Below are 113,253 nucleotides of genomic sequence, written 5' to 3'. Positions count from 1 at the left end.
TGTCCGAGGTTGGCGTGCGCTTCCCGTCCTCGGGTCAAGCCTCAAGTGCGGTGCAGGAAATGGCCTCCTTGGGGTGTTCTTGACCCCGCCACTCGAAAAACTGACATCCGATCTGCGCGCCCGGTTGCCTGAACGTTTGCCGGAGCGTCTGGGCATCGCGGTCTCGGGCGGAGGGGACTCGGTTGCCCTGATGCACCTTTTGCACCGCATTGCGTCGGATGAGGGGGTGGAACTGTTCGCCGCCACGGTCGACCACGGTTTGCGCGCTGAGTCCGCGGATGAGGCCCGAACGGTTGCAAAACAGGCCGCCGCGTTGGGTATCCCCCACGACACTTTGCGTTGGCAGGGCTGGGATGGTGCAGGCAACCTGCAGGATCAGGCCCGGCAGGCGCGGTATGCCTTGCTGACCGAGTGGGTAAAGCGCAACGACATCAGCGCGATTGCGTTGGGCCATACGGCGGATGATCAGGCCGAAACGCTTCTGATGCGACTGGCCCGTTCGGCCGGGGTGACGGGACTGTCGGGTATGCCAAGCAGTCGAACCCACGATGGGATCGACCTGTTGCGCCCTATGCTAAGGATCACTCGAGACAGGCTGCGGGCCTATTTGACCGAGATCGGCGCGCAGTGGGTCGAGGACCCCTCGAATCAGGACACCCGCTTTGATCGGATCAAGGCGCGGCAAGCCGTGTCTGATCTAAAGCCGCTTGGTATTTCCGCCGAAACCCTGACGCGGGTCGCCGATAACCTCACACAAGCGCGTGAGGCGCTGGAACGCTATGCGCAGGACTCCGCCCAACGGGTTGCAACCGTCGATGCTGGGGCCGTTGTACTGGATCGTGAGAGCTTCGCCGCGCTGCCGTTAGAAATCCGCCGCAGGGTTCTGGTTGGCTCGGTTTCATGGATCGCGGGCCCTGGCTACCCGCCGCGCCAATCGACCGTGGATCATGCGTTGCAGGCCATTCTGAACGGAGATTCTGGTGCAATTGGGGGCTGTTTGCTGTTTTCTCAGGCAGAAAAACAGTGGATCTGCAGAGAATTCAACGCGGTTGACGGCCGGACCGCGAAAATCTCGGATACATGGGACGCGCGATGGGTGCTGTCCGGCCCCGATATTCCGGGCGCTGAGATTCGGGCACTTGGTGAAAACGGCTTGCAGATGTTGCCCGACTGGCGCGCCACCGGGCGTCCACGGCTTGCTTTGCAAGCGTCCCCAGCGGTTTGGAGGGGCGACATTCTTGAGGCCGCACCCCTGGCCGGATTCGCCAATGGCTGGCGCGCTGATCTGGCCCCTGATTGGCCGGAGTTTCACGCATCTTTTTTATCGCATTGAACCTCAGCCAATCCTCTCTATTTTAAGAAGCAACCCGGCAGGTCCTTGTCTGCCGAAATCTTTTAGGAGAATTTCCTTGGGCAACGCTCGTAATATCGCCTTCTGGGTCGTTCTGTTCCTGCTGATCCTTGCACTGTTCAACCTGTTCAGCGGACCGGGCGGGACACTTCAGGGCAATGAACGCACCTATTCCGACTTTGTCAGCGCCGTTCAAAGCGGTGAGGTCAAGAACGTCACGCTGGATGGTGAGCAAATTCGCTACACCACACAAAGCGGCGCGAATTACACCACGATCAAACCCGGTGATGCCGAGGTGACGAAACTGCTGATCGATGAACAAATCCCTGTCGAAGCGGTCAAGCAGCAGCAATCAGGCTTCCAATCGTTCCTGATCACTCTGTTGCCCTTCCTGCTGCTGATCGGCGTTTGGGTCTATTTCATGAACCGCATGCAGGGTGGCGGCAAAGGCGGCGCGATGGGCTTTGGCAAGTCCAAGGCCAAGATGCTGACCGAGAAGCACGGCCGCGTGACCTTTGACGACGTTGCTGGTATCGACGAAGCCAAGGAAGAACTGGAAGAGATCGTTGAATTCCTGCGCAACCCTCAGAAGTTCAGCCGTCTGGGTGGCAAGATCCCCAAGGGCGCGCTGTTGGTTGGCCCTCCGGGTACCGGTAAAACGCTTCTGGCCCGTGCGATTGCGGGTGAGGCGGGTGTGCCGTTCTTCACCATCTCGGGTTCTGACTTCGTTGAAATGTTCGTGGGTGTCGGTGCGAGCCGTGTCCGTGACATGTTCGAGCAGGCCAAGAAGAACGCGCCTTGTATTGTCTTCATCGACGAAATCGACGCCGTGGGTCGCCATCGTGGTGCCGGCTATGGCGGTGGTAACGATGAGCGCGAACAGACGCTCAACCAATTGCTGGTCGAGATGGACGGCTTTGAGGCCAACGAAGGTGTGATCATTCTGGCCGCGACCAACCGTAAAGACGTTCTGGACCCGGCTCTGCTGCGTCCCGGCCGTTTCGACCGGAACGTGACTGTTGGGAACCCCGACATCAAAGGCCGCGAGAAGATCTTGGGCGTGCATGCGCGCAAGACGCCTCTGGGCCCTGATGTTGACCTGCGTATCATCGCGCGCGGTACTCCGGGCTTCTCGGGTGCGGATCTGGCGAACCTCGTGAACGAAGCCGCGCTGATGGCTGCGCGTGTAGGCCGTCGCTTTGTCACCATGGAGGACTTTGAGAACGCCAAGGACAAAGTGATGATGGGGGCTGAGCGCCGCTCGATGGTGCTGACCCAGGATCAAAAAGAAAAGACCGCGTATCATGAGGCTGGTCACGCTGTTGTAGGTCTGGAGCTGCCGATGTGCGACCCGGTTTACAAGGCAACGATCATTCCGCGCGGTGGCGCGCTGGGTATGGTTGTCTCGCTGCCCGAAATGGATCGTCTCAACTATCACCGTGATGAATGTGAGCAGAAGCTGGCCATGACTATGGCGGGTAAGGCGGCCGAGGTCATCAAATACGGTGAAGACCATGTCTCGAACGGCCCGGCGGGCGACATCATGCAGGCCAGCCAACTGGCCCGCGCGATGGTGATGCGCTGGGGTATGTCGGACAAGGTCGGCAATATCGACTACGCCGAAGCCCATGAAGGCTACTCGGGCAACACCGCTGGTTTCTCGGTCTCTGCCCATACCAAAGAGCTGATCGAGGAAGAGGTGAAGCGCCTGATCCAACAGGGCTATGAGCGCGCCCACCAGATCCTGACCGACAAGAGTGAGGAATGGGAGCGTCTGGCGCAGGGCCTGCTGGAATACGAAACCCTGACCGGCGACGAGATCAAGCGGGTCATGAATGGCGATGCGCCGACCGAAGGCGATGACGAGGGCGACAGCCCGGATCAGGGTAGTGCGCCCAGCGTAACGGCCATTCCAAAGACCAAGCCCAAGAAGTCTCCGCCCGAAGGTGGGATGGAACCGGAGCCAACCGCATAGACACGAAAACCCGAGGTCCAAACCTCGGGTTTTTTCTTTTCATCCGCCAACTGCTCGTCATTATGCGGGCAAATGGATGAAGAAGGAAAACCCCATGCCGTTCCTGCGTGAAACCGAATACTCTGCCGAGGTCGTCTGGTTAGGGCGCGTCCCGGCCTGTCAGTCGCTGCGCGCTCAGCCCGTTGAGACGTTAGAGTTTGGCTTTGACGGGGTGCAGGGCGAACGGCACGAGGGGCTCAACCGTGCTTCATGCGTGCGTGTCAGCAATGTCTATCCGAAAGGAACCGAGATTCGGAATGTCCGACAGGTGTCGATTCTGTCAGCCGAGGAGCTTTCGGAGATTGCCGCCGCGATGGAGCTGGACCATCTTGATCCGTCTTACCTGGGAGCTTCGATCGTGTTGAAGGGCATCCCTGATTTTTCCCATATCCCGCCGTCTTCGCGCCTTCGGTCCGAGGCGGATTTGACGATCACGGTCGATATGGAAAACGCACCTTGTGTCCTACCCGGACGTGAGATCGAGGCGGATCACAGCGGCTACGGTGCCGCCTTCAAACCGTCCGCGCAGGGGCGGCGGGGGATCACGGGATGGGTCGAACGGCCCGGAGCTCTGCATATCGGCGATCGTTTGAAGCTGTTTGTTCCCGATCAGCCGCTCTGGCAGCCATAGCACTCATTCGTTTCCGATTGGAAACACTTGAAATCGGGCGACGCCGTTTCGCGGCACGAATATGTCGGAATCCTTAGCCACTGCTTGGGTATGCAACTGTATGGGTTTGTCAGCACCGACGCGCCGCGTCGGTTTTGCACGGCATTCAATCAGGGACCCTGCCCAATGAGCTACAAATCTGACATCGAAATCGCGCGCGAAGCGAACAAGAAGCCGATTCAGGAAATCGGCGCAAAGATCGGTATCGAATCCGCCGATCTGCTGCCTTACGGCCACGACAAAGCGAAGGTCAGCCAGGACTTCATCAACTCGGTCCAGGACCGCGAAGATGGCAAGCTGATCCTGGTCACCGCGATCAACCCGACCCCTGCGGGTGAAGGCAAGACCACCACCACCGTGGGTCTAGGCGATGGCCTGAACCGCATCGGCAAAAACGCGATGATCTGTATCCGTGAAGCGTCGCTTGGCCCGAACTTCGGCATGAAGGGCGGCGCTGCAGGTGGCGGTTATGCTCAGGTTGTTCCGATGGAAGAGATGAACCTGCACTTCACGGGTGATTTCCACGCGATCACTTCGGCGCATTCGCTGCTGTCCGCGATGATCGACAACCACATCTACTGGGGCAACGAAGCTGAAATCGACGTCCGTCGCGTAGCATGGCGTCGTGTGGTCGACATGAACGACCGTGCTCTGCGTCAGATCACTGCCTCGCTGGGTGGCGTGTCGAACGGTTTCCCGCGTGAAGCAGGCTTTGACATCACCGTTGCGTCCGAAGTTATGGCGATCCTCTGCCTGGCAAACGACCTGAAAGACCTAGAAAAGCGTCTGGGCGACATCATCGTTGCGTACCGCCGCGACAAGACCCCGGTTTACTGCCGCGACATCAAGGCAGAAGGCGCAATGACCGTTCTGCTGAAGGACGCAATGCAGCCGAACCTGGTGCAGACGCTGGAGAACAACCCGGCCTTCGTCCACGGCGGCCCGTTCGCGAATATCGCACACGGCTGTAACTCGGTCATCGCGACCAAGACCGCGCTGAAAGTGGCTGACTATGTCGTGACAGAAGCCGGTTTCGGTGCCGACCTGGGTGCCGAGAAATTCATGAACATCAAGTGCCGCAAAGCCGGCATCGCACCGTCGGCCGTCGTTTTGGTTGCCACCGTGCGGGCGATGAAGATGAACGGCGGCGTTGCCAAGGCCGATCTGGGCGCCGAGAACGTCGACGCGGTTCAGTCTGGCTGTGCCAACCTGGGCCGTCACATCGAGAACGTGAAGTCCTTTGGTGTTCCTGTTGTTGTCGCTATTAACCACTTCGTCACCGACACCGACGCCGAAGTGGAAGCAGTCAAGAGCTACTGCGCCGATCACGGTGTTGAGGCGGTTCTGTCGCGTCACTGGGAGCTGGGCTCCGAAGGCTCGGCGCCTCTGGCCGAGAAAGTTGTCGAAATCGTTGAAGGTGGCACCGCGAACTTCTCGCCGATCTACCCTGACGATATGCCTCTGTTCGAAAAAGTCGAAACCATCGCCAAGCGCATCTACCGTGCGGACGAGGTTCTGGCAGACAACAAGATCCGCAACCAGCTGAAGGAATGGGAAGCCGCAGGATATGGCAACCTGCCGGTTTGCATGGCGAAAACCCAGTACTCCTTCTCGACCGACCCGACCTTGCGTGGCGCACCCACCGGCCACTCGGTTCCGGTACGTGAGGTTCGCCTGTCCGCAGGCGCCGGTTTCATCGTGGTTGTCTGCGGTGAGATCATGACCATGCCGGGTCTGCCGCGCAAACCTGCCGCTGAGACAATCCGTCTCAACGAAGAAGGTCAGATTGAGGGCTTGTTCTAAGCCGATTTTTGAACCATCTCGTGGTCCGGGGATTACACCCCGGGCCATGAGGAGATCACGATGCCCACTCTGACACCGCCGCAAGACTGTGAGACGATGCAGGACTTGCGCGTTCAGATCGACAAGCTGGACCGCCAACTGATCGAGATGTTGGTGATGCGCGCGGAATATATCGATCGCGCCTCACAGTTGAAGCCAGGCGAAGGCCTTCCGGCCCGAATACCGGACCGTGTCGAAGAGGTGGTGCAACGTGTGCGCGCAAGCTCGGATCAGTTGGGCATGGACCCGGATCTGGCCGAAAAGCTTTGGCGCATTTTGATTGACTGGTCGATTGCCCGCGAAGAGCGCGTGATTGGCCCTGACTGAACACCCGGGCGCTCTGCGCCCGATCCGTTTTTGGAAAGAAGGGATCACAGGATGGTAGCCCAGGTTATCGACGGCAAAGCCTTTGCGGCGAAAGTGCGCGCGCAAGTGGCCGATCAGGTTGCAAAGCTGAAAGAAGAAAACGGCATCACACCCGGTCTGGCCGTGGTGTTGGTGGGCGAAGACCCGGCAAGCCAGGTCTATGTGCGCTCAAAGGGTAAGCAGACCGTTGAGGTCGGCATGAACTCGTATGAGCACAAGCTGGACGCCGACACCTCGGAAGAGGACCTGCTGGCGCTGATCGACAAGCTGAACAACGATCCTGCGGTTCACGGTATTCTGGTGCAGCTGCCTTTGCCCAAGCACCTGAACGAAGACCTGGTGATCAACTCGATCGATCCGGCCAAGGACGTTGATGGCTTCCACATCTCGAATGTTGGCTTGTTGGGCACCGGTCAGAAGTCGATGGTTCCCTGCACCCCTCTGGGCTGCCTGATGATGCTGCGCGACTACCACGGCTCACTGTCGGGTATGGATGCAGTTGTGATTGGCCGCTCGAACATCGTGGGCAAGCCGATGGCGCAACTGCTGCTAGGTGACAGCTGCACCGTATCCATCGCGCATTCGCGCACCAAGGACCTGCCGGACGTCGTGCGCCGCGCCGACATCGTTGTTGCCGCTGTAGGCCGCCCTGAGATGGTTCCGGGCGATTGGATCAAAGAAGGCGCGACCGTGATTGACGTGGGCATCAACCGCATCGAGCGTGACGGCAAGAACAAGCTGGTTGGAGACGTCGACTACGCCAGCGCGGCGGAGCGCGCGGGCGCGATCACTCCGGTTCCGGGTGGTGTGGGTCCGATGACCATCGCCTGCCTTCTGGCCAACACTCTGACCGCGTGCTGCCGCGCCAACGGCCTGCCAGAGCCCGAAGGCCTGACAGCCTGATCCACGACTTCGTCGGACCGCGCTGTGCGGTCCGATTCTAACGTGACGCGGGCCGGGTCAGCGGCCTGCGCCCAAACCTATGCATGAATTGTGTTTTACAGGACCTCAATTCATGATATCCGTTATTTCCCAGTCAGTTGCCGAGTAAACAACGTGACCGTCCAAGATGTCCTGACTGGGTCTTGGGCCGCTGTTCTGTAAGTATGACGTTAAACCTCGCGCTATTGCGTTCTCATTGTACCCCACAGCGGGTGGTCGCTGGCGTCGTTTTCTTGCCTTTGCTGGCCTACGTATTTCCCCCTTTTTTGGCTGCGGACTTGCCTTTTCCCCTGCGTTTGCTGTTTTGGGTCGGCGTTATGGTTTTGGCATTGGCCGCCATTTGGGCGGCGCGGAATGTGATTGAACGACATCAGGTTTTGGAGCAGCTGCCCGCACGAGATCTGGCATATGCGGTCGTGATTCTTGCGATGTTCACTCCGACCCTCTGGCTTTTGGCATGGTTGCTGTTCACCTGGGGTGGTCATATGGCGCCTGAGATGGCGACTGTTGCCAGTTACGGGATATTGTTTGCGACGGGCCTGTTGCTGGTGCGTCGGGCCGAATGGCACGATGTCAAGGTCGAAGCCGAGCCTGAGCTAAAGCCTATGCCACGGCTTGCACGCCGCCTGCCCGAGAATTTTCAGGGTGAGTTCTACCGCCTGACCGTGCGCGACCACAATGTGGACGTCGTAACGTCTGAGGGGACCTTTACGATCCGCTCTCGCTTTACCGATGCCATTGCCGAGATGGAGCCTGTTGCGGGCCATTGCTCTCACCGGTCGCATTGGGTGTGCGATGAGGCCGTGGCGGGTGTTGAGCGGCCCGAGGGCAAAATCTTCCTGCGTCTGGTCAATGGCGATCTTGTTCCGGTCAGCCGTAAGTACCGGCCGATGCTGGAAGAGGGCGGCCTGATCTGAGGTGTTGCACGGCGCCCTACCGTCTCAGCGAGGCATTGGGATCATCTGCGGTTTAGGTCCCGTTAGGATTGCCAATGCCTTCGGTCCCATCAGACCAGTCAAAACCTGATCCGAGCTGCGCAACCCGCCTGTGTAGGTGCCAAAGGCGGGCAGGATCAGACGATTTGAATCGAACAGAAAAGCCGGGCGTGTAATACTGCGGCCACGCGCGCGCAGCGTGGCCTTTGGGTGATAGTGACCTGAAATCTCGCCTTGCGCCCCGAACTGCGCAATATGGCGAAAGGTGAGCATGTCGCAGGTCCACTCAGCCAGATGCGTACCGCCGAGTTCGACCGGGCCGGGGTCGTGATTGCCTTCGATCCAGATCCAGCGACGCCCTGCTTGTAGGGTGGCAATGCGCAGCCTCTCGGGGCCGGGCAGGGACAGGGAGGCGTCAAGATCATCAAAACTGTCCCCCAGGCAGATCACGGTCGCGGCGCCCGTACGCTCCAAATCGTTGGCCAGCCTGTCCAATGTTTCCTGACTGTCATAGGGCGGCAGGATCGCACCACTGCGCCGGGCCATGCGTTCGGACTTGCCGAGATGGAGGTCGGAGACGCACAGCAATTGCTGCGCGGGCCACCATAGTGCGCCCGAGGGTAGGGCGTTCAGGTGCTGCCCAGCAAAGGAAAATTCAACCTTGTTCATGGAACGTTCTTCGCGCGTTTTGCGCGCCCGCGCAAGGTGGATCAGAGCGTATCTAGTCTGGCCGCCCGCAGCAATCGTGCACTTTCCTCCGCCAACAAACGTTCTTCGCCGGCCCCTTTGACCGGGACTTTTCCAACTTCAAGGAACAAGGGTGCGGCGAGGGGTGACACGCGGTCCAGCCGAACCAGATCAATACGGTCGCCAATCCGTTCCACCATAGCTTCGATCCGGCCGAAATCGACAAGGCCGCGCATGGCCTCTTCGCGGGTGATTTGCATCAAAAGGTGGTTGGGGTCGTATTTCAGCAGTGTATCGTAGAGGATATCTGACGAAAACGTGGCCTGCCGCCCGCTTTTGCGTTGCCCGCCTGTGTTGCGCTCGATCAGGCCCGCGATGGTGGCCGAGGCGCGAAAGGTGCGTTTCATGACGGCATTCCCAGCCAGCCATGTGTCCAACCCGTCGCGCAGCGCATCGATCCGAAACAGAGGCGTTGGATCGGTCACTGCGTCCAGTCCCCAGATCAGGGTCGCGTAGTCGGTTGCAACAAAGCCAAGAGGGGCAAGGCCAGTCTCCTCCATCCGTTTGGTGAGGAGCAGGCCTAGGGTTTGTTGCGCGTTGCGTCCGGCAAAGCCATAGACACAAATATGCTCGCGCCCGTCGCTGGGAAAGCTCTCGACCAGCAGGCGGTTGCGTTGGGGCAGGCGAGAGACATGCCGCTGCAATTTCAACCAGTCGGCCGTGTGTTGCGGCAGCTGAGGCCAGTTGGTCTGCGCGAACATGCGCAGGATACGGTCGCTCAGCTGCGTTGAGGTGGCGAACTTGGTCCCCGTAAATGTGGCGATTTTGGGCTTCTTGTCGGCACGGCGGCTGACTTCGACCACAAGCTCGCGCAGGCCTTCGTAGCGCACGATCTGACCGCTGATCAGGAAGGTGTCGCCGGGGGTCAAAGTGGCTGCAAAACCCTCTTCAACCTCGCCCAGTGGCTTACCGCCCCGGTTGCGCTTCAGGCGGACTTTTAGGGTATCAGTGTCCTGAATGGTGCCAAGGTTCATCCGAATCCGGGCTGCGGCGCGGGGGTCTCGTAGCTGCCACAAACCATCGGCGCGTTGCTGCAATCGTTGCCATCGGTCATAGGCCCGCAGGGCATAGCCGCCGGTCGCGCAGAAATCGAGGCAGTCGTCAAACTCGGGCCGTGTCAATTGCGCGAACGGCCCGGCCGAGGTCATCTCGGTAAACAGTGCATCTGCATTGAATGGCCCCGCAGAGGCTGCGATCAGGATATGTTGGCACAGCACGTCTCGGGGGCCTGCGCCGCGCGGCTCTCCGTCCAGATCATGGGCTTTTGCGGCCTCAAGGGCGGCCACGCATTCGACCACTTCAAACCTGTTGGCAGGTACCAGCAAGGCTTTGGACGGCGCGTTGTAGCGGTGATTTGCCCGTCCGATACGCTGCACCAGCCGCTTGACGTTCTTGGGCGCGCCGATCTGGATCACCAGATCAACATCACCCCAGTCGATGCCTAGATCGAGGGAGCCGGTGCAGACAATGGCGCGCAGGTCACCTCGGACCATGGCGGCCTCGACCTTCTCGCGTTGCTGGCGATCCAGACTGCCGTGATGGATTCCGATGGGCAGACTGTCCTCGTTGGCAAGCCACAGATTGTGAAAGAAAATCTCAGCCTGCGCGCGGGTGTTGTGGAAGATCAGTGTCGTCTTGTGTTGGCGGATTTGGTCCAGCACCGCTGGGATCGCATAGGCCGCGCCTCCGCCCGACCATGGCGGCATCTCGGCAGTTTCCAGCATCGCGATGTTGGGATCGGGGCCAGGATCGGCTTGAATGATCTGACACGGGTCGGGGTGACGGGCCAGAAAGCGGGCAATGGCCTGAGGGTCCTCAACAGTGGCCGACAAGCCCACACGTCGGATGTTTGGACATAGAGTCTGGAGCCGCGCCAGCGCCAGCATCAGTTGATCCCCGCGCTTACTTTCGGCCAAAGCGTGGATTTCATCGACGATCACACGTTGCACTCCATCAAACATGCGTGGAGCGTCCTCATATGAGGTCAGCAGAGCCAGACTCTCGGGCGTGGTCAGCAGGATATGCGGCGGGTCGGCGCGCTGGCGTTTTTTCTGCGTGGCTGAGGTATCGCCTGTGCGGTCCTCGACGCGGATGGGCAACCCGATCTCGTCCACGGGCGTGTGCAGGTTCCGTTTGATGTCCGCTGCAAGGGCCTTAAGGGGCGACACGTAGATCGTGTGCAACCCGCTATGCGCGCCATCCGAAAGCTCGGCCAATGAGGGCAGAAACCCCGCCATCGTTTTGCCGCCGCCAGTGGGTGCAATAAGCAAAGTGGCCGGGTCTTGCGCCCGGTCGAACATGTCCTGCTGATGAGGGTGGATGGTCCAGCCCTTGGTGCTGAACCAAGTGCCGATCCGGGCGGGAATCTGCGTCATGTGCGCAGACTACCCCTGTCATCCCGATAATGGCATGGCGTTATTTCACGATTTTCTCGTCTTTGACGAACATGTTGGCCCAAGCACGATCGATCAGGTCGGGGCTCATCTGATAGGGGATGCCCTCGAACTCACAGATCGAGATCATCTGGTCGATCAGGAAGATTGGCTGGTAGTTCGCATAGATGTTGTCGATGGTTGGGTATTTCACCTTCAACAGATGCACCAACGCGGCCTCATCCAGCGGCATACCGCGTTTGCGGGCGACCATTGCAAAGATCTTCAGGAAGTTCTCTTGGTTCGGACCATCAATCTTGATCTTGAAGAAGATCCGGCGCAGGGCCGCTTGGTCGAAGATCTCATTCGGGTGGAAGTTGGTCGAGAAGATCACCAGCGTGTCGAAGGGAACCTCGAACTTTTCACCCGATTGCAGGCCGAGGATATCCTTGTTCTCTTCCAGCGGAACAATCCAGCGGTTGACGAGGGCCTGAGGGGGTTCGGCCTGTCGTCCCAGGTCGTCCACGATAAAGATACCGCCGGTCGATTTCAGCTGCAGCGGGGCCTGATAAGTCCGCGCGGTGGGGTTGTAGACCAAGTCCAACATGCTGAGCGACAGTTCACCACCGGTCACAACGGTTGGGCGTTCGCATTGAACATAGCGCGAATCGAACCTCTTGCGGCGACGCAGGCTGTTGGGGTCGTCAGGCTCCTGTTCAATCGCAGTATGTACGATTGGATCATAAACGGTGATTACCTGACCGGCATACTCGATGGCGTAGGGGACATAGACATTGTCACCCAACGCGTCGCGAATACCGTTCGAGATCGAGGACTTACCATTCCCCGGAGGGCCATACATCAGGATCGAGCGGCCTGCACTGACCGCGGGGCCGAGGTGATCCAGTAGGCTGTCGGGCAAAACCAGATGGCCCATCGCGTTGGTCAACTGGTCCCTTGTGACCTGAATATTGCGGATCGACTGGCGTTTGACCTGCTCGCGATACACATCCAGCGGCACGGGCATCGCACCGAAATACTCGGACTGGCTGAGCGCGTCCAACGCACGGGCCTTGCCGGCGTCAGTCAGCTGATATCCCATCTCATTGCCGCTATTGGCATTCAGGGTGCCTGTGGCCTCAAGTAATTTTTGGTCACGCGCGATGTCGATCAGTTCCTGCGTGACCGAGCCGGGCAGGCAGATAGCCTCGGCCACTTCGGTCACGGTGCTGGCATTCTTTCGAAAGATCGTCTTCAGCAAAATATCCCGCATCATCACCAGCGGGAGCTGCATTTCACCCAGACCCTTCGGGGCAGGGGGCGCCATAACTGCGGAGGTCTGCATATTCATAAGCGGGACTCGTCTGTTCTGATGTCACACCAAAAGCCCCAAAGCGGGCCAGTTGTGTGAAATCTGGCGCAGCTTTGTGGCGGGACCAAGGCAGCGACAAGGCGCGCAGAAGATAGTTTACGATCCGAGAACAGTCCCAAGAATCAGATACATGGCAAGCGAACCAGACAGGGCCAGCCCCATCGGGAACTTTTTGCCCTTGTCCCAGCTCTCCCAATGTGGGGCAATTGTGCGCAGCCTTGTGTGCTTGGCCAAACGGTGGGTCGCTACTGCCCCCAAAGTACAGGCCATCAGAATAGCCATGAGCAGAATCAAATCCGCGAACCAGATGAACGGTGCGGCTGCGGCCAGAAACTTGGCATCGCCCGCGCCCATCGCTCCGGCGGCGTTCAGGATGATACCGGCAAGCAGAACCACGAAGATATGCAGGAATTGCCAGACATAGATAGGCAATGCGATATCAAGAGGGCCGATCTGCCCCCCAATCAGCCCCGTCGACCACGGAGGCAGCACAAACAGTCCAATGACGATATAGACCAGAACCAACGCCGTTACGGCGTGGTTCTTGATCTTCATTTCGCGCATATCCGTGAACGCGACGTAAAAGCAGATCGGCAACACAAAGGGCAGAAACCACGCCGCCACATAGGCCGGTATCGCCATGTGTCAGCTTTCCTCGAGCGCGCGAAGCGAGCGGACGGCTTCATCGAAATGCTGCGGATGGGTCGCAATCGCCTCGCGGAGTAGGTTCTTACCGGTTGTCGTATCCCCTTGTTTCACCGCTGAAATCGCCATCGTGTTCAACAGTCGGGCGCGTTCAATCTGTGTCATGGGCACCACCGGAAGGCTATAATTCCCCTGCGCCGACCGAGCCAGAACCAAATTGTTCTTGGCTGTAAACAGGCTCTTGTCCTGCCGAACAGCTTCGGTGAACAGGCGTTCGGCCTCGGCATATTGTCCGCGGGTCAGCTTGGAATAGCCCCAGTTGTTCATCACCCCACCTGGGCGGGTCGTTAGGCCCACGGCCGTTTCATAGAAGTGATCGGCGCGCTTCCATTCCTTGCGGGAATCCGCGACGACGGCTTCAAGCCGGTAGCGCTTGAACGACTCATGAGTCGGCGGGACCGAGTTCAAAACGGTGTGGGCTGTGTTCCAATCCCCATTGCGCACCAGCGCATCCGCGTATTCGACCCGGTCGGCCGCATTGGCGCCGTTCATGGTCGTCACGCGTTTCCACGCGGCGGCCGCTTCGGTCGATCGTTTGGCGCGACCCAGCGAGATCGCAAGCCCGCGCTGCAGGTCGATCCGGTCGGGGTTCTTAGCGGCGGCATTGTGGAAATAGGTGACCGCCTCGTTGGGGTCGGCCGCGGTCAGAAGCACGTCGTTCAGGTTGGTTTCGTCAATGACGTTCACTTCCTGAAATGTACGTTCAACCTTTTCCTCTTCGGTTTCTTTTGCACAGGCGGACAGGATCAACCCAGTTACCACGAGTGACGGAATCAAGAATTGTTGGCGCATTTTTGCGTCCTTTTACTGCTCTTGCCTCGGTTACTGGATTTTGCGTAGCGAAAATTGCCCGTCGCCTAGCTGCTCCAGCGTATATTCTTGTTCTTGGCCAGTATTATTAACAGGATTTTCCATTTTTGCGATAGCTAACCGAAGATTGTCGCGGATTGCGTCACTTTCGCCATTGTCCAACGCAAAGGCCCGTCGAAACACCTGTTCAGCTTCGGGGTATTGTCGGGTTTCCATCAGCAGAACACCCAAATTGTTCCAAGCGATGGGCCAGTCAGTGTCATCCTCGACCGCGCGGCGTAGAAGGGTCTCGGCCTGCCCCAACCGACGCAGCCCCAGATTTGCCGTCCCCAATGAGGTCAGAACCTGCGGCGTCATCCCTTGCTCCAGCGCGGCACGGGTAAAGCTGTCTAGGGCCAGCTCATATTCTCCGGCAGCCATTAGGCGGTTTCCAACTGTGATGTTGTCTTCGGCTTGTCCCTTCGGATCTATACCCGGCGCGTCGAAGTCATCCGACAGGCTCCCTTCCGTGCAAGAGGCCACCATGGCGAAAACCATGATGGCCTGAAGATTTCGGCGAAGCCTAAGCAAGGCACAGCCTTTTCCTGGAAGCATCGAAGCTAAATCATCCTCCGAAGTCAGCAATCACACCTGCAGACGGCCCGACCAGAATGACAAGCAACGGTGGTACCGTCAGCCCCATTGTGACCAGAGTCATCTTGGTAGGCAACTTGTTTGCGGCTTCTTCCGCGCGCATCACACGTTTGTCACGCATTTCACCAGCATAGACCCGCAGAGCTTCGGCAATGGAAGTACCGAATGTGGCGGACTGGATCATCACGGTCACAAAGGCCCGAACATCTTGAACCCCGCAGCGGGTTCCGAAATCACGCAGGACTGTGTCTTTGTCTTTACCAGCCTTCATCTCGTAGGCTACAACCTCGAATTCTTGCGAAATCTCGGGGTAGGAGCTTTTCATCTCGGCCGCCACTCGAACGATAGCCTGATCTAGGGATTGGCCAGCTTCGACGCAGACTAGCATCAAGTCCAACGTGTCCGGAAAGGCCGCTGTGATGGCCTGTTTCCGCTCCTCAACGCGGCGTGTGATCCAATATTTGGGGATGTAGTAGCCAATCGCGCCGGGGATCAGAACGCGGATCAACAATTGTGTTCCGGTGAATTCCTGACCGCCCGAGAACACCGTTACCCACAACACTCCGAACAAAATGCCTAATATGCCAAGCGCGAACTGCGCAAAGTGATAGAAACGAACGGCATCTTTCGACTGGTAGCCAGCCTGCCGCATCGTTAATTGAACAGCGGAGAGTTCCTCTTCACTTTTGGGCTCTAGAAAGGTGGCGAATTTCTCGAGCTGTTCATTCCGCCCGCCGTTTCGCAGTTGGTCTTTTTTGGGTTTTTTCTCTTTCCGGGGAGCCGTCGTGCTGCGTTGCAGCTTCTTTAGTGGATCTTCTGGCTGGTTCAGCATCAGCAGAACGGCCACGGCAATCAACACGAAACCAAGTACGCCGACCACGATCAGAGGGCCGAACTCACCAAGGTGTTGCGTTAGGACATTGTTGATGGAGTTTAGGAATTCCATTGAACTGACCTCAAACCTTGATGTTGGTAATGATCTTCATGACGATCAGGTTCAGTGTCAGCATGATGCCGACAAAGAAACACAGCGGAATGAACCACGGGTGATCCAGTACTTCGTCATAATAGCCGGGGTCTTTGACCAGAATGAAGATGAGGCACGCTACTGGGAACCCCGACAGGAACTTTCCGGACCATTGCGCCTCGGCGGTGATTGCCTTGACCCTGCGGAACAAGCGGAAACGGGCGCGGATCACCTGAGCCAAGCCGGCCAAAATTTCAGCCAGGTTACCACCTGACTGTTGCTGAATACCGACTGCGACCGCGAGGAAACGCAAATCCTGCATGTCCAAGCGCTCGGCCATGTCTTTTAGCGCTTCGCCCACATCTCGACCATAGGCGCATTCATCTGCGATGATGCCCAGTTCGGTCCCAAGGGGATCCTGAACCTCGTTGGCCGCGATCTGAACCGAAGACACAAAAGGGTTGCCGACTCGAAGCGAGCGGACCATCAGCTCAACCGCGTCGGGAAGCTGCTCTTCGATCATGCTCATGCGCTTATTGGCTTTTCTGCTGACCCACATGAAAACAGCGCCGACGCCGATGGCAATAGAAATAGCTGTGCGCAAGACCGTATCTGTTGCCGTACCAATACTCAGAGCTACAAAAGCCGCAGCCGAAACAAGACCCATGATCATGATCAGTTGTCTTGGCGTAAACGCGATGGCGGCCTTTTGGGCTTTGTCTGCAAGCAGCGAATACAGAGGGATGCTCTGCGTTTTCATATGCTGCTGCATTTCCTTGCGCAGCTGTTCCAGAACTTGCTCGCGCCCCGCGCCCTTGTCGAGCATGTCGAGTCGTCGGTTGACCCGGCTGTTCAGGCTGATGGATTTGCCGAACGCCACAAGATAGATGCCTTCCACCAGGGCGAGGACACCCACGAAGATGGCGACATAGATGAGAGCCTCCATAGGCAATTGCATGTCGTGATCTCCTACATTGTGGTTGGGTCGTAGATGGACGAGGGCAGGTCAAAGCCCCACAGGCGGAAGCGCTCGGAATAGTGGCTGCGCACGCCAGTGGCTGTGAAGTGACCGATGATTTTGTTGTCGGGGGTCAGGCCAACGCGTTGGAAACGAAAGATTTCTTGCATCGAAATCACATCGCCTTCCATCCCGGTAATTTCGGTAATCGAGGTCATGCGACGCGAACCATCCTGCAAACGACTGGCCTGCACGATCAGGTTCACAGCACTTGAGATCTGGCTGCGAACCGCCTTGATCGGCATTTCGATCCCCGCCATCGCGATCATGTTCTCGAGACGCGAGATACCATCCCTTGCCGAGTTTGCGTGGATTGTGGTCATCGAGCCGTCGTGGCCGGTGTTCATGGCCTGCAGCATGTCGATCACCTCGGCGCCACGAGTCTCACCCACGATGATGCGGTCGGGACGCATCCGCAGAGCGTTTTTCAGACAATCGCGGGGGCTGACCTCACCTTTTCCTTCAACGTTTGGCGGGCGGCTTTCCATCCGGCCAACGTGAGTCTGCTGTAGTTGAAGTTCCGCCGTATCCTCGATGGTCAAAATACGTTCAGCGTCGTCAATAAAGCTCGAAAGCGCGTTCAGAGTGGTCGTTTTACCGGAACCCGTACCGCCCGAGACGATGATATTCAGGCGTGTCGAAACGGCGGCTTGAAGATAGGCGGCCATTTCTTCGGTGAACGCACCGAAATTGACCAGATCATCGATACCCAGCTTGTCTTTTTTGAACTTACGAATCGAGACCAGCGAGCCATCAACAGCGATCGGAGGGACCATCGCGTTGAAACGCGAGCCATCGGCCAGACGGGCGTCAACATAAGGGTTGGATTCATCAACACGACGACCCACGGCAGACACGATCTTGTCGATGATCCGCATCAGGTGTTTTTCGTCTTTGAACGTAATGTCGCTGAGTTCCAGCTTACCCGCACGTTCGACAAAAATCTGTTGCGGGCCGTTCACCAGAATATCGTTGACCGATTCATCGCGCAGCAAGGTTTCAAGCGGGCCGAGGCCTGTGACCTCGTCATAAAGCTCTTTGTTCAGCTGAGCGCGGTCGTCGCGGTTCAACACGATGCTTTTGGCTTCCAGAACCTCGCTGGCAATTGCGCTGATTTCCGTACGAAGCTCGGCCTCACCTGCGTTTTCAAGAGCGGCGAGGTTCAGGTTTTCCAGCAGCTCCCGGTGCAGCTCAATCTTGATCTCACTCAGGCGCTCTTTCCTTTTGCGGTCGCGGTCAGCGCTCGTGACCTCGCCAGCTTTCTTCTGAACGGGCTTGCGTGCAACTGCTGTTGCCGTTGGCGCTGCAGGGGCCGCTTCGGGCGCTTTGGCCGGAGTCTCGACCGGCTGCGCATCAGACGCTTTCTTATATCTGGAAAACATGGCGGCTCTTCCCTTGGGGTTGTGTTATGCGGCCTCGGCGTCGTTGCTGCCGAGGCTGTGGAGCGACTTTGCAAGCTTGGCAATTTCGCGGCGCAGCGGGTTTTTGGCGGCTGAACTGGCCAATGGCAGGCCATGATCGCCACTTTGCATCACCGGCTTGCCCCCATCGGGCAATTGCAGGTCGATCGAGATTCCGAGGCTTTCGCCCATACGTTTGATGCGCCCCTTGCCGTTCAGATCGGTGAATTTAGGGGCCCGGTTCAGGGCGAAACGCAATTTGTTGAACGGCAGCTCTTCGGCCTGCAAGGCGCGTTTCAGACGCAATGCGTTCTGAGCCGAGCGCATGTCCAGTTCGATCATGGCAAAGTAAACATGAGCAGCCTGAAGAACGGTTTCTGACCACAAAACCAATGTCTTGGGCATGTCCACGATCACATAGTCGAAATGCTTGCGCGCCGTATCTATCACGCGCTGGATGTCTTCGGGTGTGATCAGATCCAACGGCACCATATCGGATGGGGCTGTCAAAACCTGCATTTTTTCTTCATAGCTTTGAAGGGCTTGTGAGAAGACCTCATCATCCATTGACGCTGTATCGGACAGCATCTCGAAAACGGTTTCACGGCGTGGCAGGTCCAGATAGGTCGAGACCGTGCCGTATTGCAGATCCAGGTCGATCAGACAGACAGAAGGCGCGTCCTTGTCTGAGATTGTTGCAAGTTCCCAAGCCAGATTCACAGCCAGTGTCGTGGAACCAACGCCGCCTGCCAGACCTTGCACAACGAACAGAGCGCCTTCTTTTGATTCGCCACTGGTCAGATTGGCAGCGGCCGCTTGTGCTGCAACCACAGGATCGGGCTTGTTCATTCGCTCGATCGCTTCGTTCAGTTCGCCTTCGGGAAGAGGGTAGGGGACAAATTCATCTGCTCCTTTGCGCAAAAGCTGATGCAGCGAGGCGGGGGTCACGTCCTCGGCAATAAGCACCACTTTGATTTTCTTGTCTTTTGCCTGGGTGATGATTTCGCCCATCAGCGAGAGGTTGTCTTCATCTTCACCATCAATGGCCAGGGCAACGAATTCCAGTGTTTCCGCTTCGGGTTGGCTGAAAAACGCGAGAGCTTCGGCAAAGCCAAGATCGCCCCAACGCTCACCCAGAATGGTTTCCATGTCTTCGATCAATAGATCAAAGTTCTGGACATCCCGGCTGATGGTGCAGGCCAGAATTCCCGGGTCGTTGTCTTGCGGCGTCGCGCTACTCATATACACAATCCTCGTAGAGAGGGCTTGGCATTTCTTGCGAACGTGTACGCTCGGGTAGATTTGCTGTCGCCCCAATGCGGTCAATTTTGCCCGCAGGTCACCCTATTGTTCACAATGTCGCTTGGAAGTTGGGCGAGAATTTGGCGCAAAAGAACCAATTGTAGGGAAACGGGCGACGATGTCGCCCGTTTAGATGGGATTATCCACCACCGCCGCCAGTCGCATCGACCTGCTCGACACTCGATCCAGCCGCCGCGCTTTCGACGTATTCGCGGTAAATGATCTCGGCGTACTTGCCGTCCAGAGTCTGCGGCGCGCGGTCTACAAAACCCGAAACCTCAGTCACTGTCCGGCGATTCCGGCGGTCGCGATTTGTTGTCGCAACCAGTGGACGCGTTTTGCCGAAAGAAACCACCGCCTCTAGGCGGGACCGCGAGATTCCTTGTTGGGCAAAGAAGGACACAACTGCTTGTGCCCGGCGCAAACCAAGGCTCTTGTTGTAGCTGGCAGAGCCGACTGCGTCAGTATGGCCATAAACACGGAACCGTGCTTCGGGGAATTGTTTGATCCAATCCGCCTGCTGCAACAAAATACGCTGCGCAGATGCATCGAGCTGTGAACTGTTGAAGGCAAAGTTCACCTGGCTGGGTACTTCGGCTGCGAACCGGCGGCTCAGAATCTGAGCGTATGTCAGTTCACCGTTCATGACCTGCGAGTTGTTCAGCGTCGCATTGCCAAAGGTGCCCGCATCAATTTCATATCCGGCTTCGCGCGTACATGCGGTCACTGCGACCGAAAGACCTAAGGTGAGTATCAACGTTTTCATTGGTCCTAACCTCCTCATCAATCCAGAATGTAGCCGTAGGAGCTGCCAAAGTCTTGCTTGGCCACTTCCGATGCACCACCAGCGCCTGCGCGCTCGGTCCGAGCAACGCGTCCGTTGATAAACAGATCAAACTCGCTGGGGGGTTTTACCCGATCTGTCGGCAAAGCAAGCGTTTCCCCACGGGTCGGTGAGACCAGATGCGCTGTGATGATGATAACCAACTCACTCTGTTCGCGCTGATATTGCGCGCTCCGGAACAGGGTGCCCAGAACGGGCACGTCGCCCAACCATGGAACCTGGTTGCTCAGATCCGTGAAGTCATCTTGAATCAGGCCTGCGATCGCAAAGCTTTCACCGTCGCGCAATTCGATCGTGGTTGAGGTCTGGCGGGTAATGAAGCTTGGGACCGAATCGCCGTTGATCGTAAAGTCCGACGACGTATCGATGCTCGATACCGCTGTGCCAAGTTCCAGGTTGATGAGATCACCGTCGACTACGCGCGGAATGAAGTCGATCTCAACACCGAACGCGCGGTATTCGATTGCGACAACTCCGTCATCTGCTGGTACAGGAATCGGGACCTCACCACCGGCGAGGAACGTTGCCTGCTGACCGGACAGTGCGGATAGGTTCGGTTCGGCGAGCGTACGCGCCAGACCTTTGGTTTCGAGTGCTTCAAGCAGTAGTCTTACTTGCGTTGATCCAGCCCCAAAACCGAAAAGAATGGCGCCGGTATTTTGTTGTGCAATCGGAATGTTGTTGGCCAACGCATTACTCAACGCACCCTGAGTGTTGAGGGTGTTGAAACCTGCTGTGACGTCACTGCCGCCAAAGCCAAGCGATGTTGACAGGTTTTTCGCAACCGAGCGGTTCATTTCCGCGAAACGCACCTTCAGCATGACTTGCTGAACGCCGCCAACCGACATTAGGTTTGACACCCGATCCGGGGCATAGCGTTCCGCCAGTTCCAGAGCACGCGCAAGCTTGGCTGAACCCGAGACTGTTCCGGACAAAACGATTCCGTCATTGGCTGTGCGCACTTCGATTTGTTCATTTGGCAGAATCTGCCGTAGGCGTTCCTTGAACTCTGTAATGTCTGGGGCGACGCGCACCCTGACATTGGCCAGAAGCATGCCTGCGCCATCAAACAGAGTCAGCGTCGTTAGACCGGGCGCCTTACCCAAAACATAAATCGTGCGATCTGAAAGCGACGAGATGTCGGCAATGCCAGCATTCGCGATACTCAGTTCGGCAAACGGCTCTTCACTTTCAACAACGATCGCGCGGTTTACGGGGACTTCCAGCGTTTCCACTGTGCCTTTCTTCACCACGCGAAGAGTTTCGGCCCAAGCGGCATCGCCGACTGGGCTAACAACGAGCGACAACCCCAGCAGGGTTGCGCTGATCCAGGAACGTATTTTCATGTGACCTGCCTCTCCGATCACGCCTCGTTTTTGTGGGTCTTATGCCCTATAGGCGAAACTCTGCGCGAAAACGGAATTTATTGCAATAATCAAGGGTTTCTGGAAGTTTCCTTATGTGGGCTATTGGCAACATAAGAATGAAAAGAGCCGCGCAAATCGCGCGGCTCTGCAGGTGTAAGGTCCTGAATAGGCGTCAGTTTGTGCAGGCGAACACGCTGTCGGCAACCTCGCTGCTGCCGCGGCGAATACGGGTCTTGCAAACTTGTTTTTCCACACGCTCTGGGATCGGGGCAGCTTCTTCTTCGACAACACCGAGCAAAGCGCGCTGGTCAATCTCGATGACTTCCGATGACACGGTTTCATCTTCGACCCCAACAAGGGCCAATGTCAGCCTGCCAGTGTTTTGCGCCTGAGTAAGAACGGCAACCTGTTCACGCGTGACAGCAACCGTGATCGTGCGCGCAATTGTCGTTCCGGTTACGTCCGTTCCAGCGATCTGGTCAACTGCGATCAATTCGACCCGAGGCTGGATCAGGCGGGTAATCTCGCCATCCGCTTCGGCGGTTGTCCCGCGGCGCGACCCGGTCCAGTAGACGTCAACATAGTCTCCGGGGCGCAAGAAACCGGAAACGCCCGACGCCACATCAACCCGAATCGCAAAAGCGCGCATGCCTTTGTCCAACTGAGACGTCAGGCCCGCCCCTTCACCAGGCTGGGTGATTTTGACTTCCATCAATGCTTCGTCTTTTTCCATCGTGCGAAGAACGAAACGGTCTTTGCCGCCGGAGGCTGGGAACAAAACTGCAAGGTCTGTAAAGCTGCCTTCCGGTATTGCGTTTTCTGGCCAGTCAACGACGCGTACGTCCTCTTCTGCCAAGCGTTCTCCGTATTTCAGGGTTCGATTGGAAACAATAACACTGACTGTCGGGATCACTTCGACCTCGGCTTTTTCGGCTGCGGCAGCCTCGAGCGCGGCCGCTGTCGCCTGCCGCTCGCGGGCGAGTTCGTTCTGATACGCTGAGATATAGTTCCGCGCCATGTAGACAGCGCCGCCAGCCAGAGCTAGCCCGACAATCAGGACAAGTCCGAATACCGCTCGCATACATCCACCTCATATTTCTGTCTGGCTTTGCTTCCAAAGGCCAGGGGGTCAAATTTGTTCATCGTATTCGTAAGATGGAATTGTGTCGAAATGTGGGACAAATCAAACTTTTCGTGCAGATTTTTTAACCCATGTCGCGACAGTATCTGGCCGCGAACGACCGCAGTAACGATAGGTACAAAAGCCAAAATCGCCATCCTTCGATGGCGACTTGTTTGATTGGTTGCGTTGCTGAGTTGGGTGCGATCAGTTGCCGCCAGCGGTGCCTTCTGTGGCTATACCGCCGCCGCCACCGGTTGATGTTCCTGTGCTAATGGTCGCACTGCTGAGAGCCTGACTCGTGTTCCCGCTTAGGCCAATCGTTGCCGTCTGGATGGCGAAGTAGAGAAGCGTAGCCAAACCAATAATGAGTGCTGTCAAAACGACCCAATCGACAGTGACGGCGCCCTCTTCAGAAGCTCTAAATGTCTTAAACATCTTTTTCATCTCATACCTATCAACGCCGTCAAGTTTCGGCTTTGCCTTCCGAGCGAACATCCAAGGTCGTCTTTTGCTAGCATTTCCTTTAAAGTTTGCAGTGCATGAATGGCGCGAATTTGGCGAAAAAGTGATTTGTCCGCCGCATTCTGTACTGAATTTGCATCGCAACACTAAGGAGAAGAAAGGTGTAGATGTATCCTTTGGGCGGTTGCCTATTGCATTCTAGGAGAACCAAAAAAACGTCGCGCCGATTTTCGGCGCGACGTCAAAATTTCAAGACCGTATAGTCTTGTATTAGTTGGTGTTCTCACCAGCGGTTACGATACCACCTGCGGTGCCGTCGTTTTCACCTGTGCTGATGGTCGCGCCGGACAGGGCAGCGTTAACGTCAGTGGCCATGCCAACTGCACCGTTCGAAATCTGAGTGTAAGCAACGGTACCCAGGCCGATGACTGCTGCGGTCAGAACAACCCAGTCAACTGTTACTGCGCCGTCTTCGTCTTTGCGAAAGTTCTTGATGAACTTGATCATGTTACGTCCCTCCTAAAGGATCTAAAATAGTCTTCTAAACCTCGGCGTCTTCCAGAGCTTTCTCTCTCAGTCCGCTCCCGATCGTCTCGGTATGCATCTATGTTTGCCTGTTGTGCGTGGCAGGAATTGGGCCAAACAGGGAAAATTTTGCCCGAGGCTTAACTTTTTAGTCATCAAATGGGTAAGTCATTGAAAATATGTGTTTAAAAATGCCCTTGGTTTTTTTCGGAAACCCCAGAGCGATGCAAATTTGCGGCAAATGAGGCGAAACTGCCCCAATTTGCTTGGTTTTTCTGGCTTTACGCGAAGATTCGGGGTTCAAATCAATCAAAACGAAAACATGAGGCAGGCAAATGAATCTCCGGGACGCAGTAAAATGCGCCGGCGTAATGGCGTTTCTGGTATGCACGCCAGACACCGTACGCGCCGATGAGGTCGAACCGCGTGGTGTCTATAAAAGGATCAAGGCGCCCCAGCCGGGTCAGCGGCCAAAGATCAACATCCAGATTTCTGCTGAAGAACATGCCTCCAGACCCTCGGCTCCCAGCACGGGATCCGAGCTTGTGGTCCCCGATATCATCAAACGTGCCAAAATGCCGCCGTCGACCACGCCAAAAGTTGCGTCCAAGGCGCCGCCGAAAGGCGCGTATAAAGCGTTTTGGGAGAAAATCTCGCCCGAACTGGCACAAGCCGGACCAGGTAGGCTAGATTCGGCGATCAACGCCCTGGCCGCTACAAGCGTCTCGACACCCCGTTTGCAGACCCTGCAGGGTATCGTGAACAACCAAGGGCGCGACATCCTACGCTCGACCATTGGCACCAATGTTTCACCTGCGCTCGTGCTGGCGGTCATCTCGGTGGAATCAGCTGGACGGGCCGACGCGGTCAGCTCAGCCGGGGCGCAGGGGCTGATGCAGCTGATGCCAGCGACGGCCGAGCGGTTTGGCGTGCAGGACAGCTTCCAGCCCTCTCAGAATATCTCGGGTGGGGTTAAATACCTGGATTGGTTGATGGGTGAGTTTGACAATGACCCGATATTGGCGCTGGCAGGGTATAATGCCGGTGAGGGGGCCGTTCGCAAACACAGCGGTGTGCCGCCCTATGCAGAGACGCGGGACTATGTGCCCAAGGTACTCGCGGCTTTTCAGGTCGCGCGAGCGCTCTGCGCGACGCCGCCTGTCTACGCCTCGGATGGGTGCGTTTTCCAGACGCTGAACTAGGGCCTGCTTGTCGCAGCAGGCCCGGTTCTTGGTCTAGTCGACGATATTCGCCTCGGTTGCCGCGCGGATCTCGTCTTCGGTGACGCCTTCTGCGATCTCGACGATCTTCAGACCGCCTTCAACCACATCCAGAACCCCGAGGTTGGTGATGATGCGATTCACCACCTTTTTCCCTGTCAGCGGGAGGGTGCATTTTTTCAGCAGCTTGGATTTGCCGTGTTTGTTGGTGTGGTCCATCACCACGATTACACGGCCGACACCGGCTACAAGATCCATTGCGCCGCCCATGCCTTTGACCAGAACGCCGGGAATCATCCAGTTGGCAAGGTCACCTTCTTCATCCACTTCCATCGCGCCCAGAACGGCCGCGGCAATCTTGCCACCCCGGATCATCGCGAACGAGGTCGCGCTGTCGAAATATGCGGTGCGCGACAGTTCGGTGATGGTTTGCTTGCCCGCGTTGATCAGGTCGGGGTCTTCTTCACCTTCGAACGGGAAGGGGCCCATGCCCAGCATGCCGTTCTCGGATTGCAGGGTGATGTCCTTGTCGCCCACATAGTTTGCCACCAGCGTCGGAATACCGATGCCAAGGTTCACATACATGCCATCTTCAAGCTCTTGCGCCGCACGGGCGGCCATCTGGTTCCGATCCCAAGGCATTATGCTTCCTCCTTCTTACGGGTGGTGCGCTGTTCAATGCGCTTTTCGTGACCGCCCTGAATGATCCGATGCACATAGATGCCCGGCAGGTGGATCGCATCCGGGTCCATTGAGCCGCGGGGGACAATCTCTTCGACTTCGGCGATGCAGATCTTGCCGCAGGTCGCGGCAGGCACGTTGAAGTTTCGGGCGGTCTTGCGGAAGATCAGGTTGCCGGTGTCATCGGCCTTCCAGGCTTTGACAATGGCCAGATCGGCAAAGATGCCTTCTTCCAGAATGTAGGTCTCGCCGTTGAAGTCTTTGTGTTCTTTGCCCTCGGCGATCACAGTGCCCACGCCGGTTTTGGTGTAGAAACCAGGGATGCCTGCGCCACCTGCGCGCATCCGTTCGGCCAGAGTGCCCTGCGGATTGAATTCCAGCTCAAGCTCTCCGGCCAGGTACTGACGCATGAATTCAGCGTTTTCGCCGACGTACGAGCTGATCATTTTCTTGACCTGCTTGGTCTGCAGCAGGATGCCGATGCCGAAATCGTCGACGCCTGCGTTGTTCGACGCAAAGGTCAGGTCCTGAGCGCCCGAGTCCTTGATCGCCTCGAGCAGCAGTTCCGGGATGCCGCACAGGCCGAAACCGCCCGCCGCGATCATCATGCCATCCGACAGCACTCCGTCGAGCGCGTCAGAGGCATTGGCATAGATTTTCTTCATGGAAAACTCCCCCAATGACATGGTGATGGGCAGGTTGTGCCGCCGCGTCAGGGGGAAGTCAACGAATCCAAGGGGCTGGTGGTATTTCTACCTATCCAACCCTAGCTTGCCGTTTTCTTCGTTGTTTTCTTGGCAGCGGCCTTCTTCTTGGGGGCAGCCTTTTTCTTCGTGCCTTTCTTGGCGGCGCGTTCATTGACCAGTTCGATGGCCATTTCCTGCGTCACATCTTCGGGCTTAATGTCCTTGGGAATGGTGGCGTTGACCTTTTCCCACTTCACATACGGCCCATAGCGCCCATCAAGAACCTGCATGGCACCACCATCAGGGTGTTCGCCCAGCTCTTTGAGAGGGGCTGCCGCCGCGCGCCGACCACGTCCCGGATTGGCGCGTTTTTCTGCCAGCATCTCGACCGCGCGGTTCATGCCGATCTCAAACACGTCATTTGGGTCTTTGACATTGACGTAGACCGGTTTCGCCTCTTCCGGCAGCTGGTGCATGATATACGGCCCGAACCGCCCGAAGTTAGAACTGATCATACCGCCTTCGGGATGTTCACCAATCTGGCGGGGCAGGGACAGCAGGGTCAGGGCCTTCTCCAGATCCATGTCATCCTTGCTCCACCCACGGGGTAGAGAGGCGCGCGGGGGTTTCTTGTTCTCGGGCGTCGGCTCTCCGCGCTGAACGTAGGGACCGAACCGGCCGGATTTCAGCCAGATCTCATCGCCTGCATCCTCACCGAGAAGACGTTCATCTCCTTCGGCCCCTTCGCCCGCGATGGGTCGGGTATAGGTGCATTCGGGATAGTTGCCGCAGCCAACGAACCCGCCGGTCCGAGACGTTTTTAGATGCAGTTGACCCGTCCCACATTTCGGGCAAATGCGCGGGTCCGACCCGTCCTCACGTGGCGGATACAATTGCGGGGCCAGCGCCTCGTCAAGCTTGTCCAGCACTTCCGAGATTCGCAGCTCAGACGTCTCGCCAATCGCGGCCGAGAAATCGCGCCAGAACTTGCCCAGCAGATCTTTGTAGTCACGATCGCCGGCACTGACGTCGTCCAGCTCTTCTTCCAGATTCGCCGTAAACTCATAGCCCACGTACTGGCGGAAGAAGTTCAGCAGAAAGATCGTAACGATCCGGCCCTTTTCCTCGGGGATCAGGCGGTTTTTGTCTTTGCGCACATATTCCCGATCCTGAATCGTGGTGACGATCGAGGCATAGGTTGAAGGACGGCCGATCCCCAATTCCTCCATCCGCTTGACCAAAGTGGCCTCAGTATAGCGTGGAGGCGGCTGGGTGTGGTGCTGCAGCGCCATAACGGATTCGTTTTCGGACAGAATTGCTTCTTTCGCGGTTTTTGCGCCTTCTGTGACCTGAGCCTCACCTGTCGCTTTCTCGAATTGGCCAACAAGAGAGTCCTTGGCAAACCGCGCCGGATCGCCCTGCATGATCTGAGGCAGGCGCTTTTCATCGTCATCAGCCACATCGTCGCGGCCTTCTTCGTAGACCCGCATGAAGCCGTCAAACAGCACCACCTGACCGGTTGCGCGCAGGCCGACCTGAGCATCGTCGCTGCCGATTTCAACGGTTGTGCGCTCCAGGCGCGCAGCAGCCATCTGGCAAGCAATGGTGCGCTTCCAGATCAGATCGTAGAGCTTGCGCTGATCCTCATCGGTCACCTTCAGCTCTTTTGCATCGCGCGTCATGTCCGTCGGGCGGATACATTCGTGCGCTTCCTGCGCGTTCTTGGCCTTGTTCTTGTAGATGCGCGGGCTGTCCGGCACATATTGGGCGCCAAAACGGTCCGAAATCGCGTCGCGCGTGGCGGCAACCGCTTCCGGGGCCATGTCGATGCCGTCAGTCCGCATATAAGTGATGTAGCCTGCCTCATAGAGGCGTTGCGCCACCTGCATCGCGTGCCGCGCACCCATACCGAATTTGCGGCTGGCCTCCTGTTGCAGGGTTGATGTCATGAAGGGCGCGCTGGGGTTGCGTGCTGCTGGTTTCGCCTCAACCGAGGTAACACTCAGCGCGCGGCTGGTGATGGCCTGAACAGCCAGCTCTGCCTGCGTCGCGTCCTTCAGATCGTGCTTGTCCAGCTTTTTTCCGGCATAGGTGACCAAGCGCGCCTCGTAGGTCTGACCGCGTGGTGTTTCAAACAGGGCCTTGACCGACCAGTATTCAACCGGCTTGAAAGCTTCGATCTCCATCTCGCGTTCGACGATCAGCCGCAGGCAGACAGATTGCACCCGGCCAGCCGATTTCGCGCCGGGTAATTTGCGCCACAGAACCGGCGAAAGGTTGAAGCCCACCAAATAGTCCAGCGCGCGACGGGCCAGGTAGGCCTCAACCAGCGGCATGTCGACCTCGCGCGGGTTTTGCATCGCTTCAGTGACGGCCTCTTTGGTGATCGCGTTGAAGGTCACGCGGCTGACCGGCGTATCTTTCTTGATCGAACGCCGCTTGGTCAGCGCTTCCTGCAAGTGCCAACTGATCGCTTCCCCCTCGCGATCGGGGTCGGTTGCGAGGATCAGCGAATTGTCTTCTTTCAGCGCATCGGCAATCGCTTTGACGTGCTTCTTGCTGTCATTACCGACCTCCCACTTCATCTCGAATTCGTGGTCGGTATCGACCGATCCGTCTTTGGGCGGCAAGTCCCGAACATGGCCGTAGGAGGCCAGAACCGTGTAGTCGGGGCCGAGATATTTGTTGATTGTTTTTGCTTTGGCCGGAGATTCTACAACAACTACGGGCATTTAAGGGGAAACCTCGCTCGACGAATAGGGCGCCTGTTATGGTCGTGCAAAATGTGTGGGGCAAGGCCGGAATGTCAATGCGTTCCTTTAGCAGTGTGAAAAAACCCAAGATTTCAGTGCCCTATGCACTTTCAGTGCAGGCTAAGCCTCACAGCGGGCCGCTTGGCGGCACGCCCTTTTTCAGCTTGCTAGCGACAAAAGCCCACCGGGTTGGCGCTGGATTCGGCCCTCAAGTTCCAGATCTACCAAAGCGGGCCCAAGATCACCCGCCGAAGCTGCGATATCACGCAGCAGTTGGTCTTCGGCGATAGGCGATGGGCCGAGGCGTTCCAAAATTTGATCGTGCAGCGCAACAGCGGGTTCAGGTGTTGCCGGAGCAATGGGCTCACTGCGCGTTTGGAAGAGGTCTTCTCCCTTGGGCAGGGCTTCGATCACATCTTCCGCAGACCGGATCAAGGTCGCGCCGTCCCGAATCAACAAATTGCAACCTGAGGCCCTCGCATCGAACGGATGACCGGGAACGGCGAGAACCTCGCGCCCCTGGTCCAGCGCGTCCCTTGCAGTGATCAGGCTGCCCGATTTGGCTGCAGCCTCAACGACCACAACCGCCTGTGCCAGCCCAGATATAATCCGGTTGCGGCGCGGAAAGTGGCGGGCTTGTGGTGTCAGCCCCATAGGTTGCTCTGACAGGCGTAGACCTGTCTCGCCGATCTTATACGCCAGTTCGCTGTTCTCGGCCGGGTAGATGACATCAACCCCTCCGGCCATCACAGCGATGGTGCCAGTGTCCAGCGCGGCCATGTGGGCCGAAGTGTCGATCCCTCGGGCAAGACCAGAGACAATGACGTGGCCGAGATCGCCCAGTTCTTTCGCCAGACCACGGGCCATACGCGCGCCGAGCGAGGAACAATTGCGCGCGCCCACCATTGCGATTGCGGGTTTCTGCAGCATCGTAAGATCGCCAACAGCCCATAGAAGCGGCGGCGCGTCAGATACATCCTGCAAAGTTATTGGAAAATCGGCGGACCCAAGGCACACAAGCCGCGCTTTGGCGGCTTGTGCGGCCTTGAGTTCCGCCTCAATCACGCTGGAAGGGCAGATTTCATACCCGTTTATTCCGGCAGCGCGTGCCATTTCAGGCAGCGCGGCCAGCGCGTTCTGCGCTGAGCCATGTTCGCTTAGCAGCCGACGAAACGTCGCCGGACCAACCTTGCGAGAGCGCAACAGGCGGAGCCACGAAAACCGATCCTCTTCCGTGGTGGGTGGGAGTGGGGGGTGATTGGAAGAATGCTGCTCTTCGGTCATCCGATGCTCCGCCTGATTGCAGAACTGGTTTACGGGTGTCGGGGTTAACAGCCTGTAAATCGTTGAAAATTAGATGCAATTTTCTAGGCGTGTTCTCCGGAGAATGCTGTTAAGCAATTGAAATATAATAATAAAAATTCCACCAAGGTGAATGAGCCGAAATTCCAATTGACCTCTGCCACTCTGGCAAAAAAGCGCAGGGTTAACCCTGCGCCTTTCTATCGTCATGTGATTCCGACTCAGGCAGCAGAGCCTCCGACGGTCAGTCCGTCCATCAGAACTGTCGGTTGGCCAACACCCACGGGCACCCATTGACCATCCTTGCCGCAGGTTCCCATTCCCGGATCCAGCGCCATGTCGTTGCCCAACCCACGGATGCGGTTCAGCGCAGAGGGTCCATCCCCGATCAGCGTCGCGCCTTTGACCGGAGCGCCGATCTTGCCGTTTTCGACCCGATAGGCCTCGGTACAGGAAAAGACGAACTTGCCGTTGGTGATGTCGACCTGACCACCACCGAAACCCACGGCCCAGATCCCGTCCTTGATATCAGCAACCAGAGCAGCCGGGTCGGCATCGCCGCCCAACATCACCGTGTTGGTCATGCGGGGCATCGGTTTGTGCGCGTAGCTTTGCCGCCGTCCATTGCCGGTCGGGGCGACGCCCATCAGGCGTGCGTTCTGGCGGTCTTGCATGTACCCAGTCAGGATTCCGTCCTCAATCAGGACAGTCCGAGAGCTTGGCGTTCCCTCGTCATCCACAGTGATCGAGCCGCGCCGGTCAGCAATCGTGCCATCATCCACTACGGTCACGCCCTTGGAGGCAATTTGCTGCCCCATCAGACCTGCAAAGGCCGAGCTGCCTTTGCGATTGAAATCCCCTTCCAGCCCGTGCCCGATGGCTTCGTGCAACAGAATACCGGGCCAGCCGGGGCCTAAGGCGACCTCCATAACTCCGGCAGGGGCAGGGACGGCTTCGAGGTTGACCAGCGCAATCCGCAGGGCCTCACGCGCCTTGTTCTGCCAGTCGGCGGGGTCGATCAGTCCGCTCAGGCCGACGCGACCTCCTCCACCCACCGAGCCACTTTCACGGCGGCCATTCTGCTCGACAATGACCGAGACATTAACCCGAGTCATCGGGCGCACGTCGCGCACCAGCACGCCGTCGGGGCGCAGGATCTCGACCTCTTGCACTGCGGCGGCGATGGTCGCGCTGACTTGCACGACGCGGGGGTCCAGATCACGAGCGAATGCGTCGATCTCGCGTAGGGTCTCGACTTTGACCGGAAAGCTGGCGGTTTCGATGGGATCTTCATCGGTATAGAGGCGTTTGTTTGTTGCCATAGGGGCCTCGGCCAAGGTGCCCCCTCCGTCGCCAACGGCCAGCCGAGCGGTCTCGGACGCGCGTTTCAACGCGGGAATAGAAACGTCTGTCGAATGTGCATAGCCTGCTACTTCGCCCTGAACGGCCCGCAGCCCGAATCCCTCGGACGCATCGTAGGATGCGGTCTTCAACCGACCATCGTCAAAGACCAGAGACTCAGATTTCCGCCGTTCGACAAACAATTCTCCGTCCTCGGCCCCGGCGGTCGCCGATTGCAAAATGGAGAGCGCTTGATCATGCGGAAGAGCGCTTTCAAAAGGGCGAAACGGGGCCTGAGTCATGGGTTGTGACCTTTCCGGTTTGATCCAGATCAAAAATAGCGTCTGTTTGACGCAAGCATTTTGCTTTATCTACCCGCAGGAATATGGTTTTTAACGCGGCCAAAGACAACGGGTGTGGTTTCACCGATTCATACCTTTTCGCCAGAGACGCAAAGATCAAACGATCAGGACAAGACATGAAGAATGCTTTGATGCTTTCCGGGCTTGCTACGGCCCTCTCCAGCCTTCCCGCCATGGCTCAGGAGCTTGAGATAATTGGCAAGCCGGTTGACGGTGGAATGGGCTTTCAACCCGCAGCGACCAGCCTTGCAGACGGGATTCACAGGCTGGACGCGATGATTCTGGTGATCATCACCGTGATCTGCCTGTTTGTTGCTGCGCTGCTGGTTTACTGCATCGTGCGCTACAATCAGCGCGCCAACCCGACACCGGCGCGGTTCTCGCACTATACCCCGGTTGAGATCGCCTGGACTTTGGGCCCGATCCTGATTCTGGTGTTCATCGGCGCCTTCTCTCTACCAGTTCTGTTCAAACAGCAGGAAATTCCCGAAGGTGACGTGGTCATCAAAGTGGTCGGCAACCAGTGGTACTGGACCTACGAGTATGTTGATCACGATTTCGCATTCGACAGTTACCTGCTTGGCCACCCCGCCACGCTGGATGAGGGTGCACGCCCCGCAGATGCGGATGTGACCCCTTTCGTTCTGGATGACGCTATGCGCGCCAAACTGGCTGATGCGGGCTACAGCGACGATGAATGGCTGCTGGCCACTGATACCGCTGTTGTGGTTCCGGTCGGCAAGGTTATCGTGATGCAGGTTACCGCCTCTGACGTGATCCACTCGTGGACGATCCCGTCCTTCGGCGTGAAGCAGGACGGCGTTCCCGGTCGTCTGGCCGAGCTGTGGTTCGAAGCTGACAAAGAGGGCGTTTATTTCGGCCAGTGCTCCGAGCTTTGCGGCAAGGACCACGCGTACATGCCGATCACCGTCAAAGTGGTCAGCGAAGAGGCCTATGAACAGTGGCTGAATGGCGCGATCGAAGAATATGCGGGCACGCCGCAGAACTTTCAGGTGGCCTCGAACTGAGCATAGACTGGGCGTTCGCGCCTTAGAATACTCGTTGGCTGCGCGCTAGAGCGCGCAGCTTTCGCCCCAAAAGGACCCAAGATGACCGACGCAAGCATCAATGCCAGCACATCGACCGCCAAGGCATACGCGGATGAGGCCAGCTTTGGCGATTATTTCGCCCTGCTGAAGCCGCGTGTGATGTCTCTGGTCGTGTTTACGGCTCTGGTCGGCTTGCTGGCGGCTCCGGCGTCGGTGCATCCTTTCGTGGGTTTCTGCGCCATCCTGTTTATCGCCATCGGTGGCGGCGCGTCTGGTGCACTGAACATGTGGTGGGATGCGGATATCGACCGGGTTATGAAGCGGACCAAAGGCCGTCCGATTCCCGCCGGTAAAGTACAGGAAGGCGAGGCGCTTTCCCTGGGCCTCGCTCTGTCGGGCCTGTCGGTGATCATGCTGGGCCTTGCGACCAACTGGTTTGCAGGGGCGTTTCTTGGCTTCACCATTTTCTTCTACGTTGTGGTCTACACGATGTGGCTGAAGCGCTCGACGCCGCAGAACATCGTGATTGGCGGCGCGGCAGGTGCATTCCCTCCGGTGATCGGCTGGGTTGCCGCAACCGGGTCGATGACGCTTGAGCCGTGGTTGATGTTCGCCCTGACCTTCATGTGGACGCCTCCGCATTTTTGGGCGCTGGCGCTGTTCATGCGCTCGGACTATGACGATGCTGGCGTGCCCATGCTGACCGTGACCCATGGCCGCCGCGCGACCCGTACGCACATTCTAGTGTACACTGGCCTTCTGGCTGTTCTGGCCGTCGGCACCGCGTTCTCAGACATCGGTGGACCAGTCTATCTGGCCGTTGCCCTGGTGCTGAACGCCCTGTTCCTGCGCGGCGCATGGCAGATCTCGCGCCGTACCGAAGACGACGCGGAAGCAGACAATTTCAAGGTCGAGCGGAGTTTCTTCAAACTGTCTCTGCTGTACCTGTTCCTGCATTTTGGCGCGATTCTGGTTGAGGCACTGCTGAAACCCTACGGCTTGGGAGGGTGGTGATGAGCCTGCGCAAAAGCCACGAAATTCACGAACGTCGTTTCAGCCGAAATCTGGGTGTTGGCCTGACACTTGCGGCCTTCATCGTGATCATCTTCGGCCTCACAATCGTCAAGGTCTCGGGCACCAGCTTGGGACAACCGGTGCTGGAGGTGCAAAACTGATGGCTCTGTCCGGTCCTCAGAAAACTGTTATGCAAACCGTGGGTGTGGTTGTCCTGATGGGCAGCCTCGCCTGGGCGGCTGTGCCGTTTTACGACTGGTTCTGTCGTGTCACCGGGTTCGGGGGCACCACCGGCGTCGCCGAAGCCGCGCCTGATGATATCCTCGACCGCAAAGTGACGGTCCGCTTCGACGCCTCCAAAGCCAAGGATATGGCGTGGGAGTTCAAGCCCGTCGAACGTGAGATGGAGGTTCGCATCGGTGAAACCGGGCTGGCCTTTTACGAGGCCTACAACCCGACCGATCGCCCGATTGCCGGACAGGCGTCTTACAACGTTGCGCCCTATTCGGCGGGTGGATATTTCCAGAAAATCGCCTGTTTCTGCTTTGAAGAGCAGGTTCTGCAACCCGGTGAGCGGGTAGAGATGCCGGTCAGCTTCTTTGTTGATCCGGAAATGGTCGAAGACCTCGAAGCGAAATATGTGCATACGATTACTCTGTCGTATACATTCTACGAAATTGACCTGCCCGAGGGCTATGCCGCCCTTGAAACGCAGGAAGACACAAACACGAACTAACGCCTTTAGGTGAGGGACGCTGATGGCACACGCAAAAAACCATGATTATCACATTCTGGCCCCGTCGATCTGGCCGCTGATCGGCGCTGTCGGTGGCTTTGTGATGCTGTTCGGAGCCGTCCTTTGGATGCACGGTGTGACGCCGTGGCTGTTCTGGGCCGGTCTCGTCGCCGTGCTGTACACCATGTTCGCCTGGTGGTCCGAAGTTGTGGTGGAAAGCCGTCAGGGCGACCACACGCCAGTTGTGCGCATCGGCCTGCGCTATGGCTTCATCCTGTTCGTGATGTCCGAGGTGATGTTCTTCTTCGCCTGGTTCTGGTCGTTCTTCAAACATCGCATGTACCCGATGTACGACTATGCGGGCACCGAATATATCCAGCCGGATATTCACGCGGTTGATCCGTTCCACCTGCCGCTGATCAACACTCTGGTCCTGCTGCTGTCGGGCTGTGCGATCACCTGGGCGCACCACGCTCTGGTTCACGACAACGATCGCAAGGCGCTGATCAACGGTCTGGCCATCGGTATCGTACTGGGTATCCTGTTCACGGCGCTTCAGGCGTTTGAATACTATGAACTGCTGGCCCATGAGGATTGGCAGTTTGGCGGTGACCAGTTCTACTCGAACTTCTTCATGGCAACCGGCTTCCACGGCTTCCACGTCGTCATCGGTACGATCTTCCTGACTGTGTGTTTGATCCGCGCGATGAAAGGGGACTTCACCCCCGAGAAGCACGTCGGTTTTGAGGCCGCAGCCTGGTACTGGCACTTCGTTGACGTGGTCTGGCTGTTCCTGTTCTTCGCAGTCTACATCTGGGGACAGGCGCCGCTGTTCTAAGCGGCTCTGGTATTGAACTGCAAAAGCCGCTCTTCGGGGCGGCTTTTCCGCATTTTCGAGGGCAAGATTGCGCCCCATACAATTGCGTGGTTGCATTCTCGTGCCTGCCCCCCTTAACAAGACGCCGGTTCCTGCAACGAGCGATAGTCCTTCCATGCGCCGCACTCTGTTTCTGCTGATCTTCAGTCTCGCCGGTTTGGGCGTCTTGCTGTGGCTTGGTACCTGGCAGGTCCAGCGTCTGGCTTGGAAACAAGAGATCCTGTCCGAGATTGACAGCCGCATCGCCGCCGAACCAGTTCCGCTGCCGCAACAGGTGTCAGAGGATGAAGACAAATATCTGCCTGTGACGATCTCCGGTGATATGGAGCCTGGCGAGATCCACGTTCTGGTCTCAGTCAAGCAGGTCGGTGCCGGGTATCGCATCATCCAGTCATTCAGCACCCAGGATCGCACCATTCTGGTTGACCGCGGTTTTGTGCCCACCACGGCCAAGCAGACTGATCGTTTGACCGGCCCGATGGAGGTGACAGGCAACCTGCATTGGCCCGATGAGATCGACAGCTACACGCCCGAGGCCGATATCGACAGCAACATCTGGTTCGCCCGCGACGTGCCCAATCTGGCCGCCGCTCTGGGGGCCGAGCCGATCCTGCTGATCGCCCGGACTCAGACCGATCCGGGCGTGACCCCACTACCTGTCGACACGGCCGGGATTCCCAATGATCACCTGCAATATGCAATCACATGGTTTGGATTGGCCCTCGTCTGGGCCGCGATGACCGGATACTTCCTGTGGCGCAATCGCGCCCCTTCTGAGAGTGACCCGCAATGAAATACATCTCGACCCGTGGCCAAGCGCCTGAACTGAGCTTTGAAGAGGCGATGCTGACCGGGCTGGCCCGTGACGGTGGCCTGTACCTGCCGGCCGAAATCCCTACGCTCAGCCATGACGAGATCGCCGCCATGGCTGGTCAGTCCTACGAGGAGATCGCGTTTCGCGTGATGTGGCCCTATGTCAGCGGTTCCTTCGCAGAGGATGAGTTCAAACAGATCATCGCCCGCGCCTATGAAGGCTTCGGTCACGACGCCCGCGCGCCGCTAAAGCAGTTGAACGAAAACCACTTCCTGTTGGAACTGTTCCACGGGCCAACGTTGGCCTTCAAGGATTTTGCCATGCAGCTGATCGGTCAGCTGTTCCAGGTGGCCCTGAATCGCCGCAACGACCGTGTCACCATCGTTGGCGCGACCAGCGGCGATACCGGCTCGGCAGCGATTGAGGCATTCCGGGGCCTGGATGCGGTGGATGTGTTCATCCTCTATCCGCATGGACGGGTGTCCGAGGTGCAGCGCCGCCAGATGACGACGCCAGCGGACAGCAATGTCCATGCGCTCGCCGTGGATGGTGACTTTGACGATTGTCAGGCCGCACTGAAGGATATGTTCAACGATTTCGACTTCCGGGATGAGGTCAAATTGGCGGGCGTAAACTCGATCAACTTTGCCCGCGTTCTGGCGCAGATCGTGTACTACTTCTCGGCGGCTGTCAGCCTTGGCGCGCCGCATCGCAAAGTCAGCTTCACCGTGCCCACCGGCAATTTCGGGGACATCTTCGCAGGCTATCTGGCCAAACGTATGGGGCTGCCCATCGACCGACTGGTTGTGGCGACCAACCAGAACGACATTCTGCACCGCTGCCTGTCGGGTGAGGGATATTTCAAAGGCGAGACCATCCCCTCGATCAGCCCGTCGATGGATATTCAGGTCAGCTCAAACTTTGAACGCGCCCTGTACTATGCCTATGACGAGGATGGCAGTGCGGTCGCTCAGTTGATGGATGAGCTGAAATCCGGCGGCTTCAACGTCAGTCAAGGCGCGATGGAGGCTCTGCGCGAGAGCTTTGATTCGGGCCGCGTGTCCGAGGATGAGACGCTTGAGACGATCAAACACACTCTGGCCCACAGTGCTGAGCTGGTCTGCCCGCATTCGGCCATCGGCATCAAAGTGGCCGAGGATCACCGCGCAGCGGATGTGCCGATGATCACTCTGGCCACCGCGCACCCCGCGAAATTCCCGGCAGCGGTCGAGAAGGCGAGCGGGGAACATCCGCCTCTTCCATCCCGCATGTCTGATCTGTATGAACGTCCGGAACGGGTGACCCGCATCGCCAATGATCTGGGTGCCCTCGAGGATCATATCAGAAGGCATATCGCTGAGTGACTGTCAGACAGGACCAACTGAAGAACGGCTTTCGTATCGTCAGTGAACATATGCCGGGGCTGCAATCGGCGGCCATCGGCATCTGGGTAACCGCCGGCGGGCGGCATGAGCGGATCGAACAGAACGGGATCGCCCATTTCCTTGAACATATGGCCTTCAAGGGAACCGAGCGGCGTTCCGCGCTGCAAATCGCCGAGGCGATTGAGGATGTGGGTGGATACATCAACGCCTACACCTCGCGCGAGGTAACGGCCTATTACGCGCGTGTCCTGAAGGATGACGTGGCGCTGGCGATGGACGTTATCGGTGATATCGTTCTGAACCCGGTTTTCGACCCGCGTGAGATCGAGGTCGAACGCGGCGTGATCCTTCAAGAGATCGGTCAGGCCTATGACACACCGGACGACGTGATCTTTGACTGGCTGCAAGAGCAGAGCTACCACGATCAGCCATTGGGGCGGACCATTCTGGGACCGACCGAGCGGGTTAGCGCGTTCTCGCGTGAGGATCTGTCAGGCTTTGTGGCAGAACACTATGGCCCCGAGCAGATGATCCTGTCTGCTGCTGGGGCGGTGGATCACGATGCGCTGATGAAAATGGCCGAAGAGATGTTTGGTCACCTGCAACCACGCAAAGGGCTGGTCGCCGAACCGGGCCGGTTCACCGGCGGTGAGGCGCGGCAGGAGAAAGAGCTGGAACAGGCGCATTTCGCGCTGGCGCTGGAAAGCCCGGGCTATCGCGACGACGGGATCTATACCGCTCAGATCTATTCGACGGCGTTGGGCGGTGGCATGTCCTCGCGCCTGTTCCAGGAGGTGCGCGAGTCGCGCGGGCTCTGCTACACGATCTTTGCGCAGACCGGGGCCTATGCGGATACCGGCACGACCACGATCTACGCGGGGACATCTGCCGATCAGGTCGCAAAGCTGGCAACCATCACGATTGACGAGATGAAGCGCGCTGCCGATGACATGAGCGAAGAAGAGGTCGCGCGTGCCCGTGCGCAGATGAAAGCCGGGATGCTGATGGGGCTGGAAAGCCCCTCGAACCGGGCTGAGCGTCTGGCGCGTCTGGTGCAAATCTGGGGACGGGTGCCTTCGTTGGAAGATACCGTCGCCAAGATTGATGCTGTCAGTACCGCAGATGTCCGGGCCTTCGCCGAACGCATGGCCGTTCAGGCCCCGGCGGCCTTGGCGCTCTATGGTCCGGTCTCGGGCGCGCCATCCTTGGCAGAACTGCAGGAGAGGCGTGCGGCGTGATGCTGTTAGGCAGGCGCAAGCTGAAACTTGAAACCGCGCGGCTAAGGCTGCGCCCGCCTGTGCACTCCGACTTCAACGAATGGGCCGCTCTGCGCCGCGCGTCAGAGGAGTACCTGACCCCCTGGGAGCCGATCTGGGCGCAGGACCATTTAAGCCGCAAGTCTTTCACCAACCGGGTCTATTGGGCGCAGCGCTCGGTCGCCAGCGGAACCGCGATACCGTTGTTTCTGTTCCGTCGTTCGGATGACGTGCTGGTTGGGGCGATCACGCTGGACAACATCCGCCGCGGCCCTGCGCAGGCTGGAACGCTGGGCTATTGGACCGGGCAGAGTTTTGCGCGCAACGGCTATATGCGCGAGGCCATCGGCGCAGTCGTTCATCACGCCTTCACACGTCTGGACCTGAGCCGGATTGAGGCGGCGTGCTTGCCCGAAAACAAACCCTCTCGCGGGCTGCTGGAAAGCTCGGGTTTCAAATACGAGGGTGTTGCGCAGTCCTATCTGCAGATCAACGGGCGGTGGCGGACGCATGTTCTCTACGCCAGTTTGAGGTCGGACCGGCGGGGCCGGACGGACGCAGGGTAGGGGGCTCTGCCCCCGTCGCGGCAAACCGCGCCTCCCGCCCGGGATATTTTTGTCCAGATGAACAAGGGGCATGACTTGGCGGAGGGATGCGCTACACTCCTTCTATGCGCTGGGTTTTGGCTGTTTTGATGTTTCTCTCGGGTGCGGCTGCGGCGCAGGAGCGGCGGCCGAGCCATTGTATCGCCATCGCCGACGCAGCGCCTGGGATTGAATATCTGCAAAGGGCCGCGTGGCAGGACCCGGTGCCGGAGTTTTCGGTGCGGATCAGCTATGTCGCGCATGCCTCCTTTCTGATCCAGACTGCGGGTGGTTTGAACGCAGTCACGGATTTCACCGGGTTTATCGGCAGTGCCGATCTGATCCCCGATGTCGTGACGATGAACCATGCGCACAGCACCCATTGGACGGCGCATCCCGACCCGGCCATTCCACACGTGCTGCCGGGGTGGGGTGAGTTCGGGCAGGGGATCGATCATCATCTCGATCTGGGCGAGATGCTGGTGCGCAATGTCTCGACCGATATCCGGTCGTCCTATGGTGGGGTCGAGGAGAAGGGGAACTCGATTTTCGTGTTCGAGGTCGAAGGGTTGTGCATCGGTCATTTGGGGCATTTGCATCACGTGCCCTCGGACGAACAGTTTGCCGCGCTGGGGCGTTTGGATGTGGTGATGGCAGCCGTCGATGGCGGGACGACCATGCCTCTGCCCGAGATGATCTCGGTCCTCAAGCGGCTGAAAAGCTCAGTGATTATTCCTATGCATTGGTTTTCCGGTTTCTCGCTGGATCGCTTTCTCGTCGATATTCGCAATGACTTCCCGGTCGTGCGCGAAGGTGTGTCAGAGTTGACCGTCTCGCTGCGCAGTTTGCCGGACCGGCCCACAGTTGTCGTGCTGGAACCGCAATATCTGATCGATCTGGAATAGGGCTTGCCGGTCGCGCGCATGTTGGGCAAGGAAGGCGTATGGATTTGAACCCCGCAGATGCCAAGCTTGCTGACGCTATTCGCGCTGAATTGGGCGATGATGCGTTGCGTCCGGTTTCTGAACGTTACCTGGAAGAGCCGCGCAACCGGTTTGCCGGCGAAATTGGGCTGCTGGCCCTGCCGCGTAGCGTGCAGGACGTGGCGGCGCTGGTACGGCTTGCCTCGGATGCGCGCGTGCCGATTGTGCCCTATGGCGGCGGCACGGGCTTGGTGGGCGGTCAGGTCATGACCTCCGGTCCGGCACCTTTGCTGGTCTCGCTGGAGCGTATGACCGCCATTCGCGAGGTTTATCCAACTGAAAACGTTCTGATTGCCGAGGCTGGGGCCGTTCTCGAGGATGTACAGGCCGCAGCAGAGGCGGCGGACAGGCTGTTTCCCCTATCTCTGGCCGCGCAGGGGTCGTGCCGGATCGGCGGCAACCTTGCGACCAATGCCGGGGGCGTCAATGTGCTGCGGTATGGCAATGCGCGTGATCTGTGCCTTGGGCTAGAGGCGGTGTTGCCCAGCGGTGAAATCTGGCATGGGCTGAGCCGGTTGAGAAAAGACAACACGGGCTATGATCTGCGCAATCTGTTGATTGGGTCCGAGGGGACGCTGGGGATCATAACCGCCGCCTCCCTTAAGCTGTTTCCACGTCCGGCTGAGGTAGGGACAGCGATGTTTCAAGTGGCCTCGCCCGAGGCCGCGATCGACCTGCTGGCCCTTGCGCGCGATTTGGTGGGCGAGACGGTCAGTTCGTTTGAACTGATCCACCGGCAAGGGTTGGATTTCCTGACCGAGGTGCTGCCCGATGTTCGCCAGCCATTCGATACTCCGCCCGAATGGAGCGTGCTTATCGAGCTTGGATTGGCGGCCGGACAGACCGCGTCTGAGCGTTTGGAGGCGATTTTCGCTGCTGCGGAGCCTCGGGGCCTTGTCCAAGATGGCGTGATTGCCCAGAGCGAGGCGCAGCGCCGCGCGCTGTGGGCTGTTCGTGAGCGTATCCCTGAGGCCAATCGCCTGATCGGGTCCGTCTCAAGCCACGATATCTCGGTCCCGATTTCGACCATTCCCGACTTCATTCGGCAAGGGGCCGAGGTGATCGGTGCGTTAGGTCCGTTCCGTATCAACTGTTTCGGGCATTTGGGCGATGGCAACCTTCATTACAACGTCTTCCCGCCCAAGGGGCAGAGCCGCGATGCCTTTGATGATCACCGCAAAGCGGTGAAGAGTGCGGTTCACGATCTGGTTCACGCGTTTGACGGCTCGGTCAGCGCGGAACACGGGGTAGGGCGGTTGAAGGTCGAGGACCTAGAGCGCTATGGCGATCCCGTCAAACTTCAGGCGATGCGAGGGATCAAGGCTGCGTTGGACCCAAAAGGGATCATGAATCCCGGAGCGATCCTGAAGGCGTAGACACGGCCCGGACGATGGACGACCCGGACCGTGTCTGCTTGCTTTACGACTTGCTTTACGATGCGGGCAGAATGACCTTGTCGATCACGTGGATCACGCCGTTTGATGTCTCGATATCGGCCTGAACGACGTTGGCGTCATTCACCATCACGCCCGAATCCAGATCAATCGTGATATCGCCGCCCTGTACCGTGGCTGCGGTCATGTCGTCAGACAGATCGCCCGACATTACTTTGCCCGGCACCACATGGTAGGTCAGCACGGCGACCAACTGGTCTTTGTTTTCGGGCTTCAGCAGGTCGGCCACTGTGCCTTCAGGCAGAGCTGCGAACGCTTCATCCGTAGGGGCGAACACGGTGAAGGGACCTTCGCCTTTCAGAGTGTCTACAAGTTCGGCGGCCTGAACGGCGGCGACGAGGGTTTCGAAGCTACCGGCTGAGACGGCGGTATCGACGATGTCTTTGCCATGACCGTCTGCCATTGCGGATGTGCCCAACAGGATCGTTGCGACGCTAGCGACTGCGAGTTTGCGGAACATTTTATGGTCTCCCAAATTAGAAATGCTTCAAGCAGCATCAATCGGGATACGGCGATCTGCGCATACGGATCACGCGTTTTGCGCAAAGAATTGCCTTGAACAGTCGCGAAACAGCGCTAAGCCAACGCTGTTTCAAATTTCAATACAATAATATGTGAGTTTTTTCGGCTCACAGACCTTCGAATTCACATAGGACATGAACATCCATGCCCATATCCTCAAGCACTTTGCGCCCGCCCAGTTCCGGGAGGTCCACAATAAACGCGCAAGAGATGATCTCGCCCCCCAACCGTTCGATCAGTTTGATGCCAGCGCCAGCGGTGCCGCCAGTTGCCAGCAGGTCATCGACGACTAAGACCTTTTCGCCGGCTTGGATGGCGTCATCGTGGATCTCGACGATCGCCTCGCCATATTCCAACTTGTAGTCTTGGCTGATCGTGGTGCCGGGCAGCTTGCCCTTTTTGCGGATGGGAACAAAACCGACGCTCAACTGGTGTGCAATAGCGCCGCCCAGAATAAAACCGCGCGCTTCAAGCCCGACGACCTTATCGATCCGCTCGCCCGCATAGGGGTGCAGCATCTGGTCGATGGCCATGCGAAATCCGCGCGGATCGGCAAACAGGGTGGTGACGTCACGAAACATGATCCCTTCATGAGGGAAATCGACGATGGTTCGGATGTAATCCTTGACCGAGTTGTTTCTGGACATGAGGCACCCCTTTGGCATCAGAACACGCGGGGTGTTTGGCCCATTGGCGTCAACCTTGCAAGGATAGAATGCCGCCTGCGCCTATCTGCGCCGGTTCGGAACGGCCTTTGCTAACCCGTAGTACCGGTACAGCTTGGCGGGCAGCCACGACAGGTGAGGTTTGCGCCAATTGCGCTGGTCTCTCAAAAGAAATGCTTGAGCCGCATGAAGGTTCATTGCCAAAATCCTTTTTTTGTTGTTAGGTGCCCGATATCTACATCCTATATGCTATGTATATACATTGCATCGCGGAAAGAATCAAGTAGTTTGCGGGATTAAGGCGCGTGGCGAAGAAAGACGGTAAGGGTTCTACCAAGAAAAACAGTCAGTTGGTGTTGCGTCTGGACAAGGACGAACGTGATGCCTTTGTCGAATTGTGCAAAGAGCTGGACACGTCAGCTGCACGCGAAATCCGCCGCTTTATCCGCGGGTTCATGAAAGAAAACGCAGAAGACTAGGCGGGCCGCCGCAGAACAGCCGTCGCAACGCCCATTCCGATCAGAGCCAGACCTCCGAACCGTGTCATCGCGTTGATCACGCCCGCGCGCCCGATCATGAGTCGCAGTCGATCGGCCAGAAGCGCGTAAGCCAGCGCGTTCAGCCAGGCGAGGCCGACGAAGGTCGCAATCAGGATCGCGAATTGAGGGCCCAAGGGTTCGGCTGGGCGCAGGAACTGCGGGACGAAGGCAATGAAAAATGCGATTGATTTCGGGTTTAGGGCGGTAACTGCTGCCGCATGTCCGAAAACCCCGCGCGCGGTAACATCACGCCCTGTTTCAACCGGGTTCAACCCACCCGATGGCGCGCTGCGCAACAGTTTGATGCCCAACCAGACCAGATAGGCGGCCCCGATCCACTTCAACACAGAAAACAACGTGGCAGAGGCCAGAACTAAAGCGCCCAAACCCAGCAGAGACGCTGTCATTGCGACAAGATCACCAACAGCAACTCCGGTGGCCGAGGCAACCGCCACGCTGCGCCCTTTTGATAGCGCATAGCTGAGAACCAGCAGCACGGTCGGTCCGGGGATCAACAACAACGCGGTCGATGCGGCCACAAAGGCCAGCCAGAGTTCTAAAGACATGGGTCATCCTGTTCCTTTTCGCCTCGCAGCAAGCCCTCACACGGAGCAGTCGTCAAGCAGTTTCAGCCTCGCACAGAAATTCTAAAGGTCGGATTAAGCCTGATACATCTCTCTTGAATCCCGCGCATCGATGCCCAGACTGATAAGACGGTTGAATGGAGGTCCCGATGGAGCAGACTCAGAAAATGACGCAGGACCACACAGCGCGGCTGAGAAAAGGCGCGTTTGTCCTGATTGCGGTGATCGCGGCGCTCTACGTGTTGGCCGTGGCTTATATGTATGTGAATCAGCGCGCTCTGCTTTTCAAACCATCCGGCGTGTTGCCTGAACCTAGCGCGGTCGGTTTGGCGGACGTCGAGGTCCTATCGCTGCCCATGTCGGATGGCATTGATCTGACGGTCTGGTCCGCACCTGCAGTGGTTGAGGGTTCTCCGACCGTTCTGTTTTTCCATGGGCAAAGCGGCAATCTTGGGGATCGCGCCGACCGGCTGCGCGAAATCCTGAACAGTGGCTTCGGTCTGCTCGCGCCAAGTTATCGCGGGTTCCCCGGCAGCGATGGCACCCCATCCGAGGCCGCTTTCGTCGCTGACGGTCTGGCCCTCTACGACCAGTTAAGCGCGCAGGGCCAATCCGCTGTGCTCCACGGTCAGAGCCTTGGAACCGGCGTCGCAGCGGCTGTTGCCGCGCAGCGCCCCGACGCGGAGCTGCTGGTCTTGGAGGCACCATTTACCGCAACCGTTGATGTCGCGGCCGAGCGCTACCCTTGGCTACCTGTCTCACTTCTCATGCACGACAAGTTCGCCACCCGCGACATTATCGGCCAGATCGAGGTGCCGACGCTGATCTTTCATGGCACCGAGGACATCGTCGTCCCTCCACGTCACGGAACAGCGCTTGCCGAAGGTGGCGAAGCGCAATTGTTCATGATCGAGGGCGGTACCCACAATGATCTCTGGTCGCATGGCTTGTGGCAGACCGTGCAGGACAATCTGCCCCCGCAGTAAGATTACAGAATCCGGCCCGCCACCGCGTCCAGCTTAGCCAGCACGGTCAGGTCGCGATCTTCCGGGGCCGTCAGGATTGCATGGTCCAGGGCTCGGTCACACCCATGCGGGCAAGGCGTGCGGATCGGGCCCAGCAACGCCGGTAGTCCTTTTACCAAGGCCCGGCCCTTTTCTGCATTCCCGGTGAGGGTTGCGATGATCGAGGTCACGTCGACCTCGCCATGATCTGGGTGCCAGCTGTCATAGTCGGTGACCATCGCGACGGAGGCATAGCAAAGTTCGGCCTCGCGGGCGAGTTTTGCCTCGGGCATATTGGTCATGCCGATCACATCGCAACCCCATTGTTCGCGGTACATCTTGGACTCTGCCAGGGTCGAAAACTGCGGCCCCTCCATCGCCAGATAGGTGCCGCCGTGATGCACGGTGATACCAGCGGCTATTCCGGCCTCTTCGCAGGCATTCGACAAGCGCGGGCAGGTCGGATGCGCAACGCTGACATGGGCGACGCAGCCGGTTCCGAAAAAGCTCTTCTCGCGTGCAAAGGTCCGGTCGATGAACTGATCCACAATCACGAAATCACCCGGCGCCATATGCTCGCGGAATGATCCGCAGGCCGAGACCGAGATCACATCTGTCACACCCAGCCTCTTTAACGCGTCGATATTGGCGCGATAAGGCACTTCGGTCGGTGAATGGATGTGTCCGCGCCCATGTCGCGGCAGGAACACCATGTCGACCCCGTCCAATGAGCCAGTCAGAACCTCATCGGAAGGCGCCCCCCATGGCGTATCGACCCGGACCCACTCCGCATTTTCCAGCCCGTCGATGTCGTAAATGCCTGATCCGCCGATAACGCCGATTTTTGTTTGGGTCACGTTGGGTCTCCGCTGCTCGATTCATGCGGGCAAACTCTGCGGGTCACAGGCGAAATTGGCAAGTGGTCTCAGCCATTTGCACCGTTTCGTCGCGAGTTGTGCTGTAAAGCTATGCGATTGACGCATATCAGGGTCCCGCTGGGCGCGGTATCTCTTGGGGGTTTTGACAGGTAAAAGGCCCCCTTTCGCGCGAACATAAAGACCCACAGGACCATCCCATGCCCCGAGCCATGCTGGCAAGCTTTGCCAACCGTATAGCCAAGCCCGATCTCCGTTGGGTGCCAGATGAAGGCCTGACCGTGTCGCGCCTGCGGATTGAGCTGCTGTCGGGTCTGACCGTTGCTCTGGCTCTGGTGCCCGAGGCCGTGGCCTTTGCCTTTGTCGCGGGCGTGCATCCTCTGGTTGGTCTTTACGCGGCCTTCATGGTCGGCCTGATCACCGCGCTGATCGGAGGCCGCCCGGGTATGATTTCTGGCGCGACTGGTGCGCTGGCGGTCGTGATGGTGGCGTTGGTCGCGCAGCACGGGGTCGAGTACTTGTTCGCAACCGTGGTTTTGATGGGCATTCTGCAGGTGATTGCCGGCGCGATGCATTGGGGGCGTTTCATTCGCCTTGTGCCGCATCCGGTGATGTTGGGGTTTGTGAACGGTTTGGCGATTGTAATCTTTCTGGCGCAGATGGGCCAGTTTAAGGTCCCCGGAACCATGGAAAACACCGGCCACGGGATGAGCGGGGGCGAATGGCTCTCGGGCATGCAGCTTTATACCATGTTGGGCCTCGTCGCGCTGACCATGGCAGTCATCTGGGTCATGCCGCGGATCACGCGTATCATTCCGGCCCCTCTGGCGGGTATTCTGGTCGTTGCAGCGCTGGTGATCGGCTTTGGTCTGGATGTGCCGCGCGTCGGTGATCTGGCCTCGATCGAGGGCGGTTTGCCTGCCTTCCACGTCCCGATGGTGCCGTTGAATTTTGAAACGCTTGAGATCATCTTGCCCTACGCGGTCATTCTGGCCGCCATCGGCCTGATTGAATCCCTGCTGACTCTGAACCTTGTGGGTGAGATCACGAACAAGCGTGGCGGAGCCTCGCAGGAATGCATCGCGCAGGGTGTCGCAAACGTCGCCACCGGCTTCTTCGGAGGCATGGGTGGCTGCGCCATGATCGGTCAGTCGATGATCAACGTGAAATCTGGAGGCCGCACCCGGATCGCGGGTATCGCGGCTGCTCTGTTCCTTCTGATCTTCATTTTGTTCGCCTCGCCGCTGATTGAGCAAATCCCGCTGGCTGCGCTGGTTGGCGTGATGTTCATGGTGGTGATTGGGACCTTCGCCTGGAACTCATTCAAGATCATGCGCAAGGTGCCTTTGATGGACGCCTTCGTGATTGTTCTGGTGACTGTCGTTACGGTGATGGAAGACCTTGCGGTTGCGGTTGTCGTTGGCGTGATTGTTTCGGCCCTGGCCTATGCATGGAATAACGCCAAGCGTATTCATGCTGTCACCCGCGATTCTGAGACGGAAAAGGGCGCGAAAGTCTATGAAATTCAGGGGCCCTTGTTCTTTGGCTCGTCGGACGGATTTGTCGAGCTGTTCGACGTTCCGAACGATCCTGACGTAGTCATTGTAGATTTCGCCGAAAGCCGCGTGGTCGATCAATCCGCCCTTCAGGCCATCGAAAACGTTGCTGCAAAATACGAGACTGCGGGCAAGCGCGTGATGCTGCGCCATCTTAGCCACGACTGCCATAAGCTGCTGAACAAAGCGGGCCACTTGATGGTCGATAGCGACGATGACCCGGATTACGGCTTGGCCGTGGACTACTCGGTCCGTACCGGCATCCTGGGCGGCCACTGAGTCATTTGCGAGGCTCTGCCTCGCGCTCCGGGATATTTATTGGCCAGATGAATGAAGGATCCCCTGCTTCATCTGGCTGGAAATATCCGGGGGGAGTCGCCCGCAGAGCGGCGGGGGCAGCGCCCCCTAAGGGCAGGCATCAATCATCAGGCCTGTTTAATGAAAACAACTCGGTGACAACTGCATAGTCTCGGTAGCCAAGCCGCGCCAAAGGCTGGAAGGTTGTCACGTCGAATTTGCCATCTTTCAGGCAGTCATCGCGCAGATGGACCCCCGTCACTTCGCCAAAGACAACGCGGTTCGCCTCACCGGGTAGGGTTGTGATTTCGGTCAGCTTGCATTCCAGCGCAGCGGGCGCATCTGCAACGCGTGAGCAAGCGATGGTTTCGCACTCGACCGCCGTCAGGCCGGCATGGGAAAATTCGTCGGTTTCCTTTGGCAGTCCGGCTGAACTAGCGTTCATCGCATCCCGGTGGGCAAAGGCTACGATGTTCACGCAGAATACGCCCGTTGCCTCGATATTTGCGATGCTGTCCTTGCCGCCGTCCTGGTCGTGCTTGGTTCCGGTTGTGGCAAACATCACCTGTGGCGGAGTGTAGGCAACCCCGTTGAAGAATGAGTAGGGGGCTAGGTTGTTGATCCCATTTGCGTCGCGCGACGAAATCCATCCGATGGGGCGCGGGGTGATGATGGCGTTGAACGGGTTGTGCGGCAGGCCGTGGCCGTCTTCGGGGCGATAGAACATATGGTCTCCAAGCGTTTGCCCAAGGCGTAACGAAGTGCTAGGGCGATTGCCAGCTAGGAAAAGAGGGCAGGCGTGCAGCACTTCGCGATCAGGCCGGAAGAGCCGCAGGATTGGTGGGAGGTCGAAGCCCTCTATGATCTGTGCTTTGCGCCGGGGCGCGAGGCGCTTTCCTCTTACCGTTTGCGCGATGATTTGCCTCCGGTAACCGGTTTGTCATTGGTTGCGCGCGATGGGCAGGGAATTCTGGCCGGAGCGATCCGGTTCTGGCCTGTTCATATCGGTGATCATGACGCCTTGCTGTTGGGTCCTGTTGCAGTTCACCCCACGCATCAGGGAGAGGGGCTTGGCGGCTACCTCATCCATTCCGGCGTTGAAACGGGGCGGGAAAAGGGTTGGGACCGGGTCATGTTGGTCGGCGACGCGCCATATTATGCCCGTTTTGGCTTCACGCCATTGAAGGGGGTTGAGATGCCTCCGCCGACCAACCCAGAGCGTGTTTTGGGCATGGCTCTGAGCCCCGGAAAGTGGGACAATATTACCGGAGCCGTAACCCGCTGGACGCGCTGAGCTATTGAAACACCGCGCCGAAATACCGATCTTTCAAGGAACGGAGGGTTCGGATGCAGGATGTTATACTGATCGACAGTGTCGACGCGGACGCGGAATTGGATCGCTTGGCGAAACACTACCGCTCGGCAGGTGGGGCGGGTGTCAAACTGCTCAACGCTTTGGGCGGGTCGGCGGAATCCCTGCTGAACCAACTGCCCGAACCCCTGCGCGACGGCTTGACCGGAGCGACCGAACAAGCCCTTTGGATGGCGATGCAGGCAGCACAAGGATCACGGCAGGTCGTGCCGGACCAGGCCCCTTGGGTGAATACCGCGGTGACAACGGCAATGGGCGCCGCGGGCGGATTGGGTGGCCTGTCTACCGCCTTGGTCGAGTTGCCGGCGACCACGGCCATGCTGTTGCGCTCAATCCAGGGCGCGGCAGCGCGCGAAGGCTTTGACCCGGCTGAAGAAAACGTGAAATTCGACTGTGTTCGGGTGTTGGCGGCCGCGGGTCCCTTGTCACACGATGACGGAGCGGATCTGGGGTTCTTTTCCGTGCGCCTGACGCTGACAGGCCCCGCCATGCACAAACTGATTGCGGCTGTGGCGCCAAAGCTATCGGTTGTGTTGGGTCAGAAACTGGCGGCGCAATCCGTACCAGTTCTGGGGGCGCTTGCGGGGGGTGGGACGAACTACATCTACACTCGGTATTACCAGCAAATCGCGCATGTTCACTTTGGTTTGCGTCGGTTGGCGATGGACGCGGATATCTCACAAGATGTTCTGGTTCGCAGGCTCAGCGCGCGTATGTAGCGGTTAAATTTGGTCGCTGCCGCATCATGTGGTATACTAAGTTTAACAGGCCGCGATATAAAAGCTTAACAGAAGACGCGGTATACAGGCACTGATCTGATGCGAAAGTGAGTGCGGCGCGATGAAAGTTTCTCGGGCGTCCAGTCTAGACCTCGATGTGGGGCAGGTACCGGTCCTGCCTCAGGCAGCCGCGTTGTGCTATCGGCTGGCGCGGGGTCGTCCTGAGGTTCTGTTGATCACCTCCCGTAGGGCGCAGCGCTGGATCATCCCGAAAGGGTGGCTGATTGATGGGTTAAGCGCCTCGGAAACTGCCGCTCAGGAGGCCTGGGAAGAGGCGGGCGTGATTGGCACATGTGTGCCGGTCAAGCTGGGCCAGTTCTCTATGGCCAAAACCTGCGCTAAGCGTGGACCGGTTCTTTGCGTGGTGGATGTTTACCCGCTGCATGTGGATCAGGTTCAGAATCAGTTTCCCGAGACAGGGCAGCGGAAACGCAAATGGTGTACGCTTCAAAAGGCCGCATCGAAAGTCAACTCGCCCGATCTTGCCGATATTTTGCGCAAATTTGCGCCCCGAATACACTAAACTTAATATTGAGAGACTTGATATTGGAGTTTCGGTCGGTATCTATTCGCCAACCGACATTTTGGAAGGACCATGATTCAATACGCGTTGAAGTGCAGCAAGGGCCATAGTTTCGACAGCTGGTTCCAATCTGCCGAAGCCTACGACAAGCTGGCAGCCTCGGGCATGGTGACATGCGCGGTATGTGGATGTGCGCATGTTGAAAAAGCGATCATGACTCCGCGTGTCCGGCCTGCGCGGGATGCCCAGAAGACGGCGCAAATGCCAAAACCGTCGTCGGATGATATCAACGTGACCAGCACCCCTACTGAAGTTGAACGTGTCTTGGCCGAACTACGCCGCAAGGTCGAAGAAAACTCGGACTATGTGGGCCATGACTTCGCCTCGGAGGCGCGAAAGATGCATCTGGGCGAAGCACCCGAGCGCTCGATCTATGGCGAAGTGAAACCGGATGAGGCGAAATCCCTGATCGAAGACGGGGTGCCGGTTGCGCCACTGCCTTTTATTCCCAGCAGAAAGACAAACTAACCCATGCATATCGTGATTACCGGAGCCAATCGGGGAATTGGATCGGCTCTGGCAGAGCGGTATCGCGCGCAGGGTCATGAGGTCACGGGAACTGCGCGGGATGGCAGTGCCGAGGTTCAATTAGACGTAACCGATCCGGCGCATCAAGCAGCCATGGCTGACCAGCTAAAAGGGCAGCCGGTCGACCTGTTGATTTGCAATGCGGGCGTTTATTTGGACAAAGGTCACAACATTGATGACTACCCCGCCGAGATGTGGGCGCAGAGTTTTGCGGCCAATGTTACTGGTGTTTTCTTGACGGTACAGTCGTTGTTGCCCAATCTGCGGGCGGCAGAGGGGCGGATTGCGATCATGTCGTCTCAGATGGCCTCGCACACTCGCGCGCCGGGCGGCAGCTACATCTACCGCGCCTCCAAAGCGGCGGCCTTGAATCTGGGGCGCAATCTGGCGGTCGACTTGAAGGCGGATGGTATTGCGGTAGGCATCTATCACCCCGGCTGGGTGAAGACCGACATGGGTGGCTCAGCGGCTGACATCCATGTGGATCAGGCAGTCGCCGGCCTGATGGAGCGTTTCGATGCGCTGTCGCTGGACAACACAGGTTGTTTCGAAACCTACGACGGGAAGCCTCACGCTTACTGAGTGTTCAGCGCGGCCTTGGGCAGTTCATACACTTCGCCGGGTTCGATGAAAATCACCATGATGTCGCCCCGAACTTCATGGTTGATCGGTGAGGGCGAGCTGCTGGAATCCGGAATGCCATCGGTGAAGTAAATTCTGCGAACATCACCACCGGGCAACATCACAGCCAATGTTGCGGTGCCATCATCACGGCGGCGCAGTTCGGCGTTGCAGCTTTGCAGCGGATCACCGGCTCTGCCGGCGCAGGGAACCGTACCCAGCGCGTTCTGTCCATCGGTGCCAGCCACGCTGGCCTGCTGGGACAGGGCGGGGGATGCGATCACGGCAAGGACGGTTGCGAAACGAAGCATGAATAACCTCTTGGAATTGCTTTAACGCTAGGCTGACATTGCGTTTTCGGAAAGTAAAGCGGCCCCTTGACGCAATATCTGTTATGCAGCGCCCCTTGCTCTTGGTGTCCCCCTCGCATATGAGGCTCGGGACTTTAAATCAAAGGCGCGGAGACACTTGCCCCCATGCCCGTACTCGTGATGAAATTCGGTGGCACATCGGTTGCCAATCTTGACCGCATCCGCCGCGCGGCGAAACGTATCGGCGTTGAGGTGGCAAAGGGCTATGACGTCATCGTCATCGTCTCGGCTATGTCCGGCAAAACCAACGAATTGGTAGGATGGGTGAACGAGACCTCGCCACTGTTCGACGCCCGCGAATACGATGCTGTGGTGTCATCGGGCGAAAACGTCACTGCAGGTCTGATGGCGCTGACGTTGCAGGAGATGGAAATTCCGGCGCGCAGCTGGCAGGGCTGGCAAGTGCCGCTGCTGACCAATGGCGCGCATTCCTCCGCCCGGATCGAGGAAATTCCGACCGACAATCTGAACCAAAAGTTCGGCGAAGGAATGAGGGTGGCCGTTGTTGCCGGTTTCCAGGGTATCAGTCCCGAAGGCCGGATCACGACGCTGGGCCGTGGCGGCTCGGACACGACCGCTGTGGCTTTTGCTGCCGCGTTTGAGGCCGAGCGCTGCGACATCTACACGGATGTCGATGGCGTCTACACGACCGACCCGCGTATCTGTGAAAAGGCGCGCAAGCTGGACCGGATTTCGTTCGAGGAAATGCTCGAACTGGCGTCGCTGGGTGCGAAAGTGCTGCAAACCCGCTCGGTCGAGCTGGCGATGCGCTATAAGGTGAAACTGCGCGTTCTTTCAAGTTTCGAAGAACAATCCGACGAGGCCGGTACACTGGTCTGCGACGAGGAGGATATCATGGAATCCAATGTTGTGGCCGGTGTGGCCTATTCCCGCGACGAAGCCAAAATGACCGTCGTTTCCGTGGCCGACCGCCCCGGCATCGCCTCGATCATCTTCACCGCGCTCAGCGATGAGGGCGTGAATGTGGACATGATCGTCCAGAACATCTCGGACGAAGGGCGCACGGACATGACCTTCTCCTGCCCAACCGATCAGGTTGCGCGCGCCGAAAAAGCGCTGCTGGCGATCAAGGATGCGGGTGAGCTGAATTATGCCGAGCTGGTCGCGGATACCGACGTTTGCAAGGTTTCGGTTGTAGGCATCGGCATGCGTTCGCAATCGGGTGTTGCGGCCAAGATGTTCAAGGTTCTCTCGGATGAGGGGATCAACATCAAGGTCATTACAACCTCCGAGATCAAAATTTCCGTCCTTGTCGACAGGAAATACATGGAACTTGCTGTTCAGGCACTGCATGATGCCTTTGAACTGGACAAGGCGGCCTAAGCTGATCGGCCAAAGGTTTCGCCTGACGCACTAATTGGGTTGGGCCATGGCGGACGGTACGGAAACAGAATCCCGCAAGCTGTTGGTTCGGCTGCGCGAGGAAATGGCGAGCGAGGCGGCCGGTCAGGAGCGTCTCGACCGCATCACGCAGCTGATTGCGGACAGCATTCGCTGCGAGGTCTGCTCGATCTATCTATTCCGTGACGAAGAAACCCTTGAGCTTTGCGCGACTGAAGGTCTTTCGCCCGAGGCCGTCCACCAGACACGGATGCGTCTGGGCGAAGGTCTCGTGGGCCGGGTGGCCAAATCCGGCAAGGTTGTGAACACGGCGGATGCGCCCGCGGCCAAAGGCTTCCGGTTCATGCCGGAAACGGGCGAGGAACGTTTTTCCTCATTCCTCGGGGTGCCGGTACAGCGGCTCGGTCAGAAACTGGGCGTTCTGGTGGTGCAGTCCCGTGACGCGCGTGAATTCTCCGCCGATGAGATCTATGCGCTGGAAGTGGTGGCGATGGTTCTGGCTGAGATGGCCGAACTGGGTGCCTTTGTCGGTGAAGGCGCGGCCCTGTCTCCCTTGCACCAGCAATCTGTGCAATTGACCGGCGGTCCGGCGCAGGAAGGGTCTGCCGAAGGGCATGTCTGGCTGCACGAGCCGCGCGTTGTCGTGACCAACCCGATTGCCGAAGACCCGCACCGCGAAAGCGAGCGTTTGAATGAGGCGGTCGAGGAGCTGCGTGTCGGCGTCGACAAGATGCTCGAAATCTCGCAGAACGGCGACAAAGAGCAACTGAAAGTTCTGGAAGCCTACCGTATGTTCGCCAATTCCAAGGGCTGGATGCGGCGGATGGAGGAAGACATCGCCCTCGGTCTCAGCGCCGAGGCCGCAGTCGAGAAAGAGCAATCACAGGCCCGTGCCCGTATGGGACAGGTGACCGATCCCTATCTGCGGGAACGGCTGGCGGATCTGGATGACCTCAGCAATCGCTTGCTGCGCATCCTGACGGGGCAGGGTAAGACTGACAGCGCCGATCTGCCGCCCGATCCGATCCTCATCGCCCGCAATATCGGCCCCGGAGACCTGCTGGAATACGGACGGTCTCTGAAGGGGATCGTGCTCGAGGAGGGCTCGGTCGGCAGCCACGCCACGATTGTTGCCCGCGCATTGGCGATCCCCTTGGTCGTGCATGTCGGGCGGATCACGACCGAAGCTCTGAACGGCGACCACATTCTGGTCGATGGGGACAATGGCGTTGTCCATCTGCGTCCCGAAGACTCGGTGGTCAGCGCGTTTCGCGACAAGATTGCGATGCAGGCTAAAGCGCAGGAGCGCTATGCCTCGATCCGTGAAACGCCGACCGTTACGCAGGATGGCGCGCGGATCAACATGGCGATGAATGCGGGCCTGATGGCCGATCTGCCCTCGCTCGGGAACTCGGGCGCGGAAGGGGTTGGCTTGTTCCGAACCGAGCTGCAATTCCTGATCCGCAATCAGATGCCGAAACGGTCTGAGCTGGTGACCCAATACCAGCGGGTTCTGGACGCGGCCGGAGAAAAGCGCGTTGTGTTCCGGACCCTCGATATCGGCTCCGACAAGGTTCTGCCCTACATGAAGCACGTGGCCGAACCGAACCCGGCGCTGGGCTGGCGTGCGATCCGCGTGGGCCTGGACAAACGCGGCGTGATGCGGATGCAACTTCAGGCACTGATCCGGGCTGCCAATGGCCGCCCGCTGACGATCATGTTCCCCTTCGTTGCGCAGGCCGAGGAGTTCCGTGAGGCCCGATGGGAGGTCAACAAAACCATCGAGCGTGAAAAGCGTCTTGGCCATATCCTGCCGGAAACGCTCGAAGTGGGGGCGATGCTGGAAACGCCGTCGCTGGCGTTCTCACCGCAAAAGTTCTTTGACGAGGTGGATTTCATCTCGATCGGGGGCAATGATCTGAAACAGTTCTTCTTTGCCGCCGACCGTGAAAACGAGCTGGTGCGCCGTCGATATGACACGTTGAATGTCAGTTTCCTCAGCTTCATCGAACGCATCGTGGAACGCTGCAACATCTCGGATACGCCGCTGAGTTTCTGTGGCGAGGATGCCGGTCGCCCGGTTGAGGCGCTGTGTCTGGCCGCGATGGGTATTCGCACCTTGTCCATGCGCCCGGCTTCGATCGGACCGGTCAAAAGCCTTTTGCTGAGATCAAACCTGCAGGACGTCCGCAAGATTATCGCGGATGCACGTCATCGCGGTGAGCAATCCGTGCGCCCGGCTGTCATGGAGTGGTTGCGGTCGCAATCGTGACGCATCAGACGGCCTATTGGGGATTCCGGGCTTGATTTTTAATTCAAGGTTCCGTATCCAACCGTGGAAATGTTAGCGATAACATTTGGGGCCGCACCAGCAAACCCCATCGCGACTGAGGTTCTGCTTCTTGGGGCAGGAAGCATAAAAGGAAGCTGATCATGGTTTCACGCGTCATCCCGGTAGACCCGTTCGACCTCGTGCTGTTTGGCGCGACGGGCGATCTGGCGCAGCGCAAGATCTTGCCGGGGCTGTATCACCGGTTTGAAATGGGCCAGATGCCGGAGGATGCGCGGATCATCGGAACCGCCCGGTCCGACATGGACAGTGACGGGTTTCGTGACCAGTTGCGCGCGTCGATGGACAAGTTCGCGCCGAGCTACGACAAGGACACTCTGGATCGCTTCCTGACCCACGTTGACTATGTGCCGGTGGATGCGCTGGGCGATGCGGGCTGGTCCGATCTGGCCAAAGCTTTGCGGCCGGACGTAGTGCGGGCTTTTTATCTGTCTGTGGGTCCTAGCTTGTTCTCAGGCATTGCGCAGCGTTTGAATGATCACGGGCTTGCCACGCCTGATAGCCGGATCGTGGTGGAAAAGCCCTTCGGTCATGATCTGGCCTCGGCCAAGGCGCTAAACGAGGGGCTACGCGCCTGTTTCGAAGAGCATCAAATCTACCGGATCGACCACTATCTGGGCAAGGAAACTGTGCAGAACCTGATGGCGCTGCGCTTTGCAAATTCCCTGTTCGAGCCGTTGTGGAACGCGACCCATGTCGATCACGTGCAAATCACAGTAGCCGAGACTGTAGGTGTCGAGGGGCGCGGTGCTTACTACGACCAATCCGGCGCGATGCGCGATATGATCCAGAACCATTTGGTGCAGCTTCTCTGCTTGACCGCGATGGAGCCACCCTCAAAATTCGCGCCAAACGCGGTACGAGATGAAAAGGTTAAGGTGATCGAAGCGCTAGAGCCAGTCGAGCCGAAGGATATCGCGCGTGGTCAGTATCGCACAGACAAGGGCGGCGATGGTTACCTCGATCATGTCGGAGATCCCGCCAGCCGCACCGAAAGTTTCATAGCTTTGAAGGCTCATATCGGTAACTGGCGCTGGGCGGGCGTGCCGTTCTACCTGCGCACCGGCAAACGCCTGAGGGCGCGCGAATCCGAAATTGCAGTGTTTTTCCGCGACCCACCGCATACGATTTTCCCCAACGTCGGGCCTCTGCACGGCAATGTTCTGGTGATCCGTCTGCAGCCGGACGAGGGCATCACTCTGCGCACCACGATCAAGGAACCGGGGCAGGGCGGGTTCCGTCTGTCCGACGTGGCGCTCGACATGAGCTTTGCCGATGCGCTGGGCGATGGCGCGCAATCGCCCGACGCCTATGAACGCCTCATAATGGATGTGATCCGCGGCGACCAAACACTGTTCATGCGCGGCGATGAGGCCGAGGCCGCCTGGGCCTGGGTTGATCCCATCATTCGCGGCTGGGAAGAGCGTGGCGACAAGCCTGCAAAATACGACCAGGGCAGTTCAGGGCCCGAAGAAGCATTGATGCTGATGCATCGCGATGGACGCCGCTGGCGTCAGATCGGAGGGTAATCATGGTCAATACAGTTATTTCGGACGTCACCAAACGCATCATCGACCGCAGCGCCGACCTGCGCGGCCCTCATCTTGAGCGGATGGAACAGGCCAAATCCAAAGGCCCCGCCCGTGCGCATCTTTCCTGCAGCGGTCAGGCGCATGCCTATGCCGGTGCGGGTGAGGACCAAAACTCGATGGCAACCGGAACGGCTGGGAACCTTGGTATCGTCACCGCCTACAACGACATGCTGTCCGCCCACCAACCGTTCGAGCGGTATCCCGAGCTGATCCGCCAAGCGATTCGCGCGGCAGGTGGCACGGCACAGGTCGCAGGCGGGGTTCCCGCCATGTGCGACGGCGTGACCCAAGGTGAGGCGGGGATGGAATTGTCTCTGTTCTCGCGCGACGTCATCGCGCTGGCGACTGGAGTTTCCCTCAGCCACAACACCTATGACGCGGCGGTGTTTCTGGGCGTTTGCGACAAGATCGTGCCCGGACTGATCATCGGCGCACAGGCCTTTGGCCATCTGCCGGCCGTCTTCCTGCCCGCTGGTCCGATGACCAGCGGTCTACCGAATGACGAAAAAGCCAAGGTGCGTCAGCAATTCGCTGCCGGAGAGGTTGGTCGCGATGCTCTGATGAAGGCTGAAATGGCAGCTTACCATGGCCCCGGCACCTGCACCTTCTACGGTACCGCCAACACCAACCAGATGCTGATGGAGTTCATGGGCTTGCACCTGCCGGGCTCTAGCTTCGTCAACCCCAACACGCCTCTGCGCGATGCGCTGACCGTGGAAGGCGCACGCCGCGCCCTGTCTCTCAGCGCGTTGGGCAATCACTACACACCGGTCTGCCAGATCCTCGATGAACGCGCCTTCGTCAATGGTATCGTTGGCCTGATGGCCACAGGCGGCTCGACCAACCTGCTGATCCACCTGATCGCCATGGCGCGCGCGGGTGGTATCGTTCTGGACTGGGAGGATTTCTCGGATATCTCCGCAGTGGTCCCTCTGGTCGCGCGGGTTTATCCCAACGGTCTGGCCGATGTGAACCACTTCCACGCCGCCGGAGGCTTGGGCTTTACCATCAGCACACTGTTGGATGATGGGCTGTTACACCCCGACACGCTGACTGTCGCGGGGCAGGGCCTTCACAACTACACCAAGGAACCCAAGCTGAAAGACGGCGAGTTGGTCTGGGAAGACGGTGCGGGTCACAGTCTGAATGAAAAGATCGTGCGCCCAGCCAAGGATCCGTTCCAGCCCACTGGTGGCCTGTCGCGCCTGACCGGAAATCTGGGCACGGGCGTCATGAAGGTCTCGGCCGTGGCCCCCGAACATCAGGTGGTCGAAGCGCCCGTCCGTGTGTTCCAAGACCAGAACGACGTCAAAACCGCCTTCAAGGCCGGAGAGTTCACCGATGATGTTATCGTCGTTGTTCGGTTCCAGGGCCCGAAGGCCAACGGCATGCCCGAGCTGCATTCGCTGACACCGATACTGTCGATCCTTCAGGGCAGAGGCCAAAAGGTCGCTCTGGTCACCGATGGCCGCATGTCTGGTGCGTCGGGCAAGGTTCCCGCCGCCATCCATGTTTGCCCCGAAGCGCTGGACGGTGGTGCCATCGGCTATCTGCAAGACGGTGATCTGCTGCGCGTCGATGCCGTAAAGGGTGAGCTTGAAATCCTCACACCCGGCGTCCTCGACCGCAGCCCAGCGACCGCTGATTTGTCTGCCAACCAGCACGGCGTCGGCCGCGACCTCTTCGGCGCGTTCCGCCAGAATGTCGGGTCCGCCGACACAGGTGCCAGCATTTTCGGAGTTTAACCCATGACCAAAACCCAACGCACCCGCGAGATCTGCGCGCTGGCCCCCATCGTTCCGGTGCTCGTCGTGGATGACGTCGCCCACGCCCGTCCCTTGGCCGAGGCGCTGGTCGCAGGTGGTCTTCCTGCGCTCGAAGTCACCCTGCGCACGCCTGCCGCGCTGGACGTGATCCGCGCCATGGCCGCTGTGCCCGGAGGCGTCGTGGGCGCAGGCACGCTGGTCACCCCCGAAGACGTCCGCGCCGCCAAGGAAGCTGGCGCGCAGTTTGGCGTCTCACCCGGCGCAACCGATACCCTGATCGCCGCCTGTGAAGCTGAAGGCCTGCCCCTTCTACCTGGCGCGGCTACCGCGAGTGAGGCCATGGCCCTGCTAGAAAAGGGCTATGACATGCTGAAATTTTTCCCTGCCGAGGCCTCGGGCGGTGCGCCGGCCCTCAAAGCGATAGGGGCACCTCTGCCGCAGATCACCTTCTGCCCCACAGGCGGCGTATCGCCCTCAAATGCCCGCGACTACCTTTCGCTGTCCAACGTGGTCTGCGCCGGTGGAAGCTGGGTCGCGCCAAAGCAGATGGTTCAAGAGGGCGACTGGTCCGGGATCGAAGCGCTTGCGCGTGAGGCGACCCACCTGACGGATTGACGCCGCAAGGCGAAACGCTAGGGTAGGCCACAAGTTAAGCAGGTTACCCTCATGACAAACCAAACCTCCCTCGTGCATGGGCGCGAGTATCTGGCCATTCCGGGCCCTTCGGTTATGCCCGACGCGGTGTTGCAGGCCATGCATCGCCCTTCGCCCAATATCTACGATGGCGCGTTGATCGAGATGATGCCCGCGCTGACGCAGGACCTGAAGCGCGTGGCCGGAACCCAGCACAACGTCGCCATCTATATCGCCAACGGCCACGGCACGTGGGAGGCCGCGCTTTCGAATGTGATCGCCCCCGGAGAATCCGTTCTGGCCCCAGCCTCAGGTCGTTTCACCCATGGCTGGGCCGAGATGGCCGAGGGGGTCGGTGCCAAGGTCGACCTGATAGATTTCGGCCTGTCTTCGCCCTGGGATCTCGACCGCATCGCCGAGGCGCTGAACGCCGACAAGGAGCACAAAATCAAAGCTGTGCTTGCCGTCCATGTGGATACGTCCACCTCGATCCGGAATAATATCCCTGCCTTGCGCGCCCTGCTGGATGACTTGAACCACCCAGCGTTGCTAATGGCCGACTGTATCGCCTCGATGGGTTGCGACCGGTTTGAGATGGACGCTTGGGGAGTCGATGTCACCGTGACAGCCTGCCAGAAGGGCCTCATGACCCCGGCGGGCACCGGCTTTGTCTTCTTCAACGACAAAGCACAGGCGAAACGTGCTGCAATGCCCCGCGTTTCGCAATATTGGGATTGGCAACCGCGCGCCAACCCCGAGCTGTTCTATCAGTATTTCAATGGCACCGCGCCCACCCATCACCTCTACGGACTGCGCGCCGCGCTGGACCTGATCCACGGTGAGGGTCTCGACAACGTTTGGACCCGGCACGAACGCCTCGCCAAAGCCATCTGGGCTGCCTGCGATGTCTGGGCGCAAGGCGGAGCACTTCAGTTCAACGTCACCGACCCGACCCATCGCAGCCACGCCGTCACCGCCCTCCGCCTGACCGAGGGGCGCGGTACACCGCTACGCAACTACACCGAAAATCAGCTTGGTTTGACGCTGGGCATCGGCTTGGGGATGGAGGACTGGGACGGTTGCTTCCGCCTGGGCCATATGGGGCACGTCAACGCGCAGATGATCATGGCGATGCTGGGTGGCATGGAAACCGCCATGGCGGCACTTGATATCCCCCGCGGCCAAGGCGCGCTGGAAGCCGCCGCCGCGACATTGGCCACATAGCGCCGATCCGCCTCTTCATCTGGCTCAAAATATCCTCGGGGGGGAATCGCGCCTTGACGCGATGGGGGGCAGACAGCCCCCCTATATCGCCCTAGCTTGCGCCAAGGCCAATGGCAGGGCCGCTTCAAAAACCGCCATCTCTGCCTCTCCACCACAACTCACCCGGATACAGCGGTTCTGCGGGGCCGCAAATGGCATCCGCACAAACACACCCTGTTCGACCAGCGAGTCCAGAACAGCCTTCGCAAACATCCCGTCACATCCGCAATCAATCGCAACGAAATTCGTGGCCGAAGGCAACGGGATCAAACCGTTGGCCTGCGCAATGCGTCCGATACGATCCCGAGCCTCAGTGATCCGGGCCTGCACTTCTGACAGCCAAGCGCGATCCTCAAGTGCCGCCAGCGCCCCGGCTTGTGCAGCCCGGTTCATGCCGAAATGGTTGCGCACCTTGTTGAACGCCGCAATCAATTCGGGGGCACCGATAGCATAGCCCACCCGCGCGCCTGCCATCCCGTACACCTTTGAAAACGTCCGCATCCGGATCACGCGCGGATCATCGGCGGCAACAGGCGCAGCAGTGCCGTCCGGCGCGCATTCGACATAGGCCTCGTCCAGAACCAGCAGGCACCCAGCGGGCAGAGCCTCCATCGCGGCCACGATATCGGCGCCCGAATGCCAGCTTCCCATCGGGTTGTCGGGATTTGCCAGATAGACCAGCTTGGCATCCACCTCTGCGGCCTTGGCAAATAAAGCGGCTGGGTCTTCGTGATCGTCGCGATAGGGGACCTTGTGCAAAACCCCTCCAAAGCCCGCCACATGGTAGTTGAACGTGGGATAGGCCCCGTCAGAGGTCACAACCGCGTCGCCCGGTCCGATCAACAGCCGCACCAAGTAGCCCAACAACCCGTCAATGCCTTCGCCCACCACGATATTCTCGGGGGCAACTCCGTGATGTGCGGCCAACGCATTGCGCAGATCGTGATTCTCGGGGTCGCCATACATCCAGATCTCACTGGCGGCCCGTTGCATCGCTTCAATTGAACGAGGCGAGGGGCCAAACACGCTTTCATTCGCACCCAGCCGCGCCTTGAAGGGGGCACCGCGTTGGCGCTCCTGCGTTTCCGGCCCCACAAACGGGACGGTTGCGGGCAGCGATCGGGCGAGCGATGTGTAGCGAGGTTTGGTCATAGGCGCAGATAAGCCTACCGTGTGGGTTGCTGCAAGTCCGTGCTTTAACGTGCCTCAACGTCGCGGTGGAACTGCACGCACATTCGGGGCAGTCTTATCAAGACTGCAAAACAAGGAGGTCCGGAATGGCGCGCGTATCTGTCGAGTACAAGGATCACATCGCTCATGTCACGCTGACGCGCGGCGACAAGATGAATGCTTTGGACGAGGCGATGATCAAGGCGCTGCTGGCCGCCGGGCAAGAGGTTGCGGCCTCGGACGCACGCGCCGTGGTCCTCTCGGGTGAGGGCAAAAGCTTCTGCGCCGGTCTCGACATGGCGAGTTTCGCGAAAATGGCCCATATGGACCCGACCGAATGGCTGATGACCCGTAGTCATGAAGACGCCAATGAGATGCAAGAACTGGCCCTGATCTGGCGACGCATCCCCGTTCCTGTCATCTGCGCCATCCAAGGCGCGGCCTACGGGGGCGGTCTGCAGATCGCTTTGGGCGCGGATATCCGCATCGCCCACCCCGAGGCGAAGTTGGCAGTGATGGAGATGAAATGGGGCATCATCCCGGACATGGGCGGCATGGTTCTGCTTCCGAAGCTGGTCCGTTCGGACGTTTTGCGGCTGCTGACTTATACCGCGCGTCCCATTGGGGCTGCACAGGCGGCCGACTGGGGCTTGGTCACCAAGCTGTCCGATGATCCACAGACCGAAGCACTGGCCTTGGCTGAAAACATCGCCTCACAAAGCCCCTCTGCCATCCGCGCCGCCAAGCGCCTCATAGATTTCGCCGAAACCAATCCGCGCGCCGATGTGTTGCTGGCCGAGTCCTCGGAACAGGTGGATCTGATTGGAAAGCCTGACCAGATGGAGGTTGTGATGGCACAGATGCAGGGCCGAAAGCCCGAGTTCAAGTGATCACCGCATGAAGGCACGCCGCGCGTCTCGGGCCATGTTGTAGCGCATTTCGAGATCGGCGATCTTTGACATCGTGGCTTTGCGGGCCTCGGGATCGGTCAGTCCGGCATATTCCTTTCGGGCCTCGTCCAACTGTTTTTTGATGTCGAACTCCTCGGGCAGTACGCCGGCCTGCGCCATGATCCGATGACCGGCCGCGATGGCGGGATCGCTTTGCGCTTCGCCCGAGCGATCGGGCAGAGGCGCACCTTCGCCCTCAAGACCCTGTAATTGACCCTCGGCCTGAGCCTTCTTGATCTGGCGTTCCACCAGTTTTCCAAGCGATCCGAACATGAGTGCAGGATAGCTTTTTCAGGCGTGGGGAGAAAGGGATCATCGCAGCTTGGTGGTCAAGAGGTAGGCGACGCCCCCAGCCATCAAGCCCCAGACCGCAGCGCCCAGACCGAACACCGTGATCCCTGAGGCGGTGATGGCGAAGGTCAGGATCGCCGCTTCCCGCTCGGCGGGTATTTCGAGTGCTGCGAAGGTGGCGTTGGCCATAACGCCAATCAGGGCCACGCCGGTCAGCGTACCCATCAGAAGCGGGTCGGCATGGGCGGCAAAGCCTGTGATTGCCACGGCGAAGATACCGAAGACGCAGTAGAACACGCCTGCCATGATTGCCGACCAATAGCGCAAAGTACGGTCCGGATGGCTGTCTTCGTTCGAACACATCGCGGCGGTGATGGCCGCCAGACAGGTGGCGGGGGCTCCAAATGGGGCCGACAACATGCTTGCCCCGCCGACGGAGGAGAACAGCTTGCCAGGTGCGGGCGTGTAGCCAAAGCTGCGCATCACGGCGATGCCGGGGATGTTTTGGGTTGCCATTGTGACGACGAACAGCGGCAGGCCGATGCCGATGGCTGACGCAAGCGAGAATGAGGGCATCGTCCAAACCGGCGCGGCCAAATAGGCCTCGGGCCGGACGGATGCGCCATCGGCGCTGTACACAACCACTAGCGCTGCGGCGACGACGGCTGCGGGAACGGCGAACAGCCGGTTAAGACGTCCGGCGATGAACCATGTCAGGATCACGGGCAGGGCCTGCCAGGGTAGCTCAACAGCTGCTTTGAACGGGACAATGCACAGGGGCAAGAGCACTCCGCCGAGCATTGCTTGGGCCAGAGTAGTCGGGATTGCAGCGGCCAGACGCCCTAGGGGTTTCCAAAGTCCGGCCAGAATCGTCAAAGCTCCGGCGCAGAGGAAGGCGCCGATTGCGCCTGAGAAGCCTGCGACCGGGGTGGCTGAGACCGCCAGCAGCGCCGCTCCGGGGGTGGACCAGGCCACGCTGATTGGTTGCCGGTAACGCAGGCTAAGAACAATCGCCGCCAGCCCCATTGCAATTGCAGCACTCATCAGGCCCGAGGCTGCTTGGCTTGGTGATGCGCCCATCGCACTCAGCCCTTGCAGCACGATGGGAAATGAGCTGAAGAACCCGACAATGGCGACTACCAGTCCGGTTGAGACGGTCTGCATCGGAGGGAAAGGTCGTGCCATAGGGGCCTCGGAGGGTTGTTATTCCGAAGTGCTAACAAGCGCGGGCTGGCGCGAACAAGGGGAAAGCTCTGAAGGTAAAGAAAAACCTCACCACCGGTTCGGGTGATGAGGTCGGGATTTCCGTATTTGGAACGAGAAGAAGATCAGGCGAGTTCGGCCAGACGAGCGAGGGCTTCGTTCAGCTTGGCCTCTTCTTCTTCGCGCGTAGCGAGGTTGGCTTTGGCTTCCTCAACCACCTCTTCCGGGGCCGAGGCCACGAATTTGGGGTTGTTCAGACGTCCCCGCAGACCGCCGAGTTCCTTGGCCAGTTTGCCTTTGGCTTTCTCCAACCGTTCCTTTTCGGCACCGATGTCGATGATATCAGCCAGCGGCAGGCCGAAAGAAGCGCCGGGGGCGGCAATCGAGATGGTGCCTTTTGGCAGCTCGTCAGCCTTGGTCAGACTATCGATCCGCGCCAGACGTTTGATCAGTGCTTCGTTACGGTCCCATGCGGCTTGGCCGTGATTGTCGATCTCGGTTACCAACATCGGCACGTAGAGGCCCGCCGGAACCCGCATCTGCGCACGGGCCGAGCGAGTATTTTCGATCACCGAGATCACCCAGTTCATCTCACGATCCGCGTCGGCGTCGATCAGGTCGGCGGCGGCGTAAGTCGGCCAGTCGGCGTGGACGACCATCTTGGCGCGGGTGCCGGTCAGAGCCCAAAGCTCTTCGGTGATGAAGGGCATGATCGGGTGCAGCAGGACCATGCACTGATCCAGAACCCAGCGCATGGTGGCGCGGGTCTCGGCCTGTGCCTCGGTATCGTCGCCTTGCAGTAGCGGTTTCGACAGCTCCACATACCAATCGCAGACTTTGCCCCAGACAAAGGCATAAAGCCCATTCGCAGCATCGTTGAAACGATAGCTTTCCAGTGCCGCATCGACCTCTTCCCGCACGCGGGCAGTTTCGCCGATGATCCAGCGGTTCACGGCCGCCTTGGGTTTCAGGTCGGCCACGTCCAGTTGTGGGACGGCGTCGGTGAAGACCTCGTTCATCTCGGCAAAGCGGACGGCGTTCCACAGTTTTGTGCCGAAGTTCCGGTAACCGGTGATGCGCTCGCGGGACAGTTTCAGCACACCGCCAATCGCCGCCATCGATGCGTTGGTAAAGCGCAGCGCATCCGCACCGAATTCGTCCACGATCTCCAGTGGGTCGATCACGTTGCCGGTGGTCTTGGACATCTTCTTGCCCTTCTCGTCACGGACGAGCTGGTGCAGGTAGACGGTGTGGAACGGGATTTGATCGACCACAGCCATTTGCATCATCATCATCCGGGCGACCCAGAAGAACAGGATGTCGAAACCGGTGACCAGAACGTCCGTCGGGAAATAGCGTTCCAGTTCCTCGGTCTGTTCGGGCCAGCCTAGCGTACCGATGGGCCAGAGGCCGGAGGAGAACCATGTGTCGAGCACGTCCGGGTCGCGCCAAACCGGGTAGACCAGCTTGGTCGGGTCTTGTTCGACCGCGTATTGAGCAAGGCTTTCAGCGAACTGATGTATCGCTTCCTGCTTATCAGCGACTTCGACAACCGTCGCGTGGCTCAGAGGGCTGGGAATGTTTGCGTTGTCGTCGAGGAATTTCTCGGTGACAGCTTCAAGGCTAGCAGCGCATTCCATGACATTGCCACGATGCAACATGCCGCCTTCGTTCAGCAAACGGCCCAATTCGACCAGATCAAGGTCGCCGTCGTTTTCATCGTCCTTGAAGTTCTCAGCCGAGAGATCGAGGCCATACCAAACCGGAATCTGATGCCCCCACCACAGCTGACGCGAGATGCACCAGGGCTCGATGTTTTCCAGCCAGTGGTAATAGGTTTTCTCGCCCGACTCGGGGATGATCTTGACTGTACCGTCCTTGACCGCATCCAGCGCAGGGCCGACGACTTTGGCCGCGTCGACAAACCACTGGTCAGTGAACATCGGCTCGATGACGACTTTAGAGCGGTCGCCAAACGGCTGCATGATCGGTTTGCTCTCGACCAGCGGGACCAGTTTGTCCGCGCCCTCATGATCGGGCTTCAGAGCGGTTGAACCCAGACGCGGATCATCCGCGCGGGTCATAACGGCCAGACCGTCCGCAGTGATCTCTTCAACCACCTTCGCGCGCGCTTCGAACCGGTCGAGGCCGCGCAGGTGATCGGGGATCAGGTTGATCGCGTCGATCTCGTTCTCGGTGAACTCCTTGCCGTGTGCGTATTCCTGCGCCTTGTCCGCTTCTTCCGCGTAAGGCGCACCATCGGCCCGCATCGCGCCTTTGGTGTCCATCAGGCGGTACATCGGAATGCCGCCGCGCTTGGCGACCATGTTGTCGTTGAAGTCATGCGCGCCGGTGATCTTCACCGCGCCCGAGCCAAAATCGGGATCAGGGTAGTCATCGGTGATGATCGGAATCTGACGGCGATGCTCTTTCGGACCAACCGGGATTTCGCAAAGCTTGCCGACGATGGGCGCATAGCGCTCATCCGAGGGATGAACCGCAACCGCGCCGTCGCCCAGCATGGTTTCAGGGCGCGTCGTGGCGATCGAGATATAGTCGCGCTCTTCCTCGAGCACGATATTCCCGTCCTCGTCTTTCTCGACATAGGTGTAGGTCTCGCCCCCGGCCAGCGGGTATTTGAAGTGCCACATGTGGCCCGCGACTTCGATATTCTCGACTTCAAGGTCCGAGATCGCGGTTTCGAAATGCGGGTCCCAGTTGACCAGACGCTTGCCGCGATAGATCAGGCCCTTTTCGTACATATCGACGAAGACCTTGATCACGGCGTCATGGAAATTGGCCGAATTTTCATGGCCTGTGCGCGGATCGCCCGCCGCACCCGCCATGGTAAACGCGTTGCGCGACCAGTCGCAGGAGGAGCCGAGACGTTTCAGCTGCTCGATGATCGTGCCACCGTATTCGCCTTTCCATTCCCAGACTTTCTCAAGGAATTTCTCACGGCCCAGCTCGCGCCGACCCGGCTGTTGTGTGGCGGCCAGCATCTTTTCAACCTGCATCTGTGTGGCGATGCCTGCGTGGTCCTGGCCGGGCTGCCAGAGCGTGTCGAAGCCGCGCATCCGGTGCCAACGGATCAGGATGTCCTGAAGCGTGTTGTTGAACGCATGGCCCACGTGCAAAGCACCTGTCACGTTGGGCGGCGGGATCATAATGGTAAAGCTCTCGTCACGCGATTTGTTCGCGCCTGCCTTGAAGGCTCCGGCCTGTTCCCAGGCCTCGTAGATGCGGGCCTCAGCCTCGGCCGCGTTGAATGTCTTTTCCATCGCCATGGGGTGCGTCCTGCGTCATCAATCTTGGGTTAGTGCGTGCAATAGCGAAAGGATGACAAAAGGGGAAGGCTTTGCACTCAAATCCACAAGGCATTCAGTCCGCCGGTACCGTGAACCAGGCCACAGACGGGCACTGGGTCGTTCAGCTACACTTGTAACGTGCAGTCACGAGATGGCGCGACCCGATAAGATGCGGCTTCACTGCTCGTTTCGTGATCTGTCGTCAGACGGTTTCGGGAATTTTGCAATGCGTTTGAGCTTTTGTAATATATTCAGACATATGGTGGCTGTAACGATGAGGTCACGCATGCCGCACGCCTTAGTCATGATGATGCCCAAATGCCCACTTAGGCTTGCAGCTATGCTTCAACGTCTCACGGTTTCGTTGGATCTCTTGTCCGGCATGCGGATGATACCCATCCTTGAGTATACCTCGCCTTTACCAGCGCGCGGGCAAGTGATGGGCCGACGGTCGAACGGAGGCGGGATATGGGCGCATGGGCCTCAGTTGCCGATGCACCGTGAAGGCCAGGGCGGCGCAATGCTGAGACGCGCGCGCACCCTCGAAGAGTACAGGAGTGGCTGAGATATGATTCTGTCACGGTTAAGCAGAAAGGTACTTGGATGGCTCGGGCGGCCCTTACGCTCTGAGCATTCCGCCGAAGCGCTGCACCGTGAGCCGATCAGCCATGTTGTCATTCTGGATGGAACCATGTCGACGCTGGAGCCTGGCTTCGAAACCCATGCTGGGCAGACGTTTCGCCTGTGTCAGGAAATGGGGCCTCAGGTTTCCGTGTTTTACGAAGCTGGCGTCCAGTGGGAAAGCTGGAAGTCTTCGCTCGATGTGATGATGGGGCGGGGGATCAATCGGCAGATCCGTCGGGCCTATGGCTATCTGGCCTCGCGCTACAAACCCGGAGACCGGATTTACTTTATAGGGTATTCCCGTGGGGCCTACGGTGTTCGCAGCCTTGCGGGTGTGATCGACATGATCGGCTTGTTGAAGGCGGAACACGCGACCGAGCGGAACATCAAGCAGGCCTACCGCCACTATGAATGCAACCCGAGTGGCACGGCGGCCCGCGATTTCCGCCGCAAATTCTGCCATGAGGATGTGGCAATTGAGATGGTCGGGGTGTGGGACACGGTCAAAGCGCTAGGTCTGCGGCTGCCGCTGCTATGGCGTTGGGCCGAGGAAAAGCACGCCTTCCACAATCATCAGCTGGGCCGCGCAATCCGCCACGGATATCACGCGATGGCCCTGAATGAGACCCGCGAGGTCTATGAGCCTGTCCTTTGGAAATGCACGCCCGAGTTCAAAGGCCATGTCGAACAGGTTTGGTTTCGGGGCACCCATGGCGATGTGGGTGGTCAGTTGAACGGCTACGAAGAGGCGCGCGCCCTCAGCAACATCTCTCTCATCTGGATGCTGGACAAGGCCGAGCGGCACGGGCTGCCGCTGCCGGAGGGATGGCGCGTTCGTTTTCCGACCAATGCTCAGGGGGCTTCGGTTGGGACGTGGCGCGGGTGGGGCAAGATTTTTCTTCTGCGCAAAAGACGGATAGTGGGCAAGGACCAGTCCGAACACCTGCACGCCTCGGTCGCGCCCGAAGATGTGCCGGGCTGGCAACCTGAACCGGATCTACCATCCCATCCGGCGCAGTAAGACGCCGATCATGTGCCCTCGGCTCCAAGATCACTGACACCTCAATGTCAGGTTCGAGCCCTTTCTAACCAATGCCACATTGAACGAAGGTTCGGTTTGCGACTCGGAAAGTAGACATGATGAGACCAACCTAGGTTTGCCCAAGGTTTGTACCACAAGGCTTTCCGACCGTTTTGGAGTTTGCGATTGAGGCGACGTGCCAAATTTCGTCAGCAGAACGCGGCAGCGACCGTCTTGACGATAAACATCACTTCGTCGTCTAGTTTGGACGCGGACGGCAGGGAGTAGAGAAGCTATCGTTACCCTACGCTACAAATATGGTAGGAAGGTAGACAGACAAGAGTTATGGAGCAAGCAAGGTGTTTGCAGTATCGATCTTGGGTTTCGTCTTTTCGATCTGCGCATTTTGTAAAATCGGGTACGGCCATCTTGTGGCGGAAGTTTAAAGAACACAGTCAACGTCGTTTCCAGATGACGTCATAATTTCTCAATTCTCTACTTCGAACGGCTACAAGCCCCAGGTGCCCAATTTATCCGGGAAATGGTATGCGACCCTTCGATGTAGTTTTGGGTCTGGTCGTTATATCTACTATTTTGAGCAAACTCGAAACGGCAGGCTTTCCGGTAAATCACGGGGTGTGAGCTTCGGCGTTAAAGACATAACGGGTTTTTTGGTAACCGGAAGCTTTTCCGCCACAAGTTTCGAGTTTTTTGAGCAAGTCAGCGAAGGTTATTTCATTGAGGTGTCAGGTTCGACCCGGTTGGCGGGAGGGTACATTTTCGCCACCTACAAGAACACGAGGACTGACAATGAATGTAGTTTGCGAATGAAGAAGATGAGAGATCAAAGACTCATTGAACACTGATGCATGCCTACAATAGCTGTGTAATTCTGGCTGCGATTAGACGGCTTCTGCACGCTGGGCCTGTTAAATCAACGCAACCATTTGCAACGCCGCAACGAACAGCAACTTCGTCCGCGCATCCGACGCCCCGATCTAAAACACCCTTGCAGAAAGCTGCGAGGGTGTTTTTCTCGTAAGTCCCCGTTACGCCTAGCGTTTTTTAACTTCGCAACACTTCCGATAAGAGGCTCAGAGAAACCCCGTACCCTTCCCACATTCCAGAATAGAAATACGGTTCTGGCGTTCCAAATCACCGACGGCGGTCGCGGCGCGAGCTCATGGGTTGGAAGGCCACGCCCACATGCGCCTCGCAATAGGGCTTGCCTGCTTCAACCGGCAGGCCGCAGAACCAGAAATCCTCGGTTGCGGGGTCGCCGACAGGCCATTTGCAGGTTTTTTCGGTCAACTCCATCAGCGTCAGCTTCTTGGCTTTCTTCTCAACCTCGTTGACCTTGGCCAGTGCCTCGGGGCTGATCTCATTCGCCGAAGGCTGCGGCGGCAGAGGTTGACCCGCCGGGATAATCTGACGACGGGCGGGAACCGCGGGCTTCGTCTCCGCTGCCGGGGCAGGGGCCGGACGCGCGGGTTCGGTCTTGGGGGCGGGCTTTGGTTTCGCCTCGGCCTTAGGCGCGGGTGCCGGTTTTTCTTTTGGCTCAGCCTTGGCGGGCGTTGCTCCGGTTGCGCGGTTGGACAGGCCCAGACGGTGGACCTTGCCGATCACCGCGTTGCGGGTCACGCCGCCCAGTTCCTTGGCGATCTGGCTGGCCGACTGGCCCTCGCCCCACATTTTCTTCAGCAGTTCTACGCGCTCGTCAGTCCAGGACATCGGTTGCCTTTCAAAAGCGGAAAGCGGCCCCGGATTCGGGCCGCCTTGGGAATTCATCTCAGCGCCCTATTCTAATCACTGCGGGCCGAGTTACAAGCGGTCTTCGAATCAGTTAAGAGGCTCTCATGCAGAATCTTATGGATCAGGACGCGCGCCGGTTTGGCGCGGTCAATTGGATGGGCCTCTACACGCTGGCCAAACGCGAAACCCTGCGCTTTATGGCGGTGTGGACCCAGACCCTGCTGGCCCCGCTGGTGACGGCTGGATTGTTCCTGTTGATCTTCACCATAGCCATCGGCCCAAGCCGGCCTGACGTGATGGGTGTTCCGTTCCTGATCTTTCTGGCGCCTGGTATCATGATGATGACGGTGATCCAGAATGCTTTCGCCAATACCTCGTCTTCGATGGTGATCTCGAAAGTGCAGGGGAACATCGTGGATACCCTGATGCCGCCGCTGTCCCCTCTGGAGATCTTACTGGGCTATCTTGCAGGCGGCATCGCGCGCGGCGTTCTGATCGCCTGTGTCGTGGCCCTCGCGTTTCTGGTGTTTCTATCGATTGCGCCGCAGAACCTGTTCATCACCCTGATATTCGTCATCTTGGGCGGTGCCTTCATGGGCGCCTTGGGCCTGTTTGCGGGGATTTTTGCCAATAAATTCGACCAGATGGCGGCGATCACCAACTTCATCGTCACGCCATTGGCCTTCCTGTCGGGTACCTTCTACTCGGTCGAGGCGCTGCCGCCTGTGCTCAACAAACTCAGCCACTTGAACCCAGTTTTCTATCTGATTGACGGGCTGCGCTATGGGATGATCGGAGTGTCCGACAGCTCTCCGTGGCTGGGAATGGCAGTTTGCACCGGGGCGACGCTGTTCGTCGGTGCCGTGACCTGGCAGATGTTGCGCACAGGCTACCGGCTCAAGGCCTGACGGTGAATGGTTTCGCGCCAGACCAGAATCAACGCGCCTGTCAGGATGATGGATGAGCCGATGATGCTGATCCGATCCGGGATCACGCTAAAGATCGCAAAGTCGTAGAACGCCGCGAAGATCAATGTGGCATAGCTGATGGGCGCAACGAAAGAGGCATCGGCGCGGGCCATTCCGTTGACGAAACAGGCCTGCGCGCAGGCCATCAACCCCCCGATTCCGGCCAAAGCTGCCCATTGTGCAGGGGTCGGCGCCTGCCATACTGCAATCACCGCGACCGACGCGATGGATAGACCCAATCCGTTGTTCACCAACAGAATCTGGATCGGAATCTCGCGGCCTGAGAGTTTTTTGATGAAAATCAGCTCCATCCCGATCACTGCGGCCGCCGTCAGGGCCAATAGGGCGGCTGGTTGGAAACTGGCAGGCGTCGGGCGCAAGAGAATCAGTGCCCCGGTCAAAGCCACCGCTGCGGCCAGCCAACGCCAAGGGCCGACACCTTCTTTCAGCAGCGGGATTGCCAGAACCATCGCGAAAACCGGGTTCAGGAAGGAAATCGCCGTGGCGTCCGCGATCGGGATATAAGCAACGGATGCAAACATCAGCGTGATCCCCAGCCATCCGAAACTGGTGCGGCCGATGTGCAACCCCCAATGAGGGCGCCTCAGCGCCGGGCGTAGAACAGCCGTGGCGGTCACGATCACCACAAAAGCAAACAGAAACCGCCCGTGGCTGATCTGCATCGGATGCAGCGCGGGGCCAAGCGTGTCTGTCCCCAACGCTTTGGCCAGCAATGTTGTCCCTGCCAGCAGGGCGCTGGCGGCAAAGATCAACAGGGCCGCAAGGGGCGGGTTCTGAGGCATAGGTGTCATGGCCAAGCGGTGCGCCACAGGAATTGAAATAGCAAGTGTGAAATGGCGGCTTCTCATCTCACTATGAAAATTCAGGGCTTTCCAACTATGGGTCTTCCCAGACTGATCGAACCTCGCTATACGGGCCGCCATGATCAAAACCGCACATATCTTGCGCCTCCGACGCCGACGCCTGACCGCGTAACCGGCCCGTTTGATCTATTTGCGCTGTCCAAATCCGCGCATTCTCCACCAAATCAGTTGACGAACCCGGCCCCCGTGTATCACTCACAGGGCTTAAGCTATCTAAAAGGATGATCCGATGATCCCGTCCGTTCTGCCGACATATAACCGTGCGCCCCTGACTTTCGTGAAGGGCGAAGGCGCCTGGCTGACCGAGGCGGACGGCCGACGTTTTCTGGATCTCGGAGCGGGCATCGCGGTGAACGCGCTGGGCCACGCGCATCCGGCGCTTGTGAACGCGCTAACCGAGCAGGCGCACGCGCTTTGGCATGTCTCGAACCTTTACCACATTCCGCAGCAGCAGGCGCTGGCCGACAAACTGGTCGAGCATACCTTCGCCGACACGGTGTTTTTCACCAACTCGGGCACAGAGTCCTGCGAATTGGCCGTGAAAATGGCCCGCAAGTATTTCTATGACAAAGGCCAGCCCGAGAAGGTCGAGATAATCACCTTCGATGGCTCCTTCCACGGCCGCTCCTCGGCTGGTATCGCTGCCGCCGGGTCGGAGAAGATGACCAAAGGCTTCGGCCCCTTGCTGCCCGGTTTCGTGCATCTCACGTTTGGAGATCTCGATGGCGTCACCAACGCGATTACCGAAAAAACAGCAGCAATCATGATCGAGCCGGTGCAGGGCGAAGGCGGCATCCGCCCCGTTCCCGACGCCGAACTCAAAGCCCTGCGCCAGATCTGTGATGAAAACGACCTCCTGCTGATCCTCGATGAGGTCCAGTGTGGCGTGGGCCGGACCGGTAAGCTTTTTGCCCACGAATGGGCGGGTATCACACCGGATATCATGATGGTCGCCAAAGGTATCGGCGGAGGCTTCCCTTTAGGCGCGGTGCTGGCCACCGAAGAGGCCGCCAGCGGCATGACCGCAGGCACTCATGGTTCGACCTATGGGGGGAACCCGCTGGGCTGCGCCGTTGGTTGCGCCGTGATCGACCAGGTCGCCACGCCTGCCTTCCTCGAAGGTGTCAACCGCAAGGCTGGCTTGCTTCGCCAGAAACTCGAAGGCTTGGTGGCCGACCACCCTGAGGTTTTCGAAGAGGTGCGCGGCACCGGCCTGATGCTGGGCCTGAAATGCAAAGCGACAAATATCGACGTCGTCAACGCGGGCTATGACAACGAGGTCATCACAGTTCCCGCCGCCGACAACGTCATTCGCCTGCTGCCGCCGCTGACCCTGACCGAAGACGATATCGCCCAGGCGATGATCCGCCTCGACAAGGCCGCAACGCAAATCGAAGCCAAACTCGCCACTGCCTGATCCTTCTTCTGTTCACAAATACCTCGGGGGCAGCGCCCCCCGACCGTTGATAGCCAAAAGCGAAACGATATGAACCATTTCCTTGATATCCACAAAACCGGCGCAGCCGACCTGCGCAACATGATTGATCAAGCGGGCGCGATGAAACAGGCCCGCCTTGGACGGCCGAAAGCCGCGCTGGATTATGAACAGCCGCTCAAAGACCATATGGTTGCGCTGATCTTCGAAAAACCCTCGACCCGGACGCGCGTGTCCTTTGATGTCGGTGTACGTCAGATGGGCGGTCAGACCATGGTCCTGTCCGGCAAGGACATGCAACTTGGCCATGGCGAAACCATCGCCGACACGGCCCGTGTTCTGTCACGCTATGTGGATATGATCATGATCCGTACCTTTGACGAGACCGTCCTGACCGAGATGGCCGAATACTCGGACGTACCTGTGATCAACGGCCTGACAGATCGCACCCATCCCTGTCAGATCATGGCCGATATCCTGACCTACGAGGAACACCGCGGCCCGATTGCGGGCAAAAAAGTGGTCTGGACCGGCGACGGCAACAATGTATGCGCCTCGTTCCTACACGCGGCAGGGCAGTTCGGCTTTGACCTGACGTTCACCGGCCCGGCACAGTTCGACCCCGAGGAAGAATTCATGGGTTTTGCCCGTCAGAAGGGCTCGCAAATCGTTGTCGAGCGTGATCCCTACAAGGCCGTTGAGGGCGCAGATCTGGTGGTTGCCGACACCTGGGTCTCGATGCATGACAGCCAATCCGCGAAAGAGCGTCGCCACAACATGCTGCGCCCCTATCAGGTCAATACCGAGCTGATGTCCCATGCTAAGCCGGATGCGCTGTTCATGCACTGCCTGCCCGCCCACCGCGAGGAAGAGGCGACCTCCGAGGTGATGGACGGCCCGAACTCAGTTATCTTTGATGAGGCCGAGAACCGCCTTCATGCGCAAAAGGCAGTAATGCGGTGGTGTCTGGGCGTTTAAGCCCGTCTCCTCACGTCCCAAACACGCAGTTTGGCGAGCGCCCGCCCGCTCGCCAATAGAACCAACGCGCAAAGGGCTGTCTTGGTCATGATCTCCATCGTGCCCTCGATCAGCATAGCGTGCACGACGCTTCCAATGATCGTCACAGAAGCCAGCGTCGTATGCGTTAGCCGCCAGACGCGAAACCGCAAGGCCAAGCGCTGTCGGTAGATACCCAGAAACGCCGCGAAAAAAGCCGCCCACATGGCGATCACTCCCCAAGGGGAAAACGGGGTCGCTGAGACGAAGAGCAACGCATCCACCACATCCGGAGGGCTGGTAATCCAAAGGCCGCCAACATGGATAAAGATCGCCACGATCAACGCAATACCAACCCATCTATGCGCGTGACGGCTGGTCATTGGGGCAAGTCCCGGCAAGATTCTGGCCGCCAATAGAGGTTGCAGCAATAGCAACCCAAGGCTCAAAACCCCGGCAAACCCCGCTAGAATGTAGATGGTGTCACGCCAAGCCAAATAAGGGCTGGTTGCAGCCGCAACCAACGGAACAAGCAACGCCGCCCCAATCCCCAGCCAAATCAGAGCGCTGCGGATCACGTGGCTCAGGCAGGTTGCAGCACGAAATGTGCGGCTAGCGTCTTGTCTTTCGCACTGGACATCACAGGCCGCAGGAACACCGTCTGGAACTCACCGCTGTCATAGGCCAGGTGCCCATGCGGTTGCCCGAAGGCAGGCACGATCTGCGGCATCTCTAGCCGAAACTCGCCATTGGCGTCGGTCAAGGTCGCTCCGTGACTGTGAGGATCGCGCTCGTGCCCTTCGGTCGTGTGCGCCCAGATCTGGATGCGTTGACCGGGCAGGGGCGCTCCGTCTCCGGCGCGTCGCACGGTGCCCGTCATCCAGAACCCTCCGCCACCGATCCGGTCGACGATCGGCGCGCCGGGGCGATAATTGTTGGACCCACCGCGCATAGATGGGGTCGCAGCAAGCCCGCTGGCATGCGATCCCCTGGATAAACCCGTCGCGAGGGTGCCAATGCCGGCAACAATTAAAGACCGGCGGGTTATCTGAAGGCGCGTCATGGAAACTCTCCTGTCATGTGGCCCACATTCTGCCCCGACCTGACAGGCCGGGTTCGCCTTTTCCAAAACATAGCACGCTTGTTTGGAAAACCGAGCGCGCGAGGTCCAAGCGTGGACGATTTAATGTTCACGGCTATGTGAGGGTGCATGGCCCACCGAGCTTCATCGAACCAGACGCCGCACCAAGTATGTGCATAGTTGCGCGATACATGTCGTGAACTCTGCGCTACAGTGCATTCGGGAACGTTAGAAAGTTAGCCCGTCCGACCAAAGGAGATCAGGCATGAGCTGGAACCCGACTCACACCCCCGACTGCGTCACGGAAAACCCGGCGCTTGAGACGTTGATCATCCCGCGTGCCCGCGATCTGGGCGGGTTCGAAGTGCGCCGGGCTTTGCCATCGGTCGAACGCCAACTGGTCGGGCCGTTCATCTTCTTCGATCAGATGGGTCCAGCCGAGTTCATCACCGAAGGCGGCATAGATGTCCGCCCGCATCCTCACATTGGGCTGGGGACCGTGACCTATCTGTATCAGGGCGAGTTCGAACATCGAGACAGTCTGGGTACGCACCAAATGATCTACCCCGGTGAGGTCAACTGGATGGTCGCCGGTCGCGGCGTGACCCATTCTGAACGCACAAGTGCCGAGACGCGCGCCCGCGAAAACAAGCTATTCGGTATCCAGACCTGGATCGCCTTGCCCGAAGCGCATGAGGATATGGCCCCGGATTTCGAACATCATAAACAGGGCGCGCTGCCCCATATTCAGGACAAAGGCGTCAGCGCCCGCCTGATCCTCGGCTCGGCTTATGGAGAGACAAGCCCGGTTACCATGCTGTCCGAGACCTTCTATCTGGACGTCCAACTGGACCCCGGTGCCTCGTTCCCGCTGCCGGATGACCATGAGGATCGGGGCGTCTATGTCACCGAAGGCTCGGTCGAGATTGCGGGCGACAAATTCGAGGCAGGGCGCATGATGGTCTTCCGTCCGGGCGACAAGCTTTCGGTCACGGCCGGGCCAATGGGGGCGCGGCTTATGTTGCTCGGCGGCGCGACCCTCAACGAAGAGAGATATATCTGGTGGAATTTCGTGTCCTCGTCGAAGGAAAAGATCGAACACGCAACGCGGGAATGGAAAAACGCCGACTGGGCGAACGGAGCCTTCCACCTGCCGCCCGGCGATGATCAGGAGTTCATTCCAATCTCGCCGGAACTGGAGCGCACCAAACCCAGACTGGCCCGCTGAACGCAACGTAACCCCGCTCTGGGCTTGCCCCGACACGCCAACCCGGTGATCCTTCCGGCAACGGAGGGATCGGCATGAGGATCGTCGTTGCAGGTGCGGGTAGTATCGGTTGCTTTTGCGGTGCATTGCTGGCTGATGCCGGGCATACGGTCACTCTGCTCGGCCGCGCCCGCGTCTTGGACCCGATCCGAGAGCTGGGGTTGACGGTCACCGATTTCTCGGGTCTCACTCTTACGATACCGGCCGCATCGCTGACGCTCAGCACAGATCCCGACTGTCTGGCCGAAGCCGATCTGATCATCGTCACTGTGAAATCTGGCGCGACCGAAGACATGGCGGCGCTGATCGCTTCGCACGCTTCGCAGTCGGCTCCGGTCCTTTCGTGGCAAAACGGGATGGAGAACGCCCGAACCCTGCGCGCCGCATTGCCTAACCACGATGTTCGCGCAGGGATGGTTCCCTTTAACGTAGTTCCAACCCGCCGAGCCACCTATCACCGCGCCACGTCCGGGGATATTGTCATCCAAGAGGGCCCCGGGTCCTTGGCCGAACAGCTGATCAGTGCCCAGCTTCCAATCACCGAGAACGACCAGATCGAGGCCGTTCAGTGGGGCAAGCTCGTCATCAACCTCAACAACGCGCTGAACGCGTTATCGGGCCTCACGCTAGTTGATCAACTGACGGACCGCAATTGGCGTCGCTTGATGGCCGATCAGATGGCCGAGGCGCTTTCAGTTCTGAAAGCCGCCGGTCACCCTGTCGCCTCGACCACACCGCTACCCGCATGGATGACGCCGCATATCCTGCGCCTACCGACGCCTCTATTCAAGCTCATTGCTTCTAAAATGCTAACCATCGACCCCAGTGCGCGAACCTCGATGGCCTATGACCTCAGCGCCGGCCGCCCCACGGAAATCGACAGTCTGCAAGGCGAGATCATCCGCCTAGGGGAGTCCCTGAACAGACCAACCCCAATCAACAGCGGGGTCGCCGAATTGATCCGTGCAACCCCCACAGAACCCATGCGGCCTGCCCAGATCAGACCCTGATCCGCTCTTCATCTGGCTAAAAATATCCCGGAGCGCGAGGCAGAGCCTCGCAAATCCCCAGCTTACCCAAATGCGGTCAGCATCCAGAATATCACGGCGGACAACACAGCCGCTGCCGGAACGGTCACGACCCAAGCGGCCACGATCGTCATGAAATGCGACCGGCGAACCAGCTTGCGCCGCTGATGCTCTTCCCGCGCCAGTCGCTGCTCGGGTGGGCGTTGGCGGTTGGAGTGTGCCCAGCGTCGGTCGGTATGCCATTCGCGGTAGAAGCCCACACCAAAAACGGCACCCACAGTGATATGGGTCGAGCTCACCGGCAGGCCCAACCAACTGGCCAGGATCACGGTGATGGCGGCAGACAGCGCGACGCAGAAGGCGCGCATCGGGTTCAGCTTGGTGATCTGACTGCCCACCATTCGGATCAGTTTCGGCCCGAACAGGAATAGACCGAATGAAATCCCAAAGGCTCCGATCACCATGACCCATGTGGGAATGGTGACTTTGGCGGCAAAATCTCCGAACTCGGCTGCGTGCACGATAGCGGCGAGCGGTCCGACCGCATTCGCCACGTCATTGGCCCCATGCGCAAAGCTGAGGAAGGTCGCAGAAATCACCAGAGGCAGCCCGAAAAGGGTTTTCAGCGACCTCGTGCGGTTCTCTAGCCCTTGCGAGCGGCGGCGCACCCATGGCACCGTCACGGCCCATGCCAGCAGACCAGCGCCGAGACCGATCAGAACAGCTATGTTCAGATCAATCGCAACGATTTTCTTCAGCCCCTTCACCGCCAGATAGGTGGCGAACGCACCGGCCATCAGCCCAACGAGGATCGGCACCCAGCGCTGTGCGGCTGCAATCTTGTCGTCTTGATACTGGATTTTGGCTTTGATCAGCGCCAGAAACACTGCCGCAATCACGCCGCCCAGAACCGGAGAGATCACCCAGCTGGCCGCGATGGCCCCCATGGTGCCCCAACTGACCGCGCTCAGCCCTGCCGCAGCGACGCCAGCACCCATGACTCCGCCTACGACGGAATGGGTGGTCGAAACAGGCGCGCCCAGCCAAGTCGCAAGATTGACCCACATGGCCGAGGAGATCAGCGCCGCCATCATCGCCCAGATGAACACATTGCTGTTCTGGACCGAGGCCGGATCAATGATCCCCTTCGAGATGGTCGAGACCACATCTCCGCCTGCCAGCAACGCGCCTGCGCTTTCGGCAATGGCTGCAATGGCAATCGCGCCGCCCATGGTCAGGGCATTTGCACCCACGGCTGGGCCCATGTTGTTGGCCACGTCATTGGCGCCGATATTGATTGCCATGTAGGCCCCGAACGCCGCCGCTGCGACGACGATCACGCCACCATCCGCCTGCCCGAACAGAACCGCCGCCGTCAGCCCGGCCAGCGCCATGAAGGCCAGAGCGATGCCTGGCGCCAGCAAGGGGCGGGCGACATGCGCATTTGCTGTCTCGACCCGCGAGATGCGATGCAGGTCGCTATCCAGCGCTTTCCAGCGCGGTTTGGAGTTCGTGTTCGACATGGGCTTGATAAGGTCCAAAAAGAGTGACGCCGGTCCCTACAGGTTTCAAGACCTGAGGGCAACCATGACGCCACTTGACCATTAAAGATGCCTGAGCAGGGCTTTGAGTTCAGGCTCATCGACACGTTCAGCGGCAATCTTCGGCGTCACCCAGCTCCGCTGACGCTGATCTACTTCGGGGAAGTCATCTAGCAGTTTCGTCACGCGCAGATGGTAGACGCTGGTCAACACCGCCTCGACCGAGCCGTCTTTGAGGACCTTGTCATAAGTGAAGTGACCCACTGGCTCATTTTTGGCTTTGGCCTCGCGCACGCCGGCCTCTTCCCAGGCCTCTTGCAGGGCAGTTCCGGCGCCGTCCAGTCCGTCGATCGGCCAGCCTTTGGGAATGATCCAGCGCCCGGTATCGCGGCTGGTCACCAAAAGAACCTCGTGGCCTGATTTGGTCTGACGCGTACAGAGGGCGGCCACCTGCACGCGCTTGGGTCGCTGTATCATAGGTCGTCCGACCTCATCCCAGATTCTCTGCAACTGCGCTTTCATTCTTCTGCCGCTCGGAAAACATCTTACCTCAATGCATGTTCAGATAGTCTTCGGAATTGATGAATGCAACGTAACCTCGGAAAAACGGCTTTTCTTAGGGGTTTGGCGGCAATTTTGTCGCAATTTGGGGGGAATTCGGCAAAATTCGGTGCTTGGTGATGCCTCAGCCGGGCCTTCGTTTGGCCCGCAACGTCGGATCGGCCTGCGTTGGATCTTCGGGCCAAGGGTGTTTGGGGTATTGCGCGCGCATGTCCTTGCGGACATCCGCGTAAGAGCCAGCCCAGAACCCCGGCAGGTCGCGGGTGATCTGGATCGGGCGTTGTGCGGGAGACAGTAGGGTGATCTTCAGCGGTGTGCCTCCGACCACCGGATGGCGCGTGACACCGAACAGTTCTTGCAGACGCACCGAGATTTCGGGCGCATCGCCGCCGTAGTCGATGGGAACCTTGCGGCCCAGTGGGGTGACGAAGGATCCCGGCGCGCGGCGGTCCAGCTCTTGCGTCTGCGTCCAGTCCAGACGGGCCCGCAGCGCGGGCAGCAGGTCAAAGCGCTTCCAGTTCTCTGCGCTACGCACGCCCGATAGCATGGGCAGCAGCCAATCTTCCACCGTGTCGATCAGCCCTTGGTCCGAGAAGTCGGGCAGGTCGACCCCATCGGCACGCGCCAGTTCGACCCGCGCGGCCAGCCGGGCGGCTGCGCCCTCCAACCGCAGCCCCAGATCGCGAACCCCGTCCAACATGGCACGGGCTATCGCGTCCTCGGGGACGTCTTTCCAGATACGGTCCTCTAACGTGATTGCGCCGAGGCGTTCTTGCCGCCGTGCAATGACCCGTCGGTCGCGTTTTGACCAGACGCAGCTGGTCTCCCATCCGATCCGATCTGCAAACAGGGCGCGAATTTCACTTTCGCTGATTTGTACAGCCATGCGCGCTTTCGCCTCGCGCGGGTTGCCGTCGGTATCTATGGCCACCAAATAGGGCGCGCCTGCCAGCGTATCGCCGCTGTCCAGCACAACGCCCTTGCCACCGGACAGCACATAGCGCGGTGCATCGCCCTTGCGCCTTTGACCAATGCGGTCTGGATAGGCCAGCGCGGCCATTGACGCAGGGCTTAGGTCTTCAGCCTCAGATCCGGCCTTCGCCCGCAACCGTTTGGCCTCGGCCTTCACCCGGTCCAACACTCCCATATTGACCTGCCAGACCCGGTTGCGCTGAAACGCACGGGCGTCGCGCAGAGCTTCAAGCCGCAAGGACAGGTCAACCGGAGCGCCCTTCAGCGGATCACGTTCCGCCATCAGTGCGGCCAGAGGGGCTGCCTGCGCCCCCGCCGTAACCAGCATATGACCCAAGCGGGGATGCAAGGGCAGGGCAGCCAATGCACGCCCATGATCCGTGATCCTGCCCTTGCCATCTAGAGCGCCCAGTAGGGTCAGCAGCGCCTGCGCCTCGGCCAGAGCGCCCTCGGGCGGTGCCGTCAGAAATGCCAGATCGCTGGCCTCAGCGCCCCATAGCGCCAGCTCCAGCGCAAGCCCGGTCAGATCGGCGGCCTCGATCTCGGCAGGCGGGTAGGCGGCCAATGCGCCTTCTTCGCCCTTCGACCACAGCCGATAGCATAGCCCGTCTGAAACGCGGCCCGCCCGGCCTGCGCGCTGGGTTGCTTCGGCGCGCGTGACCCGTTCCGTCACCAGCCGCGACATGCCCGAGCCGGGATCGAACCGCGCCCGCCGTGCCTGTCCCATATCGACCACTACGCGGATATCGGGGATCGTCAGCGAGGTTTCGGCAATCGAGGTTGCCAGCACCACCTTCCGCCCGCTCTCAACCGGCGCAATCGCCGCGCGCTGGGCGGCAAAGGGCATGGCCCCAAAGAGAGGGCGCACAACGCAATCCTGTGGTAATCGCCCGGACAGGGCGCTTTCTGCGCGGCGGATCTCACCCTCGCCCGGAAGAAACACGAGGATACCGCCGCCGATGGCGCGGCTGTCCCGCTCGGCCTTCTCGACTAGATCAATTAGCGCGTCCAACCGCCGGCCCTGCGCACCCAGTGGTTTCTCCAGCCATCGCGTTTCAACCGGATAGTTGCGACCTTCCGAGGTCACCAGCGGGGCCTCCATCAACCTCCCCACGGGGTCTGCATCCAGCGTCGCCGACATGGCCAATAGGATCAGGTCATCGCGCAGGGCTCCGGTTACCTCAAGACACAGGGCCAGCCCCAGATCGGCGTTCAGAGAGCGTTCGTGGAACTCATCGAAAATCACCGCGCCGATGCCGGGCAAGTCGGGCTCAGATTGCAACATGCGGGTCAGGATGCCTTCGGTGACCACCTCGATCCGGGTGGATTTCGACACTTTCGCATCGCCCCGGACTCGGTATCCGACCGTTTGCCCCGCGCGTTCGCCTAGCGTTTCGGCCATCCGCTCGGCCGCGGCGCGGGCGGCCAACCGCCGGGGTTCGAGCATCACGATCCGACCGGCGCACAATCCGGCCTCTAGCATCGCCAGAGGCACCCGAGTCGTCTTGCCCGCCCCCGGCGGGGCCTGCAGCACGGCACGGCCATGGGCTCTCAGGGTCTCCAGGAGTTCCGGAAGGGCGTCATCTATCGGCAAACGGCTCATGCGGCCTTATCGCCAAAGCGAGACCCGACGTCCAGAAGCCGCGCAGTTAATCCCGCAGGGCCTCTGGACAAACCACGCGTCGCACATTCATCTAGGGCGGATTCTAAAGGGACCGGACGGATGGACATAGCTGACTTGGGCGACAGGATATTGCAAGGCGAGCGTCGGGCCTTGGCGCGTGCAATCACCTTGGTCGAAAGCCAGCGGGAAGATCACCGGGCGCAAGCGACCGAGTTGCTGTCCCATCTGGCGCAGTCCGGGCGGCAATCCCTGCGGATTGGCCTGTCGGGCACGCCGGGTGTCGGCAAGTCCACCTTCATCGAAAGCTTTGGCATGATGCTGATCGGGCAGGGGCTACGCGTTGCGGTTCTGGCTGTCGATCCAAGCTCGGCCCGTTCGGGCGGCTCGATCCTAGGTGACAAAACCCGGATGGAGCGCCTGAGCCGCGAGAAAAACGCCTTTATCCGCCCCTCTCCCAGCCAAAGCCACCTTGGCGGCGTCGCCCGCCGCACCCGCGAGGCCATCGCCCTGTGCGAGGCAGCAGGCTACGATGTCGTCCTGATCGAAACCGTGGGCGTCGGCCAGTCCGAAACCGTGGTCTCGGAGCTGTCGGACCTGTTCCTGCTGCTGCTGGCCCCGGCAGGCGGGGATGAGTTGCAAGGCGTGAAGCGCGGTATCATGGAGATGGCGGACATCATCCTGATCAACAAGGCCGACGGAGACCTGAAGGCAACCGCAACCCGCACTTGCGCCGACTACGCCGGTGCCCTGCGCCTGTTGCGCAAGCGGCCTCAGGACCCCGAAGGTTTCCCGAAGGCGATGGCTGTTTCTGCGGTTGAGGAACATGGGCTGGACAAGGCATGGTCAGAAATCCAGAGCCTGACCGAGTGGCGGCGCGAAGCAGGGCACTGGCAGTCCAACCGCGCCGCGCAAGCCCGCTATTGGTTCGATCAGGAGGTGCGGCATTCGCTGCTTGCACGCCTCGAAACGGCGCAGGCCAAGGCGCAGATGGCGCAGCTTGATGCCGAGGTATCCCAAGGCCGCCTCAGCCCCGCCGCCGCGGCCGAGAAAATGCTGGCGAGCCTGGTCTGATGACACTTGCATCTTTTCAAAAATACTCACGCCGTAGGCACGGCCCGGCGGGCCGTTCGGTTGCAAGAGGTTTCGGAAAAGAATCCGTCCGCTGCGTCTTGACCCTTCCAGCGATTCCCACTACACGCATCCAACCAGTTTTCGGGCGCGACTTCGGGTTGTGCCCCTTGTGATTTGGCCGCAGGCGTTTTGCCGGGCCTCCAGAAACAAAGGAAGAAACCATGTCGCGCCGTTGCGAACTGACCGGAAAAGGCCCGATGACTGGCAACAATGTCAGCCACGCCAAAAACAGAACTCGTCGTCGTTTTCTGCCGAACCTGAACGACGTTACCCTGCAGTCCGAGACCCTGGGTCGCGGTGTTAAGCTGCGCATCTCGGCAGCTGCCCTGCGCTCGGTCGACCACCGTGGTGGTCTGGACGCGTTCCTGGCGAAAGCCAAGGACGAAGAGCTGTCGGCAAATGCTCTGAAAGTGAAAAAGGAAATCGCTAAGGCACAAGCCGCAGCCTAAGTCCTTGCACTTATTAGAATTTCAAAGCCTCGAACCTAAGTGGTTCGGGGCTTTTTTGTTTGGAAACGATTAGTGGGAACTGTGAAGATTTGGGAAACAAAATCCTCTTGAGTGATCTTGTTCACAGACCGGGGCGCCCTATTTTTGACACTATTGGCTTATCAACAACGAGTGTTGTCCAATGTCATTTAAGAGTTTTTATTTCTTTCTTTTGCTGAGTAAGCTGGCAAGTAAGACAATTTCCGCATGTTCCCGGATGCAGCGCCGGGTGAACCGGTCTCATACCAGCCTCACAAAGGGAACCGTAAAGCGGCGCGGCCTGGAATACTGAAGCGATTTCGGGCGCGACGGTTTGGCGCTTGAAGCCCGTTAGCTCAGCGGCCTATATCGAGGCCGAATGAAACGTTTCGTGCCTCGAATACTGCCTGTTGTGATGTGCCTGTTGGTTGTTCTGACAGGGCAGGGATTGGCCGTTTCGCGCGGAGTTGACCGCGCCATCGGCCAGATGGTGCTGTGTACGGGCACAGGACCCGTTGTCTTCTATATGGATGCGGACGGGCAGCCGACAGCGCCTCCGCACTATTGTCCTGACTATGCTTTAGTTCTGCTGGGGGCGGTTAATCCGCATCCTCTGGTCATGCCCGATGTGCCTCTGTTGGGTGGTGTTCAGCCGCTCAGCCGCGATGAAAACCTGATCGCGCTGCCGTTGCCGCGGAAACCGGCGCGAGCCCCTCCGGCAACGGTCTGATTTCCTTTCGATACAAGTCAGACCAAAAGAAATAGGAGAGGCGAGATGTCCCTCAAATCCACTCTGTTCGCAACACTGGCCGGGTGCTTATTGGCCGTTCCAGCCCTTGCCGCCGATATCATCGTTGTAGACGACGCATATGCGAGGTCGTCTGGTAAGGCGGCCAAGGCGGGCGCGGCCTTTATGGTGATACAGAACACCAGTGACACCGACGATCGCCTGATCCGTGCGGCTTCGGACGTATCGGCTCGGGTCGAGCTTCACACCCATATGATCGACGATGCGGGCGTGGCCAAGATGGTGCATGTCGAGGAAGGCTTTGTGATTCCAGCGGGTGAGAGCTTTACGCTCAAGCGCGGGGGCGCCCATGTGATGTTCATGGGGCTGAAGAACCCGTTTGAGCAAGGCAAGATGCTGCCGGTTACGCTGGTTTTTGAAAATGCAGGTGAGGTCGTGGTTGAGATTCCGGTTGATCTGGAACGCCAGGACAAGCACGGCCATGACAACCACGGGTCGCATTCGAACTAGGTGAACGCCTGTCTTCGGGCCGCGCTGCGGCCTTCATCCATGCGTAAGGCCGGGCAAGGAGCCCGGCCTTTTGCGTCTCTGGGCTGGTGTTGGCACTTTAGCGATTGATGGTTTTCATGCCGACCCGGTCGCTGGCGTTGTGTAGACGAGTGGCCAGCCAGAACATCACGGCTGCAATCGCGAGGGCTGAAAAGGCGATGGCCCACCCCAGCGCAATCAATGCAACGGCTGGCCATATCATCAGCACCAGTCCAATGATCAGGGCTGCGATCCCTGATACACGCATCGAGCCGCGTTGAGGGTCGCGTTCATTCATTTGTTGTGAAGCGGCCAGTGAGCCGATGCCGATGATCAATGCCCAGGCCCCCAGCAGGAAGAAGGCCAGCTTGACGGTGCCTTCCGGCCAGATCAGTAGGATCAGGCCGATCAGAACAGCGCCGATGGCCGCCCCGCCCAACAGTCCGCGGCGACCAACCCCCAGCAGGGTCAACCCGCCGTCGATGATCAACAGTGCCCCAACCAGCCGCAGCAACAGCGCGATGCTGCCGGACGGCCAAAACAGCGCAGCGATACCAACCGCACCCGCCAGAACCCCACGTATCAGGAACGTCCACCATAGGCTTGAGAGTTGCGCGCTCAGCCTGTCTCGCTCGGTCATGCTGCCATCGTCCAGAATCTCGCCGGTTTGTGGGTTTTGGTCGGTCATTTTACGGCCTCTTGAAAAACCTTGTTGAAATAGAGTGGGGTCGTCCCGCCTTGTCGTTCGCACTAGGTTTGGATTTGTAGTAAGCGATCAACCCATTTTGGCACAGTTTCGGACGCTTTGCCCAGAAGATGGTCGTCGAAGCCTCCGCCCGTCGGCTCAAGATTGATCTCGATAGTTCGCGCCCCAACTGCTCCAGCTTCGTGGACAAAAGCCGCCGCCGGATAGACTTGGCCTGATGTGCCGATCGCAGTGAAGATCGTGGCGGAGGCATGGTGATCGAAAATCTCCTCCATATGATAGGGCATTTCCCCAAACCAGACCACGTCAGGGCGCGCGGTGGGGGCATTGCAGGCCGGGCAGGGCTCGCCCACCTCCATCTCAGGCGGTGCTGTCCAGCGGTGGCCACAGGATGCGCAGAGCGCGCCGGATAGTTTCCCGTGCATGTGGATCACATCCTGCGCGCCGCCGGCCTCGTGCAGCCCGTCGACATTCTGTGTGACGATCACAACCTCGCCCGGAAAGTCCCGTTGCAGCCGGGCAAGCGCCTTATGCGCTGCGTTGGGTTCCACCTTGGCGGCCTGCACGCGGCGGGCGTTGTAAAACCCCTGAACCAAGGCAGGATCGCGGGCGAAACCTTCGGGCGTTGCCACATCCTCGATCCGGTGTTGCGCCCATAGGCCGCCCTCATCGCGAAAGGTGCTGAGGCCGCTTTCGGCGGAAATCCCGGCTCCGGTCAGAATGACGATCTTTTCCATATGCCCCTCACGCGTTACAGATTGGCCCATGACACATCGTATCCTCTTTGTTTGCCTGGGCAATATCTGTCGGTCTCCTGCGGCCGAGGGCACTTTTCGCGCTCGCGCGCCCCACCATGAAATCGACAGCGCCGGGACGGCAGCCTGGCATATCGGCAAGCCGCCTTATGGCCCGATGCAATCCGCGGCAAAAGCGCGGGATATCAAGCTGGACGATCTGCGGGCCCGGCAATTCGTGGTTGAGGATTTCGAGCGGTTCGACCTGATTGTTGGAATGGACGCCGAGAACATCGCGAATATTGAGGCCCTGCGCCCGGTCGGCAATCAGACCCAAGTGCGTCTATTGACTGATTTTGCGCCTCATGCCGGCGCGGATCACGTACCTGACCCGTACTACACGCGGGATTTCGACGGCGCGCTGGATCTGATCGAAACCGCAGTTGAAGGGCTTGCCACGCATCTTGAGGGCTAGCTGTCCATCACCTTCAATTGCCCGCTGAGCCAGGGCAGCTTGGCAATGGCTGGATCGATCATCTGGCTTTGCATCAGCCGTCGCATCATGCCCGAAACCTCTTGCGGAACCTGATCGGACCAGTCAGTGCGGGTGAACAGCGATATCGTGCGCGAAAACGCGCCAAGCGGGCAGGGATGGGCCTGCAGGTCCTCGTGGAACCGGGCCGCTCGCATATATCCCAGCGGTGTGGTGATCGCCCAGCCCAAGCCCCGCGCCACCATCGCCATCAGGGCCAGGTGTGAGCCGATCTCGAACCGCTCCTCGAACTCGATTTGCTGTCGGGCGATATGGCTTTCAATCTGACGGCTGATCAGCTGCTCTCGCGCATATCGCAGGAAAGGCAGCTTCTCGACGGCCTCGGTTCCATTGCCGACGCTGCTCGGCGCGACCAGAATGAAGGGGTCCTGCACCAAAGGGTACTCGACCACACCCTCCAGTACCTCGCCGCTATGGGCCGAGACGGCCATATGCAGGCGCTGTGCCTCAAGTTCGGAAAACAGGTCAAGGCTGGGCAGGGTGATCAGCTTGAATTTCGAGCGCGTCAGGCTGTCGGCCAGAAGGGTCGCAAGCCGCGGTGTCAGGTCGTTGTCGAAATCGTCGATTAAGCCGATGGACAGCGTAGTGAGATGGCCAAGATCCATCACAGTCAGCTCGCTCTGGGCCATCTGCAGCTCGGACAGAACCGCCTGCGCGCGGGTGAGAAAGCTGCGCCCGGCCTGCGTCAGCCGCATCGGCCTGCGCCCGTGGTCCACCAGATCGGTGCCGATGGCCTTTTCCAGATTGCGCAATTGCTGAGAAACCGAGGGCTGGCTGAGCCCCGTGATCTCGGCCGCTTGCGCCACCGATCCTGTCCGGGCCAGCGCCTCGAACACCTCAAGGCCCCGCAGGGTCAGCCCTTTCATCACCATAAGATACACCTTTCGCTGCGCCTTTTCTGGGGCGCAGCGGGCATCAGGTCAAGGTTTCAGAAGGGCCTAGCTGCAGATCGCCTGCGCCATCTGGCCAAAGTTCTGATACCGGTCCCACAGCGCGTCATCGTGTGCAGTCTGAGACATCTTCAATTGTTGCGCCTGATGGGGGTCTGTGAACCATTTCGAGACGGTCTTCTGATCACTGCGCGTCAACGCTTGATCTGCCACGCGCTGGATGCAACTACACCGGTCCCGCGTCGCCGCCTGACGATCCGACGCCAAACACGCCCGCTTAATCTGCGATGCCTCTGCAATCGGAGCCATAGCCGTCAGCGATGCCGCACAAAATGCGATTAGGAGGAACTGTTTCATGCTCATGCCTCGTTTTTGCCTGCTTGGAGGGATCTTGTGCCCCTCTCAATCTGCGAGGGAGTATGAATCAAACATGGCTTAGGATCAATACGTAGGACTTCACAAAGCAAGACCGTGGCTTCACGACGTCTTAGTGGCATTCGTGCGATCTGCATCGGCCCGGCCGCTAAGGGGCCGATATTCCCAAAAAACAAAGCGTCTGGCTCTGCGTCCCGAGGCGTTTTCGCAACAAACATGCTTTCTGACTCAATCCCGTTGGCCTTTATGATACTATGCCGATCAAGCAAGATGTGATGATAGCAAACGGCGCGTGCATCGGAGAAGCAGGCAAGACCAACATCAACAAGGCTGATTGCAGGAACAAATACGTCCGGTGCCCCAAACATTAGCTCAGCCGCAGGGTGCGTGATCAGTAGCCGATGTTGCTGTGAAACGCTGAGTGCAATTGGATTTTGCAATGGGCCGGGGGGAATTTCTATAGCTCGAAAATTTCCGTTCGCGATGACATCTCGGGACCCGACCCAAGCGATCGGCAGGTGCCCGTCATCTTTCGTCCAGACCCAGTCGCCCACCTGGAGCTTCTCAATAGGGATATCACCCTTTAGGGTCTCTATGAGTGTTCCGCGGCAAAAGCAGATGGGGCTCGCAAAGTCTGAGGATTCAAAGCTCGGACCCTCTTGTGTACTGACGACGGTTAGTGGGGTATCTGATGGAGGAAACCCGCCCGGACCGCCGATGAAAGCTATCCCTTCAACTGTACCAAAGGCGGGGGAGGAGTTATTCACATTGAAGGCAACCGCCTGATAGGTATTGGTCCCATCCGTCAGGGTTATTCCATATTCGGCCTCAACCCGAGTGCCACTGGAAAACAACGTCCCATCGATTGTTTGGTCACCATCCAAGCGCTGATTGCCATCATTGTCTGCAAAGCGCGTGTCTGAACCTGCGTCCGTTATGAAGACTTCTGTAGCAGCTCGCGAGTCGATCGTGATTGTTTCGCCAATCAGATGGATGCCGGTGCCCTGGGTGAGGCCGTCCAGCCCTTGCGCGACCGAAATTGTTAGCTGGCTTTCGCCCAAAACGAAGATAGAATAGTCGGCCACCTGACAGCTGCTTTCTGGTTCTTATTCGGATCAGTCGCTCTAAGCATTCTACCCATTGGGTAGAATCCGGTAAATGCCACTGCTCAGAAAGCTGAGAGAATGGCCTTTTTAGCAACGCTTCAGCGCTTGACGAGACCACAAACTCCGGACATATCCCAATCCATGACAGACCTCGCTCATATCCGCAATTTCTCCATCGTCGCGCATATCGACCATGGCAAATCCACCCTTGCTGACCGGCTCATCCAAGAGACCGGAACTGTCAAGGATCGCGACATGAAGGAGCAGCTGCTCGACAGCATGGATATCGAGCGCGAGCGTGGCATCACCATCAAAGCCAACACGGTTCGTATCGACTATACCGCCGACAATGGCGAGCAATATGTGCTGAACCTGATCGACACCCCCGGCCACGTGGACTTTGCCTATGAGGTCAGCCGCTCCATGCGCGCGGTTGAGGGCTCTCTGCTGGTTGTGGACTCGACCCAAGGGGTCGAGGCGCAGACGCTGGCCAACGTGTACCAAGCCATCGACGCCGACCATGAGATCGTGCCGGTGTTGAACAAGATCGACTTGCCTGCTTCCGACTGTGATCGCGTGGCCGAACAGATCGAGGATGTAATCGGCATCGACGCGACCGACGCCATTCAGGTCAGCGCCAAGACAGGGCAGGGCATCCACGAAACGCTGGAAGCCATCGTGCAGCAACTGCCTGCGCCGCAGGGCAATCTGGACGCGCCGCTCAAGGCGATGCTGGTGGATTCATGGTACGACGCCTATCTCGGCGTCATCGTTCTGGTCCGCATCATGGACGGCACGCTGAAAAAGGGTATGCGGGTCAAGTTCATGTCGAACAACACCCTGCACCATGTCGACCGCGTCGGGGTCTTCCGGCCTGAAATGGAGATGGTCGACAGCCTCGGCCCCGGTGAGATCGGCTTTCTGACCGCATCGATCAAACAGGTCCGCGACACTCGCGTGGGTGATACGATCACCAATGACCGCAACGGGACCGAAGACGCTCTGGACGGCTTCAAACCCGCGCAGCCGGTGGTGTTCTGCGGCCTCTTTCCCGTCGACAGTTCTGAGTTCGAAGACCTGCGCGATGCGATCGACAAACTGGCCCTGAACGACGCTAGCTTCAGCTTTGAAATGGAAACCTCGGCCGCGCTGGGCTTTGGCTTCCGCTGCGGCTTCCTCGGGCTGTTGCACCTTGAGGTCATCCGCGACCGCATCGAACGCGAATATGATATCGAGCTCATCACAACCGCGCCGTCGGTGATCTATCACGTCTACATGAAAGACGGCGAGATGATCGAGCTGCACAACCCCGCCGACATGCCCGACCCCTCCAAGGTCGACCATATCGAGGAACCGCGCATCAAGGCGACCATTCTGGTTCCCGACGAATACCTCGGCGATGTGCTGAAACTCTGCCAGGATCGCCGCGGCATCCAGCTGGACCTGACCTATGCGGGCACCCGCGCCATGGTCGTCTATGACCTGCCGCTGAACGAGGTCGTCTTTGACTTCTACGACCGCCTGAAATCGGTGACCAAGGGCTATGCCTCGTTCGACTACCAGATGACCGGCTATACCGAGGATAATCTGGTCAAGATGTCGGTGCTGGTGAATGACGAACCCGTCGATGCGCTTTCAACCATGGTCCACCGCGACCGGGCCGAGATGCGGGGCCGGGCGATGTGCGAAAAGCTCAAAGACCTAATCCCGCGCCACATGTTTAAAATCCCGATCCAGGCCGCCATCGGAGGCAAGGTCATCGCCCGCGAGACCCTCTCGGCGCTGCGCAAGGACGTGACCGCCAAATGCTACGGAGGCGACGCCACGCGGAAACGCAAACTGCTGGACAAGCAGAAAGCGGGGAAAAAGAAGATGCGCCAGTTCGGGAAAGTGGATATCCCGCAGGAGGCGTTTATTTCAGCACTTAAAATGGACAGTTAAGGCTGTCCATTTTAATTGGCGGTGGGCGAAAGCGGTTGGCGTAGCCAACCTGCGTGCCCACACGGTGGAATAGTTGAATACGCAATCCACACCTGCGAAACACTGCTCTCAGATTGATTTCTGTTCGAGGGATTCACTTTTGAGTGGATGTGGCTAGAGTGCACGCATGGTTAGAAGAATACATATTTTAGACGAAGAACCGAATGCCGACGCAGATCTTATTCTGAAGATCAATTACGATCCAAACATTGGTTCGGCGGCCCGCGCATTTGAAATTGCAGCAGACTTGATCCATTCGCTAGAGGATATGGACCGAGTTTTTACTCAGACGATCGACGCGGAACTTGAGACCGCGTTGATTGTGGAAGACCTCCAAAAGTCGAGCCTAAAGATATTTCTGCGGAATGTGCTCAAAAGCCTCCCTGATGAGGCTTTGAAGGATGCGGACATAAAAAAGTTGATAGGCCACTATTTGGTTAAAGCTAAGTATGCCGCGATTGAGTGGCTGGATGAACCGGCAAACGAGAACAGAAAGCTCACAGATTTGACGGAGGAAATTGCCGAATTAGCAAGAGCGACTGAAGTTCGCCAACTGCCGGACTATCCTCCTCCCAATCCAACAAGATTGTCTCAACCTCTCGATAGGTTTCAGGAAACAAAGCGCAAGTTTTCATCTGGAGAAAGTTTAACGATTACCCTTGGAAAAGAGGACTATGAGGTCAACCTCGAAAGCGATTGGTTGCCGTCCGAGACGAGTGAAGACACCGGTAATGAAAAGGAGTTGGTTAATGAGCAGGATTTGTTCCTTGTCATTGGAAAACCTGATTTCATCGGAAACGCCAAGTGGACTTTCAAACACGGCAAGAAGACTCTGTCATTAAATATTTTTGATGAAGAATGGCTTTCAAATTTCAAGAAAGGTAGTTTCCCGATTAAGCCAGGGGACGCTCTTAAGGTGCGGCTGAGAGTCGAGCATCACTATGATGCAAAAGGGAATCTGACTAGTTCGTCAGAGGAAATAGTAAAAGTCTTTGAAGTGATCGAGGACGCTGGAAGCCCCAGCGACTTGTTTGACGATCCTTAGCTTTTTGTCCCGATCAACCCTCCCGACCGGCGGAACCGCCGGGCCGCGCCGACCCGCCCCCATGGGGCGGCGCGTTTGCGCGACCCCTCGGGTCGGCGCTGCCCTCCGTTCTAGTGATCAACCGTTGCGAATGCTCTAGCGCTCCGGGGCTCCGCGTTTGCGGCTGAGTTCGTCCACTGGACGACTTCCGGGACGCCGCTCATCCGCTTGGAATGGTCGCGGTTCTTCCCACCTTCATTCAGCCGCTCCGCTTGTTTCCTCGAACGGATACCCTCAGGTCGTTGCGAGCGATCTGTTACTCCCCAAACCTCTGACCCAGATCAAGGACCGAATTTGATCAACGCGCTAGTGTTTCCGCACAGTTGAATACCTGAATGAGGTCGCAATGCTCCCCCTGATGTTGATCGTTCATATCTTCCTCGGCTCTACCCTCGCAGGCACAGCGGTTATTGCTGTTCTGGTGATGGGCTACACCGCAGTCCTGCCAATCGTGCTGGCGGCTGTGGTGGGGTTTGTGGCGGCCTTTCCGGCCTCGTATCTGGTGGCGCGCAAGCTGGAGGGGTGACGCTCGGCCATCACCTGTGAGCTACAGGTTCCGTCACGCATATTTCGAAAACAAAAAACCTGCCAAGATCGGGTCCTGGCAGGTTTGAATGGTTTCTGCAGTGGGGGAGAAGTTTACTCTCGGTTCCCCAGCAGTTGCAGCAGGAACATGAACATGTTGATGAAGTCCAGGTACAGGCTCAGCGCGCCCATGATGGCGGCTTTGCCCAGCCACTCCTGATCACCGGCATGTGCCATCTGCAGGTAGGTGTTCTTGATCTGCTGCGTGTCATAGGCGGTCAGGCCGGCGAAGATCAGAACGCCGATTACCGAGATCGCGAAGGCCATGGCCGACGAGGCCAGGAAGATGTTGACCACCATCGCGACGATCAGGCCGATAACTCCCATGATCAGGAAGGTGCCCATGCCCGACAGGTCTTTCTTGGTCGTGTAGCCGTAGAGCGACAGGCCGGCGAAGGCGATCGAGGTGATCAGGAAGACCTGAATGATCGACTGACCGGTGAAGGCGATGAAGATCCAGCTGATCGACAGGCCCATCACGGCGGCGAACGAGTAAAACACCAGCTGTGCAGCCGCAGCCGACATGCGGTTGATCATGGCGCTGAAGCCGAACACAAAGGCCAGCGGTGCAAACATGATCACCCATTTCAGCGGCGAGACATAGATTGAATGACCCAGCGCGGTCAGGTAGGTGTTCGCGTTCAGCTGCGCTACGGCCGCCGACGGATCGGTGGTGATCGACAGACCCGAGATCGCCCAGGCTGCGAGGAAGGTGATGAACATGCCAACGGACATCGTGCCGTAGACTTTGTTCATATGGGCGCGAAGGCCCTCATCAATCTCGGCGGCGCGTGCGCCTGCGGCCGTCCGAATCGTATCGAATTGTGCCATTTACAAAGGTCTCCCTAAACGTATCTGCGTGCGGCCCGTATGTATTGGCCACTTTCCTGCTGAATATCGGCAACTGCAGGCTGTGTTTCAAGAGTTTCTGCGGTATTTCCGCTTAAAATACGCAACAAAAACGGCGACCTGCTGCCGCAGATCGCCTATCGCTGAAAAAACATGAGTATTAAAGACAGCTTTTCCAGAACTGCGGGGCATCCCAGATGGGGCGGCGGGCCTCAGCGTCGGCCTCGGCACGGGTGATGCCGATGTCGTTCAGGGCGCGGGCATCCAGCAGAGCCAATTGTTGGCGTTGACGTCGTACGGACAGGACGGACCGTATACGCGCAAACAGGGATTGTTTGTGCTGGGGGCAGGGGCGGTTCAGGGCGATCGAGTTCATGGTCTGTCCTTTCGTTTTTCAGATGGTTTAAATTGGTCTCATCAACTTCCTTGATTTATATGGCGAGTTAGGGCACATTTTAAAAACGAATATTTTTGATTGGATGCATAAGGATTCGTGAACATGAGAAATCTGGACATCACCACATTGCGATCCTTTGTGGCTGTGGCCGATCAGGGCGGCGTCACACGCGCGGCAGGGTTTCTGCATCTGACGCAATCAGCCGTCTCCATGCAGTTGAAACGCCTGGAAGAGCTTTTGGATCTGGAGCTTCTGGATCGCAGCGGGCGGACTATCGCGCTGACCGCCTCGGGCGAGCAGTTGCTGGCCTATGCCCGTCGGATGATTGCTTTGAATGATGAGGTGATCTCGAAACTCACGGATCAGGCCTTTGAGGGCGAGGTGGTTCTGGGTGTCCCTCATGACATTGTCTATCCGGCGATCCCGCGCGTACTTCAGCGGTTCAATGCCGATTTCCCGCGTGTGCGGGTGCAGTTGATCTCATCCTATTCGCTGCAGCTAAAGGATATGTTTAAGCGCGGAGAATGTGATCTGATCCTGACGACCGAGCCTTCGTCATCCGACGGCTCTGAGACCATTGCTGAGCTGCCTCTACGCTGGATCGGGGCTCCCGGTGGCTCGGCCTGGCGCAAGAATCCGTTGCCGATTGCGCTGGGGCGGCGCTGCATGTTCCGCCCGCAGGTTATCGCGGCGCTGGATGCCGCAGGTATACCGTGGGAGCTTTCCGTCGAAACCGAGAATGACCGCACCATCGAAGCCACCGTCAGCGCTGATCTGGCGATTCACGCGATGCTGGACGGCACCGAGGCCGCACACCTTGAACAGATCGACTCGGGTGGTGTTTTGCCCGAGCTGCCAGCGCATATGATCAATCTCTACGGAGGAGAGCCGGGGCGTGATGCAATCATCGAAGCGTTGGCGCAACTGGTGCGACAGAATTTCCGCATGCTAGGCGGCACGCCCCTTCGGGCGGTGGCGGGCTAGGGCGTAATCACGATTTTGCCGGTGGATTTGCGCTCTTTTAACAGGCGCAGGCCTTGTTCGACTTCGTTCAACGGAAGGGTATGGCTGATATGAGGGGTGATCTTCCCTTCGGCATGCCATTGGAACAACGCCTGAAAGCTGTTGCGCACGATATCGGGGCGGAACCTCAGATAACCGCCGATATAGAAGCCTATCACCGTCAGGTTCTTGACCAACAGTTGGTTGGCCGGGATTTGAGGGACATCGCCTCCGGCAAAGCCGATGGGCAGTAGACGACCTTCGGGGTTGGTGGCGCGGAAGGCGGCTTTGAATATGTCGCCGCCAATCGCGTCATAGACCACATCAGCGCCTCCCAACTCTTTGACGCGGGCGCGCAGGTCTTCCGAGGCGTCGATCAGGTGATCCGCCCCGGCGGCCTGCGCAACGGCCAGCTTATTCGCACCGCGCGCTTGGGCGATCACGGTCGCGCCCATCAGTTTGCCGATTTCCACCGCGGTCAGTCCGACGCCACCGGCAGCTCCGGTCACGAGCAGGGTTTCACCCGGCTGCAACCGGGCGCGATGGTCCAGTGCCAGATGGCTGGTCCCGTAGGCGATCTGAATGGCGGCAGCCTCTTCAAAACTGGTCTCATCCGGGATGGGGATGGCCCGATCCGCGTCGAACACGCCGTACTCGGCCAACCCGTCCTTGCCCGAGTACACGGCGACACGGTCACCAACCTTCAAGCCAGAGACTTCTGGCCCCAATTCTTCGACAACGCCGGCGATTTCCATGCCTAAAGTGAACGGAGGGTTTGGCGTATCCTGATATGTGCCCTTCTGCATCAGCAAATCGGCGAAGTTCAGGCCGCATGCTTTGATGGCGATTCTGACCTGTCCCTCGGCAGGTGTCGGCGTGGGTATTTCGACAATTCGCGCGTCGGAGCCTTTGGATTCAATGCGATGTGCAAGCATGATGGTTCATCTCGGTTTTCAGGGAATAGGTCGCAGTATGAGCGAAATTGTCAATGCGTTCAGCTGATTGAGCGCGCTAACGAAAACAGTTTGGTCCGGCCGCGCCGCCAAAATCCCAGAGATGCACAACCATAAACCAATGTACAGAGATTCCAATTCAACCAACTTGAAAAAAAAGTCAAAAGCGGCAATATTGGACGGCAGTGCTGTATCGGGGGATCGCACATGTCTGGTTGGGGGATGCTTATGGGGACTTCTCTAACTTCTGTTTATGTGAACGGCGCGAAGTCCCGCAACAGATGTGTGTGTAGTAGAGGAGAATACCAATGACTCATCACGTCGATGTCCATGTGGGCAAGCGTGTCCGACATCGCCGCTGGCTGATTGGCATGACCCAACAGCAGTTGGCGCAGCAAGTTGGTATCAAGTTTCAGCAAATTCAGAAATATGAAACCGGGGCGAACCGAATCAGTGCCTCCCGTCTGTGGGACATTGCCGATGCGCTGGACGTACCGGTCAGCTTTTTCTTTGAAGGTCTTGAAGAAGGCCAAAAAGAGAAATCCGACAAGAGCGCGCTTCCTGCTGACCTGATGGGTGACAAGGAAGCTCTGGATCTGGTGCGCTCTTACTACGCGATTCCGGAAAACCAGCGTCGCCGCTTGTTCGAACTGGCACGCGTTCTTAGCGACGTTGCCTGATCACCACGGCTTGACACCGGCCTGTGTTCGCAGCACCTGTGCTGCATGAGCCAGACCGACCTAACCGACCTTGAAGTTGCCGAAGAAATGGCTGACGCCGCGCGCGCAGCCATCCTTCCGTATTTCAGACAGACTAATCTCGAAACTGACAACAAGCTGGCTGGCGGGTATGACCCCGTCACTGTGGCTGACCGCGCGGCGGAACAAGCCATGCGGGCGGTTCTGGCACAGCGTCGGCCAGAAGATGGCATTCTTGGTGAAGAATTCGGGCAGGTTGAGGGGACTTCGGGCCGGATCTGGGTACTTGATCCGATCGACGGCACCCGAGGGTTCGTCAGCGGTACACCGACCTGGGGCGTGCTGATCGCTCTGTCCACTCAAGATGGTCCGATCATAGGCGTGGTGGATCAGCCCTATATCGGTGAGCGTTTTGTGGGCGGATCAGACATAGCTCAACTGACTGGGCCTTTGGGCACAACTGCGTTGAAAACGCGTGGGACAAAGGTGTTAGAGCAGGCAACCCTGTTCACGACCTTCCCTGAGGTTGGCACGTCAGAGGATCGTGCAGGTTTTCACGCCGTCGCTGAGTTGGTTCAACTGACCCGCTATGGCATGGACTGCTACGCCTACGCCCTGCTTGCCGCCGGTCAGGCAGATCTGGTGATCGAGGCCGGGTTGAACGCCTATGATATTCAGGCACCGATTGCGGTGATCGAAGCCGCAGGCGGTATCGTCACCGATTGGCAAGGTGGCCCGGCCCACAATGGCGGAAGGGCGTTGGCCGCCGCCAACGCTGAAATTCACGCCGCGGCGTTGGAAATCCTGCGTAACTATTGAATGTCGTTGCCGTCTTGGCCGCGCGTAGGTAAGCTGGCCCAAGCCGGTTCTTGCGCCCGTTTTCCGCTGGCTGATGCACTCCTTGCTTGAGACGGGCAAAAGCAGGAGCGTGAAATGCCCGAAATACTGATCAAAAACGCCGATACCATCCTAACAATGGATGATGATCGCCAGGAACTGCACGGCGCGGATATCCTGATCCGAGGCGGCCAGATCGCCGAAATCGGCCAAGACCTGACCACGACCGGAGAGATTCACGATGCCTCGGGCTGCGTCATCACACCCGGGTTGGTGAATACGCATCACCACCTTTACCAAACTCTGACACGGGCGGTTCCGGGCGGGCAGGACGCTTTGCTGTTTGGCTGGCTGCAGACGCTCTACCCGATCTGGGCGCGTTTCGGATCGGATGAGATGTTCACTTCGGCACAGATTGGGCTGGCCGAACTTGCCTTGTCGGGCTGCACGCTCAGTTCCGATCACCTGTACCTCTACCCGAACGGAGCGCGGCTTGAGGACACGATTGCCGCCGCCTCGGAATTGGGGATTCGCTTTCATCCCACGCGCGGGGCGATGAGTATCGGTGAAAGTGACGGAGGCCTGCCGCCCGATAGTCTTGTCGAGCGTGAGAAAGACATTCTCAACGATATGATCCGCGTGGTGGATGCGTTTCACGATCCTTCCGAGGGGTCGATGTGCCGGGTGGGCCTTGCACCGTGTTCGCCCTTTTCCGTCAGCCGCGACCTGATGCGAGACGCAGCACTACTGGCGCGCGACAAGGGGGTGATGCTGCATACGCATCTGGCCGAGAATGACGAAGATATCGCCTATTCCGAAGCTCAATTCGGCTGTCGTCCCGGTCAATATGCCGAGGAGCTGGGCTGGACCGGAGCAGATGTCTGGCATGCCCATTGCGTGAAACTGGATGGGGTCGAGATCGATCTGTTCGCAAGGACGGGAACCGGAGTGGCCCATTGCCCCTGCTCGAACTGTCGCCTCGGGTCTGGCATAGCGCCAGTAAGAACCATGAGGGATAAAGGCGTGAAGGTGGGGCTGGGCGCGGACGGGTCGGCCAGCAATGACAACGGCAACCTGATGCTCGAGGCGCGGCAAGCTATGTTGCTGCAACGCGTGGTGAATGGCGCAGACGCCATGTCCGCCCGCGAAGCGCTTGAGATCGCGACACGGGGTGGCGCCGACGTGCTTGGACGGCCCGATTGCGGCCGACTGATGCCGGGTAAACGGGCCGATATTGCCGTCTGGGATACCCGCACAAGCCTCGAAAGCGCGGGCAGTTGGGACCCGGCAGCCTTGCTTCTGGCGGGTCCAATGCAGGTCAAAAATCTGTTCGTTGAAGGCCGCCAGATCGTGCGCGACGGTCAGATCACGACGATTGACCTGCCGCGCACCATCGAAACCCAAAAACGTCTGGCCCGCGCACTTGCCCAATAGCGGAATCCGCCCTTCATCTGGCTAAAAATATCCACGCCGGAGGCATGTGCCGAAGGCGCATTCAACGGGCGACCTGTGCCCCTCCGATCCAGACATCAGCGATAGCGCGGTCGTCGCCCATCATGATGGTGGGGAACACGGCCTCCCACAGATCATCGGCATGGGCCTCGCGCTGGGCGATGGCTGGGGTCGAGGCTAGGTCGATCACCACCAGATCGGCCTCCATCCCCGGGGCGACATTCCCGATGCAGTCATCCATTCGCAGCGTTCGAGCCGACCCGACTGTACCCAGCCAAAGCAATTGCGCCGGGTGCAAAGGGCGACCGCGCAGCTGGCCGATCTCATAAGCAGCGGCCATGGTGCGCAGCATCGAAAAGCTGGACCCGCCACCGGTATCGGTGGCCAGGCCAACGCGGTGGCCATCTCGGATCAACCCGTTCATGTCGAATAGGCCCGACCCGATGAAGGTGTTCGAGGTCGGGCAATGCACCAAGCCGGCGTCCACCTCGCGCAGCCGATCCCGCTCACGATCTTCTAGATGGATAACGTGACCATAGAGGCCGTTTTGACCCAGCAGGCCGAATTTTTCGTAGGTATCAAGATAATCGCGCGCATCCGGGAACAGGGACCGGACCCATTCGATCTCATCGGTTTGCTCGCTCAGGTGGGTTTGCATCAAGCAATGTGGGTGTTCCGCCCAGAGCGCGCCCAAAGCCTCAAGCTGTTCGGGCGTCGAGGTGGGCGAGAACCGAGGCGTGATCGCGTAAGACAGACGATCCACGCAGTGCCATTTCTCCAACAGGGCCTGAGACTGGTCATAGGCCGTTTGCGCGGTATCCCGGAGCCCTTCGGGTGCGTTGCGGTCCATGCAGGTTTTGCCTGCAACAACCCGTTGGCCGCGCTGTTGGGCGACCGAGAAAAAGGCATCGACGCTTTCAGGGTGAATCGTGCAGAAACTGCACATGGTCGTCGTTCCATGTGCGGTGGTTAGGTCGAGGTAACGGTTGGCGATCTCGGTGGCGTAGTCGATATCGCCGAACTTCATCTCTTCGGGGAAGGTATAGGTGTTCAGCCAGTCGATCAGCCGCTTGCCCCAGCTAGCGATCATGGCGGTCTGAGGGAAATGCACATGCGGGTCGACAAACCCGGCCATGATCAGATGAGAGCCGTAGTCCGTAATCTCGGCATCCGGATGCGCGGCGCGTAGGCTATCCAGCGCGCCGACTGCCTGCACACGCCCATCCTCGATCACGACCGCTTCGTCGAGTTTGGTGCAATCCGTTGGCTCTCCATCAAAAGGGGAGCCGTCGAAACTCAGAACGCGCCCTTTCAAAAGCGTCTTTTGCGCCATTCGCCTTGTTCCTTAGCTGTTTGAGCCCGGTCATCAGCATATGCGTGCGAAACTTGAGGGTAAATCGGCGCATTGTCATTGTTTTCCGGTAGCTGCTTCTTCTAATTAGGGGCCAATAGCATGATCAAGAACGGGAGCAGCACATGACCACAGGCATTGATGATCCCGTAACCGACTCCGCTGACGAAGACGTTTACGCGCTGGACCGCCGTACCGTTGCAGCGATCCTGTTTGCCGTGGACGTGGATGATCGCGACAAGCTGGTCGAGTTGATGGAGCCGCTGCACGCAGCCGATATCGCGGACCTTCTGGAGCAGATCAATCCCTACGACCGTGCGCGCCTGATCCGTCTCTATGACAAAGAATTCGACGGCGACATCCTGTCGGAACTGGATGAGGCCGTCCGGGAAGAGGTAATTGGTGTCCTGAAACCCGACGTTCTGGCCGAAGCGGTTCGGGAAATGGACAGCGACGATGTCGTCGACCTGCTGGAGGATCTGGAAGAGCCGCAACAGGAGACGATTCTGGACGCGCTTGAGGATTCCGAGCGGGTCGCGGCAGAGCAGGCGCTCTCGTATCCCGAAAACTCGGCCGGTCGTTTGATGCAGCGCGAGGTGGTCATGGCGCCCGAGCATTGGACGGTGGGGCAGGCCATTGATTTCATGCGCGCCAATGATGACCTGCCGGAACAATTCTATCATGTTGTGCTGGTTGATCCCCGCCTGAAGCCTGTTACGCAGATCACCTTAGGCAAGCTGATGGCTGCACGGCGCGAGGTGCCGCTGAGGGACCTGGCGGAAGAAGAATTCCACATCATCCCTGTCGATCAGGACGAAGAGGATGTGGCCTATGCTTTCAACCAGTACCACCTGATCTCGGCCCCCGTGGTCGATGCCGATGGCCGTCTGGTCGGGGTCATCACCATCGACGACGCTATGGTGGTTCTGGACGAAGAACACGAGGAAGACATTCTGCGTCTGGCAGGGGTGAGCGACGAAAGCTCGATCTCGGACAGTGTCGCCGCGACCAGCCGTCGGCGTTTGCCGTGGCTTGCGGTGAACCTGTGTACGGCGATCTGTGCCTCGCTGGTGATTTCGCAATTCGAGGCTGCGATTGATCAGCTGGTGGCGCTGGCGATCCTGATGCCGATTGTCGCCTCTATGGGTGGCAATGCAGGGACACAATCGCTGACGGTAGCGGTTCGGGCGTTGGCCACGCGCGACCTGACCGCCTCGAATGTCATGCGTGTCATACGGCGAGAGCTGTTGGTCGGTATGCTGAACGGCCTGTGCTTTGCGATCGTTCTGGGCACGGTGGGGATGCTTTGGTTCGATTCACCGCTGCTTGGGGTCGTGATCGGGTCTGCTTTGGTCGTGAACATGATCATCGCAGGTTTTGCAGGTACGGTAGTACCGGTCTTGCTGGACCGAATGGGCATTGACCCGGCGCTGGCATCGGGGACGTTTGTGACAACCACAACGGATGTCATGGGCTTCTTCATCTTCTTGGGACTTGCCAGCGTGGTGCTTCTGTGACCGATCTGACTGAAATCAAAGCGATGGCGCGCAAGGCCGCGTTTGCCCGTCGCAAAGCGGCGTTTGATGCCTCTTTGCCGGGCGCTGCGGGCCGTTTGTCCGAGATACTGGGAGGCCACCGAGGCGTGCCCATGTCGGGCTACATGCCAATCCGGACAGAGATCGACCCGCTGCCTGCAATGGCTGAGGCCACAGCCTACGGTCCCGTTGGTGTGCCGGTGATTCAGGCCGCGGGGCAGCCGCTGAAATTCTCGCGTTGGACGCCCGAGGGCGCTTTGAAGGATGGGCCGTTCGGGGCGAAAGTGCCCGAGGCCGATGACTACTTCGACCCCGAAATTCTGATTGTTCCTCTGGTGGCTTTTGACGCCAAGGGCGGCCGTCTGGGCTATGGCGGCGGGTTCTACGACCGCACGTTGGAAGGGCTGCGCGCCAAACGCCCAACCCTGGCGATCGGCTTTGCCTTCGATGCGCAAGAGGCCGAAGGACTGCCGTTGGAGCCCACCGATCAGTCGTTGGATATGGTAATCACGGAAAGCCGGATTCTGACGTTCTAAGGCTGCCTCGTTAGATCGAGTGGTTCTCACGGAAGTATTCCCAAGCGTCTACCTCGCGGCCGCTGGCCAATATGCAAACGCCGGTTTGCCCGTCGGCGCCGTCGCGGATTTCATATTTGCCACCGCTTTCCACGCAGAATGTGGCCGCAGGGTTGGCAATCTGGGTATTGGAATCGCTCGTGGCTGCCTGATCGCAAGCGGCAAGCGCAGTGAGGCCAAGGGCAGACAATAGGATACGCGACATCAAGTTTCTCCGATCTAAAGGGCTTTGACGGTTTATTACGGCAGCATAACCACTTGTGCTTCGCGTTGACCAGACTTACGACCGTTGGGATGAGGATACTTTTTCTGGGTGACGTCATGGGCCGCGCGGGACGCACGGCCATCCAACAGCATCTGCCGCGTCTGCGCGACGAATGGCGGTTGGATTTTGTTGTGGTCAATGGCGAGAACGCCTCGAACGGGATGGGGCTGTCCGGGGATCATGCTAAACTGCTACTCGATGCGGGCGCGGATTGCGTGACGCTGGGCGATCATGCTTTCGACCAGAAAGACATGCTGCAACACATCGAAAAAGAGTCCCGCATCGTGCGCCCGGTGAACTTTGCCAAGGGCGCGCCGGGGCGGGGCCACCGCCTGTTCAACGCACCCGGAGGGCGCAAGGTTCTGGTGGTTCAGGTTCTGGGCCAGGTTTTCATGAAGCGGCCCTTTGATGACCCGTTCTCGGCGGTCGAGCCGATATTGAAGTCCCACCCGCGTGGCGGACAGGCCAATGCCATCATCGTGGATATGCATTGCGAGGCGACATCCGAGAAAATGGCGATGGGCCACTATTGCGACAAGCGCGCCAGCCTTGTGGTGGGCACGCACACGCACGTACCGACGGCGGATTCGCAGATTCTGCCCGGCGGCACCGCTTATCTGACAGATGCGGGGATGTGCGGTGACTATGACTCGGTCATCGGTATGGACAAGGTCGAGCCGATGCGACGATTCATCACTGGTATGCCCAAGGCGCGTTTTTCCCCGGCCAACGGCGAGGCAACCCTCAGCGGAGTATTCGTCGAGACCAATGATCAGGATGGCAGCGCAAAATCAGTGCGTATGGTGCGCGTGGGTGGTCGGCTGGAGCAGGCCGGGCCGTAAATGCTTGCCCTGATCATCGCAATGCGGGAAACTGGGTGTACGGCGCTTGGGCCTAGGGTTCGGACTGAAAACCACGAATGCAATTCCTCTCACTGACAGACATGGGCAGCGCAATACTGGCGCTTTTGGTGGTCGCGGGCATGTTCGTGATGTTCCTGCGCGAGGTCTACCCGACCGAGGTCGTGGCCATTGGTGGCGTCGCACTGATGCTGGTGACGGGCATTCTGCCGTATCAAAACGCGCTGGCCGTTCTGTCGAACCCCGCGCCTTGGACGATTGCCGCGATGTTCATCATCATGGGGGCCTTGGTGCGGACCGGAGCGCTGGATGCGTTCACCTCAACGGCCCAGAAGCGGGCGCAGGTGAACCCGCGCATAGCGATTGCGTTGCTGATGGGGTTTGTGGTGGTGGCCTCGGCCGTGGTGTCGAACACGCCGGTGGTCGTTGTGATGATCCCGGTCTTTGTTCAGATCGCCCGCACGCTGAACGTACCTGCCTCAAAACTGCTGATCCCGCTCAGCTATGCCGCCATTCTGGGAGGCACACTGACTCTGATCGGGACCTCGACCAACCTGCTGGTGGATGGTGTGGCGCGGGCGCAGGGCATGCAGGCGTTCACGATTTTCGAAGTCACGCCGCTGGGTATCGTGCTGGTGATCTATGGCATGGTTTACCTGCGCTTCATCGCGCCGCGCCTTTTGCCGGAACGGGACAGCATGGCCTCGATGCTAAGCGACCGGTCTAAGATGAAATTCTTTACCGAGGCCGTCATTCCTCCGGAAAGTAATCTGATCGGGCGCGAGGTCACCGGCGTACAGCTGTTCAAGCGCCCCGGCGTGCGTTTGATCGACGTGCTGCGCGGCGACGACTCGTTGCGGCGCAACCTCAAAGGGGTGACGCTGAATGTCGGCGACCGAGTGGTTCTGCGCACCGAAATGACTGAGCTGCTGAGCCTGCAGAGCAACAAGGAACTCAAGCGGGTTGATCAGCTTTCGGCTGTCGAGACCAAAACGGTCGAGGTTCTGATCACTCCAGGCTGTCGGATGGTAGGTCGGACGCTGGGCACCATGCGTCTGCGCCGTCGTTATGGTGTCTATGTGCTGGCAGTGCATCGGCGGAACCAGAATATCGGGTTGCAGCTCGATGAGCTTGTCGTGCGGGTGGGGGATACTCTGCTGCTCGAAGGGTCTCCGGCTGACATCCAGAAGCTGGCCGCCGACATGGACATGGTCGATGTCACCCAACCCTCGGCGCGGGCCTTCCGCCGAAGCCATGCGCCCATTGCGATTGGATCACTGGTCGGAATCGTCGTTCTTGCGGCTCTCGGCGTTGCACCGATCTTGCTGCTGTCCATCCTAGCCGTCGCTGCAGTCCTTCTGACGCGCTGCATCGACGCGGATGAGGCGTTCTCCTTTGTCGAGGGTCGCCTGCTGGCGCTGATCTTTGCCATGCTGGCCATCGGGGCCGCCTTGGACGCGTCAGGTGCGGTGTCCCTGATTGTCGAAGCGGTCGCGCCGTCGCTGAGTGTTTTGCCTCCGTTCCTGATCATCTGGGCGGTGTACCTGCTGACCTCGGTTCTGACCGAGCTGGTTTCAAACAACGCGGTCGCCGTAGTTGTCACGCCGATTGCAATTGGTCTGGCGCAAGCCGTTGGGATGGACCCGCGTCCACTTGTGGTTGCTGTCATGGTTGCGGCTTCGGCTTCTTTCGCGACGCCGATCGGGTATCAGACCAACATGATGGTCTATGGCCCCGGCGGCTATCGGTTCACGGATTTCATGAAGGTGGGTATTCCGCTGAACCTGACCGTTGGGCTGTTGGCATCGCTTCTCATTCCGCTGTTCTGGCCGCTGTAGGATCGGCACTGACCCGCCGTCATTTTGCGGTGCCTCTTGCAAATCTTGGCCTATACACAAAGCTTTATGAATGTGTTTATGACAAGAGGATTGGATCATGCCTGCAAGAGGAACCGCAATTGCCGCGATCGCCTGCGCGATGATGGCGACCACTGGCTTTGCCGGAACAGTCGAAGGCTCGGCCAGCTATCGCGAAAGGATCGCCGTTCCGCCCGATGCAACCCTGTTTGTTGAGCTTCAGGATGTCTCGCTTGCTGATGCGCCAGCCGTAACGCTTGCGGCGCAACGCTACGCTCTGTCTGCCGTTCCGGCCTCGTTTCAGCTGAGCTATGACGACGCCCTGATCAAGGATGGGCACCGCTATTCTGTGAGGGCGACGATTACTCAAGGGCAAAAGCTGCTGTTCACCACGGACACGGCCTATCCGGTAATTTCAGATGAGGCCGGGAACTCCGTCGAGTTGATGCTCGTGCAAGTTCAGGCGCAGGGGGCGACAATGCTGGAGAATTCGGACTGGATAGCCGCATCGCTAAACGGTGAGCCGATCGAAACGGAGAGACGGCCTGAGCTGATCTTTGGCCAAGGTGGCGCGTTCTCGGGCACCGGCGGATGCAATCGGTTCACCGGTCAGGCCGAAATCTCAGGCAACCGCATCGAGTTTCCGGACAATATGGCGGCCACACTCATGGCTTGCCCGCCACCCTTGGATGAGATCGAACGCGCCTTCCTGAAAACAATGCAGAGCGTCACTACCTTCGCCGTGCAGGGCGACGCGTTGGCCCTTTTGGATGAGGCGGGCGAACCCGTCATCAAACTGGTTCGCAAGCAGTGACGAATCAGGCCACAGCGCGGGATCGCCCGGCGTTGCGGCCTGAGAATATGCAGCCGCCAAGGAACGTGCCTTCAAGCGCGTTATAGCCATGATAGCCCCCGCCGCCGAAACCGGCGACCTCGCCAGCAGCAAACAGGCCGGGCACCACTTGCCCGTCCGCTCCGATCATCTGGCTGTCCAGATTGGTCTGCAGTCCGCCAAGCGTCTTGCGGGTCAGCACGTGCAGCTTGACCGCGATCAATGGGCCGTTTGAGGGATCGAGGAACCTGTGCGGCTTGGCCGTCCGGATCAGCTTGTCACCGCGATAGTTACGCGCCGCCAGAATCGCCATCATCTGGGCGTCTTTCGAGAACGGATTGTCGACCTGAGAATCCCGCGCCTCGATCTGCGCCCTCAGATGGGCTTCATCAATCAGACCTCCGCCCAACTGGTTCATGCCGCTGACCAGCTCGGTCAGAGTGTTGGCGACGATGAAATCCTCGCCCTTTTCCTTGAACGCCTCAACGGGGGCTGTGGCTTTGCTGCCAGACAGGATGCGCTGGCGGATGACCTCTTTCCAACTGCCCGAGGTGAAATCGGGGTTCTGTTCCGAACCGGACAGGGCGAATTCCTTTTTGATGATCTTCTGGGTCAGAACAAACCAGCTGTACTCGTGTCCTGTTTTCAGAATTTCGCGCAGCGTCCCTAGCGTGTCGAACCCAGGCAAGCAGGGCGGTTGCAAGCGGTTGCCCTTGGCATCGAACCACATCGAGCTTGGCCCGGGCAGGATACGAATCCCGTGTGAGGGCCAGATCGGATCCCAGTTTCGCACGCCTTCGGTGTAGTGCCACATACGGTCGCCATTGATCACATGGCCGCCCGCCTTTTCGCTGATCGCGATCATACGTCCGTCCACGTGGAACGGGACACCTGCGACCATGTCTTGCGGAGGTTCGCCCAGTCGGTCGCGGGGCCAGTTCTTGCGGACCATCTCAAAATTCCCGCCGATCCCGCCCGAGGTGACGATGACCGAAGGGGCATAATATTCGAACTCGCCCAGCTCTTCGCGGTTGGTTTTGGCGCCGCGCTGGGCTGTATCTTCGGCCAGAACTTCGCCCGAGACACCTTTGGCGCAGCCGTTTTGCATGATGATGTGGCTGACCTGATGGCGGAACTTCAGCTGGATCAGCCCGGTGCTGACATGCTCTTTAACACGACGGATGAAATGTTCCAGCACGCCGGGGCCGGTGCCCCAGGTGATGTGAAACCGCGGGACCGAGTTGCCATGCCCGTTCGCGTAGGAGCCTCCACGCTCGGCCCAACCGACCACCGGGAACCAGCGCAGACCCATGTCATGCAGCCATGGGCGCATTTCCCCTGCGGCGAATTCGACATATGCCTCGGCCCATTTGCGGGGCCACAGATCGTCGTCGCGATCAAACTGCGCGCTGCCCATCCAATCCCGCAGGGCCAGGTCGTGGCTGTCTTTGATGCCCATCCGGCGCTGCTCGGGCGTGTCGACCATGAACAGGCCGCCGAGGCTCCAGAACGCTTGTCCACCCAGAAAGCTCTCGGGTTCCTGATCCACAACGATCACCGTTTTGCCCCGGTCGCCCAGCTCGGCCGCAGCCGCCAGCCCGGCCAATCCGCCTCCGACAACGATCGCATCTGCCGTGTTATTGGCCATGTCAGGTCCTTTCAGCGTTTGCGAAACCAAAGGAGGAAGGGGAACACAACGACATACATAGTGACGCCATAAACCGCCGAGGGCAAAGCCAGAGTGCTGAACCCGGTCTCGGTTCCCGTGATCAATGCCGCCAAGGTCAGCCCTAGGGTCGAGTTCTGGATGCCGGTGTCAATCGAGATGCTTTTACACTCGGCCCAGGACAGGTTCGCGGCGCGCGAGGCACCCAGACCGATCAGAAGCAGCGCGATATTTAGAGACACCAACCCGGTGCCCATGATGCCAAGGTTCTCAATAAAGAGCTGCCAGTTCCCGGCCACGGCGGCGATGACGATCAGCAGGAACAGAGCGCCAGCCAGTTTGGACAACCCGCCCTCGATCCGGTTTGCAAATCCCGTTGCAAACCTGCGAACCGTGATGCCAATGGCGACGGGTAGGGTCGTGATCAGGAACATGGCAATCGCAAGCCCAGTGATCGACACTTCGGGCGCGTCTTCGCCCATGAAATGCGCGATGGTCCAGGCAGCCAGGATCGGCACAGTCAGAATCGACAGGATACTGATCACCGCCGTCAGGCTAACAGAAAGCGCCACATCGCCCTTGGCAAATTTCGTCAGGATGTTGCTGGTCACCCCACCCGGACAAAAGCTGAGCAGCATGAAACCGACGGCAATCTCTGGCGGTAGGCCAAGGAGTTTGACGGTTGCGAACGCGGCGATTGGCAGCAGCACGACCTGACACAGCGCACCAATTGCAAACGGGTATTTGCGGGTCAGGACACGCCGGAAATCGGCGATCTCAAGCCCGATGCCCAAAGACAGCATGATGATGGCCAGCGAAACAGGCAGGCCGACATTGATTAGAAAATCCAAGAACAACTCCTCCCAAAGTCGTTTCAATGCAGACTAAGCGAGGGGGAAACCGTCAGGCAACCGCGTCGTTAGGTCATCTATAGCGTTCGACGAACCGGCGCAGGATTTCGCCCGGCTGTGTGACGTCTGCCGCGTTGCAGATATCGATCAGGCGCTGGGCGTCCTCGGGAGGGAAATAGCCGTGGTGCTTGTAAATGTTGATGCGCTGCTCAAAGTCTTTGGCATCGGCCTCCGGATGGAACTGAGTCGCATAGACGTTCTGCCCCCAGCGGATCATCTGAAAAGGGCAGGGGTCTGAGGCAACTAGATGCACGCATCCGTCAGGCAGGGTCTGGACGGCTTCTTTGTGGCCGACGAAGGCGTCGAACTTGGGCGAAAGGCCCGCGGTCAAGGGATCAGTGGCGCCGTCCTCAGTCAGGCGGCAGGCCGAGGGGCCGACCGGCTCGCCGAAACGGGCTTTGCTGACGTCGCCACCCAAATGCGCGGCCAGAACGCCCAGCCCATAGCAGCAGCCCATAAAGGGGTGATCCTGCGCGGTGATCTGCGGCATCAACCCCATGACAGCGTTTTCGATCTTTGTGTCCAACTCGGATTTCGTCGCGGGATCGTCGCTAACGCAGCCCGGACCTCCGCCGACGATGACACCTGCATAGTCGGTGACTTTTAAACCCTCGGGCAGGTCCTCGCAATCCAGCCTGATGCGGTGGGTTTGCTCAGGCGTCAGGTCGCTTTTGTCGAGGATCGAGGCATATTCGGTGTCCGACGCATCAGCCTCGGGGCGCAATTGGAGGATCAGAAAGCGTTTCATAGTGGGGCTTTACCTGTCAAAGCGGCCAGAAGACAAGGATCGCGGGGATCGAAACTGCGATGATCAGGATCTCAAGCGGCAGACCCATGCGCCAATAGTCACCAAACCGATAGCCCCCGGGGCCCAGAACCAGCGTGTTGTTCTTGTGCCCGATCGGCGTGAGGAACGCGGCCGAGGCGGCAACGGCCACGGTCATCAGGAATGGATCGGGAGAGACCTCGAGCGTGCGGGCCATCTGGATGCCCACGGGGGCGGCAACAATGGCCGTGGCCGTGTTGTTCAGCACGTCCGACAGGGTCATCGTCACGACCATCAGCACGGTCAGGATGGCCCAGGCGGGCAGGCCATTGGTCAGCTGGATCAGGGCGTTGGCGATCAGTTCTGTGCCGCCTGAGGTCTCTAACGCGCTGCCCAGTGGGATCATGGACCCCAGCAGCACCACGACCGGCCATTCGATATGGTTGTAGATGTCACTGATCGGCATGATCTTGGTCAGGACATAGGCCACGACAACAAAACCCAACGCGATGGGCAGGTAGATCAACCCAATGCTGGCCGCCAAAACCGCAGTGGCGAACAGACCGATGGCGAACCAGGCTTTTTCGTTTGCCGTTACGTTCAGGCCCCGCTGCGCCAATGGCAGACAGCCCAGCCATTCTGTCACGTCGGCACCCCGGTCGCGGGGGCAGAGCAGCAGCAGGATGTCGCCTGCTTCCACCTCGGTCTTGCGGACCTGTTCGCTGATACGGCGGCCCTGGCGCGAGATTCCCATCAGAACCGTGCTTTGCCGCCACGCCAGACCCAACCCTTGCGCGGTACGGCCGGTGATGCGCGCGCTTTCCGTGGCGACCACTTCGATCACCTCAAGCCCGTCGCCTTCTGCCGTCAGCACCTCTTGCCGGCGGGTGTCTGAGAAATCCAGCTTGAGCGCTGCACGGAACTCATCCAGCGCTTCGGGCCGCGCCTCCAGCACCAGCGCGTCGCCCTCTTTAAGTGTGGCGTGGGCAGATCGGCCATAGCGCCGTTTGCCGTCGCGGATCAGACCAATGATTGCCACGTCAGACTTCTCGGCGTCCTCGTACAGTTCGCTGACGCGCTTGCCGCTATGAGGCGACTCAGGGGGCAGGGTGAGTTCGGCGATGTATTCCGCCAGCGCCTCGGAGGCTTCTTCCTGCGCGCCTCGGTTCGGGATTAGCCGCCAGCCGATTAACGAGACGAAGGCCAATCCGGCGATGGCCGCGATTCCGCCGACGGGGGCAAAGTCGAACATCTTGAACGGCTCGCCCAATGTCTCGGCCCGGATCGAGGCGATGATGATGTTTGGCGGTGTCCCGATCAGGGTCGCCATGCCACCCAGGATCGTCGCAAAACTGAGCG

109 protein-coding genes (2 of these 109 running past the window's edge) are annotated in these 113,253 nt (G+C 58.9%); 58 read left to right on the top strand and 51 right to left on the bottom strand.

The genetic code is table 11. The features are described from left to right. The 8 genes from ybgF to ACR0AI_RS11200 form a co-directional block, all read left to right on the top strand. Positions 1-83, top strand: the 3' portion of a protein-coding gene (gene ybgF / locus ACR0AI_RS11235) for a tol-pal system protein YbgF (protein ID WP_480673987.1). It extends 742 nt beyond the left edge of the window; only the last 83 of its 825 coding nucleotides appear in the window; the start codon falls outside the window, past its left edge; the stop codon is at positions 81-83. Continuing rightward, entirely contained in the window at positions 74-1,333 is a 1,260-nt protein-coding gene (gene tilS / locus ACR0AI_RS11230) for a tRNA lysidine(34) synthetase TilS (protein ID WP_480673989.1), read from the top strand. The genes ybgF and tilS overlap by 10 nt, the downstream gene beginning before the upstream one ends. A gap of 76 nt (positions 1,334-1,409) precedes the next feature. Further along, positions 1,410-3,326 (top strand): ATP-dependent zinc metalloprotease FtsH, encoded by a 1,917-nt coding sequence (gene ftsH / locus ACR0AI_RS11225; protein ID WP_170639309.1) that lies wholly within the window; start codon positions 1,410-1,412, stop codon positions 3,324-3,326. A gap of 94 nt (positions 3,327-3,420) precedes the next feature. After that, the gene (locus ACR0AI_RS11220; protein WP_480674225.1) at positions 3,421-3,996 is read left to right on the top strand and encodes an MOSC domain-containing protein; all 576 of its coding nucleotides are present in this window, start codon (positions 3,421-3,423) and stop codon (positions 3,994-3,996) included. Between the two features lie 165 nt (positions 3,997-4,161). Further along, positions 4,162-5,838, top strand: a complete 1,677-nt coding sequence (locus tag ACR0AI_RS11215; protein WP_480673991.1) for a formate--tetrahydrofolate ligase — start codon at positions 4,162-4,164, stop codon at positions 5,836-5,838. A gap of 60 nt (positions 5,839-5,898) precedes the next feature. After that, the gene (locus ACR0AI_RS11210; protein ID WP_170659941.1) at positions 5,899-6,204 is read left to right on the top strand and encodes a chorismate mutase; all 306 of its coding nucleotides are present in this window, start codon (positions 5,899-5,901) and stop codon (positions 6,202-6,204) included. A 51-nt stretch (positions 6,205-6,255) separates the two neighbouring features. Next, on the top strand, positions 6,256-7,146 hold the full coding sequence (gene folD / locus ACR0AI_RS11205) for a bifunctional methylenetetrahydrofolate dehydrogenase/methenyltetrahydrofolate cyclohydrolase FolD (protein WP_480673993.1): 891 nt from the start codon (positions 6,256-6,258) through the stop codon (positions 7,144-7,146). Positions 7,147-7,463: 317 nt separating this feature from the next. Continuing rightward, on the top strand, positions 7,464-8,102 hold the full coding sequence (locus tag ACR0AI_RS11200) for a LytTR family DNA-binding domain-containing protein (protein WP_480673995.1): 639 nt from the start codon (positions 7,464-7,466) through the stop codon (positions 8,100-8,102). A gap of 24 nt (positions 8,103-8,126) precedes the next feature. Here ACR0AI_RS11200 and pdeM read toward each other — a convergent pair whose 3' ends face one another. From pdeM to ACR0AI_RS11125, 15 genes are all read right to left on the bottom strand, one after another. Continuing rightward, positions 8,127-8,789, bottom strand: a complete 663-nt coding sequence (gene pdeM / locus ACR0AI_RS11195; RefSeq protein WP_480673997.1) for a ligase-associated DNA damage response endonuclease PdeM — start codon at positions 8,787-8,789, stop codon at positions 8,127-8,129. Between the two features lie 41 nt (positions 8,790-8,830). After that, on the bottom strand, positions 8,831-11,242 hold the full coding sequence (locus ACR0AI_RS11190) for a ligase-associated DNA damage response DEXH box helicase (RefSeq protein ID WP_480673999.1): 2,412 nt from the start codon (positions 11,240-11,242) through the stop codon (positions 8,831-8,833). A 40-nt stretch (positions 11,243-11,282) separates the two neighbouring features. Then, positions 11,283-12,590, bottom strand: coding sequence for an ATPase (locus tag ACR0AI_RS11185; RefSeq protein WP_170377831.1), 1,308 nt, complete (start codon positions 12,588-12,590; stop codon positions 11,283-11,285). Between the two features lie 117 nt (positions 12,591-12,707). Further along, on the bottom strand, positions 12,708-13,253 hold the full coding sequence (locus ACR0AI_RS11180) for a prepilin peptidase (protein ID WP_480674001.1): 546 nt from the start codon (positions 13,251-13,253) through the stop codon (positions 12,708-12,710). A 3-nt stretch (positions 13,254-13,256) separates the two neighbouring features. Continuing rightward, positions 13,257-14,108: a tetratricopeptide repeat protein gene (locus ACR0AI_RS11175; RefSeq protein ID WP_480674003.1), complete on the bottom strand. Its 852-nt coding sequence runs from the start codon at positions 14,106-14,108 to the stop codon at positions 13,257-13,259. A gap of 30 nt (positions 14,109-14,138) precedes the next feature. Then, on the bottom strand, positions 14,139-14,720 hold the full coding sequence (locus ACR0AI_RS11170; RefSeq protein ID WP_480701324.1) for a tetratricopeptide repeat protein: 582 nt from the start codon (positions 14,718-14,720) through the stop codon (positions 14,139-14,141). A gap of 10 nt (positions 14,721-14,730) precedes the next feature. After that, complete coding sequence (locus tag ACR0AI_RS11165) at positions 14,731-15,705, bottom strand: type II secretion system F family protein (RefSeq protein WP_480674007.1); 975 nt, start codon at positions 15,703-15,705, stop codon at positions 14,731-14,733. Positions 15,706-15,715: 10 nt separating this feature from the next. After that, positions 15,716-16,684, bottom strand: a complete 969-nt coding sequence (locus tag ACR0AI_RS11160) for a type II secretion system F family protein (RefSeq protein ID WP_480674009.1) — start codon at positions 16,682-16,684, stop codon at positions 15,716-15,718. 11 nt (positions 16,685-16,695) lie between these two features. Next, positions 16,696-18,126: a TadA family conjugal transfer-associated ATPase gene (locus ACR0AI_RS11155; protein WP_480674011.1), complete on the bottom strand. Its 1,431-nt coding sequence runs from the start codon at positions 18,124-18,126 to the stop codon at positions 16,696-16,698. A gap of 24 nt (positions 18,127-18,150) precedes the next feature. Next, entirely contained in the window at positions 18,151-19,386 is a 1,236-nt protein-coding gene (locus tag ACR0AI_RS11150) for a CpaE/TadZ family protein (RefSeq protein WP_480674013.1), read from the bottom strand. Between the two features lie 199 nt (positions 19,387-19,585). Next, positions 19,586-20,212 carry an OmpA family protein gene (locus tag ACR0AI_RS11145; protein ID WP_209254200.1) on the bottom strand — a complete coding sequence of 209 codons (627 nt, stop codon included), beginning with the start codon at positions 20,210-20,212 and terminating at the stop codon, positions 19,586-19,588. A gap of 17 nt (positions 20,213-20,229) precedes the next feature. Then, entirely contained in the window at positions 20,230-21,636 is a 1,407-nt protein-coding gene (locus ACR0AI_RS11140; protein WP_170659950.1) for a type II and III secretion system protein family protein, read from the bottom strand. Positions 21,637-21,829: 193 nt separating this feature from the next. Beyond that, positions 21,830-22,738 (bottom strand): Flp pilus assembly protein CpaB, encoded by a 909-nt coding sequence (cpaB, locus tag ACR0AI_RS11135; protein WP_480674016.1) that lies wholly within the window; start codon positions 22,736-22,738, stop codon positions 21,830-21,832. 246 nt (positions 22,739-22,984) lie between these two features. Then, positions 22,985-23,224: a hypothetical protein gene (locus ACR0AI_RS11130; RefSeq protein ID WP_480674018.1), complete on the bottom strand. Its 240-nt coding sequence runs from the start codon at positions 23,222-23,224 to the stop codon at positions 22,985-22,987. A 288-nt stretch (positions 23,225-23,512) separates the two neighbouring features. Then, a complete protein-coding gene (locus tag ACR0AI_RS11125; protein ID WP_170659952.1) occupies positions 23,513-23,749 on the bottom strand; it encodes a hypothetical protein in 237 nt (78 codons plus the stop codon). A 353-nt stretch (positions 23,750-24,102) separates the two neighbouring features. On the opposite strand from ACR0AI_RS11125, the gene ACR0AI_RS11120 reads away from it, so the two are divergent. Further along, a complete protein-coding gene (locus tag ACR0AI_RS11120; RefSeq protein ID WP_480674020.1) occupies positions 24,103-24,969 on the top strand; it encodes a lytic transglycosylase domain-containing protein in 867 nt (288 codons plus the stop codon). A gap of 33 nt (positions 24,970-25,002) precedes the next feature. Here ACR0AI_RS11120 and ACR0AI_RS11115 read toward each other — a convergent pair whose 3' ends face one another. The 5 genes from ACR0AI_RS11115 to tldD form a co-directional block, all read right to left on the bottom strand. Beyond that, entirely contained in the window at positions 25,003-25,629 is a 627-nt protein-coding gene (locus tag ACR0AI_RS11115; RefSeq protein WP_480674022.1) for a CoA transferase subunit B, read from the bottom strand. Further along, positions 25,629-26,333: a CoA transferase subunit A gene (locus ACR0AI_RS11110; RefSeq protein WP_480674024.1), complete on the bottom strand. Its 705-nt coding sequence runs from the start codon at positions 26,331-26,333 to the stop codon at positions 25,629-25,631. The genes ACR0AI_RS11115 and ACR0AI_RS11110 overlap by 1 nt, the downstream gene beginning before the upstream one ends. 101 nt (positions 26,334-26,434) lie before the next feature. Further along, on the bottom strand, positions 26,435-29,086 hold the full coding sequence (topA, locus tag ACR0AI_RS11105) for a type I DNA topoisomerase (protein WP_480674027.1): 2,652 nt from the start codon (positions 29,084-29,086) through the stop codon (positions 26,435-26,437). A gap of 180 nt (positions 29,087-29,266) precedes the next feature. Further along, on the bottom strand, positions 29,267-30,391 hold the full coding sequence (gene dprA, locus ACR0AI_RS11100) for a DNA-processing protein DprA (protein ID WP_480674029.1): 1,125 nt from the start codon (positions 30,389-30,391) through the stop codon (positions 29,267-29,269). Positions 30,392-30,630: 239 nt separating this feature from the next. Continuing rightward, entirely contained in the window at positions 30,631-32,052 is a 1,422-nt protein-coding gene (tldD, locus tag ACR0AI_RS11095) for a metalloprotease TldD (RefSeq protein ID WP_480674031.1), read from the bottom strand. Positions 32,053-32,228: 176 nt separating this feature from the next. Here tldD and coxB point away from each other — a divergent pair, with 176 nt between their 5' ends. From coxB to ACR0AI_RS11040, 11 genes are all read left to right on the top strand, one after another. Next, positions 32,229-33,140 carry a cytochrome c oxidase subunit II gene (coxB, locus tag ACR0AI_RS11090; protein ID WP_170471948.1) on the top strand — a complete coding sequence of 304 codons (912 nt, stop codon included), beginning with the start codon at positions 32,229-32,231 and terminating at the stop codon, positions 33,138-33,140. Between the two features lie 81 nt (positions 33,141-33,221). Continuing rightward, positions 33,222-34,175 carry a heme o synthase gene (gene cyoE, locus ACR0AI_RS11085; protein WP_480674033.1) on the top strand — a complete coding sequence of 318 codons (954 nt, stop codon included), beginning with the start codon at positions 33,222-33,224 and terminating at the stop codon, positions 34,173-34,175. After that, positions 34,175-34,336 (top strand): hypothetical protein, encoded by a 162-nt coding sequence (locus ACR0AI_RS11080; RefSeq protein WP_480674035.1) that lies wholly within the window; start codon positions 34,175-34,177, stop codon positions 34,334-34,336. Before cyoE ends, ACR0AI_RS11080 begins: the two co-directional genes overlap by 1 nt. Next, entirely contained in the window at positions 34,336-34,911 is a 576-nt protein-coding gene (locus ACR0AI_RS11075; RefSeq protein ID WP_480674037.1) for a cytochrome c oxidase assembly protein, read from the top strand. Before ACR0AI_RS11080 ends, ACR0AI_RS11075 begins: the two co-directional genes overlap by 1 nt. Positions 34,912-34,933: 22 nt before the next feature. Next, positions 34,934-35,749 (top strand): cytochrome c oxidase subunit 3, encoded by an 816-nt coding sequence (locus ACR0AI_RS11070; protein ID WP_170766175.1) that lies wholly within the window; start codon positions 34,934-34,936, stop codon positions 35,747-35,749. A gap of 154 nt (positions 35,750-35,903) precedes the next feature. Next, entirely contained in the window at positions 35,904-36,581 is a 678-nt protein-coding gene (locus ACR0AI_RS11065; RefSeq protein ID WP_170639326.1) for an SURF1 family protein, read from the top strand. Continuing rightward, positions 36,578-37,966, top strand: coding sequence for a threonine synthase (gene thrC / locus ACR0AI_RS11060; protein WP_480674040.1), 1,389 nt, complete (start codon positions 36,578-36,580; stop codon positions 37,964-37,966). The genes ACR0AI_RS11065 and thrC overlap by 4 nt, the downstream gene beginning before the upstream one ends. Further along, on the top strand, positions 37,963-39,225 hold the full coding sequence (locus tag ACR0AI_RS11055) for a M16 family metallopeptidase (protein WP_480674042.1): 1,263 nt from the start codon (positions 37,963-37,965) through the stop codon (positions 39,223-39,225). Before thrC ends, ACR0AI_RS11055 begins: the two co-directional genes overlap by 4 nt. Beyond that, positions 39,225-39,809: a GNAT family N-acetyltransferase gene (locus ACR0AI_RS11050; RefSeq protein ID WP_170378135.1), complete on the top strand. Its 585-nt coding sequence runs from the start codon at positions 39,225-39,227 to the stop codon at positions 39,807-39,809. Before ACR0AI_RS11055 ends, ACR0AI_RS11050 begins: the two co-directional genes overlap by 1 nt. A gap of 86 nt (positions 39,810-39,895) precedes the next feature. Further along, positions 39,896-40,732, top strand: coding sequence for an MBL fold metallo-hydrolase (locus ACR0AI_RS11045; RefSeq protein ID WP_480674045.1), 837 nt, complete (start codon positions 39,896-39,898; stop codon positions 40,730-40,732). Between the two features lie 38 nt (positions 40,733-40,770). Further along, a complete protein-coding gene (locus tag ACR0AI_RS11040) occupies positions 40,771-42,186 on the top strand; it encodes an FAD-binding oxidoreductase (protein ID WP_480674047.1) in 1,416 nt (471 codons plus the stop codon). 55 nt (positions 42,187-42,241) lie between these two features. Here the strand turns inward: ACR0AI_RS11040 and ACR0AI_RS11035 are convergent, their stop codons facing one another. After that, positions 42,242-42,724 (bottom strand): fasciclin domain-containing protein, encoded by a 483-nt coding sequence (locus ACR0AI_RS11035; protein WP_170377886.1) that lies wholly within the window; start codon positions 42,722-42,724, stop codon positions 42,242-42,244. Positions 42,725-42,893: 169 nt separating this feature from the next. Next, positions 42,894-43,433: an adenine phosphoribosyltransferase gene (locus tag ACR0AI_RS11030; RefSeq protein WP_170477435.1), complete on the bottom strand. Its 540-nt coding sequence runs from the start codon at positions 43,431-43,433 to the stop codon at positions 42,894-42,896. A 323-nt stretch (positions 43,434-43,756) separates the two neighbouring features. Here ACR0AI_RS11030 and ACR0AI_RS11025 point away from each other — a divergent pair, with 323 nt between their 5' ends. Continuing rightward, positions 43,757-43,930, top strand: coding sequence for a hypothetical protein (locus ACR0AI_RS11025; protein WP_170354960.1), 174 nt, complete (start codon positions 43,757-43,759; stop codon positions 43,928-43,930). Here the strand turns inward: ACR0AI_RS11025 and ACR0AI_RS11020 are convergent. Continuing rightward, the gene (locus ACR0AI_RS11020) at positions 43,927-44,556 is read right to left on the bottom strand and encodes a LysE family translocator (RefSeq protein WP_170377892.1); all 630 of its coding nucleotides are present in this window, start codon (positions 44,554-44,556) and stop codon (positions 43,927-43,929) included. The genes ACR0AI_RS11025 and ACR0AI_RS11020 overlap by 4 nt on opposite strands. Before the next feature lie 167 nt (positions 44,557-44,723). Between ACR0AI_RS11020 and ACR0AI_RS11015 the strand changes: the two genes are divergently transcribed. After that, positions 44,724-45,560: an alpha/beta hydrolase gene (locus ACR0AI_RS11015; RefSeq protein WP_480674048.1), complete on the top strand. Its 837-nt coding sequence runs from the start codon at positions 44,724-44,726 to the stop codon at positions 45,558-45,560. A gap of 2 nt (positions 45,561-45,562) precedes the next feature. On the opposite strand, the gene ACR0AI_RS11010 is transcribed toward ACR0AI_RS11015, so the two are convergent. Next, positions 45,563-46,435, bottom strand: a complete 873-nt coding sequence (locus tag ACR0AI_RS11010; RefSeq protein WP_480674049.1) for an S-methyl-5'-thioadenosine phosphorylase — start codon at positions 46,433-46,435, stop codon at positions 45,563-45,565. A gap of 218 nt (positions 46,436-46,653) precedes the next feature. On the opposite strand from ACR0AI_RS11010, the gene ACR0AI_RS11005 reads away from it, so the two are divergent. After that, positions 46,654-48,288: a SulP family inorganic anion transporter gene (locus tag ACR0AI_RS11005; protein WP_480674051.1), complete on the top strand. Its 1,635-nt coding sequence runs from the start codon at positions 46,654-46,656 to the stop codon at positions 48,286-48,288. A 139-nt stretch (positions 48,289-48,427) separates the two neighbouring features. On the opposite strand, the gene ACR0AI_RS11000 is transcribed toward ACR0AI_RS11005, so the two are convergent. Then, positions 48,428-49,033 carry a flavin reductase family protein gene (locus tag ACR0AI_RS11000; RefSeq protein ID WP_480674053.1) on the bottom strand — a complete coding sequence of 202 codons (606 nt, stop codon included), beginning with the start codon at positions 49,031-49,033 and terminating at the stop codon, positions 48,428-48,430. A 72-nt stretch (positions 49,034-49,105) separates the two neighbouring features. On the opposite strand from ACR0AI_RS11000, the gene ACR0AI_RS10995 reads away from it, so the two are divergent. The 5 genes from ACR0AI_RS10995 (at position 49,106) to ACR0AI_RS10975 (ending at position 52,150) form a co-directional block, all read left to right on the top strand. Beyond that, positions 49,106-49,600 carry a GNAT family N-acetyltransferase gene (locus ACR0AI_RS10995; RefSeq protein ID WP_480674055.1) on the top strand — a complete coding sequence of 165 codons (495 nt, stop codon included), beginning with the start codon at positions 49,106-49,108 and terminating at the stop codon, positions 49,598-49,600. Positions 49,601-49,653: 53 nt separating this feature from the next. Then, positions 49,654-50,397, top strand: a complete 744-nt coding sequence (locus ACR0AI_RS10990) for an EcsC family protein (protein ID WP_480674057.1) — start codon at positions 49,654-49,656, stop codon at positions 50,395-50,397. Positions 50,398-50,518: 121 nt separating this feature from the next. Beyond that, positions 50,519-50,980: an NUDIX hydrolase gene (locus tag ACR0AI_RS10985; protein ID WP_480674059.1), complete on the top strand. Its 462-nt coding sequence runs from the start codon at positions 50,519-50,521 to the stop codon at positions 50,978-50,980. 72 nt (positions 50,981-51,052) lie between these two features. Further along, positions 51,053-51,508: a DUF1178 family protein gene (locus tag ACR0AI_RS10980; RefSeq protein ID WP_170471911.1), complete on the top strand. Its 456-nt coding sequence runs from the start codon at positions 51,053-51,055 to the stop codon at positions 51,506-51,508. 3 nt (positions 51,509-51,511) lie between these two features. Further along, positions 51,512-52,150, top strand: a complete 639-nt coding sequence (locus ACR0AI_RS10975) for an SDR family oxidoreductase (protein ID WP_480674062.1) — start codon at positions 51,512-51,514, stop codon at positions 52,148-52,150. Here the strand turns inward: ACR0AI_RS10975 and ACR0AI_RS10970 are convergent. Next, complete coding sequence (locus tag ACR0AI_RS10970) at positions 52,144-52,500, bottom strand: hypothetical protein (protein WP_170377907.1); 357 nt, start codon at positions 52,498-52,500, stop codon at positions 52,144-52,146. The genes ACR0AI_RS10975 and ACR0AI_RS10970 overlap by 7 nt on opposite strands. Before the next feature lie 165 nt (positions 52,501-52,665). On the opposite strand from ACR0AI_RS10970, the gene ACR0AI_RS10965 reads away from it, so the two are divergent. The 6 genes from ACR0AI_RS10965 to ACR0AI_RS10940 all read left to right on the top strand — a co-directional run bounded on the left by ACR0AI_RS10965 (position 52,666) and on the right by ACR0AI_RS10940 (position 61,487). Beyond that, complete coding sequence (locus ACR0AI_RS10965) at positions 52,666-53,904, top strand: aspartate kinase (RefSeq protein WP_170639341.1); 1,239 nt, start codon at positions 52,666-52,668, stop codon at positions 53,902-53,904. Between the two features lie 46 nt (positions 53,905-53,950). After that, positions 53,951-56,194, top strand: a complete 2,244-nt coding sequence (ptsP, locus tag ACR0AI_RS10960; RefSeq protein WP_425083847.1) for a phosphoenolpyruvate--protein phosphotransferase — start codon at positions 53,951-53,953, stop codon at positions 56,192-56,194. A 161-nt stretch (positions 56,195-56,355) separates the two neighbouring features. Continuing rightward, positions 56,356-57,801 (top strand): glucose-6-phosphate dehydrogenase, encoded by a 1,446-nt coding sequence (gene zwf / locus ACR0AI_RS10955; RefSeq protein ID WP_170639343.1) that lies wholly within the window; start codon positions 56,356-56,358, stop codon positions 57,799-57,801. Positions 57,802-57,803: 2 nt separating this feature from the next. Then, the gene (gene edd, locus ACR0AI_RS10950) at positions 57,804-59,609 is read left to right on the top strand and encodes a phosphogluconate dehydratase (RefSeq protein WP_480674065.1); all 1,806 of its coding nucleotides are present in this window, start codon (positions 57,804-57,806) and stop codon (positions 59,607-59,609) included. Positions 59,610-59,612: 3 nt separating this feature from the next. After that, positions 59,613-60,245, top strand: coding sequence for a bifunctional 4-hydroxy-2-oxoglutarate aldolase/2-dehydro-3-deoxy-phosphogluconate aldolase (locus tag ACR0AI_RS10945; RefSeq protein ID WP_480674067.1), 633 nt, complete (start codon positions 59,613-59,615; stop codon positions 60,243-60,245). Positions 60,246-60,296: 51 nt separating this feature from the next. After that, complete coding sequence (locus ACR0AI_RS10940; RefSeq protein ID WP_480674069.1) at positions 60,297-61,487, top strand: pyridoxal-phosphate-dependent aminotransferase family protein; 1,191 nt, start codon at positions 60,297-60,299, stop codon at positions 61,485-61,487. An 81-nt stretch (positions 61,488-61,568) separates the two neighbouring features. Here the strand turns inward: ACR0AI_RS10940 and ACR0AI_RS10935 are convergent, their stop codons facing one another. Continuing rightward, positions 61,569-62,678 carry a pyridoxal phosphate-dependent aminotransferase gene (locus ACR0AI_RS10935; protein ID WP_480674071.1) on the bottom strand — a complete coding sequence of 370 codons (1,110 nt, stop codon included), beginning with the start codon at positions 62,676-62,678 and terminating at the stop codon, positions 61,569-61,571. A gap of 125 nt (positions 62,679-62,803) precedes the next feature. Here ACR0AI_RS10935 and ACR0AI_RS10930 point away from each other — a divergent pair, with 125 nt between their 5' ends. Beyond that, complete coding sequence (locus ACR0AI_RS10930; RefSeq protein ID WP_480674073.1) at positions 62,804-63,586, top strand: crotonase/enoyl-CoA hydratase family protein; 783 nt, start codon at positions 62,804-62,806, stop codon at positions 63,584-63,586. On the opposite strand, the gene ACR0AI_RS10925 is transcribed toward ACR0AI_RS10930, so the two are convergent. From ACR0AI_RS10925 to ACR0AI_RS10915, 3 genes are all read right to left on the bottom strand, one after another. Beyond that, positions 63,587-63,919, bottom strand: coding sequence for a DnaJ family domain-containing protein (locus tag ACR0AI_RS10925; protein ID WP_170471894.1), 333 nt, complete (start codon positions 63,917-63,919; stop codon positions 63,587-63,589). A 39-nt stretch (positions 63,920-63,958) separates the two neighbouring features. Further along, entirely contained in the window at positions 63,959-65,122 is a 1,164-nt protein-coding gene (locus tag ACR0AI_RS10920) for a benzoate/H(+) symporter BenE family transporter (protein WP_480674075.1), read from the bottom strand. Between the two features lie 143 nt (positions 65,123-65,265). Then, positions 65,266-68,427, bottom strand: coding sequence for a valine--tRNA ligase (locus ACR0AI_RS10915; protein WP_480674077.1), 3,162 nt, complete (start codon positions 68,425-68,427; stop codon positions 65,266-65,268). A gap of 589 nt (positions 68,428-69,016) precedes the next feature. Here ACR0AI_RS10915 and ACR0AI_RS10910 point away from each other — a divergent pair. Beyond that, positions 69,017-70,093: a T6SS phospholipase effector Tle1-like catalytic domain-containing protein gene (locus ACR0AI_RS10910; protein WP_170554602.1), complete on the top strand. Its 1,077-nt coding sequence runs from the start codon at positions 69,017-69,019 to the stop codon at positions 70,091-70,093. A 1,155-nt stretch (positions 70,094-71,248) separates the two neighbouring features. On the opposite strand, the gene ACR0AI_RS10905 is transcribed toward ACR0AI_RS10910, so the two are convergent. Then, positions 71,249-71,824 carry a GcrA family cell cycle regulator gene (locus ACR0AI_RS10905; protein WP_170719371.1) on the bottom strand — a complete coding sequence of 192 codons (576 nt, stop codon included), beginning with the start codon at positions 71,822-71,824 and terminating at the stop codon, positions 71,249-71,251. A gap of 125 nt (positions 71,825-71,949) precedes the next feature. On the opposite strand from ACR0AI_RS10905, the gene ACR0AI_RS10900 reads away from it, so the two are divergent. Next, the gene (locus ACR0AI_RS10900; RefSeq protein WP_170554600.1) at positions 71,950-72,753 is read left to right on the top strand and encodes an ABC transporter permease; all 804 of its coding nucleotides are present in this window, start codon (positions 71,950-71,952) and stop codon (positions 72,751-72,753) included. Here the strand turns inward: ACR0AI_RS10900 and ACR0AI_RS10895 are convergent. Continuing rightward, positions 72,735-73,625, bottom strand: coding sequence for a DMT family transporter (locus ACR0AI_RS10895; RefSeq protein WP_480674080.1), 891 nt, complete (start codon positions 73,623-73,625; stop codon positions 72,735-72,737). The two genes, ACR0AI_RS10900 and ACR0AI_RS10895, sit on opposite strands and share 19 nt — an antisense overlap. A gap of 301 nt (positions 73,626-73,926) precedes the next feature. Between ACR0AI_RS10895 and ACR0AI_RS10890 the strand changes: the two genes are divergently transcribed. Both ACR0AI_RS10890 and argF read left to right on the top strand, forming a co-directional pair. Further along, positions 73,927-75,114, top strand: a complete 1,188-nt coding sequence (locus tag ACR0AI_RS10890; RefSeq protein WP_480674082.1) for an acetylornithine transaminase — start codon at positions 73,927-73,929, stop codon at positions 75,112-75,114. Between the two features lie 69 nt (positions 75,115-75,183). Continuing rightward, positions 75,184-76,110 (top strand): ornithine carbamoyltransferase, encoded by a 927-nt coding sequence (gene argF / locus ACR0AI_RS10885; RefSeq protein WP_480674084.1) that lies wholly within the window; start codon positions 75,184-75,186, stop codon positions 76,108-76,110. On the opposite strand, the gene ACR0AI_RS10880 is transcribed toward argF, so the two are convergent. Both ACR0AI_RS10880 and ACR0AI_RS10875 read right to left on the bottom strand, forming a co-directional pair. Beyond that, the gene (locus ACR0AI_RS10880; protein ID WP_480701322.1) at positions 76,107-76,706 is read right to left on the bottom strand and encodes a ferric reductase-like transmembrane domain-containing protein; all 600 of its coding nucleotides are present in this window, start codon (positions 76,704-76,706) and stop codon (positions 76,107-76,109) included. The genes argF and ACR0AI_RS10880 overlap by 4 nt on opposite strands. 5 nt (positions 76,707-76,711) lie before the next feature. After that, entirely contained in the window at positions 76,712-77,191 is a 480-nt protein-coding gene (locus tag ACR0AI_RS10875; RefSeq protein WP_480674086.1) for a twin-arginine translocation pathway signal, read from the bottom strand. A 283-nt stretch (positions 77,192-77,474) separates the two neighbouring features. On the opposite strand from ACR0AI_RS10875, the gene ACR0AI_RS10870 reads away from it, so the two are divergent. Together ACR0AI_RS10870 and ACR0AI_RS10865 are read left to right on the top strand one after the other, a co-directional pair. Then, a complete protein-coding gene (locus ACR0AI_RS10870; RefSeq protein ID WP_170640329.1) occupies positions 77,475-78,437 on the top strand; it encodes a pirin family protein in 963 nt (320 codons plus the stop codon). A gap of 74 nt (positions 78,438-78,511) precedes the next feature. Then, positions 78,512-79,486 (top strand): 2-dehydropantoate 2-reductase, encoded by a 975-nt coding sequence (locus tag ACR0AI_RS10865; protein WP_480674088.1) that lies wholly within the window; start codon positions 78,512-78,514, stop codon positions 79,484-79,486. A gap of 62 nt (positions 79,487-79,548) precedes the next feature. Here ACR0AI_RS10865 and ACR0AI_RS10860 read toward each other — a convergent pair whose 3' ends face one another. The 3 genes from ACR0AI_RS10860 to hrpB form a co-directional block, all read right to left on the bottom strand. After that, on the bottom strand, positions 79,549-81,027 hold the full coding sequence (locus ACR0AI_RS10860; protein ID WP_480674090.1) for an inorganic phosphate transporter: 1,479 nt from the start codon (positions 81,025-81,027) through the stop codon (positions 79,549-79,551). 81 nt (positions 81,028-81,108) lie between these two features. Next, positions 81,109-81,567, bottom strand: coding sequence for an NUDIX hydrolase (locus tag ACR0AI_RS10855; protein WP_480674092.1), 459 nt, complete (start codon positions 81,565-81,567; stop codon positions 81,109-81,111). 163 nt (positions 81,568-81,730) lie between these two features. Next, positions 81,731-84,181 (bottom strand): ATP-dependent helicase HrpB, encoded by a 2,451-nt coding sequence (gene hrpB, locus ACR0AI_RS10850; protein WP_480674094.1) that lies wholly within the window; start codon positions 84,179-84,181, stop codon positions 81,731-81,733. A 120-nt stretch (positions 84,182-84,301) separates the two neighbouring features. Between hrpB and meaB the strand changes: the two genes are divergently transcribed. The 4 genes from meaB (at position 84,302) to ACR0AI_RS10830 (ending at position 87,058) form a co-directional block, all read left to right on the top strand. Beyond that, positions 84,302-85,273, top strand: coding sequence for a methylmalonyl Co-A mutase-associated GTPase MeaB (gene meaB / locus ACR0AI_RS10845; protein ID WP_480674096.1), 972 nt, complete (start codon positions 84,302-84,304; stop codon positions 85,271-85,273). A gap of 221 nt (positions 85,274-85,494) precedes the next feature. Further along, positions 85,495-85,782, top strand: a complete 288-nt coding sequence (rpmB, locus tag ACR0AI_RS10840; RefSeq protein ID WP_085794823.1) for a 50S ribosomal protein L28 — start codon at positions 85,495-85,497, stop codon at positions 85,780-85,782. 397 nt (positions 85,783-86,179) lie between these two features. Then, positions 86,180-86,530: a hypothetical protein gene (locus tag ACR0AI_RS10835; RefSeq protein WP_480674098.1), complete on the top strand. Its 351-nt coding sequence runs from the start codon at positions 86,180-86,182 to the stop codon at positions 86,528-86,530. A gap of 45 nt (positions 86,531-86,575) precedes the next feature. Further along, the gene (locus tag ACR0AI_RS10830) at positions 86,576-87,058 is read left to right on the top strand and encodes a copper chaperone PCu(A)C (RefSeq protein ID WP_480539971.1); all 483 of its coding nucleotides are present in this window, start codon (positions 86,576-86,578) and stop codon (positions 87,056-87,058) included. Positions 87,059-87,155: 97 nt separating this feature from the next. Here the strand turns inward: ACR0AI_RS10830 and ACR0AI_RS10825 are convergent, their stop codons facing one another. Together ACR0AI_RS10825 and ACR0AI_RS10820 are read right to left on the bottom strand one after the other, a co-directional pair. Continuing rightward, positions 87,156-87,764 carry an HdeD family acid-resistance protein gene (locus tag ACR0AI_RS10825; protein ID WP_480674101.1) on the bottom strand — a complete coding sequence of 203 codons (609 nt, stop codon included), beginning with the start codon at positions 87,762-87,764 and terminating at the stop codon, positions 87,156-87,158. A 62-nt stretch (positions 87,765-87,826) separates the two neighbouring features. Continuing rightward, a complete protein-coding gene (locus tag ACR0AI_RS10820) occupies positions 87,827-88,519 on the bottom strand; it encodes an NAD-dependent deacylase (RefSeq protein ID WP_480674230.1) in 693 nt (230 codons plus the stop codon). Positions 88,520-88,547: 28 nt separating this feature from the next. On the opposite strand from ACR0AI_RS10820, the gene ACR0AI_RS10815 reads away from it, so the two are divergent. Beyond that, on the top strand, positions 88,548-88,991 hold the full coding sequence (locus ACR0AI_RS10815) for a low molecular weight protein-tyrosine-phosphatase (protein WP_480674103.1): 444 nt from the start codon (positions 88,548-88,550) through the stop codon (positions 88,989-88,991). Here ACR0AI_RS10815 and ACR0AI_RS10810 read toward each other — a convergent pair. The 3 genes from ACR0AI_RS10810 to ACR0AI_RS10800 form a co-directional block, all read right to left on the bottom strand. After that, on the bottom strand, positions 88,988-89,941 hold the full coding sequence (locus tag ACR0AI_RS10810; protein ID WP_480525234.1) for a LysR family transcriptional regulator: 954 nt from the start codon (positions 89,939-89,941) through the stop codon (positions 88,988-88,990). The genes ACR0AI_RS10815 and ACR0AI_RS10810 overlap by 4 nt on opposite strands. Positions 89,942-90,007: 66 nt before the next feature. After that, positions 90,008-90,316, bottom strand: coding sequence for a hypothetical protein (locus ACR0AI_RS10805; protein WP_480674105.1), 309 nt, complete (start codon positions 90,314-90,316; stop codon positions 90,008-90,010). A 2-nt stretch (positions 90,317-90,318) separates the two neighbouring features. Next, on the bottom strand, positions 90,319-91,419 hold the full coding sequence (locus ACR0AI_RS10800) for a Hint domain-containing protein (protein WP_480674107.1): 1,101 nt from the start codon (positions 91,417-91,419) through the stop codon (positions 90,319-90,321). Between the two features lie 162 nt (positions 91,420-91,581). Between ACR0AI_RS10800 and lepA the strand changes: the two genes are divergently transcribed. From lepA to ACR0AI_RS10785, 3 genes are all read left to right on the top strand, one after another. Further along, positions 91,582-93,381, top strand: coding sequence for a translation elongation factor 4 (lepA, locus tag ACR0AI_RS10795; protein WP_480597793.1), 1,800 nt, complete (start codon positions 91,582-91,584; stop codon positions 93,379-93,381). 166 nt (positions 93,382-93,547) lie between these two features. Continuing rightward, on the top strand, positions 93,548-94,465 hold the full coding sequence (locus tag ACR0AI_RS10790; RefSeq protein ID WP_480674110.1) for an LAPAL motif-containing putative phage structural protein: 918 nt from the start codon (positions 93,548-93,550) through the stop codon (positions 94,463-94,465). A 385-nt stretch (positions 94,466-94,850) separates the two neighbouring features. Beyond that, positions 94,851-95,030, top strand: a complete 180-nt coding sequence (locus tag ACR0AI_RS10785) for a CTP synthetase (RefSeq protein ID WP_170665619.1) — start codon at positions 94,851-94,853, stop codon at positions 95,028-95,030. Positions 95,031-95,143: 113 nt separating this feature from the next. Here ACR0AI_RS10785 and ACR0AI_RS10780 read toward each other — a convergent pair whose 3' ends face one another. Together ACR0AI_RS10780 and ACR0AI_RS10775 are read right to left on the bottom strand one after the other, a co-directional pair. Beyond that, positions 95,144-95,920 carry a Bax inhibitor-1/YccA family protein gene (locus tag ACR0AI_RS10780; protein ID WP_170377970.1) on the bottom strand — a complete coding sequence of 259 codons (777 nt, stop codon included), beginning with the start codon at positions 95,918-95,920 and terminating at the stop codon, positions 95,144-95,146. 178 nt (positions 95,921-96,098) lie between these two features. After that, complete coding sequence (locus tag ACR0AI_RS10775; RefSeq protein WP_480674112.1) at positions 96,099-96,314, bottom strand: DUF1127 domain-containing protein; 216 nt, start codon at positions 96,312-96,314, stop codon at positions 96,099-96,101. Positions 96,315-96,437: 123 nt separating this feature from the next. Here ACR0AI_RS10775 and ACR0AI_RS10770 point away from each other — a divergent pair, with 123 nt between their 5' ends. Beyond that, the gene (locus ACR0AI_RS10770) at positions 96,438-97,319 is read left to right on the top strand and encodes a LysR family transcriptional regulator (protein ID WP_480525225.1); all 882 of its coding nucleotides are present in this window, start codon (positions 96,438-96,440) and stop codon (positions 97,317-97,319) included. On the opposite strand, the gene ACR0AI_RS10765 is transcribed toward ACR0AI_RS10770, so the two are convergent. Then, complete coding sequence (locus ACR0AI_RS10765; RefSeq protein WP_480674114.1) at positions 97,316-98,272, bottom strand: NADPH:quinone oxidoreductase family protein; 957 nt, start codon at positions 98,270-98,272, stop codon at positions 97,316-97,318. The genes ACR0AI_RS10770 and ACR0AI_RS10765 overlap by 4 nt on opposite strands. A 326-nt stretch (positions 98,273-98,598) precedes the next feature. Here ACR0AI_RS10765 and ACR0AI_RS10760 point away from each other — a divergent pair, with 326 nt between their 5' ends. From ACR0AI_RS10760 to ACR0AI_RS10750, 3 genes are all read left to right on the top strand, one after another. Next, positions 98,599-98,970, top strand: coding sequence for a helix-turn-helix domain-containing protein (locus tag ACR0AI_RS10760; protein WP_170377978.1), 372 nt, complete (start codon positions 98,599-98,601; stop codon positions 98,968-98,970). A gap of 45 nt (positions 98,971-99,015) precedes the next feature. Beyond that, positions 99,016-99,807, top strand: a complete 792-nt coding sequence (gene hisN, locus ACR0AI_RS10755) for a histidinol-phosphatase (RefSeq protein WP_480674117.1) — start codon at positions 99,016-99,018, stop codon at positions 99,805-99,807. A gap of 114 nt (positions 99,808-99,921) precedes the next feature. After that, positions 99,922-101,259: an 8-oxoguanine deaminase gene (locus ACR0AI_RS10750; RefSeq protein WP_480674119.1), complete on the top strand. Its 1,338-nt coding sequence runs from the start codon at positions 99,922-99,924 to the stop codon at positions 101,257-101,259. A gap of 61 nt (positions 101,260-101,320) precedes the next feature. Here the strand turns inward: ACR0AI_RS10750 and guaD are convergent, their stop codons facing one another. Next, positions 101,321-102,610: a guanine deaminase gene (gene guaD, locus ACR0AI_RS10745; protein WP_480674121.1), complete on the bottom strand. Its 1,290-nt coding sequence runs from the start codon at positions 102,608-102,610 to the stop codon at positions 101,321-101,323. A gap of 143 nt (positions 102,611-102,753) precedes the next feature. On the opposite strand from guaD, the gene mgtE reads away from it, so the two are divergent. Further along, on the top strand, positions 102,754-104,145 hold the full coding sequence (gene mgtE / locus ACR0AI_RS10740; protein ID WP_480674123.1) for a magnesium transporter: 1,392 nt from the start codon (positions 102,754-102,756) through the stop codon (positions 104,143-104,145). After that, positions 104,142-104,699: a 5-formyltetrahydrofolate cyclo-ligase gene (locus ACR0AI_RS10735; protein ID WP_480674125.1), complete on the top strand. Its 558-nt coding sequence runs from the start codon at positions 104,142-104,144 to the stop codon at positions 104,697-104,699. Before mgtE ends, ACR0AI_RS10735 begins: the two co-directional genes overlap by 4 nt. 10 nt (positions 104,700-104,709) lie before the next feature. Here ACR0AI_RS10735 and ACR0AI_RS10730 read toward each other — a convergent pair whose 3' ends face one another. Beyond that, positions 104,710-104,943 carry a DUF333 domain-containing protein gene (locus ACR0AI_RS10730; RefSeq protein WP_170639380.1) on the bottom strand — a complete coding sequence of 78 codons (234 nt, stop codon included), beginning with the start codon at positions 104,941-104,943 and terminating at the stop codon, positions 104,710-104,712. Between the two features lie 89 nt (positions 104,944-105,032). On the opposite strand from ACR0AI_RS10730, the gene ACR0AI_RS10725 reads away from it, so the two are divergent. The 3 genes from ACR0AI_RS10725 (at position 105,033) to ACR0AI_RS10715 (ending at position 108,533) form a co-directional block, all read left to right on the top strand. Next, positions 105,033-105,845 (top strand): TIGR00282 family metallophosphoesterase, encoded by an 813-nt coding sequence (locus ACR0AI_RS10725; protein ID WP_170377991.1) that lies wholly within the window; start codon positions 105,033-105,035, stop codon positions 105,843-105,845. A 77-nt stretch (positions 105,846-105,922) separates the two neighbouring features. Beyond that, positions 105,923-107,701, top strand: coding sequence for an SLC13 family permease (locus ACR0AI_RS10720; RefSeq protein WP_480674128.1), 1,779 nt, complete (start codon positions 105,923-105,925; stop codon positions 107,699-107,701). Positions 107,702-107,798: 97 nt separating this feature from the next. Beyond that, positions 107,799-108,533, top strand: a complete 735-nt coding sequence (locus ACR0AI_RS10715; RefSeq protein ID WP_480674130.1) for a YbaY family lipoprotein — start codon at positions 107,799-107,801, stop codon at positions 108,531-108,533. Between the two features lie 4 nt (positions 108,534-108,537). On the opposite strand, the gene ACR0AI_RS10710 is transcribed toward ACR0AI_RS10715, so the two are convergent. The 4 genes from ACR0AI_RS10710 to ACR0AI_RS10695 all read right to left on the bottom strand — a co-directional run. After that, positions 108,538-110,199, bottom strand: a complete 1,662-nt coding sequence (locus tag ACR0AI_RS10710) for an FAD-binding dehydrogenase (RefSeq protein WP_480674132.1) — start codon at positions 110,197-110,199, stop codon at positions 108,538-108,540. 11 nt (positions 110,200-110,210) lie between these two features. After that, positions 110,211-111,068: a bile acid:sodium symporter family protein gene (locus ACR0AI_RS10705; protein WP_480674134.1), complete on the bottom strand. Its 858-nt coding sequence runs from the start codon at positions 111,066-111,068 to the stop codon at positions 110,211-110,213. 73 nt (positions 111,069-111,141) lie between these two features. After that, positions 111,142-111,876, bottom strand: a complete 735-nt coding sequence (locus ACR0AI_RS10700) for a glutamine amidotransferase (protein ID WP_480674136.1) — start codon at positions 111,874-111,876, stop codon at positions 111,142-111,144. A gap of 16 nt (positions 111,877-111,892) precedes the next feature. Next, positions 111,893-113,253: the 3' portion of an SLC13 family permease gene (locus tag ACR0AI_RS10695; protein ID WP_480674138.1), read on the bottom strand. Its footprint extends 412 nt past the window's final position; only the last 1,361 of its 1,773 coding nucleotides appear in the window; its start codon lies off the right edge, out of view; it ends in the stop codon at positions 111,893-111,895.

Source organism: Ruegeria sp. BG3 (assembly GCF_056538485.1).
This window is presented reverse-complemented; position numbering and strand designations above follow the sequence as displayed.

Excerpts from the sequence above, each read along its gene's own strand:
- ACR0AI_RS11220 (WP_480674225.1), top strand. The coding sequence starts at position 3,421 with ATGCCGTTCCTGCGTGAAACCGAATACTCTGCCGAGGTCGTCTGGTTA.
- ACR0AI_RS11215 (WP_480673991.1), top strand. The coding sequence starts at position 4,162 with ATGAGCTACAAATCTGACATCGAAATCGCGCGCGAAGCGAACAAGAAG.
- ACR0AI_RS11210 (WP_170659941.1), top strand. The coding sequence starts at position 5,899 with ATGCCCACTCTGACACCGCCGCAAGACTGTGAGACGATGCAGGACTTG.
- folD (WP_480673993.1), top strand. The coding sequence starts at position 6,256 with ATGGTAGCCCAGGTTATCGACGGCAAAGCCTTTGCGGCGAAAGTGCGC.
- pdeM (WP_480673997.1), bottom strand. The coding sequence starts at position 8,789 with ATGAACAAGGTTGAATTTTCCTTTGCTGGGCAGCACCTGAACGCCCTA.
- ACR0AI_RS11190 (WP_480673999.1), bottom strand. The coding sequence starts at position 11,242 with ATGACGCAGATTCCCGCCCGGATCGGCACTTGGTTCAGCACCAAGGGC.
- ACR0AI_RS11185 (WP_170377831.1), bottom strand. The coding sequence starts at position 12,590 with ATGAATATGCAGACCTCCGCAGTTATGGCGCCCCCTGCCCCGAAGGGT.
- ACR0AI_RS11180 (WP_480674001.1), bottom strand. The coding sequence starts at position 13,253 with ATGGCGATACCGGCCTATGTGGCGGCGTGGTTTCTGCCCTTTGTGTTG.
- ACR0AI_RS11175 (WP_480674003.1), bottom strand. The coding sequence starts at position 14,108 with ATGCGCCAACAATTCTTGATTCCGTCACTCGTGGTAACTGGGTTGATC.
- ACR0AI_RS11170 (WP_480701324.1), bottom strand. The coding sequence starts at position 14,720 with ATGCTTCCAGGAAAAGGCTGTGCCTTGCTTAGGCTTCGCCGAAATCTT.
- ACR0AI_RS11165 (WP_480674007.1), bottom strand. The coding sequence starts at position 15,705 with ATGGAATTCCTAAACTCCATCAACAATGTCCTAACGCAACACCTTGGT.
- ACR0AI_RS11160 (WP_480674009.1), bottom strand. The coding sequence starts at position 16,684 with ATGCAATTGCCTATGGAGGCTCTCATCTATGTCGCCATCTTCGTGGGT.
- ACR0AI_RS11155 (WP_480674011.1), bottom strand. The coding sequence starts at position 18,126 with ATGTTTTCCAGATATAAGAAAGCGTCTGATGCGCAGCCGGTCGAGACT.
- ACR0AI_RS11150 (WP_480674013.1), bottom strand. The coding sequence starts at position 19,386 with ATGAGTAGCGCGACGCCGCAAGACAACGACCCGGGAATTCTGGCCTGC.
- ACR0AI_RS11145 (WP_209254200.1), bottom strand. The coding sequence starts at position 20,212 with ATGAAAACGTTGATACTCACCTTAGGTCTTTCGGTCGCAGTGACCGCA.
- ACR0AI_RS11140 (WP_170659950.1), bottom strand. The coding sequence starts at position 21,636 with ATGAAAATACGTTCCTGGATCAGCGCAACCCTGCTGGGGTTGTCGCTC.
- cpaB (WP_480674016.1), bottom strand. The coding sequence starts at position 22,738 with ATGCGAGCGGTATTCGGACTTGTCCTGATTGTCGGGCTAGCTCTGGCT.
- ACR0AI_RS11130 (WP_480674018.1), bottom strand. The coding sequence starts at position 23,224 with ATGAAAAAGATGTTTAAGACATTTAGAGCTTCTGAAGAGGGCGCCGTC.
- ACR0AI_RS11125 (WP_170659952.1), bottom strand. The coding sequence starts at position 23,749 with ATGATCAAGTTCATCAAGAACTTTCGCAAAGACGAAGACGGCGCAGTA.
- ACR0AI_RS11120 (WP_480674020.1), top strand. The coding sequence starts at position 24,103 with ATGAATCTCCGGGACGCAGTAAAATGCGCCGGCGTAATGGCGTTTCTG.
- ACR0AI_RS11115 (WP_480674022.1), bottom strand. The coding sequence starts at position 25,629 with ATGCCTTGGGATCGGAACCAGATGGCCGCCCGTGCGGCGCAAGAGCTT.
- ACR0AI_RS11110 (WP_480674024.1), bottom strand. The coding sequence starts at position 26,333 with ATGAAGAAAATCTATGCCAATGCCTCTGACGCGCTCGACGGAGTGCTG.
- topA (WP_480674027.1), bottom strand. The coding sequence starts at position 29,086 with ATGCCCGTAGTTGTTGTAGAATCTCCGGCCAAAGCAAAAACAATCAAC.
- dprA (WP_480674029.1), bottom strand. The coding sequence starts at position 30,391 with ATGACCGAAGAGCAGCATTCTTCCAATCACCCCCCACTCCCACCCACC.
- tldD (WP_480674031.1), bottom strand. The coding sequence starts at position 32,052 with ATGACTCAGGCCCCGTTTCGCCCTTTTGAAAGCGCTCTTCCGCATGAT.
- coxB (WP_170471948.1), top strand. The coding sequence starts at position 32,229 with ATGAAGAATGCTTTGATGCTTTCCGGGCTTGCTACGGCCCTCTCCAGC.
- cyoE (WP_480674033.1), top strand. The coding sequence starts at position 33,222 with ATGACCGACGCAAGCATCAATGCCAGCACATCGACCGCCAAGGCATAC.
- ACR0AI_RS11080 (WP_480674035.1), top strand. The coding sequence starts at position 34,175 with ATGAGCCTGCGCAAAAGCCACGAAATTCACGAACGTCGTTTCAGCCGA.
- ACR0AI_RS11075 (WP_480674037.1), top strand. The coding sequence starts at position 34,336 with ATGGCTCTGTCCGGTCCTCAGAAAACTGTTATGCAAACCGTGGGTGTG.
- ACR0AI_RS11070 (WP_170766175.1), top strand. The coding sequence starts at position 34,934 with ATGGCACACGCAAAAAACCATGATTATCACATTCTGGCCCCGTCGATC.
- ACR0AI_RS11065 (WP_170639326.1), top strand. The coding sequence starts at position 35,904 with ATGCGCCGCACTCTGTTTCTGCTGATCTTCAGTCTCGCCGGTTTGGGC.
- thrC (WP_480674040.1), top strand. The coding sequence starts at position 36,578 with ATGAAATACATCTCGACCCGTGGCCAAGCGCCTGAACTGAGCTTTGAA.
- ACR0AI_RS11050 (WP_170378135.1), top strand. The coding sequence starts at position 39,225 with ATGCTGTTAGGCAGGCGCAAGCTGAAACTTGAAACCGCGCGGCTAAGG.
- ACR0AI_RS11045 (WP_480674045.1), top strand. The coding sequence starts at position 39,896 with ATGCGCTACACTCCTTCTATGCGCTGGGTTTTGGCTGTTTTGATGTTT.
- ACR0AI_RS11040 (WP_480674047.1), top strand. The coding sequence starts at position 40,771 with ATGGATTTGAACCCCGCAGATGCCAAGCTTGCTGACGCTATTCGCGCT.
- ACR0AI_RS11035 (WP_170377886.1), bottom strand. The coding sequence starts at position 42,724 with ATGTTCCGCAAACTCGCAGTCGCTAGCGTCGCAACGATCCTGTTGGGC.
- ACR0AI_RS11030 (WP_170477435.1), bottom strand. The coding sequence starts at position 43,433 with ATGTCCAGAAACAACTCGGTCAAGGATTACATCCGAACCATCGTCGAT.
- ACR0AI_RS11020 (WP_170377892.1), bottom strand. The coding sequence starts at position 44,556 with ATGTCTTTAGAACTCTGGCTGGCCTTTGTGGCCGCATCGACCGCGTTG.
- ACR0AI_RS11015 (WP_480674048.1), top strand. The coding sequence starts at position 44,724 with ATGGAGCAGACTCAGAAAATGACGCAGGACCACACAGCGCGGCTGAGA.
- ACR0AI_RS11005 (WP_480674051.1), top strand. The coding sequence starts at position 46,654 with ATGCCCCGAGCCATGCTGGCAAGCTTTGCCAACCGTATAGCCAAGCCC.
- ACR0AI_RS11000 (WP_480674053.1), bottom strand. The coding sequence starts at position 49,033 with ATGTTCTATCGCCCCGAAGACGGCCACGGCCTGCCGCACAACCCGTTC.
- ACR0AI_RS10990 (WP_480674057.1), top strand. The coding sequence starts at position 49,654 with ATGCAGGATGTTATACTGATCGACAGTGTCGACGCGGACGCGGAATTG.
- ACR0AI_RS10985 (WP_480674059.1), top strand. The coding sequence starts at position 50,519 with ATGAAAGTTTCTCGGGCGTCCAGTCTAGACCTCGATGTGGGGCAGGTA.
- ACR0AI_RS10980 (WP_170471911.1), top strand. The coding sequence starts at position 51,053 with ATGATTCAATACGCGTTGAAGTGCAGCAAGGGCCATAGTTTCGACAGC.
- ACR0AI_RS10975 (WP_480674062.1), top strand. The coding sequence starts at position 51,512 with ATGCATATCGTGATTACCGGAGCCAATCGGGGAATTGGATCGGCTCTG.
- ACR0AI_RS10970 (WP_170377907.1), bottom strand. The coding sequence starts at position 52,500 with ATGCTTCGTTTCGCAACCGTCCTTGCCGTGATCGCATCCCCCGCCCTG.
- ACR0AI_RS10965 (WP_170639341.1), top strand. The coding sequence starts at position 52,666 with ATGCCCGTACTCGTGATGAAATTCGGTGGCACATCGGTTGCCAATCTT.
- ptsP (WP_425083847.1), top strand. The coding sequence starts at position 53,951 with ATGGCGGACGGTACGGAAACAGAATCCCGCAAGCTGTTGGTTCGGCTG.
- zwf (WP_170639343.1), top strand. The coding sequence starts at position 56,356 with ATGGTTTCACGCGTCATCCCGGTAGACCCGTTCGACCTCGTGCTGTTT.
- edd (WP_480674065.1), top strand. The coding sequence starts at position 57,804 with ATGGTCAATACAGTTATTTCGGACGTCACCAAACGCATCATCGACCGC.
- ACR0AI_RS10945 (WP_480674067.1), top strand. The coding sequence starts at position 59,613 with ATGACCAAAACCCAACGCACCCGCGAGATCTGCGCGCTGGCCCCCATC.
- ACR0AI_RS10940 (WP_480674069.1), top strand. The coding sequence starts at position 60,297 with ATGACAAACCAAACCTCCCTCGTGCATGGGCGCGAGTATCTGGCCATT.
- ACR0AI_RS10935 (WP_480674071.1), bottom strand. The coding sequence starts at position 62,678 with ATGACCAAACCTCGCTACACATCGCTCGCCCGATCGCTGCCCGCAACC.
- ACR0AI_RS10930 (WP_480674073.1), top strand. The coding sequence starts at position 62,804 with ATGGCGCGCGTATCTGTCGAGTACAAGGATCACATCGCTCATGTCACG.
- ACR0AI_RS10925 (WP_170471894.1), bottom strand. The coding sequence starts at position 63,919 with ATGTTCGGATCGCTTGGAAAACTGGTGGAACGCCAGATCAAGAAGGCT.
- ACR0AI_RS10920 (WP_480674075.1), bottom strand. The coding sequence starts at position 65,122 with ATGGCACGACCTTTCCCTCCGATGCAGACCGTCTCAACCGGACTGGTA.
- ACR0AI_RS10915 (WP_480674077.1), bottom strand. The coding sequence starts at position 68,427 with ATGGCGATGGAAAAGACATTCAACGCGGCCGAGGCTGAGGCCCGCATC.
- ACR0AI_RS10910 (WP_170554602.1), top strand. The coding sequence starts at position 69,017 with ATGATTCTGTCACGGTTAAGCAGAAAGGTACTTGGATGGCTCGGGCGG.
- ACR0AI_RS10905 (WP_170719371.1), bottom strand. The coding sequence starts at position 71,824 with ATGTCCTGGACTGACGAGCGCGTAGAACTGCTGAAGAAAATGTGGGGC.
- ACR0AI_RS10900 (WP_170554600.1), top strand. The coding sequence starts at position 71,950 with ATGCAGAATCTTATGGATCAGGACGCGCGCCGGTTTGGCGCGGTCAAT.
- ACR0AI_RS10895 (WP_480674080.1), bottom strand. The coding sequence starts at position 73,625 with ATGACACCTATGCCTCAGAACCCGCCCCTTGCGGCCCTGTTGATCTTT.
- ACR0AI_RS10890 (WP_480674082.1), top strand. The coding sequence starts at position 73,927 with ATGATCCCGTCCGTTCTGCCGACATATAACCGTGCGCCCCTGACTTTC.
- argF (WP_480674084.1), top strand. The coding sequence starts at position 75,184 with ATGAACCATTTCCTTGATATCCACAAAACCGGCGCAGCCGACCTGCGC.
- ACR0AI_RS10875 (WP_480674086.1), bottom strand. The coding sequence starts at position 77,191 with ATGACGCGCCTTCAGATAACCCGCCGGTCTTTAATTGTTGCCGGCATT.
- ACR0AI_RS10870 (WP_170640329.1), top strand. The coding sequence starts at position 77,475 with ATGAGCTGGAACCCGACTCACACCCCCGACTGCGTCACGGAAAACCCG.
- ACR0AI_RS10865 (WP_480674088.1), top strand. The coding sequence starts at position 78,512 with ATGAGGATCGTCGTTGCAGGTGCGGGTAGTATCGGTTGCTTTTGCGGT.
- ACR0AI_RS10860 (WP_480674090.1), bottom strand. The coding sequence starts at position 81,027 with ATGTCGAACACGAACTCCAAACCGCGCTGGAAAGCGCTGGATAGCGAC.
- ACR0AI_RS10855 (WP_480674092.1), bottom strand. The coding sequence starts at position 81,567 with ATGAAAGCGCAGTTGCAGAGAATCTGGGATGAGGTCGGACGACCTATG.
- hrpB (WP_480674094.1), bottom strand. The coding sequence starts at position 84,181 with ATGAGCCGTTTGCCGATAGATGACGCCCTTCCGGAACTCCTGGAGACC.
- meaB (WP_480674096.1), top strand. The coding sequence starts at position 84,302 with ATGGACATAGCTGACTTGGGCGACAGGATATTGCAAGGCGAGCGTCGG.
- rpmB (WP_085794823.1), top strand. The coding sequence starts at position 85,495 with ATGTCGCGCCGTTGCGAACTGACCGGAAAAGGCCCGATGACTGGCAAC.
- ACR0AI_RS10835 (WP_480674098.1), top strand. The coding sequence starts at position 86,180 with ATGAAACGTTTCGTGCCTCGAATACTGCCTGTTGTGATGTGCCTGTTG.
- ACR0AI_RS10830 (WP_480539971.1), top strand. The coding sequence starts at position 86,576 with ATGTCCCTCAAATCCACTCTGTTCGCAACACTGGCCGGGTGCTTATTG.
- ACR0AI_RS10825 (WP_480674101.1), bottom strand. The coding sequence starts at position 87,764 with ATGACCGACCAAAACCCACAAACCGGCGAGATTCTGGACGATGGCAGC.
- ACR0AI_RS10820 (WP_480674230.1), bottom strand. The coding sequence starts at position 88,519 with ATGGAAAAGATCGTCATTCTGACCGGAGCCGGGATTTCCGCCGAAAGC.
- ACR0AI_RS10815 (WP_480674103.1), top strand. The coding sequence starts at position 88,548 with ATGACACATCGTATCCTCTTTGTTTGCCTGGGCAATATCTGTCGGTCT.
- ACR0AI_RS10810 (WP_480525234.1), bottom strand. The coding sequence starts at position 89,941 with ATGGTGATGAAAGGGCTGACCCTGCGGGGCCTTGAGGTGTTCGAGGCG.
- ACR0AI_RS10805 (WP_480674105.1), bottom strand. The coding sequence starts at position 90,316 with ATGAAACAGTTCCTCCTAATCGCATTTTGTGCGGCATCGCTGACGGCT.
- lepA (WP_480597793.1), top strand. The coding sequence starts at position 91,582 with ATGACAGACCTCGCTCATATCCGCAATTTCTCCATCGTCGCGCATATC.
- ACR0AI_RS10790 (WP_480674110.1), top strand. The coding sequence starts at position 93,548 with ATGGTTAGAAGAATACATATTTTAGACGAAGAACCGAATGCCGACGCA.
- ACR0AI_RS10785 (WP_170665619.1), top strand. The coding sequence starts at position 94,851 with ATGCTCCCCCTGATGTTGATCGTTCATATCTTCCTCGGCTCTACCCTC.
- ACR0AI_RS10780 (WP_170377970.1), bottom strand. The coding sequence starts at position 95,920 with ATGGCACAATTCGATACGATTCGGACGGCCGCAGGCGCACGCGCCGCC.
- ACR0AI_RS10775 (WP_480674112.1), bottom strand. The coding sequence starts at position 96,314 with ATGAACTCGATCGCCCTGAACCGCCCCTGCCCCCAGCACAAACAATCC.
- ACR0AI_RS10770 (WP_480525225.1), top strand. The coding sequence starts at position 96,438 with ATGAGAAATCTGGACATCACCACATTGCGATCCTTTGTGGCTGTGGCC.
- ACR0AI_RS10765 (WP_480674114.1), bottom strand. The coding sequence starts at position 98,272 with ATGCTTGCACATCGCATTGAATCCAAAGGCTCCGACGCGCGAATTGTC.
- ACR0AI_RS10760 (WP_170377978.1), top strand. The coding sequence starts at position 98,599 with ATGACTCATCACGTCGATGTCCATGTGGGCAAGCGTGTCCGACATCGC.
- hisN (WP_480674117.1), top strand. The coding sequence starts at position 99,016 with ATGAGCCAGACCGACCTAACCGACCTTGAAGTTGCCGAAGAAATGGCT.
- ACR0AI_RS10750 (WP_480674119.1), top strand. The coding sequence starts at position 99,922 with ATGCCCGAAATACTGATCAAAAACGCCGATACCATCCTAACAATGGAT.
- guaD (WP_480674121.1), bottom strand. The coding sequence starts at position 102,610 with ATGGCGCAAAAGACGCTTTTGAAAGGGCGCGTTCTGAGTTTCGACGGC.
- mgtE (WP_480674123.1), top strand. The coding sequence starts at position 102,754 with ATGACCACAGGCATTGATGATCCCGTAACCGACTCCGCTGACGAAGAC.
- ACR0AI_RS10730 (WP_170639380.1), bottom strand. The coding sequence starts at position 104,943 with ATGTCGCGTATCCTATTGTCTGCCCTTGGCCTCACTGCGCTTGCCGCT.
- ACR0AI_RS10725 (WP_170377991.1), top strand. The coding sequence starts at position 105,033 with ATGAGGATACTTTTTCTGGGTGACGTCATGGGCCGCGCGGGACGCACG.
- ACR0AI_RS10720 (WP_480674128.1), top strand. The coding sequence starts at position 105,923 with ATGCAATTCCTCTCACTGACAGACATGGGCAGCGCAATACTGGCGCTT.
- ACR0AI_RS10715 (WP_480674130.1), top strand. The coding sequence starts at position 107,799 with ATGCCTGCAAGAGGAACCGCAATTGCCGCGATCGCCTGCGCGATGATG.
- ACR0AI_RS10710 (WP_480674132.1), bottom strand. The coding sequence starts at position 110,199 with ATGGCCAATAACACGGCAGATGCGATCGTTGTCGGAGGCGGATTGGCC.
- ACR0AI_RS10700 (WP_480674136.1), bottom strand. The coding sequence starts at position 111,876 with ATGAAACGCTTTCTGATCCTCCAATTGCGCCCCGAGGCTGATGCGTCG.